Below are 115,343 nucleotides of genomic sequence, written 5' to 3' on the forward strand. Positions count from 1 at the left end.
TCGGTCAAAGGCGCATTTGCCTGAGCAATAGTAGTGCCTTTTTCGTCATCTGCAGTGAGGTATTCAACCTCATTGGTGACCTGACCGTTGACGACTCGACGGTAAGGGGTTTCGATGAACCCGAAGGGGTTGATACGTCCATATGTTGCCAAAGAACCAATCAGACCAATGTTGGGGCCTTCAGGGGTTTCGATGGGGCACATACGTCCGTAGTGTGAGGGGTGAACGTCTCGAACTTCCATACCTGCACGGTCACGTGAAAGACCGCCAGGGCCTAGCGCAGAAAGACGACGCTTATGGGTCAAACCGGCTAGAGGGTTGTTCTGGTCCATGAACTGTGACAGCTGAGAAGTACCGAAGAACTCTTTAATGGAAGCTACCACGGGACGGATGTTGATAAGTGTCTGAGGAGTGATTGCTTCAACGTCCTGAGTTGTCATGCGTTCACGAACAACTCGTTCCATACGAGAAAGACCAGTACGAATCTGGTTTTCAATCAATTCTCCAACAGCGCGGATACGACGGTTACCAAAGTGGTCGATGTCGTCGGTATCAACACGGATTTCTACGGGCTTTCCGTCACGTACGCCAGAGATGGTCTTACCGCCAGCATGCAAAGTGACGAGGTAGCGAATCATCGCTGCAATGTCGTCTTGGCTGAGCACCATAGCTGATGGGTCAGTAAGAGGAGTTTCAACACCAAGTTTGCGATTTACCTTGTAACGACCAACCTTTGCAAGGTCATAACGTTTAGGTGTGAAGTACATGTTGTCCAGAAGGTTCTGGGCAGCGTCAACCGTTGGAGGTTCGCCGGGACGAAGTTTACGGTAGATATCGAGTAGAGCTTCGTCGCGAGTCTGCACGGTGTCTTTTTCTAGGGTTGCGCGAATGGCGTCAAATTCACCAAATTCTTCAAGAATTTTTGCTTCGCTCCAGCCTAGAGCTTTAAGGAGCACCGTAACGGACTGTTTACGTTTGCGGTCAAGACGTACGCCAACCTGGTCACGCTTATCAATTTCTAGCTCAAACCATGCACCGCGGGAGGGAATGATTTTTGCTGTGTAGATATCTTTATCAGAAGTACGGTCTACGGACTTCTCAAAGTATGCGCCAGGAGAGCGAACCAGCTGAGATACAACGACACGTTCGGTGCCGTTGATGACGAACGTACCAGAGTCGGTCATGAGCGGGAAATCACCCATGAACACGGTCTGCTGTTTAATCTCGCCGGTGTTGTTGTTCATGAATTCTGCTTTAACGTACAACGGCGCAGAGTAGGTCGCATCGCGATCTTTGCACTGCTCCATGGTGTACTTTGGTTCAGCAAATTCAGGTTCGGAGAACGATAGGGACATCGTTCCTTGGAAATCTTCAATCGGAGAAATTTCGTCAAAGATTTCAGCAAGCCCCGAAACGGGTTGTACTGAGGTGTCTCCTGTTTCTGCTGCTTCTGCTACGCGTTGCGCCCAGCGTTCGTTACCGATGAGGGCGTCAAAGCTGTTGGTTTGCAGGGCAAGCAAATCAGGAACCTGCAGCGGCTCAGAAATCTTTGCAAATGAAATTCGGCTTGGTGTACCTAAACGGTTCACTGCGCCGTTAGCGGCTTCGTTATTAGAGGTGCTCGAGGCGACCAAGTTGGATCCTTCCACAGACCTGTCTGTTTCATATTCGCTGTCCCAGAAAACATAGTAAAACCGTGGAAAAGAACCGCAACGCACGAGGCGCATGAGACTTCGGGTGTTGGGAACTTTTAGGAACGAAATACTTGTTTTTGCTCTGTTTCACCCATGCCCACCGCTATATGAAGGCAGAAAGGTTATGGATAGCGTAAGTATTCACAATACAGCAAGAAAAAACTAAAGTCCATACAACCATCACGGAAAATATGCAACTTTTCTTTTTGATGGTGTACCTAACATTCCACAACGTTCACGGCTAGGCCACCCATAGATGTCTCTTTATACCGATGACTCATATCCTCACCAGTTTGACGCATTGTTTCAATGACTTGATCCAAAGACACTCGATGCTCACCATCGCCACGAAGCGCCATACGAGCAGCATTAATCGCTTTAGCAGCAGCCATCGCATTACGCTCAATACACGGTATCTGCACCAAACCACCTACAGGATCACACGTCAAACCGAGATTATGTTCCATGGCAATCTCTGCAGCGTTCTCAATCTGTTCATTACTACCGCCCATCACCTGAGCCAACCCCGCAGCAGCCATTGAAGATGCCGTACCGACTTCTCCCTGGCACCCCACCTCAGCACCAGAAATTGAAGCTCGTTTCTTATATAAAGCGCCGATAGCAGAAGCACATAAGAAGAAGTCAACAATGAGTTGTTCGCGCTTAGCGACACCGCATGTACGAACACCCGGAAGATAGTTCAACGCATAGTGCAAAACAGCAGGAATAATACCCGAAGCTCCATTCGTTGGAGCTGTCACCACCCTGCCACCAAAAGCATTCTCTTCGTTAACAGCCAAAGCCATCAAGTTCACCCAGTCAATAGCAAACTCAGGGCTCTTTTGAGGGTCTTCCGCCAATAAATCACGATGCCAAGCTGCGGCACGGCAACGAACCTTTAACTCTCCTGGCAAATACCCCATACGAGACAGTGAAGAACCAATACATTCTTTCATCACTCGATGAATGGCTAAAATGCCCTGACGAATCTCATCTTCAGAACGAGCCGAAAGCTCATTACACATCTTCAGCTGAGCGATAGATAGCCCTGCCTTATTTGCCAAACGCACCAGCTCTTCACCAGAGCCGAAAGGATAAGGCGCATTCTCGAGCCCAGAAGAATCATCGAGGGTTTCGTTTTCTTCAACGATGAACCCTCCACCAATAGAAAAATAGGTACGTTCAAGGAGAAGACCGGAAGTATCATAAGCTGCAATTTTAACGCCGTTTGTATGCCTCGCTAAAACAGTCAACGGACGTAGCGTCATATCAGATTCACGATATTTCACAACCGGACCATAACATAACGGCTCGTGGGGCTGAGGAGCACCATCGTGATAAGAACGAGAGGGAAAACCCGCTAACGGCAAAATACCATCACGTTGGTTATCTGCCATCATCCGTTCGGCTTGAGCAATGTTAATAGTCTCTGGAACAAAACCTGCACAACCTTTGAGAACGGCACTCATCGTACCGTGACCGGCACCAGTTGCGGCTAACGAACCATAAAGATCCACGTGTATACGCGAAACGCTCTGAAATTTTCCCGTATCAATGAGCTCTGCGATAAAACGGTTTGCTGCTCTCATCGGCCCTACCGTGTGGGAAGAGGAAGGCCCGATACCAATAGAAAATAATTCAAAAACAGAAATATCGTAGTTTAATGATTCAGCTTGTATCTGTTCATCGCTAATGTTCATCCTGTGAGATTTCCTTTTTCTGTGCACTTTTAGCAGCGTTCAACGCGCTAAAACATCAACCTCTTACGGGGGATAATAAGAGGAAACTGTAAAAGCTTGATGAACGTTCCATCACACAGGATGGAGTGGGAATACGCAGATCAAGCTTCTACAGTTCTACAAGATAAGAGTCTCTACCAAGAAACTTTTATCCGGTTATGAAGGTGAACCCACATATTATCGGCGATAAAACGGAACAGCAACCACATCAAATGGTGCTCGTTTACCGCGAATATCAACCTCTACAGTGGTTCCTTCATGTGCGTAGGAGCTCTCCACTAATGCCATCGCAATCGGATGCCCCAATGTTGGTGAGGGAATACCTGAGGTAACATATCCGATGTTCTTCTCGCCATCCATCAGTTGAGAGTCAGCGCGTGCAGGACGTTTTTGCTGTGCTTTAAGCCCCACGAGAGAACGTTGAGGCGGTGTTTGAGATAGCACACTCAACGCCTGACGGCCTACAAAGTCACTGCTCTTTTTCTCTAATGCGATATCGACTAAACGTCCTAGACCAGACTCATAAGGAGTGATGTCTAGGCCTAGTTCATGACCGTATAAAGGCATACCAGCTTCTAGACGCAACGAGTCGCGCGCTGCTAAACCAGCAGGAATCATCTCGAAAGATTTGCCGGCGCTCATGGCAGCCGACCATAATGCGCTAGCTTGGTCTGCTGGCACATAAATTTCGAAGCCGTCTTCTCCGGTATATCCGGTGCGAGCTAACAGTACAGAAATTCCGGATAAGCTCAACGGTGTTGCAGCATAATATTTCAGTTCACGTACCGATTGAGGGTCGCTTGGCTCCATGGCCAGAATAATCTCTTCAGCTTGTGGTCCTTGCACCGCAACCAAAGCGGTATCTTCAGATTCGTTGACTAGTTCCACCTCAAACCCTGCAGTACGTTCGAGTAACGTCTGATAATCTACCTCTACGTTCGAGGCATTAGGAACAACAAGGAACTCATCCTCAGCTAGCCGGTAAGTGATGAGGTCATCGATAATGCCGCCGTCTTCGTTGACCAGAATCGAGTATTTGGCTTTACCAACTTTGAGAATGCTCATGTTCGAGACCAGAGCATAATCTAAAAATGCTGCAGCGTCTGGTCCGCTCACACGGAATTCACCCATATGTGAAAGATCGAATAGGCCTGCATGCTGGCGTACAGCGTGATGTTCTTGGACATCATTAGTGTATTTTACGGGCATATCCCAGCCACCAAAATCGGTAAAGGTAGCGCCTAATGCGAGGTGTTCTTCGTGTAGTGGTGTTTTCTTGGTCATGTTTGATACATCTTTCTTAACAGATATGGTTCAGGGGTGGGGCAAACACCGTTATCTGCCCCACCTCATCGATATTTTTGAGCCGGTTCGCCCCGCTAGTGTCATTCAGAAGCAGATGATTCCATCTCAAAGGCTTCCATCGGCGGGCACTGGCAAATAAGGTTACGGTCGCCACCGGCACCATCGATACGTCCTACCGAAGGGAAGTATTTTTGATGGTGCAAAGAAGGCACAGGATACGCAGCCTCCGAACGAGAGTAGGCCCTATCCCAGATATCTGCTGTGACAACCTCAACGGTATGTGGAGCATTGCGCAAAAGTGATTCTTCAACACTCACTTTTCCGCTGATGACATGCTGAATCTCATCATAAATACAGCTCATTGCTTCAATGAAACGGTCGAGCTCTTGAAGATCCTCAGATTCTGTTGGCTCAACCATCAAAGTTCCAGGAACAGGGAACGCCAAGGTCGGTGCATGGAATCCGTAATCCATGAGACGTTTACAGATGTCTTCGGCAGTGACGCCGCTAGCCGCGGTTAGCTCACGCACGTCGAGAATGCATTCATGTGCCACTAGGCCATGATCGCCGGTATAGAGTACCGGATATTTGTCGCCCAGCTTTTTAGCAATGTAGTTCGCATTAACAATGGCAGTTTCGGAGCTAGAACGAAGCCCTTGAGCACCACTCATAGCAATATACATCCACGAGATGGGCAGTACCCCCGCAGAACCGTACATCGCTTGAGAAATCGGTAAGGGCGAAGACTCTTTATCGTTGTGGTAGGCGTTAGTCGGCAAGTAGGGTGCGAGGTGTTCTCTCACACCGATAGGGCCGACACCAGGGCCTCCTCCGCCGTGAGGAATAGCGAAAGTTTTGTGAAGGTTCAGATGTGATACGTCTCCCCCGAATCGGCCGGGTTGGGATAGGCCCATCTGCGCGTTAAGGTTTGCACCGTCCACGTATACTTGTCCGCCGGCTTCGTGAACAAGCTGGCAGACTTCAACAACTTGTTCTTCAAATACACCATGAGTTGACGGGTAGGTAATCATCATTGCGGCGATAGTGTCACCGTATTTTTCAATTTTGGCGCGGAGGTCCGCCACATCGATAGAGCCATCTTCTGCCGTAGCTACACCAGCAACAGAAAGTCCAGCCAGAGCGGCAGAAGCAGCATTAGTGCCATGAGCAGATAACGGGATCAGGACGACGTTGCGTTGTTCTTCTCCACGCGTTTGGTGGTAAGAACGAATAGCGCGTAGCCCTGCATATTCTCCAGATGCACCAGAGTTTGGTTGCATGGACAGAGCATCGTATCCGGTAATTTCGACGAGCCATGCAGAGAGCTCCTCGATGAGCTCTAACCAGCCTTGAGCTTGTTCGATGGGCACGAGCGGGTGGATACCAGCAAATTCTGGCCAAGAGATAGGCTCCATCTCGGCGGCAGAGTTGAGTTTCATCGTGCAAGAGCCAAGAGGAATCATGGTGCGGTCGAGAGCAAGGTCTTTATCGGAGAGCTTGCGCAGGTAACGCATCATGGCAGTTTCTGAACGGTAACTATGGAACACCGGATGCTGCATGTAGTCTTCATCGCGTAGCAGTTCAGCAGGCATGGGGTATTGTTCTTCTGCGCTCTCTTCTACGAGAGTTCCGCCGAGTGCTTCCACAAGGCTCCGTAGAGTGTCTTCATCATGAGATTCACCGACGGAGATGCTGATACGGTCACTGTTGATTTTACGAATGTTGATGCCGGCTTCAAGCGCAGCAGCAACGAGTTCGTCAGCACGTGATGGTGCGTCAAAGGCGACGGTATCAAAGAAATCTTCGTGAACAAGTGTGAGTCCAGTGGAGCGTAGAGAGTCAGCGATACGTGATGCGTTGCGGTGCAGACGACGAGCAATCTCGCGGAGTCCCTCTGGCCCGTGATAGAGAGCGTAGGCTCCAGCGACAATGGCGAGTAGAGCCTGTGCAGTACAAATGTTGCTGGTTGCTTTTTCACGGCGGATGTGCTGTTCACGAGTTTGTAGCGCAAGACGATAGGCGGGTTTTCCGGCGGTGTCTTGTGATACTCCGACCAGACGCCCCGGTAAAGTTCGTTCCATGCCTTTACGTGTTGCCATGAAGGCTGCGTGAGGTCCACCAAAAAAGAATGGTAGGCCGAAGCGTTGCGTGTTACCGACACAAATATCTGCACCCAGTTCGCCGGGTGATTGTAGCAGTGTCAAGGCAAGTAGGTCTGCGGTGATAGTGACGAGCGCTTGTCGTTGATGGGCTTGGTCGATGAGTTCTTTAACGTTTCGGATTTGTCCATCATGGCTGGGGTATGCGAGAACGATACCGTAAAGGTCGCCTTCTGGAAGTCCTTGAGAGAAGTCGGTTACGACCATGGGGATGTTGAGGGCTTCTACGCGTCCTCGAACGACAGAAAGAGTTTGGGGTAGGCAGCGGGAGTCGATAGCGAAGAAACCGTTTTTGACTTTACGGTTAGCTCGGTGCATCATCACAACTGCTTCTGCTGTAGCAGTTGCTTCGTCCAAGAGTGATGCGTTGGCAATGTCTAGTCCGGTCAGTTCCATGACCGTGTTTTGGAAGTTTAGTAATGCTTCTAGACGCCCTTGTGATATTTCAGGCTGATAAGGGGTGTAGCTGGTGTACCAGCCGGGGTTTTCGAGGATATTTCGACGTAGTACCGCAGGGGTGACACTGTCGTAGTAACCGGCACCAATCATCTGGGTTTTGAGAATGTTATGGGATGCGTATTCTCGGAGTTTTTTGTGGGATTGTTCTTCGCTGAGAGGTTCAGGGAGGTTGAGGTCCTGTTCCATACGAATATTTGCTGGTACGACGTCTGCGATAAGTGCTGAGAGCGAATCGTAGCCGATGGTATTCAGCATGGTGTGCAGGTCTTCAGATCGTGGCCCGAGGTGACGGTCGATAAATGGCATGGGATATTCTCCTGGTCTGATTGCACCTCAAATGTGAGAGTGCGCTAAGACCTCCCCGCTCTGTTTCTGACCTGAGAGTTTTCGTCTGTGTTGATGTGTCGGTGCATTAACACAGTTTTGCCCCTTCGGTGGAGAATGGTGTTTTCTCCTCTTCAGAGTTGCCTGGCTCAGCGGTACTTTGTGCCTGAGAGTTTCCCGGGGAGGATTTGCTCCTTCGGCGCCACCTCATTTGGTGTTATTGGTGGTCTCTCCCGCTGCGCATAACAGCAATACTTTTATTAAAAGTCTGCCACATCACACCTAAAAAATATATGCTTTTTTGGTCGTGTTTTTGTATTCGACACCTTATGTCGCTATTAGCGGGAGTAGAATTCGTTATCCTCTCACCAAAATTAGTGTGTAGATGGTGCTACGGAAGGAAGATTCTCGTCGATGAGACTCACGGGAGCCGGATGCCACATACCGAGAGCAGGTTTTCCGCCTTTGAAAGCACCGAGTTCTGTAAACCCGTGACGTCGATAGAGAGAAGCGCTACGGTAGGTCGACGCTTCTAGATAAGAGCCGTATTGACCGGTACGTGCTAAGCGATAGTCAAGCAGTGCACTACCTGCCCCGCAAGAGCGGGCAGATTCGTGAACGCCGATGGTGTATAGGTACCAGTGTTCGAAAGCTGGTCGAGCACGTAAAAGCTTTATTTCTGTTACGACGGCGCTAAAGAGTGAACGCCCTAAGAGTTTCGCATATTGAGGTAGGGCACGCAGGTCTGCCAGTAGGTTACCTTTTTGCCCTTCAGGGCTGAGCCAGAGTGCGGCCCCAAGGATTGTGTCATTTTCGTCGACGGCGATGTCTATTTTGCCTTTAGAAGCGTAGGTGTTACGAATTTGGAACTCGAAGAGCTCACGTATTTTATCTGCTTGATGAGTTCCGCCCATGGCGTGGCTCATGACGGGGTCGTGTTCAAAAGCGTTTGTCAGTGCTTCGATAGCGCCTGCGTAGTCGGCTTCTGTTGCTTCACGGACGGTAAAATGACGATTTTTTTCTGACATATCCGATTTTCCCCTCAGGTATCTTTACCGACATTCTATATACCAAAGGGGGTGAGTTGCTTGTAGTGTAGCCGTCTTTAGTTCGTGTTGTGATAGGTATCTTAAAACGCCACTGGGCAGCACCGCCAAAGCGATACTGCCCAGTGTTACAAAGACTCTTGTCAAGAACCGATTACTTAAGGGTAACGGTTGCGCCTGCGCCTTCGAGCTGTTCCTTAGCCTTTTCAGCGTCTTCCTTGGAAGCGCCTTCGAGAACAGCCTTAGGAGCGGAATCAACGAGGTCCTTAGCTTCCTTCAAACCGAGGGAGGTAAGGGCACGAACTTCCTTAATAACTGCGATCTTCTTGTCGCCAGCAGATTCGAGAACTACGTCGAATTCGTCTTTTTCGTCAGCTGCAGCTTCGCCGCCAGCTACACCAGCTACTGCAACAGGAGCTGCTGCGGTAACGTCGAATTCTTCCTCGAATGCCTTAACGAATTCGGAAACCTCTACGAGGGAGAGTTCCTTGAAAGCTTCAATGAGTTCTTCAATGGAAAGCTTAGCCATGATTTTGGCTCCTTCTTATGATCAGGTGTAGAGCTTTTGTCTACATATGAAATCTGTGGGGTTGCTCATCGCTAGATGAGCGAACTAGTTGAACGGATGCTAAAACATAATCGTTGAAGATTATGCTTCTGCTCCTTCTTGCTCTTCTAGCTTGATGCGTAGTGCGTCTACAGTGCGTGCAATCTTTGCGAGAGCACCCTTTGCGCCACCTGCAACCTTTGCAAGGAGAACCTCGCGAGATTCAAGGCTTGCGAATTTGTCAACGCCAGCAGCGTCGAGAGCTTCACCTTCGTAGTAGCCGCTCTTGACCACAAGCTGGGGGTTTTCTTTGGCGAAGTCACGCAGTGCCTTTGCAGCGTCAATGATTTCACCGTCGATGAAAGCAATTGCGCTAGGACCTGCAAGCTGGCCTTCGAATGCGTCGATTCCAGCTTCCTTAGCTGCAATAGCAGCAAGGGTATTCTTCACCACAGCATATTCAGTCTCAGCACCGAGTGCACGACGAAGCTGCTTGAGCTGTGCAACGGTGAGACCGCGGTACTCAGTGAGGATGACTGCGTTTGAGCGTTCGAAGCGTGCCTTCAGCTCGGAAACAGCAGAAACCTTTTCCTGTGTCGCCATGGTATTCCTTCCGATTCTTGGTCACCGGTAAAGCGTCTAAGATGCCTTGAGGCAAAAAAATAACCTCGACGCGTAAGCGACGAGGTATATCTCTAAAGTTTTGACATACTCACTTTCAGTGAGCACATGAAAACTATAGAAAGTATTCGTTCACCTACGCTGGCGGTTCTTAGAGAACTCTTATCATTTCGACGAGCTTTAAGCACGTCAAAAATCAGACCGGCGGTCTTTGGTTCTTTTATCAAACCACATACACCCCATACTTTGCAACCTTTAACACCTCGATGGGATAGGTATCACTTAATGTGGGGTTTTAACGACGTTGGCTCGTACCGATATCGGTACGAGCCAACGAAGAATACTTTCTTTGTTATAGAAAATATTTATGAAGTCCTTAGATAGCGACCACGGAAGGGTCGATCTGTACACCAGGGCCCCATGTAGGAGCAACGGTTACCTTGGAGATGTAACGACCCTTTGCAGAGGAAGGCTTCAAACGGTGAATTTCTTCAAGAGCTGCTTCAAAGTTCTGGGTGAGCTGTTCAGCAGTGAAAGAAGCTTTACCGATAATGAAGTGCAAGTTTGCGTTACGGTCAACACGGAAATCAATCTTTCCGCCCTTGATGTCGTTAACAGCCTTTGCAACGTCCATGGTTACGGTGCCGGTCTTAGGGTTAGGCATGAGGTTGCGAGGGCCAAGAATCTTACCCAAGCGACCAACTTTGCCCATCATGTCGGGGGTAGCAACTGCTGCGTCGAAGTCAGTCCATCCGCCAGCAATCTTTGCGATGAGTTCGTCAGAACCAACGAAGTCTGCTCCTGCTGCTTCTGCAGCTGCTGCTTTATCGCCAGCGGCGATAACAACAACGCGAGCGGTCTTACCGGTGCCGTTTGGCAAGTTGACGGTACCGCGTACCATCTGGTCTGCCTTACGAGGATCTACGGAAAGACGCATTGCAACCTCAACGGTTGAATGTGCTTTTTCAGAAGAGATGTCTTTAACAAGCTCAATCGCCTCAGCGGCGGTGTAAAGCTTGCCCTCTTCAATTTTGGCTACAGCTGCCTGATACGCTTTGCTGCGCTTTGCCATCTGCTTTTCTCCTTATGCAGTTGTGGTCTTTTTGAGTCGCGCTCGACTCTGCCACATACCCTTACGGGTGATAAATACTTTCAAAAACCAAAAATTATTTTGGGTTATTTAGGTGGTGAAGTTATTTAACTTCAATACCCATGGAGCGTGCAGTGCCCGCGATAATCTTTGCTGCTGCATCGATATCGTTTGCGTTGAGGTCAACCATTTTGGTTTCCGCAATTTCGCGAACCTGAGCTTCGGTGATAGAACCAACTTTGTTGGTGTGAGGAACGCCGGAGCCTTTAGCAACGCCAGCAGCTTTCTTGATCAAGCCAGAAGCTGGAGGGGTCTTCGTTACGAAGGTGAATGAACGATCTTCGTATACGGTAATTTCTACAGGAACGATGTTTCCACGCATGGATTCAGTTGCAGCGTTGTATGCCTTGCAGAATTCCATGATGTTAACACCGTGCTGACCCAATGCAGGGCCAACGGGAGGAGCCGGGTTAGCGGCACCAGCCTGAATTTGCAGCTTAATGAGGCCTGCGACCTTCTTCTTGGGAGCCAATGTTAGGTCCTTTTCTTAGCTGTTGAACCAACGCACAGGAGCGTGACGCTGGCGGGTGACAGTCGTGGCGCGACCGTCGATATGCGTAGGCGCAAGCGTAAACGCGCGCATACAAACCACAATTCTAACGGGTTATGAGATATTTACCAAGAAAAAGCCTCAAAATATAGTGTCTCATTCAACACAAAGAATAAGGCCTATTCCTTGCGCCCAAAGCCTTTGTTAAAAAGATGGGGTGTTCCATACAGATGTACAGAACACCCCATCGTGAGAGCTTTATCAAAAACTCAATATGGTTTTAGACTTTCTCAACCTGCGAGAAAGATACCGTTACAGGAGTCTCGCGCTCGAAGACAGAAATGAGAAGAACCAAGGAAGAAGATTCTGGCTTAATCTCAGAGATGGTTGCTGGGTATCCCACGAACGGGCCGTCTTTAACGTTGACGGTTTCTCCCACTTCGTAATCGACCTCGATTTGAGGTTGAGGAGGCTCAATATTGCCAGCCTTCGCCTGTTCTTCAACAAATACGGGAGCCAACATATCGATGACTTCGTTAAGGCGTAGAGGAACAGGGTTGTAGGCGTCAGAACCAACGAATCCGGTAACACCGGGGGTGTGGCGAACAAGACCCCATGATTCATCGGTTAGTTCCATGCGCACAAGAACATAACCGGGGATACGAACACGGCGAACAATTTTTTCGACAGTGTTTTTGTATTCTTTGACTTCTTCCATAGGAACTTGTACTTCAAAGATGTACTCTTCCATGTTCAAAGTCTGCGCACGAGATTCGAGGTTGCCTTTAACCTTGTTCTCGAAACCAGCATAAGTATGAACGACGAACCAGTCGCCCTCTTGGCGGCGCAATTGAGATTTAAAAGCCTCTAGAGGGTCAACAGCTGGCTCAGAGTCAACAGCAGATTCCTCCTCAGAAGAGTTTTCTTCTGATGTTTCGAGGGTCTCTTCTGAGGTGTTAACGTCTAGAGCGTCTTCTACCTCGACCTGCGCGTCATCAGCGGTAGCCTGCTCAGAAACCTCAACAGCTTCCTGCGCTTCGTGTGCAAGTTCCTGCTCGGACACGGTTCTCCTACTTTCTCTTGAACTTATCTGGCTCTATTAGTTGCAGATTCTTAAAAGTTTACTTAATTGTTCCGTTTCCGAAAATCCAGAACGCAGCCTGACCAAATAGATAATCAAGACCGAAGATGAGAAGAATCATGAAAGTAACGAAGCCCAAAACAATAATGACGTAATTGACGAGCTCTTTGCGAGTGGGGGTCGTAACCTTTTTGAGTTCACTGATTACTTCACGAATAAATTGGAAGATACGCGCGAAGATTCCGCGACGTTTTGTTACGCCGTCCTCTTGAGTGGCGGCGGTTCCGTTAGTGGCAGTTTCAGCCATGGCAGGCCCGCCCCTTTCTGCTTAGGTCCATCTCAAAAAACGTCTAGATTAACGTCTTTTTATTGAATTCTTTACGGAGCTATTGCAGGGCGGACAGGACTCGAACCTGCAACCTGCGGTTTTGGAGACCGCTGCTCTACCAATTGAGCCACCACCCTTTGAACTTTCGTTCATGTGTTGTCGTATAAGCGATAACTTGCAGACAGCACAGTATTGCTCGGTTGCGAACAACAAAGACTACTGTAAGGGATTATTTTGCCTTTGGCAATTCCAGCAACACTTTTTATTGCATATTTCACGTTCAAACAAGTACTTCTTTGAGTAAGAAAACTGTTATTTCACCGTGAAACATCTATTTTTCTCGGAAGTTTATCTCGACAGAGTCTCGTCATGATGCCTTGAGATTGTTTAGCATGGTGATACGAGCATATTTTTTGAGCAAAGTATCGCTAAAACTTACGGTACAGAAAGCGGGTCTCGAGAATGACTACCCAACGTATTTCCCCTCGCATTGGAGCTATTGCACCTTCTGCAACTTTGGCTGTTGATTCCAAAGCAAAAGCTCTTATCGCACAGGGTAGACCAGTCATTGGATTTGCTGCAGGAGAGCCAGACTTTCCCACCCCCGATTACATCGTTGAGGCAGCAGCTCAAGCACTAAAAAATCCACAGAATTTTCGGTATAGCCCAACGCCCGGCTTGCCAGCTCTCAAGGAAGCAATCGTGAAAAAAACACGACGTGATTCAGGCGTTGATATTGAGGCTTCTCAAGTTGTTGTCACCAACGGCGGCAAGCAAGCAGTTTACGAGGCTTTTGCAACCGTTATCGGAGACGGGGATGACGTCCTCTTACCAGCCCCCTATTGGACGACGTATCCAGAAGCTATTCGTCTTGCTGGAGGAAATCCCATCGAAGTTTTTGCAGACTCGTATCAAGACTACAAAGTAAATGTAGAGATGCTCGAAGCAGCTTATACTCCTGCCACGAAAGCCCTCATTTTTGTTTCTCCATCAAACCCCACCGGCTCGGTATATACCCCCGAAGAAACAAAAGCTATTGGGGAATGGGCATTGTCGAAAAAGATTTTTGTCATTTCAGATGAGATTTATGAGCACCTCACCTATGACGGCGTTCAAGCAACTTCTATCCTCAAAGCTGTTCCAGAATTAGCCGACTATGCCATTATTCTCAACGGTGTTGCAAAGACCTATGCAATGACTGGCTGGCGTGTTGGTTGGCTTTATGGCCCAGCAGATGTTGTTAAAGCGGCAACAAACTTGCAGTCCCATTTGAGCTCTAACGTCAACAATATTGCGCAACAGGCTGCACTTTGCGCTGTCTCGGGCCCTCTTGATGCAGTGCATTCTATGCACGAAGCCTTCGATCGCAGACGAAAAACTATGGTAGAAGGACTCAATTCCATTGATGGTGTTTTCTGCCCAACTCCTCAAGGTGCTTTTTATGCTTATGCAGATGTTCGCGGGCTCTTCGGCAAGAGCATCGGAGGTGTCACTATTGACAGTTCAGCAACTCTTGCAGAAGTGATTTTGGATCAGGCAGAGGTAGCGGTTGTTCCCGGTGAGGCTTTTGGTCCTTCCGGTTACCTGCGTTTATCGTATGCGTTAGGAGATGCCGATTTAGCCGAAGGTTTAGGGCGCATTCAGAAACTTTTAGCGACTGCAGTGTAGGTGTTCCGTGGTGGTAGTGGCTTACCCCTGTTGATTTATGAGTTATGTCACCTGATTCAGACACACCAACAACTCCCACAACTACCCACATAACACCAAATTCATTACAATAGATTGAAGGATAGGTTTCCGTAGAAACTCTTGATTTTTCAGGTTTTACTTCAGGTAAAACACACACAAATTCAAGGTGACGCAGAAGCAAAAAACATAAAAACCCAACTTTACGTTGTGGGACTTTAGGAGACGCACGTTATGAAAATTGGTCTACTCACCTCCGGTGGCGACTGCCCAGGACTCAACGCCGTCATTCGCGGCGCTGTACTTAACGGAATCAAAACCTACGGACATGAGTTCGTCGGATTCCGTGACGGCTGGCGTGGCGTTGTCGAAGGAGATTATATGGATCTCCCCCGTACCAAGGTACGCGGTCTAGCACGTCAAGGCGGAACAATTCTCGGAACCTCCCGCACCAACCCATTTGACGGACCACACGGTGGCCCCGAAAACATCGAAATCATGATGGAACGCAACCACATCGACGCTATCGTCGCAATTGGTGGCGAAGGAACCCTAGCCGGCGCTAAACGCCTAGCAGATGCAGGACTACCTGTTGTTGGTGTTCCCAAAACAATTGATAATGACCTCCAAGCAACCGATTACACCTTCGGATTTGACACCGCAGTATCCATCGCAACCGACGCAATGGACCGTCTACGCACCACCGGTGAATCTCACCACCGTTGCATGGTTGCAGAAGTGATGGGACGCCACGTCGGCTGGATTGCACTACATTCTGGCATGTCTGCAGGCGCTCACGCCGTACTCATTCCCGAACAAAAAGTTTCGATGGAACAAGTGGCAAAATGGGTCAGCGAAGTCTACGAACGTGGACGCTCCCCCTTGGTTGTTGTTGCAGAAGGATTCATCCCCGAAGGATTCGACGAAGTCCTCCACAATAAAGGCCTCGAAAAAGACGGCCGTCCCCGTCTCGGAGGTATCGGAGAATACGTCACCCAAGAACTCGAACGAATTACCGGAATTGAAACGCGCAACACCATTCTTGGTCACATCCAAAGAGGTGGAGCACCTACCGGATTTGATCGTGTTCTAGCTACCCGTCTTGGTATGGCAGTTATCGACATGGTTCATGATAAAGACTGGGGCAAGATGGTAGCTCTTCAAGGCACCGACATTAACCGTGTAGACCTCTCAGTAGCACTTGACGGACTCAAGAGCGTCCCTCAAGAACGCTGGGATGAAGCTAAAGTTCTTTTTGGGCGCTAAAGAATAAAGCCACCTCATAAAAGCTGAGGGCTTTGGGTGTACTACCACAAGTAGTACACCCAAAGCCCTCAGTCGTATCACCAAAGATTATTCCTCACGACGTAAGAATTGGCGACGTTCTTGACGCCCAACAGCTTGCCCTGCATCAGCAGAGACGATAACGGTCTGAGCCGCTGCATAATGAACTTCTCCAGTACCCTCCAACTCATCAACAACACGCAACGGAGCTTGAGGATCCACAGAGCGTTTAATAACAGCTAGCGCAATAGGCCCCGCTTCCCAGTGCTGAGCGACAGAAGTGATAACCCCTACTTTCCGAGTATTGAAATACACGCCAGCGCCAACAGTTGGCAAAGTATGTTCAGAACCATCTAAGTCAAGAAACACTAGACGACGAGGAGGATGCCCCAAATTATGCACCCGAGCAACAGTTTCTTGCCCTTTGTAGCAGCCTTTAGAAAGATGCACTGCACTTCGCAGATAATCTAGCTCATGGGGAATGCTCTTATGATCGACTTCCGTTGCATATCGAGGTCTCCACGCTTCAATACGCAACGCTTCAGCAGCCCACATGCCTACAAGCTCGCAAGCACTAGCAATATCTAGGAGTTCTTCGCGAGGGATAATAGACATGAAACGTTGGTAGTCACAGGCAGGATGTTCTTGTGCGTCTATTTCGGTGTAGCTGACTCCCCCAACACAAACGCTATGCCAGGGGTCTTCCCAACACGGAGCTTTCGAGAGGGCTTCCGGCGCCTGAGTATTCGTACGAGGGTCATCCCAAGAACACAGCACCGCATAGTCTTCGCTGACATCAGAAACCGTCACATCGAGCATAAATTTCATGGAGTTGAGGTACTCGCTCAATGGCTGATTCTGTTTTGGTTCGCATATTAGCCAGAGTTTCTCCCCGTCTTCAAGAACATACGGGGCATACTCAATACGCCCTTGTGGGCTAAGTAATAGCAACTCAGTACTATGGTGAGCAGACAGCCCCGAAAGTTCTTGTGAAGAGAGAGAACTAAGCCAACGATGCCGATCCGACCCACCAACGGTAACTACCCCGAGGTGAGAATAATCAGCAATGACATGGCGTTCAGCACCTAAGCTGATACGTCGTTGCTCTCTGATGGGGTCACCATAATGTGCCGCTACAGGTGCGTCTACGCCAGAACCAGCAAATACGCCGTATGCCTGATGAAGAGGGCTAAGGTACTCTGACATCTTCTAGTTCTCGGTATCTTTCGAAGAGTCTTCGGAAGTTTCAGCTTCGGTGTTAAAGACATGTCCGCCAAGGTCCAGACCGCTCATGGAACCTGTTTTGCGTAGTTCTGCTGAAGCATGTTTATGGAGTTTTCCCTCTTGATCAGCAATTTCCCAATCCCACATGAGGTTCCCATTGACCAAACCCCAAAGACGCACTGAACCAGCGTATTCTTTAGAGATTTCATCGCGCATGAGGTTTCCGGTTTGCATACGAATAACAGGGCCTTTAATGAGCCCTACATAGTTTTCACTAATACCGCCGGGGTGAGTAATAGCAGCAAGAATGTTGAACCCGTCATCACCATTACGTAGTTTTTCAACTGATTCGGCGTCAGGGTACGCAGGTACGATGTCAGCAGGTTTGAGTCCTGGCCCAACATCTGCATCGCATTGGGTTCTGTCAACCTGCCAGAAACCAGTCTCTACTGTGAGCGGGCGCAGTTTGTTTCCGTCATCGTCAAGGAGGAAGGACTCTGCACGGTATTCGACAAATGGTAAACCATCTTGTGTAAATGTCATGATTTGACCAAATGGTGTTCCGTTTTCTTCGTCGTACCATAGGGTTCCGGTACCTTCCCACGTGCCAAGAAGCCATGAGAGTGGAACAAGTTCGGGGGTTAAGTTACTGGGAATTTCAATAGGCATGGTTCTAGTCTATAAGCCATCATAATTTTGCGCGATACTACAGCTACACCAACAAAAAACTTATATTTTCTGGTGCGCAGAAGAACTCAATAAAAAAGAGGTGTTAACGCTCTACAGTGAGCGTCAACACCTCTCACAGAGTCGACGATTGGAAAATATTATTTTTGCCCTTTAAAAAGCCCTCGAACAACAGCAAACATGCTTCCGAAGATGCATGCCCCCGAGAAAGCTAGTAGGCAAAGAAAGAAAATTTCTAGTGCAACGTTCATGGGCTTCACCCTATCATAGATGTGAGCATAATCGCGATAACATAGCTGATGACTCCCACAAAGGCTACCGGCGTAACACCCAATGTTACGGCCCCTCGTCGAGGCCCTTCTTGAGGCCCAGCAGAGACAAGACGTGCACCAACTAACGCTGTTAATACGCAGACGACAGTCCCCGCCACCATCATCGGAAACGGAGAATGAGTGCTCTGATACACATTAGCCAGCCCTACCCATCCAGCAACGGAAACAGAAGCTAAAACGCCGGTAGAGCACGCTATCACCGACTCTAATCTACCGCGAGCGCCTTCTCCTCGAGAAAGCTCAATCAGGAAGCTTGCAACGACGCCTAACGCTGCAATAGCAGGTAGGAGGTAGAGTCGCTGTTGTTGAGTGTGGATAGTGAGAGTCATAGCGACCGCACACAACCCGCTGAGCAGAATAATTACGGAGTGAGAGTAGATTCTTCTGACTCGACGTAGTTCAGCCACGCCGGTTGCCGCAGGCCATCCTCCCGCAATAAGAGCCACCACCAAAAAACCGAATCCAGCAGTCAAGGTGGGGCTAAAAAAAGAAGTGACGATAAAGCATAGAAGAGAGAAAAATGCGCAGAGAGCTACAAGACGATACCGTGAAGATGTTGTTCTTCCGATAGCGCCGATGCGCCCTGAATACATCACCTGATCACGGTGTTTTCTAAGTTGTGGGATGAAGTTTCGGTAGATGTAATTGTTTGCCCGGTGGGGTGTTTTAGCCATATATGCCTATTTTCTCGCTGAGCGTCGATATCTTCTCAAGAACTTTCTGCAATGTCTTCTTAGGAACTACTCTACCTAGTGTTTTTCTTAAGAGGCGTATCCATATTCGGTTCACGTCGTGTTCAGTTCAATATAAGTTTTATATGATGGTCTACATATTGTTTTTGTAGAGTACGAACTTAACACCGTCCGATGTATCAAGGAGAGATAACGAAAGATGCTTCATATTCTTTTACTTTCGGATCTCTCTCCTTCTCCTGTTCAGGTGTTACCAGCTTTAGATTTGTTGAGTCATCGATGTGAACAGGCACCGTTAAATCTCTCTGTAGCGCAGATTGATACCGAAAATACTGATGTGGTGTTTATTGATGCCAGAGAGGCGCTTGTAACAGCTCGCAATACGGCTCAACTTCTCAAGGCTGCCGGTTTAAGCGTTCCTGTTGTCATGGTGCTGACCGAAGGCGGTATGGCGGCAGTGTCTAACACGTGGATGGTCGATGATATCATTCTTGATTCTGCAGGGCCTGCAGAGTTAGAAGCACGTTTGCGTCTTGTCACCGCTCATATAGAGCAAGAAGTCGAAGACTCAACCGTAATACGAAGCGGTTCTGTCACTATCGATGAGGCATCGTATACTGCCCGTTTGCACGGGACTCCTTTGAACCTTACCTATAAAGAGTTTGAGCTGCTCAAGTTCTTGGCACAACATACGGGAAGAGTTTTTACTCGTAGTCAGTTGCTATCAGAAGTGTGGGGATACGATTATTTTGGTGGCACTCGTACAGTAGATGTGCATATCCGTCGTTTACGCTCAAAATTAGGGATTGAGCATGAGCACCTCATTTCGACTGTGCGCAATGTTGGATATAGTTTTAACGCTCCACGTTCCTAAACCGTTGAGAATCGTAGGTTATGCCCTGTTCACTGGTTGTTTAACGAGATTTTAGGGGATCTTCTCATCTCATTGTGGCGTCTTGTTCGCTTCATAAACCATCACTCACGGTAGAGTTAAGAGGATAGTTATTTGTCCTCTATATCTATACGTAAAGAATCCGGTGACGTTGTCATGTCTTATCGCGAAGTGCAAGAGTTTAACACCTGCACTGTTGCTCTCTCACGGTCAATACACGATTTTGCCCAATCTTTACTCAGCTTAGAAGGGACGTGCCCGTTCTCAGAGCAGTCTCTTCTTCTGGTCGATAGAATCTGCCATAGCTCAGGGCAAGAACCATCGCCCATGGTGGGGGTCAGCATGTATGAGGGCACGACCCTCATAGGGGTGTTTCTTGCATTAAACGTTGAAGGTACACAACTTCTTATAGAGGGGGGTGTGCACCCACAATATCGAGGGCAAGGTCTTGGTTCGGTGCTCACACAAAAGCTCTTTGAGCGTATCGACACAGATTACCCGCACTATACTCGCGTAGCGTGGGCGCATCAGGTTCGTGCAGAACAGGGCCAACAGCTCATTGAACGTTCTACGCATTTAGCGCAACGTCATGGCCTCGAGCCGGTACGACGTCTACACCAGCTTGAATTTGAGCTCACACCAAGCTCTCGTCAGCAACTATCAGAATTAGTTCGACACAACCCTATTTCAGCAGAGTACACGGTGCGTCCGTTTATTCCAGGTACTGATAACCAGCAGTGGCTAGAGCTTAACGCTCAGGCCTTCGCACAACACCCAGAGCAAGGATCACTTACCGCAGAAGACTTAGCTCAAAGGCTCCACGCCGATTGGTTTAACGCTGAGGGTTTCTTACTTCTTGAAACCATACAGCCCCTAGAAGATGGCCAAAAACAGACACCACAACTTGCAGGTTTTCATTGGACCAAAATACCGGCAGGACAAGAACATCAAAAGCTTCGAGAAGGCGAAGTCTATGTTCTTGCGATATCCCCTGAACATCAAGGAAAAAATCTTGGTAAGGCCCTCTTATTTGAGGGGATGAACTATCTGGCACAAGCACGACTCAAAGACGGCTCGTCTTTGAACCGAATTATTTTATATGTCGATGAAGAAAACCATGCCGCGTGGAATCTTTACCGTCAGATAGGTTTTGAGTCTCTTTCTACCGACATTATGTATGCCATAACAGCACACTAAACACCTGAGCTCATTTTTATAAAACTTACATATACCCGTTGTTCTACCGTTGAAAGGAACATCATGGCCGAAAAAGTTCAGCGTCAGCGTCCGATAGCTGCTGAGGAGAATTCTCAGCATATCGTCACAGATATTAGCAAAATCGAACGTGCAAAAACTCAAGGAGACCGCATTGAGGCGGTAGAGAAACTTGTGCTTCCAGATATTCAAGGAGACTTCGGCCCAGAACGTTTCTTAGATCGAGAAACAAGCTGGCTAGATTTTAATACTCGTGTTTTAGAGTTAGCAGAAGACCCCGATTTATATTTGCTTGAGCGTCTCAACTTCTTATCCATCGTTGGGTCAAACCTCGATGAATTCTTTATGGTGCGCGTAGCAGGCTTACGTCGACGTATTGCAACAGGTATTGCTGTTCCCACCCCCGCTGGCCTATCGGCAGATGCGCAAATGGAACAGATTGCAGACTCTGCCCATCAGCTGATGGAACGTCAGCACCGTTGTTTCCATCAAGAAATTCTCCCTGCGCTGGCACAAGAGAATATTTATCTTGTTCGCTGGTCAGACATCACCAAAGAAGAGCAAAAACGCCTCACCCAATACTTCTTATCTGAGGTATTTCCTATTCTTACTCCGTTGGCTGTAGACCCAGCACACCCCTTCCCCTATATTTCGGGGCTATCGTTGAATCTTGCGGTTGTCATACGTAGTCCGCAAAGCGGCAAATCCCTCTTTGCGCGTCTGAAAGTTCCCGATCAAATTGATCGTATGATTTCTTTAGATGGGTCTCGTGCGCTGAACTCTCCTTCACGTGAAGCACGTTTTATCTCCCTTGAAGAAGTTATCTCTCATAACTTGCATTATCTCTTCCCCGGCATGGAAATTGTTGAACAGCATGCGTTCCGTGTAACCCGTAACGAAGATTTAGAGGTTGAAGAAGATGATGCAGAAAACCTGCTCAAAGCTCTCGAAAAAGAGTTGCTCCGCCGTCGTTTCGGCCCTCCGGTACGTCTAGAGGTTGAAGACACTATCACCCCCTATACGCTATCTTTGCTCATCTCTGAGCTACGCATCGAAGAATCTGAAGTGTATAAGCTACCAGCGCCTTTAGATTTGCGTGGTATGAGCCCCATTGTTAAAGCTAATCGTCCAGCCTTGCATTATCCTAAGCATGTTGCTCACACTTCACGATGGCTCAATGAGAACGAAACATCAAAAGCTGCAAAAGTTTTTGCGGCAACACGTTCACATGATGTGCTGCTCCACCATCCTTATGATTCTTTTGCAACGAGTGTTCAAGCATTTTTGGAACAGGCAGCTGCAGACCCGAATGTTATGGCCATTAAGCAGACGTTGTACCGCACTTCTGGAGATTCTCCGATTGTGGATGCGCTGATTGAAGCTGCTGAAGCCGGTAAACAGGTACTTGCTCTTGTCGAAATCAAGGCACGTTTTGATGAAGAAGCCAATATTAAATGGGCGCGTAAGCTAGAACGTGCTGGTGTCCATGTGGTTTATGGCATTGTGGGGCTTAAAACGCACTGTAAACTTTCGCTGGTTGTTCGTAAGGAAGGCGACAAGCTCCGTCGTTACTGCCATATCGGTACGGGTAATTATCATCCCTCTACTGCACGGTTCTATGAGGATTTGGGTCTGCTCACCTGTGATGAACAAATTACAGAAGATGTCTCACGTCTGTTCAATCAGCTCTCAGGATATGCTCCCAAAACAAGTTATACGTCGTTGCTTGTGGCGCCACATTCTATTCGTTCTGGGCTGATTGAGCATATTAACCGTGAGATTGAACATCAGCTTGCTGGTCGAGAAGCAAAGATTCAGATTAAATGTAATTCCATGGTGGATGAAGCAATTATTGACTCTCTCTATCGCGCCTCTCAAGCCGGTGTTAAGGTCAATGTTGTTGTCCGTGGCATTTGTTCTTTACGTCCTGGAGTTCTGGGCTTATCAGAGAACATTCAGGTGCGTTCCATTTTGGGGCGTTTCTTAGAACATTCTCGTGTGTTTACCTTTGCTAATGGTTCAGAACCGAAAATTTTTATCGGTTCTGCAGATATGATGCACCGCAACCTTGACCGTCGTGTAGAAGCGTTAGTCCCTATCAAGAATGAGGCCCACCAACAATATCTGTTGGATATGTTTGACCTCTATGTTTCAGATAGCACCTCAAGCTGGCACCTTGATAGTCAAGGTACGTGGAAACGTCATTATCTGGATCAGGATGGCAATCCGCTAACAGATGTTCAATCCTATTATTTGGAATCTCGAGAGCGTCGACAAGGAAAATAATAACTTTTTAGAGTTTGAGTCGTAAGCGGATTATCATTTGTGCGCTTTGGTTCTTTAGAATGTCTTGTGGAAGGTTTTCTTCCACAAGACATTCTTTGTTCACACACAGGTAAGGCCCCTCCGCTATGGCAAAAGAGTCGGTGTATTCTGCTCATCGTTGTGATGACGATTATTCGGTGACACGTGTTAGCGATAACGAAGTACCTGTTACGGCAGCAGGATGTATCGTCTGGCGTTATAAGCATGAGCGTTTAGAGACTCTCATCATCCACCGCCCTCGCTATGATGATTGGTCGTGGCCTAAAGGCAAACAAGATAGTGGCGAAACAATTGCTGAAACTGCTATCCGTGAAGTCCGTGAAGAGGTGGGGTTAGACGTTACTCTTGGGGTGCCTCTGGCCCGCACCGAATACCCTGTTAAACGTAAAACAAAACATGTTTACTATTGGGCTGCGGAAGTATCTGCTACCACAAAACCTCACGCCGATATGGGTGAGGTAGATGAATTGCGCTGGGTCACGCCAGAACAGGCGTTTACCATGCTAACCAACGAAACAGATCAAGAACCTCTTGAAGCGTTAGTTCGTCTTTGGGAGCAAAAAGATCTTGCAACTCGTTCTCTTGTGGTGATTCGTCATGCAAAAGCTAAACCACGTTCAACGTGGACAGCTGCCGAGGGGGAACGCCCGTTAGCGGCAACGGGAAAACGTCAAGCATTATCGGTATGCCGACTTTTACAGGCTTGGGCTCCTCAAAAAATTTATTCTTCACCGTGGAAACGCTGTATGCAAACAGTGGCTGCATACACTAAAAATACGGGTATCACTATCAAAGAGAAATCTACTTTGACAGAAGATTCTCATCATCGTCATCCTAAACGTGTTGTACGTTTTGTGGAATCACTTTTCGATAAGGAATATCCGGTGGCTTTGTGTACTCATCGTCCTGTTTTGCCGACGGTTGTTGAGGTTTTTGCAAAGAGTGTTCCTCAGTCTGTAGCCAAAAATTTTCCTTCTCGTGACCCACGTTTAGAGTTGGGTGAGTTGTTGGTGCTTCATATCAGTAAGTTACGTCCTACGCGTATTGTCTCGTGGGAGCGTATTCGTTCTTTTGACGACTAATCAGCTCACCATATTAGGTGTGTTGTTAACCTCTCTCTTTTTCTAGGAGAGAGGTTATTCTTATTTTACGTAGGATAAGATAACTGGTATCTAATTTTATTGTTGTCTACCAGATTTTCCTATGTTCTCTTCTGCTCCAGCGTCTAACTCATCCATTCCTACATCCTGTGAAGATATGTCATCTGCACAGCCTGTTCCCACCCCTTATGAAGATTTATTAGCCGAGATTATGGAGCAGGGACAAGATAAAGCAGACCGTACCGGTACAGGCACCCGCTCAGTTTTTGGTCGGCAGATGCGTTTTGATTTGAGGGAGTCTTTTCCCCTCATCACCACAAAACGTGTTCATTTTAAGTCAGTCGTTTTAGAGCTTCTATGGTTTTTGCGCGGAGACTCTAACGTCCGTTGGTTACAAGAGCGCGGTGTCACCATCTGGGATGAATGGGCAGATGAAAACGGTGATTTAGGCCCCGTATATGGTGTGCAATGGCGTAGCTGGCCAACTCCTGACGGGCATAGTGTAGATCAGATTGCGCAAGTTATTGAGTCATTAAAGAATTTTCCGGATTCTCGCCGTCATATTGTTTCGGCGTGGAACCCTGCAGAAGTAGACCAGATGGCGTTGCCTCCTTGTCACGCTCTCTTTCAGTTTTATGTTACTCACCATCCAGATGGTGTTGATGAATTAAGCTGCCAGTTGTATCAGCGTTCTGCTGATATGTTCCTTGGTGTACCGTTCAATATTGCCTCCTATGCACTTTTGACACATATTATTGCTAAAGAAGTGGGAATGGTTCCTGGTGAGTTTATTTGGAGTGGTGGAGATTGCCATATTTATTCCAACCACTTTGAACAGGTGAGAGAGCAACTTTCGCGAGAGGCTCGCCCCTACCCCACTTTAGAGATTCGTGATGCTACGTTAGAAACCTACGAGTACGAAGATTTTGAGCTTGTAGGTTATGACCCGCATCCAACCATTAAAGCGCCTATCGCCGTTTAGGCGTCAGGTTATTCTGGCTAAGGAATACCCGTTATGAGTAGTTTTGTTCTTCACGCTATTTGGGCTCAGGCAGCAAACCGAGCGATGGGACGTGAGGGCACTATGCCGTGGCATGTGTCCGAAGATTTGCGTTTCTTCCGGCAACGTACAACAGGGTCAGCTGTGGTGATGGGTCGTAAGACGTGGGAGTCTTTCCCCGAGGCGTTCCGTCCGCTGCCGAACCGTTTTAATATTGTTATTTCTCGTTCTATTAGTGCGCCGGTTGAGCGTGATGGTGCGTTGTGGGTAGGTTCTTTAGAGCAGGCTCTTGAAGGTGCTGCTACTCCAGAAAAGTTTGACGTCGGTGCCCCCTGTCAGGCTATTTCAGAAGACGATGATACAGCGCAGAATATTTGGCTTATCGGCGGTGCACAATTATTTGAGCAGGCACTTCACCGTACCGATTTACCGGTAGTACGTTCCGGTGCTGTTGAGCAGATTCTTCGCACCACCTTTGATGTTGCGGTAGAAGACGCTGACGTGTTCGCTCCCATCGTTGATGAACAATCTTTTGCTGCTGTTGAGACGATCCGTTCTTTCGTCAGTGAGCAGGGGTGGATTAGCCCGCGCGCCGGTGAGAAGAACAGCCCTGTTCGTTGTGCCATTGAGCGTCTTATTCGTTCATAATGCGGGGTGTTCTGACCAATATGTGAACCGTAGGTTCGGTTCTGTTCCTTCAGGCGCGGTAGACTGTCCCTATGAATTTTACGACCGGTGACTCAGTAGCTTTTGTTGGATATCGTGGCATGGTTGGGTCTGTGCTGATGAAACGTATGGAAGAAGAAGACGATTTTTCAGGTATTACTCCCGTCTTCTATTCCACCTCTCAGGCAGGTCAACCAGCTCCTTCGTTTAAAGGGGCAGAATCCAACGGTGTTCTTCATGATGCGTATGATATTGAGGATTTAGCGCGTCATCGTGTCATTCTCACCACTCAAGGTGGCGACTATACTTCACGAGTACATCCCCAGTTGCGCGAACGCGGGTGGGACGGTATCTGGATTGATGCAGCGTCCACTTTACGTATGAACGATGATTCAGTGATTGTTCTTGATCCGGTGAACCGTCATGTGATTGACCGTGCCCTTGAATCGGGTGTTAAAGATTTTGTGGGCGGTAACTGCACTGTTTCCTGTTTGCTGATGGGTCTTGGTGGTTTATTCAAGAACGGTCTTGTTCAGTGGGCTAGTTCGATGACTTATCAGGCAGCTTCTGGTGGCGGTGCCCGCCATATGCGTGAGGTTCTCAAGCAATTCCGTGATGTGTCTGCTGAGGTCAGTGCGGATCTTGACGACCCTGCCGCAGCCATTTTGGATATTGACCGTCAGGTTCTTGCAAAGCAGCGTTCTGGTCAGCTAGATACTGAACAATTTGGTGTGCCATTGGCAGGTTCGTTGATTCCGTGGATTGATAGCGATTTGGGTCAGGGGCAGTCTCGTGAAGAGTGGAAAGCTGAAGTTGAGACGCAGAAGATTCTGGGGCTTTCCGATGATGAGCGGATTTTGATGGATGGTTTGTGTGTGCGTATTGCGACGATGCGTTCTCATTCTCAGGCTTTGACGCTCAAACTTACGGAGGATATCCCGTTGGCTGAGATTGAGCGTTTGATTGATGAGGATAATCCGTGGGCTAAGGTTGTTCCGAATACTCGTGAGGATTCTATGCGTGATTTGACTCCGGTTGCTGCTTCTGGTTCTTTGGAAATTCCGGTTGGGCGTTTGCGGAAGATGTCGATGGGACCAGAGTATTTGAGTGCTTTTACGGTAGGTGACCAATTATTGTGGGGTGCTGCTGAGCCGGTACGTCGTATGCTCAATATTGTGACGGGAAAGCTATGAGAGGGTTTTTTGTTCGCCTTGCTCATGTTGTTGTGGCGGGTGTAGCTTCTTGATAAAAATACGCGGTATTTGACTGTTCTGAGAGAGTTCGTCACATACCGCGTATTTTTATGGTGTGTAGGTTTTATATTTGGTTTTTTCGTTGGCGACGTTCTTCAGATCGTGCTTTAAAACGGCGCCAGATACCAATAACTTTTGCTTTAGCCCAGAGGTTGAGGCGGTGTGCCCACGTAAATTCGGTGCCCCATAACCCCATGCCGAGGAAGATGAAGAGCCATCCTGGGCCGGGTGTTACGAGCATGACGATTCCGGCGAGAATGCAGAGGAGTCCTAGCGTAATAACGATGAAACGGTGTATGACCAAAAGTAGCGGGTGTTTACTCATAAAGTTTCGTAGCTTCGCTAGTTTTTGGTGGATTTTGCTATCTTGGCTCTCATTAATTTCTTGGTCTAAAGACATTGTTTTTAGGCCTTCCCACTTTTATCAAGCGCTCATCGTTAGGAGTGTAAAAACTATTTATATCCTAAAAAGCTGGTGAGTTTCCGATAAATGCTGGTGAGTTAGTCTAGCGTTACGCCGACCATGACGGGTTCTGGTACTAAATGGACACCAAATTTTTGGGTTACGCCCTCACGTACGGTACGAGCAATGGCTAGGATGTCTTGGCATTGCGCGTTTCCGCGGTTGGTGATGGCCAGAGTGTGTTTTGTTGACAGTGATGCTCTAGCACCGCAGATATCGTTGTGTTCGCGGTCTAGCCCGAAACCTTTGGAGAATCCGGCGTGTTCTATCAACCATGCCGCGCTGAGTTTAGTTTTGCCGTCGATGAGGTTTCCTTGTGCATCGTAGACGGGGTATTGTGGCGCGTTTTGTGGAAGATTTTTGAGCTGGGTGTTGTCGATAATGGGGTTGGTGAAGAAGGAGCCGGTGGAATAGGTATCTCGGTCTTGTGGGTTTAGCACCATTCCTTTTGATGCGCGTAGCATCAGCACTTTTTCTCGTACGTCTTGTAGTTCTGCTCGGTCTCCTGCGTTGACTCCGAGTTGTCGGGCTAGTTCTGCGTATCGGATGGGGGCAGATTCTGCTCGTTTTTCGAGGGTGAAGACAACGCTGAGCACAACATAGCGGGAGAGCCCGTTAGACATGTGTTGTTTCAGGAGTGAGTCTCGGTAGGAGAAGTGGAGTTCTTCGTTGCTGAAAGTGATGATTTCGTTGGTGTTTCTATCCCATACGCGTACCTGTGTGATGGTGTGCGCTACTTCAGAGCCGTAGGCGCCGACGTTTTGTACGGGGGTTGCGCCAACGGTTCCGGGGATACCAGAGAGCGCTTCTACCCCAGACCAGCCTTCGTTCACTGCGTGTTCTACGAATCCGTCCCAGGAGTGTCCAGCTTGTACGCGGACGGTGACGGCTGTTTCGTTGCTATCAGCGTCAAGGATTTCTATGCCTTCGGAGACGATATGGAGTACTGTTCCGTTGAATCCTTCGTCTGAGACGAGGATATTTGAGCCTCCACCGATAATTAGAAGAGCATCTGAGCGTTGCTGTACATCTTTGAGCGCGTTAATGATATCTGCTTCGGAGGATGCTCGAATATAGGTTTTTGCGGGTCCGCCAACTTCTGCGGTGGTTATTTCTTTCAACAACATTTCATTCACGTTCTCTAGTCTAGCGTGCGTGGCGGTTGTTCATTCTGTTCTGAATGAACCTGTATCGAAGTTATTATGGGCAAAGATTCGGTGTATATGGGGCGGTGTTGTGTGGTTTTTTCTGGTGGTCTGAGGTGTTTGGTGAGGAACATGGAGAGGAGGATGAAGCCGAGGACGATAGAGAGTCCTTGACGGATACCGAAGTGTTCTCCGAGTAGTCCAAGTAGTGGTGGTCCGCCGAGGAAGGCTGCGTATCCAATGGTTGATACGACTGAGACGCGCACCGCTGATTTGTGAGGATCGTCTGAAGCTGCTGACATGCCGGTGGGGAATCCAAGCGAAACACCGATACCCCAGATGAGTAGACCAAGGAATCCGATGAGGACGTTTGGGGCGAAGATGAAGATGCTCAGCCCGCATAGGGCTAAGGTGCAAGTGGCACGTATGACGGGCACTCTACCGTAGCGGTTGAGGAACCATGTGCCGCTGAGGCGTCCGAAAGTCATGGCTCCTACGAATACGGCGTAGCCAATGGAACCGGTGGTAGCGTCTGCTCCATATTCTTGAGTGAGTGCTAGTGCTGCCCAGTCGTTGGCGGAACCTTCGGCGAGCGCCATTCCGAGGACGAATAATCCGATGAAGATGGTGTGTTTGTCGCGCCATGCGTCGCGTACTTTGTAGGAGGATACTTGTTGCATGGTGTGGGTATCTTCTGCCCCGTAGTGTTCGCTGTGGCATTGTGAGATGGAGTATGCAACGATGATGGCGATGAGGCAGGCGAAGTAGATGCTGTGCCAGAGGAATGGTATCCCAAGTTGAGTGTCAAGGGCGCTCAGTAGTGCCCCAATGACGGTTCCAATAGAGAAGAAGCCGTGCATGGTGGAGGTGACGAATCGCCCTAAGGCTCTTTCGACAGCGACGCCTTGGACATTAGCTGAGACGTTCGAGACGGCACTACCTAGGCCTATGGTGCTGAGGCAGATGACGGCGAGGGGTATATTGCTGTAGTGTACGGCGATGCCGACTCCTGCTAAACCGCAGGTGGAAATTGAGTAACAGAATTTTAAGCAACGTCTAGCGCCAAAGCGTGAGACGAGTATTCCTGAAGCGGTAACAGCGAGGAAGGAGCCGAGTGTTTGGGCGAGAAGGAGTAGCCCCATGGGTCCGGCAGAGAGTTCTAGCCCGTGAGCAATATCGGGTAGTCGTGCTAGAAGCCCCGATAGTGCTAGTCCGCTGGCAAAGAATATTGCCAGAATAGCTCGGTACCAGGTGCTGATGTCTTTTCTGCTCAGAGAGGTTGAAACCAACCGGATGCCCTTTCGACCAGTAATGTGTGAAGTTCTTTATTTTTAGAGTTGTACGATGGCTTGTGCTTTGAGGAGAACTTTTTGTTCTTTGCCGTTTTCATCTGTGGTGGTGACAGTAAGGTCTACTCGTGTTTGTTGTGTGTCGGGGTAGAGTTCTGCAATTTTTCCTGAAACGTGCACGGTTGCTGTGGGTTCTTGGGGGTTTTGTTGTGCTGGTGCGTCGGGAACGATGACGGGTTTGCTGAAACGGCATTGGTAGTCGATGATGGCGCCGGGGTCGGTTGCCCATTCGCTGACGAGGTTGATGGCTAGCCCCATGGTGTACATTCCGTGGGCGATGACTCCTGGTAGTCCTACGGATTGTGCGAACCGTTCGTTCCAGTGGATGGGGTTGTAGTCTCCTGATGCTCCGGCGTATTTGATGAGGTCGGCTCGGCTGATAGAAAAGCTTGTGTTGCCGATGTTCTCGCCTTTTTCGAGGGTGTTGAAGGTTGGTTTCATGGTTATTCTCCTCGAATGAGTAGTGAGGTGGTGCAGGTGCTCAGTAGTTCGCCATCGGTGGTGTGTAGTTCTTCACGTGTGGTGAGCATTGCGCTAGTGCCGATCATGCGGAGGTTTTCTACGTGCACGGAGGTGATGATGTTATCTCCGGCGGTGATGGGTTGGTGGTGGGTGAATCGTTGGTCGGCATGGACGACTCTGCTGAAGTCAATGCCTGATTCTGGGTCTTGAATGAGTAGGCTATCTGCTTGTTGTGCCAAGATGATGGCGTAGGTTGGTGGTGCAATGATGTCACGATAGCCGGCTTTTTGTGCGGTTTTGGTGTCGTGGTGTAGGGGTGATTGTGCTTGTGTTGCGTGCGCAAATTCTCGGATGTGTTCTTTTCCAACGGTGTAGGGGGTGTTGTTGGTGTATGTTTTTCCGAGGATTTCGGGGTTAATTTTTTGGGTGTTGGGCATGGTCTTAGTCTATAGCTTTGAGGTGAAGATGACCTATTCTTGCTTTGTTTTTGTGATGTGCTGTCGGTGTGAAGGTGCTGGTTATTCCCTTATTGATATTGTTTTGGAAATCTCAAGTTTTATTGAGAGTCTGCTTGTAGCAGATAAACAGTGGGGGTAATCTGGAGCACAGAATAGATAAAGGTTATAGTGCTTTACCTGTGAGGTAATTCCGTTGAGTGTTATTTCAGGGCTGAGACAATAAAGATATAAAGGAATATTCCATGTCCGTGCAGCGTACTTTTTTCATGCGAGTTTTATCTTCTACTGTGGTTATTCCGCTTCTTGCTTTAGCAGGCTGTTCTGGTGAAGCCCAAGAGCAGTCTCATTCTTCGCAGGTTGTACCGGCAAATATTAAACCGGCGCAAAATCCTGACCCGCAGGCGATGGAGAAAATTAATCAGTTGTTCTCTGTGACCGAAACGATGCATAAGGCACAGCAAAAGGCGTTGATTCAGTGTGTTGCTCAGCATGGGGCACATATCGTAGAGGTTCCACTCTCCACCTATAGCGTTCAAAAAGAAACTTTTTCGCCGCTTTCTCTCGAACATGCACGCCAATACGGTTACGGTAATGGAGACGCCGTCATTGAAAAATCTATCGTCCAGCAAGACGATCCTCAAGCCCAAGAATTTATCATGGGAAACCCCATGAACGGTAGCGTTAGCGTAGAAGGCATAGGTGGTGCTATCGCTAAAGACGGTTGTCTTGCCCAAAGCTATCAAGAAGTTTTTGGCACACCTGAAGCCGGTGTTATTTTTGTGGGAGGTCCGCAAGCCATCGTAGAGCCGTACAGTCAAGCAATCTGGAAAGACCCTCAGGTAAAAACAATTGAACAAGAGTGGTCACAGTGCATGAAAGAAGATTTTCATCAAGACGTCCCTAATACGATTGAAGCCAGAAAACATGATTCATCCGTTGAATCAGCCGTACAAGATGCACAATGCCGTGAAAAAACCGGCTACGATCAAAAAATGGCAACACTATCTAACGCCTATTACACGACTTTGCTCAACGATAAACCAGCTTTGATTGAAAATATCGCCCAAGCAAAGAAAACTGCTGAAGAAAACGCACCCAAAATCATTCAGCAAACACCATAAACAATAGATATTCAGGTTGGGGTTTCACTACGACAAGTGAAACCCCAACTCATATCGTGTTGTGCCCCTTCCCTACACGTTGCGCCCCTGAGCAGAAAGACATCTCATGACGGCTACCAAAACATCCAAGCTTTGGGTCATTCTCCTCGTAGTGATTCTCTGCGCTATCACCATCGGTTCGCTCATTCTTGCTATGAGCTTTAAAACAACCGCCCAAAAAGCAGCAGAAGCAGCTGCACCACCCCCATCAACCGTTACAGCAGAAGTCACTAAAGAACGCCTACGCACCGTTACTGACGTCATCTGCACACCTGGGTACAGTGGCACAACAAATCTACAGCCCCGTAATATCGCTCCCAACGGACAATACACCAATATTGATATCGTCCACGGTGAGGTACTCCGTCAAGGATCACACCTAGCAGATATCAACGGCTCCCTGTAATTGCACTCATTGGAGGATTCTCCCTCTACCGAGACCTACATCTTGAAGACTCTGGTCCCGATGCCGAACTACTCAACAACAACCTTCAAGAGCTCGGCTTGATGGGAAATCAAGGTGCCACTATCACCGCCGAAACGTACCGTGCTCTCAACGCCCTCTACGCAGGTTTTGGGTACCCACCGCTAAAGAACGAAGACACTATCCCTGTCTCAGGTTTTATTGTCCTGAGCGAACCATCCACCGTCATTAGCGCACCACGAAGCACCGGAGACGCTCAAACTGAGCCACTAGCACGTATTGCTGCTGGCACCAAAGAACTCCTGTGCACCGGCCCATCAGGAGAACTCACCCCCGAAGCACAAGACGGGCAGAAAATTCTTTTCCCCGCATTCTCTAACACCGAATACACAGCCCGACTCACCACCCCCACCCAACAGCAAAATACCGATAACGCACCAGAACAAGCACTCCCACACAATGAAGGTGCGCCACCAGTCATCAACGCACCTCAAGAGAAGAAAAAGCTTGTTCTCAATATCCCCGAAGAACTCTCCGCCAACGAAGGAACCGTTCGAGGAGTGCTCGTCCTACAAGAAGCGCCAGAAGACCAGCTCGTTGTACCAACCTCAGCAATCTTCAACCGAAATGGAACCGATAAAATCACTCTCGTCAAAGGGGATTCTGAAGAGGAAATCCCTATTCAGGTGATTTTCTCGGCAGAAGGTAAAAGCGCAATTACTGCCCAAGGACACGAGCTCGCCCCCGGAGAACACGTCAAAATACCGGTAGGTGCATAGATTCTATGACGACTCAAGAACATAGCGTCATCGCTGAGAATCTCTCCAAAGGATTCGTTCAAGGCGAAGAGCACATCACCGTCCTTGAACAGCTCAATCTCACCCTCAATTATGGTGAGGTAATCGCCATCCTTGGGCCTTCTGGCTCTGGTAAAAGCACCCTATTGAACATCCTCGGGTTACTATCAACTCCCGATGAAGGAACCTATGTTCTAGACGAAGAAGATACCTCAGCCCTTAACGCCAAAGAGCGAGCGCTCCTTAGACTGCATAAAATTGCGTTTGTCTTTCAGGCATTTCACCTCATTGACCATAAAAATGTCTTTAAAAATGTTGAACTACCACTGATATACCAAGGTGTACCACCGCAAGAACGTGCAGAACGAGTGAAAGCCATTATTGAACGGCTTGGGTTATCGCACCGTCTTTACGCAAAAATTAATACCCTCTCTGGCGGCGAAAAACAACGTGTTGCCATTGCTAGAGCACTGGTGACAGAACCAAAGGTTCTTTTATGTGATGAGCCCACAGGCTCTTTAGACGCAGAACGAACCCAAGAAGTTATCGCATTACTACGAGAGGTCACAGGCGAAGAGCAAACGACCATTGTGGTCACACACGATAGCGATGTTGCGCGAGAATGTGACCGCTGTTTACGCGTTGAATCAGGCAGGCTGGTCGAGGATACTCGTTATCGTCCTTCTGCCAATACTGCTCAACGAGTCAAAGATTCTTCTGTTGTACCGGTGCACGCAATAGAAATGAACCGTCCACGGTGGTTTGTTGCGAGTATCAAAGAAGCTTTTGACGCGTCGATACATCGCATGAGACGCAACCTTTTTACGATGTTTGCAGTAGCTTTAGGTATTGCTTCATTAGTTTTGACGGTGGGGCTTACAGCAACTATCTCGGGGCAGCTTTCGGACGCATTCGATGTGTTTCTTGCTCAGCGCGTCACGTTAGAGGAGACTTCAAAAACTCCGATGACTCAAGAGCAAATTCTTGAGTTAGAGCAATCTGCACCCTATAAGAACCTCAAAAATCTTCACGGAGTTAAAAACGTTGCGTTAATGAAGCAAGTAGTATCGGGGGCTATCGTGACGTCTGCCCCTGTGTTGGGACAGGCGAACTATTTTCAGGGAACAACGCCCGTTGACGCCTCTGTATATCGTGCAACAAGCAGCGTCTTTATTGCACAAGGACAAAACCTTATTGCAGGTCGACTTTTCGACCAAGGCCATAGCCAAAGAGCCGATCAGGTTGCTGTTGTCGGGGAAGGTTTATTACAAAGGCTCAACATCACGTGGTCAGAAGGTTTATATCTTTACGTTAAGGGTGTTCCTATCAGCATTATTGGCGTCGTTTCAGAGAATCCTTCACTATCTGAAACCTATGCTTCCATCTATGTTCCATTAGGTTCAAAGCTCACGTTAAAAGATGCTGGCAGTATCAGTACAGAACCACTGAAGATTATTCTCGCGACAGACCCGGGTGCAACAAATCAGGTAGGGCAAGAAGCCGTATATACGATTTCTCCAGACCGCCCAGGAAAATTTACCGCGGTCTTACCACCTGAGCCGAAAACCCTTCGAAATGCGGTAGATACGCAGCAGAAGAACCTCCTTATCGCGATGTCGTTAGTGACGCTTAGCATTGGTGCTATTGGCATTATGAATACTTTTCTTGTAGCTGTCATTGAACGCCGTAAAGAAATCGGGTTACGGCTTGCTATTGGTACAGACCCTCGCGGTATTCTTCTTCAGATAGCCGCCGAAAGCATCATGGTCAGTGTCATTGGAACAATTGCGGGCATTGTTTTAGCCGTCAATGTCATTGCCGTTGTGTGCCTCATCAACCAGTGGACACCTATTATCGGTGCAGAAACTATAGGTATCGGGTTGCTCAGCGGTTTACTTGTTGGTGTTTTAGCAGGGTTATACCCCGCGTTTAAGGCATCTCGTGTTGAACCGGTACAAACCCTCTCTGAAGGGTAAAACTTCTATCCCATCCCCCATACACGTTAAGAGGTGCTTGTGATACTAGCTGTATCATAAGCACCTCTTAATATTTTACGTAGCTAAAATGGTGAAACCGTTACTGTTTTACGCGCTATATGCCGTAGCTTTCTTCAGCGCACGAGGCGAACGAGCATCAAGAACAAAGCCAATGACTGCGGCAATGAGAGTCGGCACAGCCCAACCTAGCTCTTGAGAGAAACCAGGAGACCAGCTAATGAGCGGCGCAATTATTGCAGAACCCCACCCTAACGTGTTCAACGCCGATAAGCTGGCAAAAGCTACTGCTACGCCCAACGCACCACGGAACGTCCAATAAAGATTCTTACCGGTGAAGGGTTCGATAAGAGTCAAGAAAATCAAAGTGATAGCGGCAGGATACAGAACCCCAATAATCGGAGCAGCAACCATCAGTACTGCGCTCAGTCCCAAGGTTGATAGGGCAAAAGCAATCAGAGAGAAAATTACTAGCCATACACGGTAAGAAATAGCGGGTACTAATTTAGCGAAGAATTCGCTTGTTGCGCCTAAAAGACCAACAGCAGTAGTCAAACATGCCAAAAGGACGATGAGCCCAAATATGCTAGCACCCCAGCTTCCCATGGTCTGCTCTGCAGCATACGAGAGAAGTTGTGCGCCGTCTTCAAAAGAACGCCCTTGAGGAATATGCGCACCAATAATCGCTAGACCAGCATAAACGATTGCGAGAAGAACACCAGCAATGATGCCAGCGATACTCACACCACGGGTGAGCGCTCGCCCTTGAGGGATGCCTTTATGTTGCAAGGAGGATACCACGATAATGCCAAATGCTAAGGCCGCCAGAGAGTCCATGGTGAGATACCCAGAAATAAAGCCAATGCTCAAGGGGTGTTCACCGTATTTTTCGGTAGGAGCTGGTGCGTCGCCACTAAAGGTTGAAATACCTAAGATTACGAGTACAGCAAGCAATAGTAGAAGTAGCGGGGTTAGCACTTTACCAAGAGCATCAACGATAGTTCCAGTGTGTAAGCACAGAGCAAAAGTTATCCCAAAGAAAAGTGCGCTAAAAAGTGCTGCAGCAGGTAAAGAGTCAATACCAAAGATTGGTACGACGGCAGTGGAAAAGCTGACGACTGCAGTACGTGGTAATGCGTAGAATGCACCGATAGAAAGATATACCAGTACGGGGAAAAGAACACCGAAAATTACGCCACCGCGGTTGGCGAGGTCGTGTATATCGCGTCCAGAGATAGCGATAGCGAGGATACCTAGTACGGGTAGAGCGACTCCTGTCAGAAGAAAACCAATGAGTGCGGGAATAAAGTTTTCTCCGGCTTCGGCGCCAAGGGCTGGCGGGAAGATGAGGTTTCCTGCACCGAAGAACATAGAAAAGAGCATCAGTGCAGCGATAAAGATTGTTGATAAGTTTCGTACGGGGTGAGAGGTATGCACGGTTATAACCCATCATAATGAAATGTTGTATGGAACGATAGCAAAGAAAGCTCCTACGGCGAGAGCATTGTGTGCTACACCGTAGGAGCTACTAAAAAAGCTCATCCAGATATTATCTGAATGAGCTTTTTGCTGAGCCCCGACCGGGAATCGATCCCGGGACCTCCATCTTACCAAGATGGCGCTCTACCACTGAGCTATCGGGGCGAAGTAGCGGTGGACGGGCTCGATCCGTCGACCTCACGATTATGAGTCGTGCGCTCTAACCAGCTGAGCTACACCGCCAAGTATGTGCCTCATGTCAAGACTCATACAGAGCCCCGACCGGGAATCGATCCCGGGACCTCCATCTTACCAAGATGGCGCTCTACCACTGAGCTATCGGGGCAACAGGGAATACATTACCGTACTCACCAAGAAAGGCGCAAATATTTTCACACTATATTGAGGTGTTCTGCGCCACTACTCTTAATATTTTTTACCTTGACCACGGTTTTTTCTAAAACCACGGTCATCGCCAAAGCGCTTAGAACCAGAATCACGGTCACGGCGGTTGTATCCGCCACGGTCTGAACGGTTACGGTCACCATAACCGCCGCGGTCGCCACCGCGGTCACGGCGGTTGTATCCGCCACCTTCACGGTTTCCTCCGCCAAAGCGTCCACCGCCACTACGTGGTCCGCGGTCTTTAGAGATATTAACGTATTCACCGTTAATTTGGGTGTCTTTGAGACGGTCGAAGAAATCGCGAGGAAGGTCTTCGGGCAACCCTACAACAGTGAAGTTCTTACGGATGTCGATAGAACCGATCTGTGAGCCTTTGATGCCGCCTTCGTTGGTCAAAGCGCCAACAATCATACCGGGGTTCACACGGTTGTTATGGCCAACCTGAAGCTTATAGTCAACCATTCCAGCTTCTGGCCCGCGGGGTCGACGTTCACGGCGGTCAGAACGCTCAGAACGATCGTCGTCGAAACGGTCACGACGGCGGTTCTTCATCTCTGGGATTTCTTCCACAAAGAAGGGGCGACCTTCTTGCGCAATAACGGCTAAAGCAGCTGCAATTTCTAGAGCGTCAACGTCGTTTTCATTCTCGTATTTCGTGATGATTTCACGGAATAGTGAGAGGTCTTCAGTTTCGATGGTGTCAGTAATTTGTTGAGCGAAACGAGTCTTACGATTCTCGTTCACGTCATCAACTGATGGCATGTGCATCTGCTCAACTTTTTGACGAGTTGCCTTTTCAATCTGACGCAACATGTATTTTTCACGAGGAGTCATGAACAAGATTGCTTCACCGTCACGACCGGCACGGCCAGTACGTCCAATACGGTGTACGTATGATTCAGTATCGTGAGGGATATCGAAGTTGACGACCAAGGAGATACGTTCTACGTCAAGACCACGAGCAGCAACGTCGGTTGCCACAAGAATATCTACACGCCCGTCACGCAAAGAATCAACGGTACGTTCACGGAGTTGTTGAGGGATGTCGCCGTTGATAGCAGCAGCTTGGTATCCGCGAGCCTTAAGTTTTTCGGCGAGTTCTTCGGTCTCTTTTTTGGTACGAACGAACACGATGACGCCGTCATAGTTGCCCACTTCAAGAACTCGGGTCATTGCTTCAAGCTTGTGCGAGTGCATGACCTGAATGAAACGCTGGCGAATGTTAGAAGCGGTAGAAGTTTTAGACTTTACGCGAATTTCGGCAGGATCGTTGAGGTATTGATCAGCAATTTTGCGAATGGTCTTCGGCATGGTTGCAGAAAATAGTGCAACTTGCTTGGAGCTAGGAGTCTGGGCAAGGATTTCTTCGACGTCTTCAGCGAATCCCATGCGGAGCATTTCATCGGCTTCATCCAATACGAGGTATTGAAGATCAGAGAGATCTAGTGAGCCTTTTTTCAAGTGGTCGATAACGCGACCGGGTGTGCCAACAACGACCTGTGCGCCACGGCGTAGACCGTTAAGCTGGGGACCGTAAGGAGAACCGCCGTAGATGGGGAGGACGGTGAAATCGTCCATGTGGGTGGCGTAGGAGGTGAAGGATTCAGCAACCTGTAGGGCGAGTTCACGGGTGGGGGCAAGAACAAGCACCTGGGTTGCTTTAGAAACACCGTTGATGTCAGAAAGTTCTGCAAGGCGGGACAACGCTGGAACAGCGAAAGCCGCAGTTTTACCGGTACCGGTCTGTGCTAGACCAACAACGTCGCGTCCTTCAAGGAGCAAAGGAATGGTTTGTTCTTGGATGGGGGAAGGCTTTTCGTAGCCAACTTTTTCTAGAGCTGCCAAGACACGTGCGTCAAGACCGAGGTCAGTAAATTTGATGCCTTCGTCTTCTGCGGTGTTTTTCTCGGTAGTTTCTTCAACGAGGTTTTCGGTGGTGTGTGTGGGCTCGATGAACTCTAGTTCTGCTTTAACAGCAGAGTTATTTTCTGTCAATTTTTCCTACTTCAAAGTGGGGTCGGTTGCACCCAATTTTTAGGGTGCAGGTAACCGGGACTCCCTGCTCGCGTAGTTGGGTGCGCCATCTACTATTCGGCGCTACCTTATATCCTCCGCGGTGAAAATAATTCCAGCGGAAACGTGAACTCCATGAAAACTCGTAATGAGATAACGGACGGAGTGTTTTAAAAGGTTTGCGCGTATAAAAGCGAGCTGTTTCTCTCAGGCTGACAACATGATAGTTGTTAGCCAGTTTCTGATTAAGCGCCTGTTTTCAGTCGGTCGGCGCGCGCATCTGTGTTTATGGGAAACCGGTAATGTACGTTGTTTACCTTACCGTATAAAACGAAGTTTTAGGGAATCGGGTGACAGAACCGACACTAAAAGCAGTTTATGCCCCGACTCTCTCGAGTACATAAATTGTGCCAAACCGCTGATATTCGCGGTAGTTTCCACCAAAATATTTTCGTGCATAATGTGCAGGATCTTTGGGGGCAGATTTTCCCCATCCTCCCCCAGCACGGTCAATGACAACGTATTGAGGATGGGCGTTATGTGTCTTATCTCCAATCCAGAAAACTTGGTGTTCGGGCACGAGATATGTCAAAAGAGATAAATCAGAAGCTACGGAGCTATGGGCCGGAATAGATTCTAATGCTTGTTGTTTTTCATACTCTTCAACGCTCAACGAAGATGATAGGAAGCCGGTGTGGGTGATTTTCCATAATGGTTGGTAAGGGAAAGAAACAATAACGATAAGAAACGCCAACCATAAAAAGCTTGTACGAGTTAGCTCTTGAGCACGTTGAGTCGATAGAGCAAAAAGGTGTTGAGCTTTAGCGCTGAGATAACGTAACGGTGCAAAACGGTGCATCGACAAAAGTGCGTCCAGCAGGGCCATAAACACAATGGGCATAAGGACCAAAGAATAATGCCAGGTTGGCGCCCAATACGATTCATGCGGTGATAGAAAACGCCAGAGTATTGTCGGTAACGCGATAAGCGCCAAGGGGGAAAGGACCCATAGAAAAACTCCAGAGAAGAGTAACAACACCAGAGTCAGAGTTTTTTGCCAGGGGTAGAACAGCAGTCCGAAAGATTGTAAAGGATCCGAGAGTATTTCAGAGAGGTTGAGTTTATCTGAGTAGTCGAATACTCCTCCACTGTTGTAGGCGGGCAGGATGACGAGGACAGAAAGTAGCGACCACATAATTCCCCAGAACAGTAGCAGTACAGCATGCAACGAACCATCGTGACGATTAATGGTACGTGTTGCATGAAGCATACGTTGTGGTACCGGCGGGGCCGAGGATGCAGAGGGAAATAGTCTTTGGTGGATGGAAGTTATGGTTCCAGCACGAATAGCAATAACGAGGGCAATCGTAGCAACTGTGATACCGAGGTCTTCTTTGACGAAAGCTATCGGCATCGCCCAGTAGCAGGCTCGTTTGAGGTTTTTTACTGGTTCTGAGGTCTTTTGGCTTAGGACGATGTTCCCTAAAGAGGCACAGAGAAAAGGCAGGGCAAAAGCCACTTCGTGGAATTGTACTGATACCGCATTTTGCACGCCGAAGCTTAGCCCGTAGGCGATAGTTAGCGTGATGGCTCCGATAGGAGGAATCACCTGTTGGGCGTAACGGCAGAGGAGATAAGCAGAATACGCTACTAAAGCGTTCTGCACGTAAAGGAGTGTTGCTGGAGATGGAAAGAGCGCGTAGATGGGTCCAAGAATTATCAAGATGGGGTGAAAGTGGTCTCCCCAGAGGTTAAACCCTGATCCTTTGATGTCTACGATAGGTGGAAAATGTAGTTGCGAATATTCTTGCGCTAGTTGAGAGAAGATTCCTAAGTCCCATGAGGGGGTGTGGTAGTGCACATATTGAAAATAGGAGTACAGGCTATAGAACGCGAAAAGGGCGAACGCAAGAGTCCATGCAGTGAGTCGAGACGTAGATATGAATGACAGCAAAGATTGATGAGGCTGTTCTTGAGCAGATTGTGAGTCTGAGGTCTTTGCCGTGGCTGTCATGGGGTGTTGTTCTCTCCAAGGTGTTGCGTGCTCTTATGCGGTAAAGAATCTTGAGCAAACATGTACAGAATGTAGGATAACTTTTTCGCCGAAGTTTTCGTGCGCTTTAGAGGGTAGTAGATATAAAAATTAGGGGTGGGTTAATCCGCTAGAAGAGCAGTGGATTAACTCACCCCTATAGTGTCTTAGGTTAGACACCGAGTATGGTGGTGTACCTCCGTTTAGGAGTTTTCTTCTGCTTCTTGTTGCTGGGCAACTTGTTGGTGAACTTCTTCCATATCTAGTTCGCGTACGGCTTGAATAACTTGTTCAAGTTGTTTTGCGTTAAGTGCGCCGGGCTGAGAGAAGACGAGTACACCTTCACGGAATGCCATGAGTGTGGGGATGGACGAGATACTCGCTGCTGCTGCTAGTTCTTGTTGTTCTTCGGTGTTGATTTTTCCGAAGGTAATATCGGGGTGTTTTTCGGAGGCTTCCTCAAACACGGGAGAAAATTGCTGGCAAGGACCGCACCATTCTGCCCAAAAGTCCAGAAGCATGATGTCGCTTGACTGTACTTTTTCGGTGAGGTTTTCTTGATTTATTTCTATAGTAGCCATAGTTGTCACCCTACCTGCAGATGTTTATCTAGCACAATACGGTTTCACTCTCAAAGAATATCTGAGTGAGCGTAGCGCAGAAAATAGAGGCATAAACAGCTCTTTATTATCTCAAGAGATGAGATATCGGCTTATAGATACAAGAAAACCCACCTCCTAGGAGGTGGGTTTTAGCTTGTGGCAGATGAGGGATTCGAACCCCCGTAGGCAGTGCCAGCTGATTTACAGTCAGCCCCCTTTGGCCGCTCGGGTAATCTGCCAGAATCATTATTTCTAATGACTGGTATTCGCATGAGCGAACGTGACTACACTACCGGATATTTGGTGAAAACAAAAACCGAAACAGCATTTTGTGACAAAAGTTACTACATTCCAGTGTGGGGCTAGACAGTCTGAGCCATCAGCTCTTGTTCTTGCAACAACCTCATCTCAAAGTTTTCTAAATACGCATAGGCTTGTTCCTCAGTACACATTTGCCCCCGAATCTCCCGAATAAGGTTCTGTTTCACACCCTCAAAACGTTCCACAAGATACTCACTTTCGAGAGTTTCTCCTAAGGTCTCAAGAGACTCATAGAAACAAGGTTCTACAGCCGAAAGGCTCTTAACTAATTCATCAGATGATGGGTCGACACCATGGTGCTCTGAGATATCTGAGCTCACGTCCTTGTGAGTATTCAAAACATCACATTGAGCAAGAGTGTCACCACAACGATTTTTTGTCATAGCTCTATCATCGCTGTTTAAGGTGAACACTAGCTGACAGTTAGGTCACATATTCATAACAATTTTTTTGGTATACCACCAGCAGAAACAGAGCAAAACATGTACCGTTATCTATAACAGCCGATGCAATATTTCTCGTTGCTTTTATCTAGAGCAGGAGAATCGCATCTTCATACATCTAAAGGAGTATTTCTTATGGCAAGCGAATCATCGTTTGACGTTGTTTCTAAAGTCGACAAGCAAGAAGTATCTAACGCATTGAATCAAGCTCAAAAAGAAGTCTCACAGCGTTATGATTTCCGAGGAGTAGGAGCCGACATTAACTTCTCTGGAGAAAAAATCCTCATCAAAGCAAACTCCGAAGAACGTGCCCTAGCTGTACTCGACGTTTTCCAGTCAAAACTTGTCAAGCGCGGCATTTCTTTGAAGTCTCTTGACGCCGGTGACCCATACGCTTCTGGCAAAGAGTTCCGTATTGAGTGTTCTATTAAAGAGGGCATTGCCCAAGACCAAGCTAAAAAGATTTCTAAGCTCATTCGCGAAGAAGGCGCTAAGGGAGTTAAGGCAACCATCCAAGGCGATGAACTACGAGTTTCGTCTAAATCACGCGATGATCTTCAAGATGTTATTGCGTTGCTCAAAGGTGCAGATTTGGAGGTTGACCTTCAATTCGTTAACTACCGATAACAGATTAAAGGTTCGAACCATTTAATATGGTTTTGTTTGATACACCAAAATAGTGGTGGCACAGCAATTTTGCTGTGCCACCACTATTTTTATGAGGTTTTATACCAAATATTTTATAGCTGCCCCATACTACGAGCCTGCGCTTCAAGGCGAGCAATACGATCTTTCATCGGAGGATGTGTTGCCATAAGTCGCTGTAAATCAGCTCCTCGGAACGGCTGAGCAATCATCATTGACGCGGTGTTGACCACTTTAGGGTTTTCGGCAGACATAGGGTATCGGCTTACCCCATGTTCTAATTTATGCAAAGCAGAAGCTAACGCAAGAGGGTCTCCAGTAAGTCGAGCGCCGTCTTCGTCGGCATCGTATTCGCGGGTACGGCTAATGGACATCTGAATCACACCAGTAGCGATAGGAGCTAAGAACGATAACAATAATGCGACGAGCATATTTTGCCCGCGACCTTCGCGATCTCCTCCCCCAAACATTCCGGCAAAGCCAAGATATTGAGCAATAGACGTAATAACAGAGGCAATAGCAGCAGCGACAGAGCTTGTCAGAATGTCACGGTTATACACGTGCATTAGCTCGTGTCCGAGGACACCACGCATTTCTCGCTCGTCCAGAAGCTGCAAAATACCTTCAGTGCAGCAAACCGCCGCGTTCTGGGGGTTGCGTCCTGTCGCAAAAGCGTTAGGAGTCATCGTCGGGGCAACGTATAGAGCGGGCATAGGCTGACCTGCTCGTGTAGAGAGCTCTTCAACAATTTTGTAAAGCCCTGGAACTTGTTCACGGGTTACGGGGTAGGCATTCATTGAGCGGATAGCGACAGAGGCAGAGTTCCAATAGGTGTACATCACACTACCGACGCTCATCAGTGCAAATATCCAGATAAACGCACTATTATTCATCATCGATGAGAGAAGATAACCGACAAAGAGTAGGAACCCTACCATTGACCCCATAAGGACAGAGGTTTTGAGTCCATTGTGATGACTATGCATGTTCTTCAATTCCTTGTAGTCTTCTTTTCTTCAAAGAATATATGGAAATCCTGAATATTTTATTGATTTTTCTCAAAAGATGGCGGTGTTCCCTGCAAGCGCAAGAGAACACCGCCATCTGATTAAGACGTTAAATTCTTGAGCCGACGCTCGTTCCGTTATCGATACAAGAGATTGATTCAATCTCACGGACGTTATAGAACGCAGCAAGGACGTAATAGGTGTATTCGGAATTTAGGACGGCAGAAGGCATCCATACGATATCTGTATAAATGTTTTCTTCTGGGTCGCCGAATACTGTGTAGTTTAGAACGCATTGAACGTTTGTTGGAACGTCAGTTCTTCCAAAGTCATCCCACGGAATGCTACGACTCCATTGCCTGTATTCTTCAGTGTTGTACCATCCTGGAACAAAGGTTTCTTCACCTTCATCTTCGCCTATTTCAGGCTGAGGGTTTTCTTCAGGTGTTCCGGTATCTTCACTGATAGGTTCGGGAATAAGACCATAATACGGAGGCGGTACGGTGTCATCTGGTTGTGTCGGGGTGTCATTATCTTCGTTGTCATCCCAGAAACTGTCGCCTGCTTCGGGGCGCCAGTAGCCCTCAGCTTCACCGTCTGTTCCGTTATCACCTTCATCTGGTGTGCCAGGTTCTGTTGGGTCGACTGGTTGTGTTGGGTCGGCCGGTTGTGTTGGGTCGGCCGGTTGTGTTGGGTCGGCCGGTTGTGTTGGGTCGGCCGGTTGTGTCGGGTCGGCCGGTTGTGTCGGGTCGACTGGTTGTGTCGGGTCGGCCGGTTGTGTCGGGTCGACTGGTTGTGTCGGGTCGACTGGTTGTGTCGGGTCGACTGGTTGTGTTGGGTCGACTGGTTGTGTTGGGTCGACTGGTTGTGTCGGGTCGACTGGTTGTGTTGGGTCGACTGGTTGTGTCGGGTCGACTGGTTGTGTCGGGTCGACTGGTTGTGTTGGGTCGGCCGGTTGTGTCGGGTCGACTGGTTGTGTCGGGTCGACTGGTTGTGTTGGGTCGGCCGGTTGTGTTGGGTCGGCCGGTTGTGTTGGGTCGGCCGGTTGTGTTGGGTCGGCCGGTTGTGTTGGGTCGGCCGGTTGTGTCGGGTCGGCCGGCATCATAGGATCTGATACCCCGCCACTTCTAGCAGAGCGAACAGCCCACTCATCATTACCAGCGACAGTACCTGATTCATCAGCATCCTGAGAATCTGCCGGAGTAGGAAGGACTACCTCCTCACTACGGTCTCCTCCAACAGGAGAAGGAACATTATCCTCCAAAGCAGGCTCAACAGAATGCGGTTGAAGAGTACCTGCCATTTCAGTAGCGTCTACAGTTTTAGGCTCCGAAACCGGAGAAGCGGTAGAAACAACCTCCGGTACCTTCTTGACCGGCTCACGAGGAGCTTCTGAAACAGCAGAAGAGCTCCCCCCACTACGAACTGAAATAACAGGAGCTGAATTATCGACAAAAACAGATGGCTCATCGTCTTGTTTCTGCACAGGAGCAGGCGCTTCAATCACAGGGAGTTCAACAACTCGCGGAGTCGGTGGGGTCTGCACAGCTTCCTGAACAGAGGCAGATTTTTGAGGTGTAGATGGTGCCGATACCGGTTGAGATATTGTTGCGGTACTAGCAGGAGCAGCATCAGATGTTTTTTGCTCAGTATTTGGAGACGGCGTTGAACCCCCAGCAGAAGAGGGCGATTCGTCGTTCTTTTCAGCGGAAGATTCGGGGGATGTTATTGGTTCTGCAGGTTTTGCTGGAGGTTCAGAAACATCGGGTATTGGTGTTGGTGCTGGAGCAGACGAAATTCCTTCAGCACTGATAACAGGCTCTTGAGAATCACGAGAAGTTGATTGGCTCGAGACAATAATGCCCCCACTAATCGCAACTGCGGCTACCGTTGCAGCAGCAACACCTGCCACAGCTTGCCCTTTGGTCCCCCACGTTTTAGGAGAGAGAAAGCTAAGAGTTCCAGCGCCGGAGGCTCCACTGCTATTGGCTACCGCAGCGGAGGTTCCCATAAGTCCAGCGCCGGCAGCCGTACCGCCGGCAGCAGCGGTAAAGGTTGGAGCGATAATCGCAAGACCATCGGTTCCCCAGACAGAGAGACCGGCGAGAACAGGGAAGACCCAGCTACGCATGGACTTGCTGACGTCAACAAGTGATAGATATTCACCAGTACAGTGAGAACAACCTTCAAGATGTAGGCGTAGAGCATCACTACGTTTTTGGGTTAATGAGCCGAGAACGTACGGGCTAATATGGCTTGAAAAACGTTTACAGTCTGGTGTTTGAGGAGTGTTTTGATGTGCACGTAGGAAGCCTTCTTTGAGGCTAGTTTTAGCGCGAAGAGATAGAGCAGAGACTGCGTTCGGGGACAGGTTCATCGCAGAAGCAATTTCTTGAGGTTTTTTTGCTTCGATTTCGGTTAACCATAAGACAGTCTGCCAGCGTTCCGGCAAAGAGGTGAAAGCAGAAATCACTTCGTCAGAATCATGGAGTTTAACGACGGTTTCGTCGAGGGTTCCCATAGCTTCAAGGTGTTCTTCTTCGCTAGGAATCTCACGTTGAGAGAGCAACCCGAATTCGCCAGCTAGGTGGGCGATAGTTGTGGCAAGGTAGCCTCCCATATAGGAGTGAGGTCCTTTTCCGCTCTCGAGTGCATGCAAGATCCGGGTAAAACTCTCAGAGACGATATCATCTACGCGGTGGGCATCTGAAGTATGTTTAAAAGCAATAGCTCTCGCCATGGGGTGATAACGATTATAGAGCTTGCTATAAGCTTCAACGTCTCCATCGCGAACGAGCGATAGAAGAAACTCGTCGGTTTCTTCTGGGTTGCTAAAAGTATGTTGCTTTTGCATGTTCAGTTTCCTGCATTTCAGTGCAGCGCAGACACGCCAAGTCTTGTTGCGCTGAGAACGATGGTTCTTTTCCACCACTTCTTTGAGGTATCTATTGGGGAAATAAACCGTATGTGAAGTTTCCACTTTAGATAAAGTATCTAGATTATACCTAAATATTACGGCAAATACAGCGTAAGTAACACAACCACCGGCAAGCGCATCACTCCCTAATGTGATGCTTAAGCTTGCCGGTGGCGTTTTACAGTGTTGATGAAGGAACTTTTCATAGTTCTCTCACCATATGAGTAGGTATTCCCTAAACTACATGCCCTACCATGCAGATACCTACTATTTGTTATGTGATAGACAATCTCGGTTCCCTAAAGATATTCCGACATTGCAGCCCTTTTCTTTTGCAAAGACTCTAGCTTGCGTGCAGCGTCTTTACTGTTTTCAGCAAAGTTTTAGCAAGTGGCTTCCCTAAGTTATTCCACTCTGAATCGATTCGTAACCGCCGGTGCTTACAGGCTCTGTGCCTGCTGCGATCCGAACATCGTTCTTTGCTGATTCAACGGTTTTTACGCCGTCACTTATTAAGAGCGGAAGAACGGCAAATCGTGACGCGAAAAAATAAAAAACTTTCCAAAAAAATTCTGCCCCACTAAAATAGTGCTTTTGGCTAGGCGTAATAGAGAAAAAAGTTTTTTGGATTTTCTTGTTTTCGGCGGAAAACTTCGCGCTGGAAAACTTTTTTCTCATTCTGCTATTATGAGTAAGTCATATCTGCTATTATGAAATAGTCAGAATAAAACACTCAGGTGGACCATGAAAGGTGACCTTATGCATCACACCATGCAGACCCTCGACAGAGAGTCACTCACACAAGCATGGACAGCAACGCTACGCACCAAAGGCCGTCGCGTCACAAAGCAACGCCTAGCGGTACTCGTAGCAGCACATAAGCACCCGCATGCTACCGCAGAAGATATTGTTGCAGCCGTCCGAGAAGAGCTACCAACTATCACTGTCCAGTCTGTATACGTCATCCTTGCAGACCTCGTCAGTATCAATATGCTCCGCAAATTCGAACCGCCTGGAACACCTGCACTCTACGAAACACGTACTGCAGACAATCACCACCACGCCTTCTGCATCCGATGCGGAAAAGTTCAAGATGTTGATTGCGCAATAGGTGCTTCCCCGTGCCTCACGCCCAGTGACCACCACGGGATGGCGTTAATCTCAGCAGACGTCCTCTACCAAGGAATCTGCCAAGACTGCCAAACAGAGCAAGAACGCTCCGTGGCACAAGAACAACAACGCCAAGCAGCAGAACTTCACACACACTAATCACACAACAGGAACAGAGAGGGCCTTCCCCACATATGGCCCTCTCAACACCTCACAAAAAATAAAGGAAGAAAAGTCATGACCGAAACCATCGGAACTTTTACCACCACAACCACAGGCACACCCGTCGCCTCCGACAACAACTCCCTCACCGTAGGCAACAACGGCCCTATCGTTCTTCACGATGCATACACCGTAGAAAAGCTCGCACAATTCAACCGCGAGCGCGTACCCGAACGTGTTGTCCACGCTAAAGGAACCGGCGCATACGGTGTTTTCAAAACAACTGAAGACGTCTCCGCATACACCCGTGCAGCACTCTTCCAGCCCGGCGTAGAAACCGAAACTCTCGTACGTTTCTCCACGGTTGCAGGAGAGCAAGGCTCACCTGATACCTGGCGTGACCCTCGCGGTTTTGCCGTTAAGTTCTACACCACTGAGGGTAACTACGACATCGTCGGCAACAACACCCCCATCTTCTTCATCCGTGACGCTATCAAGTTCCCAGACTTCATTCACTCTCAGAAGCGTCTACCCCAAACCGGTCTACGCGATAACGATATGCAGTGGGATTTCTGGTCACTTCGCACCGAATCAGCACACCAAGTCACATGGTTGATGGGCGACCGCGGTATCCCCAAGACCCTACGCCACATGGACGGGTTCGGCTCCCACACCTTCCAGTGGATTAACGCTGAAGGTGAACGCTTCTGGGTGAAGTACCACTTCAAGACCAACCAAGGCAACGACTTCCTCACTGCTCAAGAAGCAGAAGAACTCGCAGGTAAAGACGCTGACTACCACCGTCGTGACCTCTTCGAGTCTATTGACCGCGGCGAATTCCCTTCATGGACTTTGCATGTTCAGATCATGCCTTATGAAGATGCTAAGAACTACCGTTTCAACCCCTTCGACTTGACTAAGGTATGGCCACACTCTGACTACCCGCTGATTAAGGTTGGTACTCTTACTCTCAACCGCAACCCACAGAATTTCTTCGCTGAAATTGAGCAGGCTGCATTCTCCCCCTCAAACTTCGTTCCCGGTATCGCAGCATCTCCCGACAAGATGTTGCTCGGACGTATCTTCTCTTACCCAGATGCGCACCGTTACCGTGTTGGCACCAACTTTGCTCAGCTACCTGTTAACTCTGCAAAGGCGGCACCCGTCAATAACTATTCTCAAGATGGAACCATGCGTTACAGCTTCAACGATCCATCAGTACCTTCTTACGCGCCAAACAGCCTAGGTGGTCCTCACGCTGATGCTGAGCGTGCAGGCGAAGGTTCTTGGGAAGCAGATGGTGAGCTTGTTCGTGCGGCAGCATCCTTGCACGCAGAAGACGATGATTTCGGTCAGGCACGCTCTTTGTACGCTGTAACCATGAACGATGAGGAACGTGCACGTCTCGTTTCTAACATCGCTGGACACGTTGGCGCAGTTCGCAATGACGATATCCGCGAACGTGCGTTGAAGTACTGGGATTCTGTTCATGAGGAACTTGGAGCACGTGTTCGTGAAGCGATTGCTCAGATGAGCTAAGCTCGTGTACTCACCCTAACTGTTTAGGGTAAAAGGAGTGGCTGTCACAAGATGATTCCTTGTGACAGCCACTCCTTAGTTTAACTTGTAGTTTTGGTAGTTCTTGTTGACGCTAGATAGCTGTTTTTGTTTTCGCAGCCAAGACGTTTGAGCATGCGCTAAGAGCCAAGGGCCTTGTCGTTGGCACAATCTATCGGCAGGCTAAACTTCTTCCGGTAATCTAGCCCTTGAGATGTCGAGGTTTATTTTCTCGTACGTATTCGTCGAGATTCTCAAAGCTCTGTGACGTAACTTCTGCCGTTCCCAGAACCTTCTTGAGAGATGCTGGTAGCCACCATGCTTTTTCACCCAGCAGATGCATTGTTGCGGGGATGAAGGTTGTGCGTACCAAGAATGCGTCCATTGCCACGCCAATAGCTAGAGCAAAACCGATAGGACGAACAACCGTCAGGTGAGAGAAGACGAAACCTGCGAATACAGAAATCATAATAATTCCGCAAGCCGTAACAACTTTGCCGCCTTGAGTGTAACCAACTTTGACAGCTTCACGAGCGGTGAAGCCCTCACGATAAGCGTCTCTCATTCCTGAAACAATAAAAATTTGGTAGTCCACAGAGAGCCCAAAAAGTACGCCCACCAGAAGAATCGGTAAAAAGGCAAGAATTGGCCCAGGATGTGTAACACCGAAAAGCATTCCAAGCCAGCCCCATTGGTAGACCAACACGACTGCCCCAAAAGCAGCCAAGGTAGACATTAAAAATCCGACGGTTGCCATTAGCGGTATGAGTAAGGATTTGAACACTACCGTCATGATGATCAGACACAATAACAAGACAACCGTCAGGTATAGGGGTACTGCCTGAGAAATACGATCAGATATTTCGATGTTGGCAACGGTCTGCCCGCTTAAACCGATTTGTGTTCGAGTCAGGTTCTCTACCTGTGGTAAATCCTTATGTAGCTGATGAACTGTTGAGACTGTTTGTTCATCGGCAGGGCCAGTTTCAGGAGTCAATGCCACTACGACAACTGAAGAGTCTTTGCTAATGGCTGATACTGCTGCGGAGCGAATACCAGATATTTTGAGGTGTTCGGCAACGTCAACGCCAATAGCATGAGCACCAGCCGCATCTGTGCCTACAGGCGTTGTTGCCACAGCATAGATTCTTCCATTTGCGCCAGGGCCAAAAGTGTCAGCAATTTTTTCGTAGCTTCGGTATGCGGTGCTATCTTGACTCTGATATGAGCCGTCCGGCAGCCCAAGGCGCAACGTCCCCATGGGAATAATAGCTAGAGCAAGCAGAGTCAATGATAAGACGGTCATCATAACAGGGTGTCGAGTCACGAATGCGCCCCATCCGCGCTCAGCTTTCACGAGTTTTTCTTCTTTATTATCGTGAGGCTGGCCCTGCCCTAAGGTCTTTTGTTGTTGTGCAGAGAGAATACGCACACCAACAAGAGCTAACAGTGCGGGGGTAAGAGTAATTGCTACCAGTACGATAACGCCTACGGTAAAAGCACCAGCTAGCCCCATAATGCTCAAGAAAGGGATACCTGTCAGGCTCAACGCAGATAGAGCAACGATATTCGTTGCACCAGCAAATACGACGGAATGCCCAGCGGTCATATTAGCTTTAACAGCTGAAATGATGAGTGTGTTTCCTTCAGTGAGGAATTCTCGATGTCGATGAATGATCAACAATGCGTAGTCGATACCAACACCTAGCCCGAGCATTAACGCGAGAACGGGGTCTGTTGAGGTCATGGGGATGATGAGTGTGCTGGCAAAGACTAGTAGCACTCCAACACCACAACCTACTAGCGCAATGAGAACAGGAAGACCAGCAGCAATAACAGACGCTAAGGTGGCGAGTAGGACAATAGCAGCAACAACTAAGCCAATAGTTTCTGAGGCGCCAAAGACCCCAGAGACGTCTTGTGCTAGTTCGTTGCTGTAGTCGACATCAATTCCATAGTTTTCTAGGGTGTTGAAGATGTCGAAGATTTTTTGACGTTGTTCGCTAGAGAGCGCTTGGACGTCTTCGGTAAAGGTGAGGGTGATAAGTGCAATATTGCCTTCTTTGGAGAGAACTCGTTCGCCGTTGGCAAGGTTGAGTTCTCGTTGAGCTTCAGCAAGTTTTTGTTCTTCTGTTTTGATACGGTCACGGCTTTGTTCTAGCTGTTGCTGCTGTTGAGCAAGCTCAGGGGCATTTTGTGTCACCCATTCGGGTGATGAGTCAGGAAGCTGTGAGAGCGCTCCGGCAAGGGCTTGTTGTCCTTGTGCTAGTTCTTCTTTAGCGTGTGTGAGCTGTTGTGTGCCTTGGGCTAGTAGTTCAGCGCCATCGTCTAAACTTTCTTGCTGTTCGAAGGGGTTTGAGGCTGAAGCGACTTCAGGGAGGTCTGTTACTTCAAGAGAGAGTTGGCGAATCTTCCGACGTTCTTGGTAATCAATGGGTTTGCCGTCGCGTCGAGAGAGCACGATAGAAGCAGAGCTGATGCCAGCTTCTGGTATTGCATGGTGAAGTTTTTCGTTAACTTTTTCGAATGTGGCACCGGGGATAGCGTAGTTACTTTGAGCGCCTTGAGAGAAAGTCGCCGCAAAAATACCGGCCACACCTAAGATGAGCACCCAAACAATGATAACTAGTTTTGAGTGGCGAAAACATGTTATGCCTAGCCACCTTAGTATACTTTCCACAAACCGCCCCTAATAGTTTTTAACTGCCATTTTTTGGCCTAGCATGATGGTATATGTTTTTGTCCCCAAAAGAGCGGTATCACGCGCTAATTACTGATATGTTGAGCCGAACGTACAATCTCGAGCAACTCTTGAATCTGAGACATCGGCAACGTAGCTGACGGACTCAACGCGTTAATACGAACACCATCAGCACCCAGAGATTGAGCAAATTCCAAAACCTCCATCGCAGGAGCAGAACGCACCTGTAATTGAGGGTCGACTGAAGCCACCTCCGCAGCCGAGGTAAATACCAACATTGTCTGAGGTTCTTGCCCTTCAGGAACAGGAACGAAGAGAGGGGCTTCTTCTCCGGCTCTTACCCCCATCAAAAGGACAGAGCTGGGTGCGGTGAGCGCCGCCAATAGACGTTGCATATCACCATCTAACAGAGCACTTTTGACGTGAATGTTGTGAGGAGTACTCAGTACCCACGCAACCTGTGGTTTCTCAATAAATGTCTCGTGTTCAGTGCCCGGATCAATCACAACCACATCACAGGTTTTATCAGCTAAAAAGTCAAGATATACCTTGAAAGCGTGTTCTCGAAGAATCTCGGGTTCAGAAGAGGATTCAGTGAAGCGAGTATGGAATTCCTTAACGTATTTAGAGCTGGAATAAAGGCATAAAGCACGCATATCGTTTGCAAGGCGTAGCACACGATAACGGATTGTAGAACGTGGCCCTATTTTCTGTGACCCAGCAGGAACAAAAGTTGAGTCACTAATATCTAGCAGGAAGTCCCCGCCTAAAGATGCGCGGAGGACGTTGACCACAATAGCGTCGCTACGTTCTTTGCCTCGAGCTTGAGACAGAGCTTCGCTCAGGTAAGGGTTAGGAACCTCACAAGAGTCCGTGTTGGGTTCGTGGTCTCTTTTAAGTCGTCCTGATAAGCGCAATTGTGCCCATTGTGGAATCTGGCTTGCGTGCCGAGGGAAGTGTTCGAGGTGATATCGCACGTCTTGGCGAGACATGCGCCCCTCCCCCTCCCAGTCTTGAGGCTCATCTTGACGATTATAGGCCGCCCCTATCTGATAGTCAGGTTCGGGCCAGTTCTCTGCAGTCACAATAACGGTGGCAGTAAACCATGTACCTTCGTGTTCATCGTAGGCAGCGTGTTGCAGGTTCTCAATTTCAGGGATAACGATGGAGCTTTCTTTAATGGGCCCAACACTGCCGACGTAATCTTGTTCGTCACGAGTTTCTGTAATACGAGCAAAGATGGTTCCGCTCAAGGGTTTGAGTTCAAAGACAAGTTCATTCCACCCTGGCTCAGTTTTAACCGTGTTCAGAAGCCAGCTACCAATACGGGTGAGAGCTTCTTGAACTTTCGCAGGGCGTTCTTCTCTGCGAAAACGAGGTGTGTTCGTCATAGGTGGTCTTTCTTGCTCAGTGCGCAGGTGATACCGATAGGGGAAGTTCGTATTCCTTGCCTTTAAAGTTTCTCTATCTCATTTATTAAAGCAATGTTTTGAGTAGTTTTTCTCTTTTTGACGGAATCTACTCATTGTTGAGTCTTCATAAGATTTTTAAAATGGGGACAATTCCCCTCATAATGGAGTGTTCTTGCGTACTCTTTCAGCATGGGGCGGTGGTGGTGGTGATACCCCGTAGGTGTTTATCCATATATGTCAGATATTCTTCATAATTGTGTTTCTCTTTCTAAAAAATGATGAAAACACTGGTTCTTGCAGAGATAAATACCAAAAATAGGGGCTCAGTAGACACAATTTTTGCTAGCCTTAAGCACATGACTAAAACACTGCAGGATTTGATTGACGAATCAATCTTTATTTCCACCGAATACCAGGCACGCCTAGCCGAGCTCAGTGGCGGATCTGAGTGGTCTGTGGACTTTTCAGCTCCGTCTTTCACCCTCCAGTCTGATAGCTCGGTCAAACTCACACCATATCTTTTAGGAACTGAATCAGAAAACCGCGGTTCTTGGATTTGGTCATGGCAAGAACTGGGACATTTCCCCGATTCTGTAGTTTCGGCAGCTATTCAGGCACGAGAGTCGGGAGCGCAGCACTCTATAGGTGAGCTGACCACAGATGAACTTCCACTTACTGACGGCATTGCACGCCAAGTAACTCTTGCTGCCAAGGCCCTCACAGGTATCTACGCACACTACCCCATCACTGCTGGTGCAGGTGTTAAGGCGTGGATTCTTCTCGATGGTGATGCTTTAGAGCTCGAAGCGCCAACGATTAACCGTATGGGACGAGTCATGGCTCAAGCTCTCCAAACAAATACCGCTGTTAACCATCAGCGTGCCGTAGACTCCTATGCTCGTCTACGCGGTGCTCATATCGCGTGGGATACTGAGGCTACCGCCGTTATCACCACCACCGATGGGGCACTCCGCCTCTGGTTTGACGGCCAAAAAATCTCAGGTATTGAAGCAGCTGAGCCAGTTGTCGATTCTGCAGAGCTTAACCGTTGCGCAGCTCAAGCAATTGCATTGCGTGAACAGGCTGCAGCAGAACGCCAAGAAGTTGAGCGTATTGCCGCTTCTGAAGCAGCTGCTCAAATTGCCGCTCGTGAAGCAGAACAGCAACAAGCGGTTCAAGAACAAGCAGAACGCGAGGCTCAAGAACAGCTGGCACAGTCCACTCAGACACAAGAAGTTCCTCAAAACCTTGAAGAATCTTCTGAGCAGGTTGTTGAAGAAACTCTCGAAGAGGTGGAAGGCGTTGTCACTACTGACCGCGTTTACCCTCATACCGAGAAGCCTTACGACCAAGATCCGAAAGAGGACGCTCAGCCTGGTCGCGTTACAACTTCTGCAATTGCAGAAGAAGAAATTATCAGCGACGTAGAAGAAGAACGTCCTGTGGCAGCAGAACCTATCGACGATAACGATGCTGACACCGCAGAGCATGAAGAACGTCCAAGTGCATTCCGTGTTGCAGGTTCTGCTCCAGACCTTGAAGAAGAACAACACGAAGAAGCACGTCGTCCACGACGTAAAGAACAGCAGGAGAAAAAAGGTTTCTTCTCTCGTTTCTTCGGGCTCTAGTCTTTTTCTTCTTTGTACAGTACCCCCGGCTCATATTTATGAGTCGGGGGCACTTTTTCCCCGTTTCTATTCACCCTCTTTTATAGAAATACGCACCTTTTATGTCTTCTCCTTCGATGCAGCAGGTTTCCTCTGCTTCTCATACTTCAAGAACTCGTTCTGGTTTAGTCTCTGCGATTAGTGCATATCTTATCTGGGGTACGTTTCCGCTGTACTTCGCATTGACATTGCCAGCTACCCCCTACGAGATTGTTTCAATCCGTGTTATTTTTTCTTTGCTTTTATGCGCGGTCATTCTATGTTTTATACCGCGCGGGTACCAGAAATTTTGGCAGGTTCTTAGTAACCCTAAAACGCTTCTTGTGCTTTCTATTGCTGCGGTGTTGATTGGTGCCAATTGGTTGTTCTACGTTATTGCCACGACCACCGGACATACGCTGGATGCTTCTCTGGGGTATTTTATTAATCCGCTGGTTAACGTTCTTCTAGGGGTGTTCTTTTTACAGGAGAGGTTGCGTTTACTTCAATGGGTTGCAGTGGCTATCGCAGCTGTTGCAGTGCTGGTGATGAGTGTACTTTATGGGCAGATTCCGTGGTTGGGGTTAGGCCTTGCTTTTAGTTTTGCGTTCTATGGTCTTGTCAAAAATAAGTTGGGTGGGAAAGTTCCACCTATTGCAGCATTTACTGTTGAAACGTTAGCTTTAGCTCCCGTAGCTGTTGTGGTGTTATCTGTTCTATGGAAGCAACATCATTTGACGTTATTTTCAGAAGGTATTACTCACTTTTGGGTTCTTGCCGCTTCAGGTGTTTTGACGACGCTGCCCCTTTTGCTCTTTGCTGATGCTGCATCAAAACTGCCGTTGAGTCTTGTTGGCATTATTCAGTATATGACTCCTACTATTCAGTTCTTCCTTGCAATTTTGGTATTTCATGAGCAGCTCACGGCAGAGCGCTGGATTGGTTTTATGTTGGTGTGGATCGCAGTTGCGTTGTTTACTGTTGACGCAATTCGGTATTCACGGGTGAGAAGGCGTGCTGTTCTTAAAGCTGCATAGAGAGTGTTAAAAGTGGCAGAAGCTGTGCGTATTTAGTGTTCTTTTGCTTGTCATAATGGTGTGGGTGGGCTCTCTGTAGAGAGCCCACCCACACCATTTAATGTGCGTTGAATTCGCGATGATAATTAGATGTTATCTTCTTCTTCCTCGGGGTGACGAGAGAGGTTAATTGCTGCGGCAACGAGTCCTCCCCAAATCATGAGGATTGAAGTTGTCATCATCATAACGGCGCTAGTTTCCATTATTTTAGGCCTCTTTCTGTGCGTTGGTACGGGTGGGGTCGACGTATTCGGTCATGACCGCACCACCACTAACAGGCTGAGCTGGTGGCTGTAGCGCAGCTCGTGAGCTATTCGACCAGGGCAGACGAGAGATAACGACAGCAACGACGACGAGCAAGATGGACATGACCCACCCGAAAGGAATCAGCAGTGAGTCGGGGTAGCCTTCGTAGGGGGTGTTGATGAGTTTGATGACGGTAGTAATCAACGTGTATCCCAGCACTAGCGGGGTAATGACTGCTAGTAGTGCCATCCATAGTCCACCAACTTTGATAGAACCGTGTTGGTTGAGGTGGTCACGCAAAGTCGGCAATCCACGAACGAAGTAGGCGACCGTAACGATCGCGACAAGACCTGCAGCAAGAATGCCGAAAGTGTTGACGAAGTTATCGAGGATGTCTAGTACGTATAGGGCTGAGGTCGTGGACATGAAGACGGTGGAGATGAGCGCGAGAGGCACGATGACCAGTGCGGTAGCGTTGCGTCGAGCCATTCCAAATTTGTCTTGGACACCAGCAACAATAACTTCCACGATGGAAATCATGGAGGTGAAACCGGCAAAAAGAAGTGAACCGAAGAAGAGCAGTCCAATAACGGTTCCACCAGGGGCTTGAGAGATGATGGTGGGGAATGCGATGAAGGCAAGCCCGATACCGGAGGTTGCTACTTCAGATACGGCGGTTCCTGCAGCGTTTGCCATGAAACCTAATGCCGCGAATACGCCGATGCCTGCTAGAAGTTCAAAGCCAGAGTTTGAGAATCCCACAACAGCGCCAGAACCGGTGAGGTCAGCTTTAGGTTTGAGGTAAGAAGAGTAGGTAATCATGATGCCGAAACCTACAGAGAGGGAGAAGAAAATCTGCCCGTATGCGGCAACCCATACTTGGGGGTCTGCCAATGCTGCCCAGTTCGGGGTGAAGAGTGCGTTAAGTCCTTGGAAAGCTCCTTCAAGGGTGAGAGAGTATGCGACAAGGACAACGAACATGATGATCAGTAGCGGGATGAAGAGAACGTTTGCTGCTCCGACACCTTTTTGAACGCCGAGGGACATCACCATCAGTAGAACAGCCCAGATGAGTGCTAAAGGAATGAGAATTCCTGGAACGAAGTCAAAGGATAGGGCGGGGTCTCCTACGTGGAGAAATTCTCCCGTAAAGAATGAGGCTGGATCCTCTCCCCAACTGCTGTTGAGGGAGAAGAGCATATAGCGCAAAGACCATGCGAGAATAGCTGCATAGTAGATGGCGATGATGAAGTTGATACCCATATGCCACCAACCGATGAACTCGGTTTTGCGGTTGAGTCGGCGGAAAGCGAGTGGGGAGGATGCGCGTCCGCGGTGGCCGATAGAGTAGTCGAAGAAGAGGAAGGGCAGACCCGCCGTAAGTAGTGCTACGAGGTATGGAATCATAAATGCGCCGCCGCCGTGATCGTAGGCGACGTAGGGGAAACGCCAAATATTGCCCAGTCCAACTGCTGAGCCGATAGCGGCGAAGATAAATACTTTTCGGCTAGAGAAACTTTCGCGTTTCTTTGGTGCCTTTGCGGTTGCTCCCATGGAGTAATCCTCAAGTCGTTGTGTCAATGTGTGTATGTGTGTTTTACGTTAGATTGCCTTATATGACGCACTTGCGTAAAAAATTTACTCTTTACAATGCCAGATTTATTGTCAAAATAACGACAATCTACGGTATTTCTCATTATTTGAGACTTCAGGGGATGGTACACACCAAAGACTCCCCTCATCCGCGAATGAGAGGAGTCTGAGTATTAGAGGTTTGGTATTCGTTTAAGAATCACGGCGAACAACAGCGTGAGCGAAGGAGATGAGCGCTTCTTTTGCTGTCGAATCAGGTAAGGATTTAAGCACCTGAACAGCGTCGTCAGCCCATTGGCATGCGATGCTCCACGCTCGCGCCGTTACAGGGTGAGCAGATAATGCTTGTACCGCCCGTTCTAAGGCTTCGTCACTCGAGAGATCTCCACGAATCATCTCAAGGATTTCTTGTGCTGAGCTGTCTTGACGTTCAGCTTCTTGCTCTAGAAGAATAGTCGGCAATGTGGGAACGCCTTCTCGCAGGTCTGTTCCTGGAGTTTTACCAGATTTTTTACCTTCGCCGGTAATGTCGAGTACGTCATCAGCTAGTTGGAAAGCTACACCGACAAGCTCTCCGTATCGTGCAAGAGTTTGAATGGTAGATTCCGGCGCTTCTGAGAGAATACCGCCATAAGAACCGGCGGCAGCGATGAGAGAACCAGTTTTACCCTCAATAACTTTGATGTAATGACTGAGGATATCTTCATCTGGTTCGGGGCCTAAAGTCTCGAATAGTTGCCCAAGGACGAGGCGTTCAAAGGTTTGAGATTGAACAGACATGGGGCGAGAGCCAAGGTCGCTGACAATCAGAGAGGCACGGGAGAAGATGAGGTCTCCGGTGAGAATAGCTACAGAGTTACCCCAGATGTTTTGTGCGGTGTCTACGCCTCGGCGTTTGGGGGCGTCGTCCATGACGTCGTCGTGGTAGAGGGTTGCAAGATGTGTGAGCTCAACGACGACTGCGGCGTCAAGGACTTTGTCGTTGATTCCACCACCGGCGGCAGCTGCCAGTAGTGTCAGTAGGGGTCTGATGCGTTTTCCGCCGGCGTTGAGTAGGTGTCGCGAGGTGACATCTGCGATACGGGAGGTTTGTGTTACGGCTTTGGAGAGGCGTTGTTCGATTTCGCTGAGGGATTCGAGAATCTGAGGCCCGAGGTGTTCGTCTTGGGCGATGATGTCGAAGCCTTTAGGGAGGTTGTAGGAGATGTCGTTGAATAGTTCGTTTACCATGCTAGGCTCACAGGTGTTCGTCTCGGGGGACTTATTTTGGTCTGTCACGGTAGATAGTCTCTTTTTTCTCACGGAGTGTTATTTCTCAATAGTAAAGCCTCGACCGGGTTTAAAACCACGGTGTATAGCTACGATGCCGCCGCTGAGGTTTCGGTATTTTACGTTTTCCCATCCGGCTGCTACAAATTCTTGTGCTAGTTGGTCTTGTGTGGGCCATGCCAGAATGGATTCTGCGAGGTAGACGTAGGATTCTGGGTTAGATGAGATGACTCGTGCAACCGGCGGAATGGCTCGCATAATGTATTTTTGGTAGATGGTGCGGAAGGGCTTCCACGTGGGTGTTGAGAATTCGAGGAGTACGATTCTGCCGCCAGGTTTGGTGACTCGGTAGAGTTCTTGTAGTGCACGCTGGTATTCGGCGACGTTACGTAATCCGTATGACATGGTAACAGCGTCGAAGGATTCGTCATCGAAGGGTAGTTGGGTGACGTCTGCTTGCATAAAGCAGATGTCGGGTCGGCGGCGACGTCCGACGGCGAGCATTCCTTCGGAGAGGTCTGCTGCGATGACGTCTGCGCCGCGGTCGGCGAGGGGTTCGGATGAGGTTCCGGTACCTGCTGCGATATCGAGTATTTTTTGTCCTGGTGCAACGTTGAGTGCAGCGACGGTTTGTTTTCGCCAGTAGATGTGTTGACCTAGGGATGCGATGCCGTTCATGAGGTCGTAGCGGTCGGCAACGTCATCGAACATTGCGGCAATATCTGCTGTTTTCTTATCAAGATCTGCTCGGTTCACATCTGCTATTGTTTCATGGTTTCGTTGAAAGCTCATCTCGGCACTCGTATGTTCTTGCTAAAGGGCTGAAAAACCTTATGGTTACGTTATCCTCGACACATTCCCCACTATTGCATGTTTTTACACTACTATGCATAATTTTGCGTTAGGATGTTTAACACCGTTGAGCACACACCATGCATAACGCGTCAAACAACATAACCCGTCTCAAGGAACACACCATGAAAAAGACCCTCTCCACCACCGTCACCATTCTCGCGCTCAGCGCCCTAACACTCACAGGATGCCAGTCCACAGACTCAACCACCGCAGAAGGCGACCCAAAACTCGTTACCAGCGGCGAACTCACGGTGTGCACCAACAGCCCCTACAAACCCTTTGAGTTCGAACAAGACGGAAAAATTGTTGGCTACGACATGGACATTGCACAAGCTATCGCCGACAAACTCAAACTTAAACTCAACATCTCCAACACCGGCTTTGAAGGACTCGACTCCGGAGTAGCTCTCTCTTCTGGACAATGTGACATCGCCATTTCCGGCATTACTAAAACCGAAGAACGAGCCACCAAAATGAGCTTCACCGAACCGTATCTCAACGATAATCTCGGCATTCTCGTACCTAAAGATTCAACAATCGCCAACGCCGACAACCTCAAAGATCAAAAAGTTGCAGTACAACAAGCAACCTCTGGAGAAAAATACGCTACAGAACATCACGCAGACACCGTCCAATACGAAGACGCAGCGCTGATGATTCAAGCTCTACAAACAGGTCAGGCACAAGCTGTCATCGCCAATATCTCCGTGATTTCTCAAGCACTCACCTCAGATGATTCCTTGAAACTTGCAGAAGAAATTAACACGCACGAAGAAATTGCTGCAGCGGTCGCCACCGATAACCAAAAACTTCTCGACGAAGCGAACAACGTTATCACCACCCTCAAAGAAGACGGCGAATTAGCAAAGCTTCAAGAAAAATGGCTCGGAGTCTCCACACAAAAGTAGCCCGCGAACCACACCACCTTCAGATTAGTGCGCTCACACACATCACTCTAACGCACGGGGAATAAAGGACATTCCATGGCATTGACCTTACGTCAAAAACAGACCTACAGCAGATACGCTCAATATGCAGCACTAGCAATCATTATCTTAGTGCTCGCTGCCCTAGCAGACTGGCATACCCTCTACAAACAGGTTTTCAACCCAACTGTTATCGCAGAGCAATTCCCATCGGTCATCACCATCGCGCTCAAAAATACTATTATTTATACGGCGTTAGGATTTAGCTTAGGACTGTCATTAGGTGTGGTCTTGGCCTTGATGAAAATATCATCTATCGCGCCCTACCGTTGGATAGCATCAATTTATATTGAACTTTTCCGCGGAATACCAGCACTATTAGTATTCCTCGCGTTCGGATACGGCATTCCCCTTGCATTCCATGTAAGGTTCAATAGCTATATCACTATCATGCTGGCGTTGGGTATTGTCTCTGCCGCATACATTGGCGAAGTGCTCAGAGCAGGGCTACAAGCAGTACCTAGTGGACAATATGAAGCAGCGCGCTCACTTGGAATGTCCCACCCCCGTGCAATGGTAACCATTATCATCCCTCAGGCCTTCCGCATCGTGCTACCACCGTTAACAAACGAAATTATCCTCCTGACCAAAGATTCTTCACTGGTCTATCTATTGGGGATGTCTATTTCCGAATACGAATTAGCCAAGTTTGGCCGAGAAGGGCTCTCCGCCGCAAATGCGGGGCTGACACCTCTTGTCGTAGCAGGGTTCTGCTATCTGCTCATTACTATTCCTTTAGGCTTCCTCGCCCGCTATTTTGAATCTCGTTTCAAGACCACCACACGACGCTAACTCGTATCGGAAAAATACTATGACGACTCAATACCCTGCATCCTCAGTTCATATTTCTAATCTGCATAAATCCTATGGTGCTGTAGAAGTGCTCAAAGGTATCAACCTCGACGTTCAGCCCGGAGAAGTCCTTTGTCTTATTGGACCTTCAGGCTCTGGTAAATCAACACTCCTACGGTGCATCAACCTTCTCGAAACTCCTGAACAAGGAGAGATTATTGTCGCCGGACATCATGTGTTAAGCCCAGATGTTGATATCAACGCGCTACGGCAGACGGTGGGGATGGTTTTTCAGCAATTCAACCTCTTTCCTCATCTGACAGTCCTTGAAAATTGCACTGTTGCACAACAAAAAGTTCTTAAACGAGACAAACAACAAGCCAAAGACATCGCGCTTAAAAATCTTCAAAAAGTCGGTCTGGCAGATAAAGCACAGCGATACCCAGAACAGCTATCTGGCGGACAACAACAGCGAGTGGCTATTGCTAGGGCACTTTCGATGAACCCTCAGCTTATGCTTTTTGATGAACCAACCTCAGCGCTAGACCCCGAAACAGTTGGTGAAGTACTCACCATCATGCGAGAACTTGCTGAAGAGGGTATGACCATGATTGTGGTAACCCACGAGATGGACTTTGCACGAGATGTAGCAGACCGCGTCATTTTTATGGATCGAGGCGTTGTTGTCGAAGAAGGTCCAGCTTCACGAGTCATTGGTTCCCCACAACAAGAGAGAACTCAAGACTTTTTATCTCGTGTTCTACACCCAACGCAGACTCGAGCTCAATAGTATTCTTGAACAGCTATCAGCAATGGTTATAGTTGCTCAGCAGGAACCTGAATTTTGGGGTCAGGGTTCTCGCCCGTAAGCATAATAACCATCACCGTCGCTGGTGTATCAGCGTCTACTTGGTGAAGAAGGTGATCTGTTAGATGAATTATCTGCCCAGGAATCAAGGTGCGGCTCTGCCCGCGAACGGTCAACCGTACTTTTCCTTTGAGCACTTGCACAATAATGGGGTGAATACTGTGATGTTCTTTCCAGCTTTGTCCTTGTGCTAGTTCAAGAAGCGTCACGCTAGCGCCCTGAGCATCCACAATTTTTTGTGCTCTACCCTTATGTTCTAATGGTTGCAGTAATTCTGTTAGTCCTTTGAAGATGAGGGCTTGCCCTTGATGTGTTCCTGCCATGAGTCCTCCACGTGATGGATTGTAACGCTCATTCCCTCAGGGAGCTGATAAGCATGAGCAAGGTCTTCGAGTCGAACACGATGAGGTGTTCTAAAGAATCGTTCTACGGTGTGAGTATAGGCAGGGTCTTGCGCAAGTTCTCCGTGTTCAAGCGTTGAGAAGATACCGCCTCCGCAATCGTCAAGAACATCAATATGCAGTTGAGGAGTCAGCTCGTATGCGCCGATGTTCAAAGAAGACACATCATAAAGATACGTTAAATCTCCGCAGATAAGGTGCACGGGGTCAGCAGATTCAGCGGTAGAGAATTCTGTTTCTCTCCCATATCCGCCCAAAGAAATGCCACTTGCGGTAGCTATCATCCCATCAATTCCAGCTAATCCACGAGATGCATAAACTCTCGGTGTTTTTGAAGCGCTGGGGGCAATAAGGTCAAGGTCACGGATGATGTTTGATGATCCGCATACAAGAATTTCATGATGTTCAAGAGCCTTATTCCATGCTTCAAGAGCTAAAGACATTCCGCTTAAGCGTTCGTGAGTTTCTCCATTATTGCGGTAGTTTTCGAGAGAATTCAGCAATTGTTGGCGAGATTCTCTACCTGAGTCTTTCCAACGTTGTAGCCAGCTTTTAGCCGATTGAGCAGTTTCTGTTACTCCATGCCCTGAGAATTCTGCTAGTTCGACGAGAGTGGTGTATATTGTTTCGTCTCGTTTTGAGGTTTCACACCAGCTAGCAGGTTTTTCCATATATATGGCTTTGCGGATGTCTTGACGCTGAAGTAAAGAACTAATTTGGCGAGTGAGAGTCGGGTGCCCAAAGAGCACGACCCGTTCTATTTCTTCGCTCAAAGAGGTGTCAAGCACTTTCGGGTATGCCTCGATAGCGGTTTCTCCGTAGCGAGCGTGCGAGGATGGTTCAGCAAGAAGAGGTAAAGAAAGTTTTCGCGCAAATTTTTCAGCGATTGAGCCGGCTCCGTCTCCTGCAATAACAACTGTTTTATAGGAGTTTTGGGGGCGGTATTCTTCAGCTAAGAAGGATTCTGCTGTTGTATCGACGCGAGAAATAGGAGAGTATTCTTGGCGGTTTTTAAGGGTGTTAGCCCATTGGTTCAGCAATGGTGCGCTGCCGGCAGGCGGTGTTAGCGGAGTGTCAAAAGAAAGATTGATATGTGCAGGCCCGATGGGGGTTTGAGAGGGCTGATTCCAATTTTGTGGGTCGCGTCCGCTGAGGGCTGCAAGGACTTCTGAAAAATGTTGAGTTTGTTCTCCAGCCGGTGATTCTGGGTATTGGGTGAGATCAGCTTGAGCACGTACAAATGCAGTAAAAATACCAGGTTGGTAGGTGGTTTGGTTAGCGCCAGTTCCGCGGAGGCGTTGAGGACGGTCTGCGGTTAAGGCGAGGAGAGGGATTCCGCTGTGGAAGGCTTCCATCATTGCAGGCAGTAGTTCACCGACGGCAGTTCCTGATGTGGTGGCTACGGCGACAGGGCGTTGCGTGGCTTTGGCTATTCCGAGCGCAAGGAAACTGGCACTTCTTTCGTCGAGACGGACGTGTGCGTGCAGAATATTTGCTTGTTCAAGGGCAGCAATGGCGTAGGCGAGGGGTGCGCTACGTGAGCCGGGGCAAAGTACGATATGTTCCATACCAGCACGAACGAGCGAGTCGAGAACGGAGATTGCGCTGATAAGCGATTCTGGGATGGGAGCATTTTCGTCGGCTGAAGTCACGTTGCTATTCTACTGTCTCTGGTGAGAGTGCGCGAAAAGTTGAGTTTTTCTTAAGAACTATTGTGGGTTAGTTCATATGTAAAAAATGTTTTTAATCTACGTTAGGGGTGCTTTATTAAAGTTTCTTTACTTTAATAAAGCACCCCTAATCATGGATTAAAGTGCTAGTGATAATGTTGCCGGTCCTGCCTTATGAAGAAGCAGTTTTGGCAGTTACCGCAGAGTAGTCGTAATAGAGGTTCCAGCGTTCTTCTTCAGTGAGTTCGGGAGTCATGAAAATCTGTTTGAAGTTCTTGACAATCTTGGTGCTTACTGAGTGTGATTTCATAGTTTTAGGGGAAGATTGCAGTAGAAACATTTTCTTTACCTCTAATATCGTGGTTGACGCATTGGCGCTGGTATTTGGGGGCATCCAACTTCGAATGCGTCCAAGACCTCTTTGCCGTGAAGCATTTATCTTGCGAAAACCACAGTAACACAGTTATGCGTCCACCTGTAGACCTCTATGGGGACAAAAATACCAAAAAAGCGGAGCGTAAGGCGACATTTGTCCCCTATTCATAAGAAACTTATGCAAGTTTAAATAAAACGAAAGTCCTCAAGACGCTAAATATCACCATAAAACCTTTCGAATTAGAGCTAAAAACTCAACATAAAAACATTTCAATGAAAAATAATAGACAAATACATAAAACAATGTAGCTATCAAAAAAAGATTGAAAAACTACCCTTTTACGCGGACACAAAAAGCACCACACCAATAAAAGTGATTTTATTCACACAAGCGGTGTCGTGGTGCTACCGAGCGAGACAACGTCACAAACGTTCTTCTAACACCCGATAACAACGACGCACCCTCTCATGCCACCAACGACGCACATCTTCGTCCACCGACAAAGAAGAAACTAACGCTTTATCCACCTCAACATCACGCACAGGAATCACCCCATCGCGAGCGCACAGCGAATCTCGTGTCACGTCCGAAGACATCAAAGAGACCGTCCCCAGACCACAGCCAAAAGGAAGCTCCGGTAAAGAGGCCGCCAAAGCAATACCCGAACGAATACCAACCGAACTTTCCAAAGCAGAAGAAACAACCACCGGCAGTCCGGCTTGCTCACACACCTCAAGAGCGCGTCTGACACCGCCTAAGGGCGCCGTTTTAAGAATCAATACATCGGCAGCGCCACGCTCAGCCACTTGCAAAGGATCTTGCGCTTTACGCACCGATTCATCCGCAGCGATAAGCGTACCGACACCTTTCTCACGTAACTTCGCGTGCAAACGCGCCATCTCATCGACCGATTGAACAGGTTGCTCTACATACAACACGTCAAACTCTTCAAGACGTTGTATTGCCTCAAACGCTTCATCCATGCTCCAGCCTCCGTTAGCGTCAACTTTTAAACGCGTATCAGGAGCATACCGGTGTACAGCACTAACTCGTGCAATGTCCTCGGCTAAGCTCTGCCCTCGCTCCGCAACCTTAATCTTCACCTCGCGGATTTTCCCCTGATAACAGCCAAGAACCGCAGGAACCTGCCCAGCATCCACCGCTGGCAACGTTGAATTGACAGGAATGGTAGAACGTATCGGTTCGGGGAACCCTAGCCATGCAGATTCTAAAGCTGATGACAACCAATACGCAGCTTCTTCCGGTGGATACTCAAGAAACGGAGCAAATTCACCCCAGCCAGATTCTCCTTCAAACAACATCGTCTGGCGAAAGTGAACCCCTCTAAACTTCACTCGCATTGGTATTTGCACCACAACGCTATGAGCAAGCACCTCCGATAATTGTGGCAAAGTACCTGTCTTCCAGATAGAGGACGCAGAAGGTTCCATGAGACTCATTTCGTAGACCAAAGAGAGAATAGTTCCGTATCCCCATCATAACTAATCGCCGAAAAACTAAAATTTCCGTTAAATACAGTACCTAGGAGCAGGGTTCGTGAAACGCACACCATTTTGTCAGGAAAACTTCAAAACTTTCTGCAACAATAATGGTGGCTCTCAAACACAATGACCACGACCGTAGACCAGCAGAAAGGCAGTTCGTACGCTCTTATGTACAGAGAAGAACAGCCCCGCCAATCCCATCATGGCGACCAGACAACTCAGGTTCTACCCACCACACCAACAGCGCGTTTTCCCACAGAGCACACATCTGCCCTGAGCACGTCAGCACTTAAAGAACTGACGCCAAGTCACCTTCGACGGACACGGCCCACCTTCTGGGCAATGGTGCAACACGTATTTGTTTTTCTTCTTCTCAGCACTGCGTTGACTGGCTCTTTTTATTTCTTCGTTAAAACAAGTATTGGCCAACGTCTCGACGAAATCGCTTTTACAGAGTTTTCTTACCAACTCACCGATTATCAACAACCTACCGAGAGAATACTCAACTTCATTCCAACGGTCGCTGTAATAAGTGCTATCATCGGACTGATTTTTGTCGTTATCTGGAAACATCGTTTTGTGCCTTCACTCATAGGCCTCGGTATTGCGATGTGCTCCTATCTCTCAGCCTATCTACTCAAATACCATCTCATTACCAAACCTAACTACGGTATCCAAGAAGCCGTTCTGAACTCTGCACCATCGGGGCACACCACCGTGGCAGCAGCTGCAGGCTCTGCACTTTTTCTAGCAGCTCCTAAAAAACTTCGGCCTCTAGTCGCTCTGATCTCTGCAATTCTTACCGCAGCGACAGGGTTTTCTACTATCGTCAATGGGTGGCACCGCCCAGCGGACGTTATCACGGCAGTTCTCTTAGTATCCCTCTGGACTGTTATTGGCCTTGCCATTCTACGTTTTGTGCGTTCTGAGGAACTCGATATGAGTAACACTCAACGGAGCGGTTTAATTCTTATCCCCCTGTTAAGCATTGCTGGTTCTTTTCTTGGGTTCTGTTCTTTAGCGCTCTACGCCATTACGATTTATTCGCCTTTTCCCGGTTGTGCTCTTAGCGCAGCAACCTGCATGATTCTTACGGTTATCTCGTTTAGCACATCATGGCTTGTTACTCTTTTGAGACCACAGAATAAGATACGTTCCCCCTATTACACGAAAGTGTGGACCTACTAAAAAACATGGGGTGGGATAGAACAAGAATGTTCTATCCCACCCCATGCGCATTAACAGCTCAAGAGCTCACGCTATAAGCTACGTCCTGTGGTGATAGGGCCGGTAAGCCCACTCGGATGATCGTCAAAAGTCGTCTGGCTCAAGCCTTGGCCTTTATGTTCCTGATTCTCTAACCACTTCATGCGGTCTAGAAGAATACGGGTTGCTCCACCAGAGTACGGTAATTGGTACATTGCAGCGGTGGTTACGCCGGCACTTGTATTGAGAGCAGAACCTTTAATACGGTCAATTGCATCTTGCATCGTATCTGCCATACGAACAATAAAAGTACGCTCTACGGGGATACCATGTCCCGGAACAAAAACCCGATATCTATCAAGCTCAGCTAAATGACGCAGAGTCGATACCCATAGTTGCGGGTAAGAGTCGTCAAAAGCGGGGTCAGAACCTTGTTCTACGACGTCTCCGGTGAAGAGAACGTCATCTACACCGACCAACACGTCCGAATCGGTATGTGCCAGTCCCAGATAGAAGAGTGTTACCGCACGATCCCCTAACTCAACTCGAGTAAATGAAGCGCGGGTTCCGTCTCCCGGTAAGAGTCGTTGAGGAACAACAAGGTGTGTATTAGGGCCTTCTTGATGGGCCATCTCTGGTTCAAGAACTTCAACATATGAACGCTGTAGATTGCCATAAAGCTCAATAGCTCGTGCAGCTCGAGGGTGCGCCCAAAAATCTTGTGCACCATCAGCTTCAAAAACAGCATTTCCCATAAAACGGTCAAAATGAGCGTGTGTGCTCACAATCGTCAGAGGAAGTTCAGTAATGCGTCGAACAGCACGCAGAATCTCTGCTCCCTGACGGGGCCCTGCTCCCGTATCGACGAGCATAGCTTTTTCCGCACCGACGATGAGACCCGAGTTCAGCCGGTAATTATCCGTGCTGATGAGGTACACACCATCTGATATTTCATTTGTACGTGCCATGTGTTCTACGGTACTTGCATTAGGTGGTATATGTTGTGTTCTATACCCATAAAATGCCATGTCGCAATACATCTCACAGCATTTTATGAGGCTTTACCCCCAATTATTCATAAGACCGATACCATATAGACCGTGATAGACTTCGGCAATTTTCCTTCAACAGATACGACATCGACGCCCCCTATACGCGGACGGTACGCTCCTTCCCCCTCTGGAGATTTACATTTAGGGAACTTGCGAACCGCTCTTTTAGCGTGGCTTATGGCTCATAGCCAAGGCGGAGACATGGTCATGCGTGTCGAAGACCTTGATCGTGTTCGTGAAGGAGCTGCACAACGACAATTACAAGACCTCACCCAATTAGGTATTACCTATACCGGTGAGGTGCTTTACCAGTCCACACGCCAAGAAGCCTATCTTCAAGCAGTCGAAAAGCTTAAAGAACAGCATATGGTTTATGAGTGTTTTTGTACTCGTAAAGAAATTCAGCAAGCAACCACGGCACCTCATGCTGCCCCAGGGGCTTACCCTGGAACGTGTCGCTCCATCTCAGATGATGAGCGTGCTGCCCGACGAGAGGTACGTACCCCCGCATTGAGGTTACGTTCTCAATGCTCTCAATACACGGTTCATGACTTTTTTTACGGAGAATACACAGGTGTAGTTGATGATTTCGTCTTAGTGCGCAACGATGGAACTATTGCATATAACCTAGCGGTAGTAATTGACGATGATTTTCAAGGGGTCACGCAGGTTGTTCGAGGTGATGATTTACTTCCTTCAGCCCCACGACAGGCGTATCTTGCGCAGCTTTTGGGATGTTCTCCAGTGCAGTACGCGCACGTTCCTTTAGCGCTCAATAGTGCCGGTCAGCGCCTTGCAAAACGAGATGGTGCAGTTACTATCCCCGAGTTGTATCGTCAAGGTGTGAGCATTGATGAGATTGGACGGCTTATTGCTTCTTCTATTCCGCTTCCACGGTTAGAGCCTCAGCATGGGGGCCTTTTACCAAAGAATGCTTCAGAGATGCTCACAGTATTTTCCCCCCAGCTGATACGTCAGCAGCCCTGGGTTGTTATTGACCCGTTTGTGAAAGGATAGTGGTATTGGCTAAGTTCACCGTAGATGCCCTAGCAGCAAAAATCCCCTCTGAGCACCGCGGAACTGCTGCTCTAGCTCTCGTGATGCTCGGCTCAATCAGTCTGCAGGTATCTACTGCTTTCGCCTCAGACCTCTTTCAGCAGTTCACTCCCATTGCGGTCACGGGAATGCGTATGGCAGTTGCGGCAGTTATCCTCTTTTTGATTGTTCGCCCTAATCCATTCGCACTTAAAGCTTCTGACTGGCCGCAGGTGTTGCTTTATGGTCTTGTTGTGTCTCTTATGACCGGCAGTTTTTATATGGCTGTTAGTTATATCCCGTTAGGAATTGCGGTCACTGTTGAGTATCTGGGTGCTTTTGCTATTTCTCTTTTGGGCGTTAAACGTATTCGAGATAGTTTCATCTCGTTAGGTGCTTTAATCGGTGTTGCCCTCATTGCTGGGCCGACTTTTGAGAGTAGCCATCTTATTGGCTATCTTTTTGCGGTGATGAGTGCAACATGTATGGGTGGATATACGTTCTTGTCAGCTCACCTTGGCACTAAAGGTTCTCCAGCGGTGAGTGGGCTCAAAGGCTTGTCACTCTCGATTTGTTTCTCGGCATTATTGCTGACGCCGTGGTCTGCACCGTCATTTCCGAGAGTGGACTTCAACGGTTGGTTCTTATTAGTCATGGTTGGTTTCTTAGGCGTTGTCGTAACATATTCTTTTGACGCGATTGCTGGCCGTATTACCTCGCCTGCTGTTATCGGAGTGTTATTTAGCTTGGATCCGGTGAACGGCGCAATTATTGGGACGCTTCTTTTGGGTCAGGTACTCTCTATTTGGTCCTATGTTGGCATCGTATTGATTGCATGTTCCGGCGCATTATTGGTCTGGCAGACGAACAAATCGGCTATTAAGATTTCTGCTAATACAGCAATACTTGATGTAGTAGTTTCTACACGTACTCAGCAGTTACCAATCATTAGCAAGGACCTCAAATAGTTCTAGGTCGAAGAAGAATGAAGCAAACGCGCTGACTTATAGAAAGAGTGTCAGCGCGTTTCTCATATACTAGAATTAAGTTTTTCTTAAATATCATGCTCGGTTATTCTTAACAGTAAAATTGACCCGAACACCTATTGGTGAACTGTTAACCACTCAGGTCTAGCGCTATTATTACGTACATCACATACCCAATTCTCTAGGGGGCTCCTCAATGAGCAATACTACATTCCAGATTGCCGCGCTGGTCATCTACTTTGCCGGCATGATAGCCATCGGACTCTGGGCAAAAACTAAAAACAACAATCTCGATGACTACGTCCTCGGTGGCAGGTCACTCTCCCCCACCACCGCCGCACTCTCTGCAGGTGCGTCTGATATGTCAGGATGGCTCCTCATGGGCCTCCCCGGCGCACTATATATCTCCGGACTAGCAGAAGCATGGATTGCCGTCGGGCTCACCATCGGCGCGTGGATCAACTGGAAAGTTGTCGCTCCACGACTACGCAGCTACACCGAAATTTCCCGAAATTCCGTTACCGTACCAGTCTTTTTCCACAACAGGCTACGCGATAACACTAAACTCCTGCGGATCATTTCATCCCTCATCATCCTCATTTTCTTTACCTTCTACGCATCCTCAGGCATGGTAGCCGGCGGAAAATTCTTCGCATCCTCCTTCAACTTAGATTTCCACGTCGGAATGCTACTCATCGCAGGAATTACCGTCCTCTACACTCTCTTTGGTGGGTTCCTCGGCGCATCCTACACCGACATGGTTCAAGGATTCCTCATGTTAGGTGCGCTCATCCTCATGCCTATCTTGGCGCTGTTCTACGTGGGTGGGCCCAGCGGTGCATACGAAACTATTTCAGCGGTCAACCCCACCGCGCTCTCACTGTTCGCAGGAACATCTTTCATCGGGATTCTCTCTGCATCAGCATGGGGCTTAGGGTACTTTGGGCAGCCACACATTATCGTGCGTTTCATGGCACTACGCACCCCTAAAGACGCAATCGCAGGACGACGTATCGGCATCGGCTGGATGGTTCTCACCGTTATCGGAGCTTGCTCATCCGGATTAATCGGTATCGCATACTTTGCAAAACACCCCGATGCGGCACTCACCGATACAAAAAACGCAGAATCCGTATTCCTCGACATGTCACAGATACTGCTACCTTCTTTCGTGTCAGGCTTCATTCTGGCAGCCGTTCTTGCCGCAATTATGTCCACGCTCTCTTCACAGCTCGTTGTCTGCTCTTCAGCCCTTGCCGAAGACCTCTACGGAGTTGTCACACAAAAACCACTCGAAGCAGCAAAAGGACTGTGGCTCGGACGCATGGGCGTGCTTGTAGTCTCCATCATTGCAGCAGTACTAGCATGGAACCCCAATAGCTCTATCCTCGAGTTAGTGTCCTTCGCATGGGCAGGATTCGGTGCAGCCTTCGGCCCCATCGTTTTGCTATCCCTCTTCTGGAAAAAACTCACCAACTGGGGAGCTATCGCCGGACTCATTGCAGGAACAATTACCGTATTTGTCTGGGGAAATAACGAAGCCCTCTCTAGCACTTTCTACGAAATTGCACCAGGGTTCATCGTTAACCTTGTATTTGCTGTGACCATCTCTTATGCAACATACTCACCCAACCCAGAGATTGACGAAGAGTTCGAAGCAGCAGCGCTAGCGGCAAAGAACTAAAACTTCTCATAATACAGCTCAGGCGGATACCACTAAACACCAGTGGTAGCCGCCTGAGCTGTTCTTTATCCTTCATCTTCCAGCCAAGATACAGAACGCAACGGTACACTAAACCCATGACCTATACACTGCCCGAAACTGTATCTGATATTTTTGACCCTCAACAATGGCGTACCGTCGAAGGGTTTGAAGAATACACCGACATCACCTACCACCGGCAAGTACTCCGCGACGAAAACGGCAACTACATCAAAGACCTCCCCGCTGTACGTATCGCGTTCAACCGCCCAGAAGTACGCAACGCCTTCCGCCCACACACCGTTGATGAACTCTACCGTGCACTCGACCACGCTCGAATGACCTCCAACGTTGGAACAGTGCTGCTCACCGGTAACGGGCCCTCCCCCAAAGATGGTGGATGGGCATTCTGCTCTGGCGGAGACCAGCGCATCCGAGGACGTGACGGCTACCATTACGCAGACGGAGACACCGCAGAAAGCATCGACCCTGCACACGCCGGACGACTCCACATCCTCGAAGTTCAACGGCTTATTCGCACCATGCCCAAAGTCGTTATCGCCCTCGTCTCGGGGTGGGCTGCCGGCGGAGGACATTCCCTCCACGTCGTCGCAGACCTCACGATCGCGTCCGAAGAATACGGCAAGTTCAAACAGACTGATGCCACCGTCGGTTCCTTCGACGCCGGTTACGGCTCTGCCCTATTAGCACGTCAAATCGGCCAAAAAAATGCTCGTGAAATATTCTTCCTCGCACGCGAATATGACGCTCAACGCATGTATGAAATGGGTGCTGTTAATGAAGTTGTCCCACACCAAGAACTAGAGCATAAAGGACTAGAATACGCGGCACATATTGCACGACAATCCCCCCAAGCTATCCGCATGCTCAAATTTGCTTTCAACCTTCCCGATGACGGTTTACTCGGACAACAAGTCTTTGCAGGAGAAGCAACCCGCCTAGCCTATATGACAGATGAGGCTGTAGAAGGACGAGATGCATTCCTCCAAAAACGTGAACCCCGCTGGGAAGAGTACCCTTACTACTTCTAAAAGAACGAAACCTTAACGGCAGTCTCCACCGCTAAACGTTGGAAAAGACTGCCGTTGAGGTCTTCTTCTATCAACACGTCTAGAAAAACATTGCAGAAAAACACTCTATGACTGTCTCTTTTGACCCTTCACAACTGCAGCCTTTTAGGCTACCAACCCCCGATATTTCACGAGCATTGCGTTTAGAGGCACAACATCCACGCGCATATTCGCCAACAGACGTCCTACACTTTTTTGACAGATATTTCGCCGCAACACCTCACACCTCAGAAGATATTGCGCTTTTAGTGGGCACATCAGGCTCTACAGGCGCACCTAAAACAACGGTTCTTAGTCGTTCAGCATTAGTCCATTCTGCTCAAGCGACAGCTCAAGCAACAGGCTCTCAGCAATCACAATGGTTGTTATGTTTGCCCGTGCACTATATTGCCGGAGCACAGGTGCTCATTCGATCGGTACTCAACGGCACCACCCCCGTCATCACTGATGCCATCATGCACAACAGGCACTTTAGTAGTGAAGATTTTCTACAAAGTGCTCGCACTATGACAGCCAAGACGAAAATGGTGTCACTTGTACCAACCCAGTTACAACAGCTTCTTGATGATGCACAACGGTTTCCAGAGCTCCTTGAACTTTTACAAGAGTTCTGCGGCATTCTTCTAGGCGGGGCACCAGCTTCGCGCTCATTACGTGAAAAAGCGCAAAAGTATCAGCTTAAGATATTCACCACCTATGGAAGTGCAGAAACAGCAGGCGGTTGCGTCTATAACGGTCTCCCGCTGTCCTCGACTCAACTTCGTATTGAAACACAGCATCCAGAAGATACAACAGGAAGAATATGGTTAGGTGGAGAACACGTTGCCCACGGATATCTTGATCAGCCGCAGCGTACCGCTGAACATTTTTGGTACGAGAACAACGGGACACGATGGTATCGTACCGACGATATTGGTTCTTTATCACAAGGGTTTTTAGAGGTTCACGGTCGAGCCGATGACATCATCATTAGCGGTGGAGTAAAAATTGCTCCCGCCCCTATTGCACAATGTTTAGAAGCTCATCCTGCGGTCGTTTCTGCTTTTGTCTTTCCAGTTCCTCACCGACGATGGGGGCAAGCGGTAGGGTGCGTCGTCTACGCCCCTGAAGAATCACCAGCACGATTATCTCCCCAATTACAGCAGTTATGCCAGAATCTAGAACCTGCACAGCGTCCTAAATATCTCCGAGTTATCAGCACTTTGCCTCTACTTTCCACAGGAAAACCAGATCGAGAAGCGCTCCATACGCTATTGCGTGAAGGATGAGGTCAATAAACTTTTTCTTCATCAAGGATTGCAGAAGAACAACTCCTGTTTCGTTCAGTATGAGAGAATGAGAGGTGCTCTAGCACCACTAGATGTTGTACCGCAAGAAAGGAATAATACGTGGCTACTCCGGCTCAATGGATTGAGGGGGCGCGTCTACGCACCTTGCCACTAGCTGTGGCACCCATTATTGCCGGTTCAGTTGCAGCTTTTGAATTAGGAAAGTTTAACCCGTTCAGAGCTTTTCTTGCTTTTCTTGTCGCCTTTTTTCTCCAAGTAGGCGTCAACTATGCCAATGATTATTCAGACGGTATCAAAGGAACAGATGAGGTAAGAGTTGGCCCATTACGTCTGGTAGGTTCAGGTGTAGCGAAACCGAGCCATGTTAAATACGCGGCTTTTAGTTGTTTTGCGTTATCTATGGTTGCTGGATTCTACCTTGTCTTCCTTGCGCAACAATGGTGGTTTTTAGCTATTGGAGCGTCAGCTGTCTTTGCAGCATGGGGATATACCGGAGGTAAACGCCCCTATGGGTATATGGGGTTAGGGGACCTCTACGTTTTTATCTATTTTGGTCTTGTTGCTACAGTTGGTACGCTCTTTACCCAAAGCGCCCATTTAAGTACTACCGGCTGGGTGAGCGCAATATCTATTGGATTATTCTCTTGCGCATTATTGATGGCCAATAATATCCGCGATATCCCAACCGATAAAGAAAGCGGAAAATATACTCTAGCTGTACGTTTTGGGCAGAAGTGGTCGCGCAGAATCTATGTTCTTGAAATGCTCTGTGCCTTAGCTATCACTCTCATACTTGTTCCAGAGAATCCTTGGTACATGTTAGTTTTTGTACTGATAGGGCCGGTACTTCACTCATGTTTTGTGGTATTAGCTCCGACTCATGGCAAAGAGCTCATCCCTGTACTCAAACAAGCTGGGCTCGTTACCCTTGCATATAGCCTGCTTCTGGTACTTGCTGCTTATTTAGGAACTCTCGATATATTCACCGTAGAGGCACCCACCTTTAACGGTTTCTAATATGAGGGCATCATACGAGACTAAAAATCTAGTCCCTGTGATTTTTTCATCTGCTCTACATACTCGTCTTCAACGAGAGTATCTTCATGTTTAATGTTCTTTGTTGGAAAGAGTTTCCTCCACACTTGTGCGACCTCAACCCCTGCGGCTTCACGAAGTTTCGGGAAAAACAGATACGACAACGATAAAGACATAAGAAGCGCAAAAATAATAGAGAGTAGCACCGCAATTTTAAGGACCCAAACACAAATCAGGCTGATACTAAAAACGAGTGCAAGACGGAGAAAAGTGTATTTGAGCAGATTCATAGATACTAGTCTAACGGAGAACGCTAACGGTTCGATAAGCACCAAATTTTGCACTGCTCACACTCATACAGGTGTCAAGATTCATGAGAATACCCTTACAAAAGGCACTATTCTGAGTTCATCCTGTTCTTCCAGAAATTTACGTCCCATAAAGTAGATATTATTCAGTTATCCATGGAACACTAATATCTATGGTTCGCGCAATAATGATTATCGGCTCTATCGCCCTGCTCATCGGCATCATCATCTATTCCTTCATAGATTGCATCCGTACAGACAACGAACGAGTCAAAGTATTCCCTAAACCCGTATGGTTTTTAGCTATCCTTATCTTCCCTCTTGCTGGAGCCTTATTATGGTTGTTCTTTGGAAAACATGCCAGCTCACAGTTTTCCTCTAAAGCTCCCGATAATGATGAGGAATTCCTCAAATATCTTGAAGCGCGTGCCAAACGTCAGATGAGAGAAAAAGACGACAAGACTACTCCCCCAGAAGATACGAATGGTGAAGACACTCACGAGGATTCTGCTGAGCAGTAGCCTCATCAAGACCTTCAGTTAAAGCTGTTGGGCTACCACTTACATCAGTGGTAGCCCAACAGCTTTAAACACGGATAAAAACCCTATAGGTAGTACCAGTTATAGGCCGGAATAGCTGTGCAAACCGGAGAAGAAAATATTGACTACCGTAAAGTTAAAGATGATGCATAGATAGCCCACGATAGAGAGCCATGCAGAAGGTGCACCAGACCAGCCGCGTGTTGCTCGAGCGTGCAAATAGGCGGCATAGACAACCCAGATCACGAAGGTCCATACTTCTTTAACGTCCCAGCCCCAATAACGGCTCCACGCTTTCTGCGCCCAAATAGCGCCAGCTGCCAGAGTAAACGTCCACATCACAAAACCAACAGTGTTAAGACGAAACGCAAAATTCTCTAGCGTCTGAGACGAAGGAACCATCGTCATAAACGGCATCGAAGGCTTCTTCCCAGCAATAATTTCTTTTTCGCGACGAGACTGCAGAAGCTGAAGAATAGCCATCGCAAAGGTAATAGTAAAAATACCCGAAGCAAGAACAGCAATAGAAACGTGAATAACAAGCCAATACGACTGCAAAGCAGGTTTGAGATGTCCAACAGGAGTAGGGAACGCAATCGTTGCCGCACACATCATAATAAGGGCAAGACCCGACACTAACATTCCCACAAAACGTACGTCACGGAAAATCAGAAGAATCAAAAAGACGGTAGAAACAACTAACGCACCAGTTGTGCAGAACTCATACATGTTTCCCCACGGAACACGATCAGCAGCAATACCACGAGTCACTACACCAACAGCATGAACTAATGCACCGATAATCATGATGGCAACTGCGATACGAGCGGCACGGCGGGGGCTCGTATCAGTACCCCAACGCATTGAACTATCGGCAACTTTACCTTCAAGTTTGCGTTCTGCAGCGCGCTTATAGCCAAGTCCGCGAGCGCCCGTGCCTTTCTCACTGCTGTCAATATAGGAGGCACGTTTGTGCGCTGTTGTGGCAGCTTCGAGAGGTTTATCTGCGGTGTTGTCCTGTTGTTCTAGTTGTCGGACAGTACGCGAGTGAGAGGCAATATCTGCGGTGAATAGGATAAACGCTATCATGTAGATAATTGCTGAGATGTACATGAACAGCTCGCTCCATTGAGCGAGGGATGCGTTAATCATCTGCTAGTTCTTCCTTCAGGTATGGGGGGTGAAGTGTTTTATGCTTCGGTGTCTTCTGCTTCACTAAATTCTAGTTCCCAACAGTGAGCGAAAGCTTCTGTGAGCTTATCAGCTTCCGGTAGGAGTCGTGGGTCTTCTCCTCGTGCTAGTAGAGCATATTCTACGGTGAGGTTCTGACCGTCTCGATAAGCACGTACCCAGACACGACGTCTAGGGACGAATAACGAGATAATCAGTCCGGTGAAGGCTAGAACAAATGACCAGAAAACAATACCTTTTCCAGGGTCATAGTGAATGTCTACACCAATATAACGCTTATACCCCTCAAAACTGATTTTTCCTCGTCCATCTGGCAGATTTTCTTCGGTGTGCGTGGCAGTGAGGATGATACCGTTTTGTTGAGCCATTGAGTTCATCTCAGTCAGTTTTGAGGTATCGAGAATATACACGTTCTGTGGGATACCGTTATCTAACCCTAAGTCGCCATAGTAGGACTGTAGGACAAGTGTAGGGTTGTAGGGCCCAGCATCAAGAGAGACAGGGACTCCAGCGCTATTGTAGCCTCCTGTGGGGAGGAACATTCCGACGAAACCGAGCTGGTCGGGGTGTGCATCGGGAACTTTAAGCACAATAGATGAGTTGTATTTAGGGTCAGTGGTGAGTCCGACGACGGGGCCTTCAAAAGCGATGGTTCCGTCGGGGTTTGTCACTTTGATAACGGGTGCGTAGCCGTTGCCGGCAAGGTTAATATCGGTGCCGTCGACAGAGAGTGGTTCGTTCACTTTGAGTGTTTCATTCCGGTGTTCTCCAGAATGGTCGTTGATGCTGAAGGTTGCTTCGTAGTTGATATCAGAGCCGTAGCTGGCGGATTCACGTTGTCTGTCGTATTGAACTTCAAAATTTTCAAGTGTTATCGAGTAGGGTGTAAGCCAGTCTGGGTTGTAGTTTGTTCCGGGGGTAAAAGAATCGTAGCTGATGAGGGAGTTGACGAAGGTGTCTCCTTCAACCAAGATTTTTTGTCCTCGGTATCCCAGTAAAGATCCGATAGCAATACCGATGAGAATACCAATCATCGATAGGTGGAAGAGAATATTTCCGACTTCGCGTAAGTACCCGCGTTCTGCTGCGACAGAGTAGCGACCGTGTTCTTCAGAGTGGGTTTCTACTCTGTATCCGCGTCGTGAGAGGACGCGGGAAGCATCGTTGATTGCTTCTTCTGCGGTAAATTCTTCGAGGGATACGGGTATTTCTAAGGTGCGGTGTACGGGTAGTCGTGAGAGGTTCTTGGGTGTACGTACTGGGGGTTTACGCCACATCTGGTAGTGTTTTTTGGCTCGTGGTAGGACGCATCCGATGAGGGAGATGAAGAGCAAAAGGTATATTGCGGAAAACCATGCGGAGCTGAAGACGTCAAAGAGTTGGATTTTATCTGCAATAGGTCCCCACGTGGGGTGGTTTTCGATGTAGTCGTTAACTTTAACGGGGTCTTGTATTCGTTGTGGGAAGAGTGATCCTGGAACTGCAGCTACTGCTAAAAGAAGAAGCAGAAATAGTGCGGTATTCATTTTTGTGAGCTGTGTCCACGCCCATTTTGTCATTCCCCAAACTCCAAGAGCTGGTGCTTGAGATGTTGTTTGTTCTCCCATAGTGTGCCCTTAGCTTTTAGATTGGTAGTTCGTAGGTAGGTAGTGTGGCTTGTATCCATGTGATGATGGAGTTCCATAGACCAGTTATCATGAGCGTTCCGATAAGAATCAGTAGTATGGATCCGCATTGTTGTATGCGTCGATGATGTTTTTTAAGCCACCGTAGGCGTTGTGTTCCGCGGAGAATACCTAATGCAACGATAAAGAATGGGATGCCTAGCCCTAAGCAATAGGCGAAGGTGAGAGTTATTGCTTTTGCAGTATTAGCCCCATCGAGGTAGACCAGTGTTTGTACTGCGGCGAAGGTTGGGCCGATACATGGTGCCCACCCTAGACCAAAGGTCATTCCCAATAGTGGTGCGCCCCAAAGCCCTGTGGGTGCTTGGGCGTGGATGAGTTTGCGTTCTCTTTGTAGCCAAGGAATTTTGCCCCAGAAGACCAGCCCGAGCAGGATGACAAACATACCAAGGAGTATTTCAACCCAGCGTTGCCCTCGAATCCAGGGGGCTGCACCTAGTTGTGCGAAAACCACGCTCAAGAGAATGAAAATTGTTGAGAAGCCAAGGATGAACAGAGCGACGGCGCCTAGTGCGTATCGGGTACTGGTGTTTTTGGTGTGTCCAGATAATCCTGTTACGTACCCGATGTACCCTGGCACGAGGGGTAGCACGCAAGGGGAGGCGAAGGATACCAGACCTGCTAATACGGCTAGGGGTATGGCTAACCATAGCGACCCGTCAATAATGATTTCTCCGAAAGTGTTCACTATTTTTGGGCGTCCTCGAGGAGTGTTCTCACGATGGATTCGTCAATTTGTCCTAACACTCGTGAGGTGACATGTCCTTGTGCGTCAATGATGAGCGTGGTGGGAACAGCTTGTGCGGGGACAACTTGTGATAGTTCGTAGAGGACGTGACCGGTTGAGTCTTCAAAACTTGGGTATTCAATGGAGAAGCGACGTTCGAAGGCCTCTGCTGTTGCTTTTTCGTCTCGGACGTTGACACCATAGAAATGTACTTTGTCCGCAAATTTTTTGTGAAGTTTAGCTAAGGTGGGGGCTTCTGCTCGGCAAGGAGCGCATCCGGCATACCAGAAGTTCAGTAGTAAGGGTTTTCCGCGTAATGATTCTGCAGTGATTTCGGTGCCGTCGTAGAGTGTTCCGGTAAAGTGTACGGGTTCTGTTCGTTTTTCTGGAGGAAACTCTGTGACCGACCCATCTCCTGCAATGTATCCTTTGGAGTCCCCCGCATCTGCTTGGGCAGAAAGAGAATCAGACGATGAGCATGCACTTAAGCTTAGGAGGCTGGCGGCGGCTCCTAAGCTCAGCAGATGACGGCGTGACAGTCGCTGTTCATATGGTCTTTGGTAGGGGTCTAGCATGGTGTTCTTTCAGGTGTGCTCAATATCTTAGGAATTGGGAATCGCAGAGTAAAGGTCTTATGGTGCTACGTTCCAGGTAGTTGTATAACACCGTTGTAGAGTGCTGCGGCGGGTTCGCTATAGCTAATCCGTGGGCGTTCTTTGCCGTCTAAATCACTAAATGTGCAGGTTGTGAGTGAGGCAAGGTTGCATTCTCGAGTTCTGGGGTCGTGAGGGAGCATTTTCCCTTCGATGCTACGTCGTACTAGCCAGATGGGAAGTTGGTGAGAGACGATGACAGCTTCGGCGTTCTCTCCCCCGATATCATAGGCGTGCTGAGCAGTTTGGCGTACGGCTTGTGCCATACGTTTGACTTGTTCTCGGTAAGGTTCTCCCCAAGAGGGACGTAATGGGTTAAAGAGTTTAGACCAGTGTTTTGGGTGAGTGATCAATTCTTGGGCGTTGACGTGGAGCCCCTCAAAATAGTTTTCTGCTTCGATTACGCGAGGGTCGTGGTGTGCTTCTAGCCCGAGGAGTTCGGTAATCGGTTCAGCTGATTCTTGGGTACGTGTTAGTGGTGAGCAGGCAAGGTAGACGATATTCGCGCCGTTGTGTGCTTGGCGTGCGAGTTCTTCGGCAGTTAGACGAACCATGTGGCGTCCACGTTGACTCAAATGGTAATTGGGTAGACGCCCGTAGACGATACGTTGAGGGTTTTCGACTTCCCCGTGACGCATAAGGTGGACTTTAACCTGAAGTGAGCTCATTGTTCTAGTCTCTCAAATAGTTTGTCTCATTCCCAATTCTGCAACCTGTGAATTGTCAGAACAAGTGGTGAGTTATTTCTTAACGTTGGTGATTTTGGGTAATTTTTTGGTGCAGTATTTTCTCTAGGCGTCGTGGATTAATCTGCCAGAAGTCTTTAACTTCTCCGTCGACGAGAACTACCGGTATTTCGATGGCGTGGCGGGCTTTGAGTTCTGGAGAGTTTTCGATGTTGAGTTCGGTGAAAGTGAGCCCGAGGCGTGCGGTGACGTCATGAACGACGTGACGAGCTTTATCGCAGAGGTGACAGCCTGGTTTGGTGAGTAAGGTGATGTCAATCGGTGTTTTAGCGGGTTGTTGTTCGCTCATCTGGGGTCTTTTCTGGGCATGGGTTTGTCATAAGAGGTGTGTTAAAAACAGTGCCTCGCCCCTACTGTTAGCAGTTGAGGACGAGGCACATAAAGCTCATAAGAACTTACTTCTTATTGCGACGCTGGTGGCGGGTCTTACGAAGCAACTTACGGTGCTTCTTCTTGGACATGCGCTTACGACGCTTTTTGATAACTGAACCCATAGGATTCACCTCACTTACATTCGATACCCGGCATCTCTACCCATCGTAGATATGAGATGTTAGCTATCCGGGCGCGGTTTATACCGGTATAAACGCTTCTTAAAGACCAATTCAGGCATAAAAATGCCTGAACGGAAGAAAACGCTCTCTGTATAGAGTACAAGCATTCTCGAGATTTTCCGCATTCTGAACCAGATTCATGAACATTTTCTCGGATAAAAAGCTAAAATCTGGGTCTGCACCTTCAAGAATGAGATGCAGACCTCAGATTTTAGGGAAGCTAAGATGTTATCGTTTCTTCTTCTTTTTCTTTTGAATTTTTTTGTTAATGGTGTACACCTTGGTGCTCAGCTCTGGTTCTTCAGTATGCGTTGTTGAGCTCTGCGGTTCGTGAGGCTCTTCAGAGCTGGAGTCCGAGGAAGAAGAATAATGTTCTTCAAGATGTTCTTCTTCTAGGGCACGCTGTTCTTTTCGTGATAGACGCGGTGTCTCATCAATAATTTGAGGCTCTTTAGCGTCGTCAAGTGCTAGCTCATATCCTTCGGGTGCTAGCATCTGAGGGTCAGCATCAGCAGATAATGATTCTGCTTTTTCTTCGATTTCATCAATAGCTGCGACGTGTTTGCGCCCCTTTCTCAAAGTGAGCTTTGTGAAAATACTCTTTTTTTCGGAAGAGACGACATCCGTTGCACATTGTTCAGATGTTTGTTCTTGAGTTTGAGATTTCTGTAGTTGAGGCTGGGTATCTGCAGTCTGCGTGTCAGCAGATGGTGTTGCGCTATTGTCTTTAGCTTGTTCTGTTATTTTTTGTTCAACAGCGAGTTGAACCTGTTGAGTGCGCACACCGAAACCTAGCCAACGACCGATGGCATTTCCTTTTTTCTCTGGTTCAGAAGAAGACAGATACTGCGAAGTTGACTCTTGAGGTTCTTCAACTCTCGGATGTGATCCAGGTACAACTTTTCGTGCCGCCGGTTTTGCCCTTAAAGTGTCTGACGAGGGCTGCGTCCAAGACGTATCGCCATTTTTACGTATTTTTATGGGCGTTTCACCGTGTGGGGTGCGATAAATAGGTTTGATAACCGTCGCATGGACAGGAACGCTTACTGTTCCTCGTACTTTACGTGTACGTCCTGCTGTTGGAGCACGCAAAACATTGTGAACAGGTGGTTGAGGCTCGTTCTGGACAACAGATTTCTCCTCCGATACAGCGGCAGAAGAATGCTCAGAGCTGTGTTCAGCGGTTGAGGTGTTATCTGCTTCAGATGTTTTGCTAGGGGAGGGAGTTTCTTCTTGCGCAGAAATCTCTGAGCTGTTTTCTTCACCGGTATTTATTGAGGTGTGCTCTTCAGTTGAGGTTCCCAGTTCTTGTTCTTCGGCAGAAACCTCATCTTTGCGTTGTTCCTTAGCGTACTCTTGTGCAAGAGTCCACCTTTGAACTTTCGGCCGTTCAGGGGAAGGTTCGCTCTCAAGATTCTCTGAGGCGGTATCCCCTTGTGGACTCGTTGTTTCTGCAGTAGTTGCCAGTGTAGTTCCAACATTTTCAAGAGCTTCGATGAGCGAAGGCGCGATAGCTTCTTCCCAGTGATCGGGAATCAGGTCGTCATCATCAATTTCGATAGGTTCCATTGCTACCACTGTTCCTGGCAGTTCATGAGCAACAGCGGTTTCTTCATTGAGGTCAAGACTTGCCTCAGTGTATTGGCGTTCGATATTGGCGATGAGTAGTTGTTTCGCTAGCGTTGTGTCACGGTATCGGATAGCTTCAAGTAGCGCACGGTATTCTGCGCGTAGTCGAGTTGCTGTCGCGCTCCAAAGAGGGACACGTCCCATAATCGAGAGTAGATAGTCCGTAAGCGAAGTTCTCAGAGCCGTCATAAGCCCTGTTATGAGCTGGTTACCAGAGAGTTTCGTGAGAGCGATATGAAAATCTACTTCTAGTTGATGGAAGGTGTGAGGCGTGGTCCCCTCGTATTGCATCTTTTCGAGGATGCGTTCTAGCTCGTCCATCGCTGGGTTTGTAGGGTCTGCGTTCTCAACGGCGAATGTTTCAAGCAGAATACGTGCTTGGATGAGGTCACGAACCGGATAGCGAGAGCTTGCCATATGTAGACGTAGAGCGGGGGTGACGGAGGCTGCAGGCTCGCTGACGAGGTGAGCAATGATAGTTTTTCGCTTTCCCTCATAGAGTCTCAAAACCCCCATTGTTTCAAGGTATTTGAGTGCTTCACGGGTACTTGAGTGACTTGCACGAATGATATCGGCAAGTTTTCTATCATCGGGCAAGCTTTGCCCGAGGTGCAGTCTTCCTTCAAAAAGCTCTGCTTCAAGCCAGTTAAGAATTTTCTGGTACACAGACATGGATAGCTTCTACGTATTCTTTCAATAGTGATTCTAGTGAGGACGGCGACGACCCCAACGGGTCAAGGTTGCGAATAATCCGCGCGAGTCCTGTGCGGAGTTATTCTGCGTTTCTGAAGAAATCTCAGCGGCAGTGGGGAGCGCTGGAAGAACCTGCACCTGAGAATCTTCTGTTTCAGATTCTGTGAGGTGTTCTGATTCTTGTTGTTTCCAAGCTGGAGGATGTTCTTCGGTGGTTTCTTCTAAGGTGTTAGAAGATGCATACTCCGTGGAGGTGGGTTGTTCTTCGTTCTTCTCTGGTTCGTCAAGATCCTCAGGTGGAGGGTCTAGTGGACGCGGAACAAAGGGCATTAACGGAGTAAAACTAATAGCGCTATGAGATTCTGATGTGCGTACCCGTTGTCGGGGGTCTCCAGGTTCACCGAATTCAAAAATATCAGGTGTGCACTCTTCATCAGGTGTTTGCTGTTCGTGTGATACGTCAGAGGACGCTAAATCTTGTTCTGTTTTCTCAAAGGGAGCCTTTTCATCAGCTGAGGCTACTGGTTCGGGGTCAGATTGTTGATCTGTATGCTCACTATTATTTGTAGCTGTTTGCGCTGGTTCAACAGTGTTTGAGACCTCATCGGTTTGCTCTTTGTCTGTTGTTTTATTCCAAGGGGTCAGAATGTTCAGTGTTTGGGTGTGGCATTGGTTGAGGCTTCTAATCCATTCCAAAACATTTTCAAGTGGCTCCGGTGTGAGCGAGTAAAAACGTTTCTGCCCCACAGCTTGGGTATCAACGAGTCCAGCATTTCTTAGGACTTTGAGGTGCTTAGAGACCGTAGGCTGACTTACGCCTAACTCATCTACCAGATCCCCAACTGGGCGTTTGCCTGCGGCAAGAACTCGTAGGATCTGACGACGGGTAGGGTCTGCAATTACAGCAAAAACGTCATCAATCATACATACATCATGACATATATACCTGTGGGCGAATGTATCGACACTAAGAGAGTGAGAATTCTCAGCAGGATTCAGCATATTTTGAGCTTAAAACCATGTATTCCACCCTATAAATATAGGCTTTGACCAGTGTTATTAGCAGATTTCCACTCGTGTTTTTACCCCTCGAGGTTCTCAAACTCAGAAAGAAAAGCATCTATTGTTTTGCAGGTTCTTAGCCTATATCACAAGGATAATCCGGCTGAATGAAAACATTACGACTAAGCTACATATAGTCCCTTCATCCGAAGAAAGAGAGCAGCGTTGCGAGAATCAACATCTGCACACCCTAAAGAGACCGAGGGTACACACACTTTATCGGCAATGCTCATTCGTCTACGTGACCTTGTCGACGCCCTCATTGGTACCTCTCCTTCGCGCGTAGCGATTCTTGCCTTCGCATTGGTTATTGTATTTTTTAGCGCAATGCTCGCGTTGCCTATCTCTTCTCAAGACGGTCATAGTGTAGCCATTCACCACGCAATTTTTACCGCAACGTCTGCGGTGACCGTGACGGGACTCACCACAGTATCAACCGCTGATCAATGGTCATTTTTTGGTCAGTTAATGATTCTTCTGGCGTTCCAAATTGGTGGTCTAGGAACATTAACAATGACCTCTCTGCTAGCTATGGCAGTCGGTAAAAAACTGGGCTTACGTTCTAAACTCATCGCCCAAGAAGCAATGAATATCGGAAAGCTCGGAGAACTCGGCTCCGTATTACGTACCGTAGCCGTGACCTCAATTTCTATTGAGGCAACTATCGCGCTCATTCTTTTACCGCGTTTTATCTTGTTGGGAGAATCAGTTAAGAACAGTATCTGGCATAGCATTTTTTATTCTGTCTCAGCGTTCAACAATGCCGGTTTTACCGCACACTCTCAAGGTCTTGTCCCGTATTCTCACGATTTATGGATTCTTATTCCCATTTGTGTGGGAGTTTTTATTGGCTCTCTAGGTTTCCCCGTTATTTTGATTATGCAACAGAATCCTCTCGCCTTTAGCCGATGGAACCTCACCACCAAACTGACCATCATCGGAACTGTCGCATTATTCTTTATTGGCGCCTTATTGTGGGGCTTCTTCGAATGGTCTAACGATAAGACCATCGGTGAGATGTCTCTGGGCGGAAAAATTATTAACGCCATATTTGCTTCAGTCATGACACGTTCTGGAGGGTTTAACCTCGTAGAGATGAGCGATACGAACCCTATTACATTGCTCATTAGTGATGCATTGATGTTTATCGGTGGGGGCCCCGCTTCTACCGCTGGTGGCATCAAAATTACAACAATTACCGTGGTAATTCTGGCAGTTCTTGCAGAAGCGCGCGGCGACCAATTTGTGATTGCATTCAACCGCACCATTCCGGATTCAGTACTTCGTATCGCGATTTCTGTGATTATGATGAGCTTCATCATTGTTTTCTTAGGCACCTCTATTATCGTGTTTCTCACGGAGGAGCCTCTCGATATGGTAATTTTTGAAGTAATTTCTGCTTATGCAACCTGCGGGTTATCGGTGGGGCTATCAGCGAGACTCCCTCCGGCTGGCATCTATGTTCTGTCTGTACTGATGTTCATTGGGCGCATAGGTATTATTACTGTGGCAACCGGCTTAGCTTTACGCTCTCGCCGTCGACTCTATAAGTACCCAGAAGAAAGACCGATCATTGGCTAAACGCACCATTCATAATGCACCCGTATTAGTAATTGGGCTAGGGCGTTTTGGTGCCTCTACCGCTGCCCAGCTAAGACGTCAGAATAAAGAAGTTTTGGCGGTCGAAAAAGATGCTGTCAAAGTTCAAAAATGGGCGGGTCTGCTCACTCACGTCGTTGAGGCTGACGCCACAGATATTGATGCCCTCCGACAGCTTGGCGCTGGCGACTTTACGTCAGCTGTTGTTGGGGTGGGCACTTCTGTTGAAGCATCGGTGTTGATTACCGCCAATCTTGTTGATTTAGGAATTGAACGCATTTGGGCTAAGGCCATTACCCCAGCGCACGGCAAGATTCTTTCTCGTATCGGGGCGCATAAAGTGGTGTTCCCTGAGGCTGATGCTGGTCGACGGGCCGCACATCTTGTCTCGGGTCGTCTTTTGGATTACATCGAATTTGATGATGACTTCGCGATTGTGAAAATGTATCCGCCGAAGGAGACTCAAGGGTTTACCTTGGCAGAATCTGATGTACGCGGAAAATACGGTGTCACGATTGTGGGTGTGAAGTCCCCTGGAGAAGATTTCACATATGCAACGCCGGAGACAAAAGTTACCTCTAGAGACCTTTTAATTGTGTCGGGGCAGGTAGATCTTATTGAGCGTTTTGCGGCTCGTCCGTAACCAAAAAATAGGCATTTATGGGCTTTTACTAGGAGTTTTATTTAAATGTTCTATAGATAAAAGACATTTTATTTAGCAATCGTCACATTTTTGCGGGTTGAGGTTGGCATATTTAAGGAAACATGCTTATGATAGTGTCACCTCTAAAGGTGCGAGTGATTACTGGACGGATTGCGAACCCGTTCAAAACAGCTTGCGCATTTAGCAATAAGGTGGTCCCCCCTAAACCACCAGCTAAGTGAGCGTGCTGATAATACTAATATCTCTAAGATATTGGTGTTCTGGAAAACGCCGGCTGATTCCCTACAGCCGGCGTTTTTCTGTTAAGTTTTTCAACTCACCACATTTCTGATATCCAGCGCAACGACACCAACGCCATCATCAGAATAAAGTGAAGCAACCTGTTCAAGATATCTTTCGTCATGAATGATTACAGAAAAAGCACAAAAGAAAGAGGTATCGCAAATATCTAGTACGCTGTAGCTAGGTGCTTTACCCTTCCCTCCCGTTAGCGAAGTCGTAACTGGAATAATTCTCGCTATCGGCGGCACGTGGCACTGATAGATATTACGTTCAGACAATCCACGATTTAGAGGTCATCATGAGGAACCTATACAACGCTATCTGCCGTTTCGATACACAACGCGTCAGAATATTGAGCCTATCTATCATTCTTTCCTTCAACGGACTATTCCTTTTGATACCATCCGTTAAAACAGGCCTACCCATCATTGCAGTCATCTCCGGACTCATGATGGGCACAGGTCTAGGCCTGTGCTATCTAGCTGCCCAATGGGACAAGAAAACAACAACCAATATAGTTTTGAGTGTATTCATAGCCAGCTCATCGACCGCAGTCATCTCGCTATTATTCCTTGCAACGCAAGGGAATCTATAAATGCTGGTTCAAAAAGCCCTCTCGACACCCAAATATTATTTCTATAACTGTTGCAAATCATCGACTCGTCAAAAGGTCAAAGCACTCATGTTGATATTCTTGTTAGCGCAAACTTAGCTTCATCTAACTATTCTGCTAACGTGTAAACGTTCTTCTTAAGACAGAAAAGATTCACAACGCCCTCAAAACAACTTGTTATCAACCGGTAATACGCGTTTTCTTTGACCGCACAACGTTGTTTTACTCTTCTACGAATAATCACGAGTCATCTGAGCCGATTTTTGAGCACAAGCACGCATCGCCTGCTCAGTCATTTCTTCCAGCCCATTCTGACAAAAACTCTCAATAGCCTGCTCCGTCGTCCCACCAGGACTCGTCACCGCACGGCGTAAAGCCACAGGATCTCCTTGAGCACCCAAAAGCTCACCAGCGCCACGAGCAGTCTGCACCGCTAGTTGTTCAGCCAGCTCAGCATCAAGACCTAACTTCATGCCAGCTTTCATCATCATCTCAGCTAACAAGAAAAAATAAGCAGGACCAGAACCAGACACAGCCGTCACCGCGTCCATCTGATTCTCAGCGACCTCAAAAACTTTCCCAACCGAACCTAAAATCTTCAACGTCAGCTCACGCTGCTGATCAGAGACAGAATCACCACAAGAAATCGCAAGCACCCCACAACCTACCTGAGAAGGGGTGTTCGGCATACAACGAATCACTGGCTGGCCCACAGGCAACACAGCAGATAGTGACTCTAACGATACACCTGCGGCAACAGAAATCACCAAAGCATCAGACGCTAAAGCAGGAGCAATCTCACGCGCCATATCTAATATCGCATAAGGCTTCACACCAAGAATAACCACCTGCGCACCAGTAACAGCCCGAAGATTAGCCTGAGAATCTTCAGCCACCGAAAAAACTCTAATCCCCTCAGAACCGTCTACTCCCCATGCTGACGAAAGACGCTGCGCACTGTGCTGCGAATATACGGTTACTCGTACCGATGAAGAGTCATACCCACCGGATATCAGTCCAGAAGCTATAGCACCATTCATCGAACCAGTTCCGCAAAAAGTGACTATTGCACTCATCATGTACTCCTTGAGCTAGTATCAGAAAAAACGTGCACGTCATATCGCCTTGACGTAACTACCACACAGCTTAGCCGAGCAAGAACATAAGAACAGCGCACTCTCACCGATATTTCACGATAAGACACGCACCCAATGGCTATTCATAAATCTCAAACATTCACACAAGACCCAAATGGCGACGAGCAAATTGCAGTGTCTCATACAACCACTCATCACGTTCAACAGCTCCGCGAGCGCCACGCGTCGAGACCTCAGCACAAACCACGCCGTTCCACTGCTGTTGAGCTAAATACTCGAGAGTTTGCGCTACCGGTTGAGTACCATATCCAGGGCGTAGGTGTTCATCAAGAACTTTTGTGCCACTACCATCGGTCAAATGCACGTGACCTAGACGGTTTCCAATTTTCTTGACGTACTCTAAAGAATCAACCCCAGCAGCTGCAGCATGCGAAAAATCCCATGTCATCCACTGATAATCAAACTCTGTTGGGTCCCACCCTGGGGAATACATCTGCACAGATGCACCACCAGCGCTCCACGGATACATATTTTCTACAGCGATTTTCACGCTCTCTTGCTCAGATATTTCACGAACACCGTGAACAAAATTTTTAGCATACAGACGCTGCCACCGAAATGGAGGGTGGGCAACGATGACATCAGCTCCAACGGCTTTCGTCATTTTTGCGGCCATCTGCATTTTGTTCCAAGCACGCCCCCACACTTGTTGAGTCAACAACAAGGTGGGAGCATGAATAGCAGATATCGGAATCTGATATTTCTGAATAAGATCACGAAGATCATCTGGCTCTTGAGAGATAGCATTTCCGGTCACCATCACCTCAATGCTGTCATACCCCAAATCTGCGGCAGTAGAAAACGTTTCAGGCACCCCCAGCGGGAAAAGGCAGGACGTAGACAATGCGATACCTATATGAGGGGCTCTGTTCTCTGCCATCGTAGGTGGTCCTTTGCGTCAGGGGGCTTACAAAGATGCTCCTTGGCTAGGCCTCAGAAGTTTTCTTCGTCGTACTAGCTTTCTTTGTGGTGCTTTTCTTCGCTGTAGTTTTCTTGGTGGTGCTCTTCTTCGTAGCAGTCTTTTTTGTCGTAGAACGCTTACGCTGAACGGGCCCCTTGGCACGTTTTTGAGCTAATAGCTCAACCGCGCGCTCATGAGTGATGGACTCAATCGTGTCCCCACGAGGAACAGTAATGTTTGTTACCCCGTCAGTGATATAAGGACCAAAACGACCATCTTTAATCACAATTTTCTTCTCAGAAACAGGGTCAACACCCAGCTCCGCCAAAGGAGGCTTCGCCGCCGCACGACCACGCTGTTTAGGTTGCGAATAAATCTCTAACGCCTGCTCAAGAGTAATCGTAAAAATTTCTTCCTCAGAGCCAATAGAACGAGAGTCGCTCCCCTTCTTCAGATACGGGCCAAAACGACCGTTCTGCACCGTGATATCTTCGCCCTCAGCATCCTGCCCAAGCAGGCGAGGAAGACTCATCAGCTGCAAAGCCTGCTCTAAAGTCACTGTTGCCAAAGACATTGAAGAGAACAAAGAGGCTGTACGAGGCTTCTCTGGCTTTGGTTTCTTCTTAGGCTTCGGGCGACCATTCTTATAATATTCCACCGGCTGAGCATCCATCCACGCCTGGATTTCTTCCTCAGACATCTGAGGAATCAACTCGGTAACGTACGGGCCAAAACGACCGTCACGAGCAACGATGGTACGCCCCGTCTCGGGGTCTACACCCAATTCACGACCGTCAGATTTGCCCTGTTCGAGAAGCTCTTGAACTTTTTCAGCCGTAAGCTCATCTGGAGCAAGATCTCTCGGAATATTTGCACGAATAGGATCTGAAAGTTCACCGGTTTCTTCGTTAACGGTTGGCTCAGTCTCGAGATACGGCCCATAACGTCCCACGCGAACGTTAACGCCATCAGAAACTTCAATAGAGTTAATGGCACGGGCGTCGATATCACCAAGGTTATCGACAATAGGTTTCAACCCGCGTTTATCGCCACCACCAAAATAGAACTGTTCAAGCCATGTAGCGCGCTGTTGCTCACCACGAGAAATACCGTCGAGGTCTTCTTCCATCTGAGCGGTGAACTCATAGTCCACATATTTACTGAAATGTTCTTCTAGCAGACGCACCACGCTAAAAGCTGTCCACGAAGGAACCAAAGAACCACTACGGTTCTCCACATAACCTCGGTCAATAATTGTTGAGATAACAGCAGCATAGGTTGAAGGACGTCCGATACCTAGCTCGTCCATAGCCTTGACAAGAGAAGCCTCCGTATAACGAGGAGGAGCAGAAGTATCGTGGCTAAGAGCTGTAACATCTTGAGCTGTTAGCGCATCTCCTTCAGCCAATTGAGGTAGACGCTTATCTTCTTTAGCTGAGGCAGTATCTTCAGCATTGCGTGAAGCGTCTTGCCCTTCTTCATAGGCGGCTAAGAAACCACGGAACGTAATGACTGTACCGGAGGCACCGAACTCTACTTTATGTCCGTCACGAGAAGTAGCAGAAATACGAACTGAAGCAGTAGAGCCCTTAGCGTCAGCCATTTGAGAAGCCACTGTACGCTTCCAGATGAGCTCATATAAGCGGAACTCATCTTGGCTTAGTGAACCTTGAACTTCTGCCGGTGTGCGGAAAGAATCACCGGCAGGACGAATCGCTTCGTGAGCTTCCTGCGCATTCTTTGATTTAGAGGCGTACACGCGAGGCTTTGAAGGAACATACTCAGAGCCATAGAGTTCTGTCGCTTGAGCACGAGCAGCAGAAATAGCCTGTGTTGAAAGAGCAACAGAGTCGGTACGCATGTAGGTGATATAGCCGTTTTCGTAAAGACGCTGAGCAACCTGCATCGTCGAGCGAGAAGAAAAACGCAGTTTACGGGCTGCTTCTTGTTGCAAGGTTGAGGTGGTAAAAGGTGCAGCAGGACGACGCGTGTACGGTTTAGTCTCTAAACTTCGAACGCTAAAAGCGGAGCCGTCAAGTTGCTCGGCAAGAGAACGGGCTTTCTGTTCATCAAGGTGTGCCACTTTCGTCGCTACCGCAGGTTTTAATGAGCCGTCGTCGTTAAAGTCTTTACCGGTGGCAACGCGGGCGCCGTCGACTGAAACCAGTTTTGCGGAGAATGTTTCTTCAGCTGAGGTATGGAACGTTCCGCTTAGGTCCCAATAGTTAGCAGAACAGAACGCCATACGTTCGCGCTCGCGTTCGACCACAAGTCGAGTTGCTACGGATTGAACACGTCCAGCGGATAGCCCTGGTGAGACTTTGCGCCAGAGCACTGGTGAAATTTCGTAACCGTAGAGGCGGTCGAGTACTCGTCGTGTTTCTTGAGCGTCTACAAGGTTATTGTCGATGTCACGAATTTCGTCAAATGCGCGGTTGACGGCCTCTTTTGTAATTTCAGGGAAGGTGAGACGGTAGACAGGAACAGTGGGTTTAAGAACTTGTAGTAGGTGCCATGCGATAGCTTCTCCTTCGCGGTCACCGTCGGTTGCGAGATAGAGCGCGTCAGAGTCTCGAAGCTTGTTTTTGAGCTCAGCAACTTTTTTCTTTTTATCGGCGTTGATAACGTAGTACGGTTCAAAGTGGTCTTCGAGGTCTACAGCAAACTTACCCACTGAAGTTTTTTTGAGTTTTTCAGGAAGTTCAGATGGTTGAGGGAGGTCTCGGATATGCCCCATGGAGGATTCCACCTCATAGGCGCTTCCCAAGTAACCGCTAATGGTCTTCACCTTAGAGGGTGATTCTACAATGAGCAGGGATTTACCATGTTCTGCTGTATTTTGAGCCTTGGTTGGCACTTTGCTCCTTGACCTGTGTGTCGTAAGTTCTTGAGATGATGTTCGATGTCAATGATGACTCAGCATAACAATAGCGCAGATTATCTGACATTGTTCACGAGTCAGCACCTTTTCAAAAGTTTTTGAAGTAGTTATCTGTTCATTGCATCAAGCGGCACGATGCTCATTTGTCGTCCAGAAATCTCTTCGGGGATGACCTCCACCCAGTTCATAATACGTGGGTCTGCGAGGGAAGATTGAGCCTTATGTTCGGCAGTGAGGTCAATATCGTAAGGGTACCATTGTGCGGTTCCGTGGATGATGACTGATTTCACAATATCTTGATGTACTTCACCGACTTCAAAGGCTACTTGCCTGCTGACCACAATAGAGGAAAAGGTCTCTTCTGCACGTGTTTGAAAGAATATGTGCCCGTGTTCCACCACGTATTTGACGGTGAAGATATCGATACGGTGCCCCATTTGTAGGGAGAGCCGACCGATATTGTGAGAGTTGATGAGATCCCAACACGTCTGTTCTTCAAGAGTTGTCAAAAGTTGCGGAGGGTTCGTTTGTTCTGCCATGTCGCCAGTCTAATCTGCTGAGGTAAAGCGGAGGAATCCTTTTTCGATAAGTTCACGGATTTGTTGAAGAAGTTCTTCTTGGTGAGTGTTGTCTTCCCAGCCTAGTAGTGCTGCGAGCGCACCGAGTATTTGTTGGACGCTAAGCTCGCCATCGCAGGCAGAGACGAAGCCAGCAAGTTCAGTGGATTCGAGGATTGTTCGACGGAGCCCAGCTCCTTCGCGCAATAAAATCACTCCGGGGTGTTCCGCTCCGGGTCGGGCGTGTCTTTCTTCTGTAACGTCTTGTGCGACTTCTAGATGGGCGCTGAGGAGTTCTTCTGAGGTGAGCTGGTTTAGCTGGTCGTAGAGTTCTACGGCTTCGGTCAGGAAGGGGGCAAGGGGCTGTTGTATGGGGTAGGTGATTTCTTCATAGCGTTGCAGTGGTTGTTGTTGTTTTGGTGTGGAAGATGCTGGTTTTCGAAGCCATAACATGCCGAGCCCGATGGCGGTTACTCGTCGTTGCGCGAAGTCAAGCAGGTAATCTTTGTAGGCTTGTTCGTAATGTTGTGGGTCTCGTTGTTCGCTGGCGTCTTTGAGCCAAGTTTCGGCGTATTGTTCGGGGCTGAGGGTTTCTCGTTGGATACACCATACGTCAAGTTCGTTGTTGGTCCATTGGCGCACTCGATGGTCCCAGTGTTTGGAGTCTTCCCAAATTTCCCAGTTAGCGAGCATTTGAGCTCGCCCGTTCGGGGCGAGGATTGTTGGCAGCTGGTTTAAGAGGGTTTGGATGAGTTGGTCTCCGGCAAGACCACCGTCACGATAGGTGAATTGGTCTTCTGGTTTTTCTTCTGCTTTGCGCGGCGTAATAACAAAAGGCGGGTTAGAGACCACGAGGTCGAATTCTTGCCCTTGTACGGGTTCTGTGAGAGAACCTTGAAGTAGTTTGACTCTGTTCTGCAGATGATGCCGATCGACGTGAAGTTCTTCGGCGTTGAGCAAGATATTGAAGCGGGTGAAAGCTAAAGCTCTTTCGGAGATGTCGGTGGCGGTGACGTGTTCTGCATGAGAGAGCAGGTGGAAGGTTTGAATACCGCATCCGGTACCAAGGTCTAAGGCACGTTTGATGGGGGTGCGTTCAGTGATTTGAGCTAGTGTTAAAGAGGCTTGCCCGATACCTAGAACGTGGTCTTTACGCAGGGCGCCAGCACGCTGGTATGCCCTTACATCGGAGCTAACCCATAGTTCGGTGCCGTCATCTGCGCCATGAGGCCTTAAGTCGATAAGAGCACGGTATTGTTCAGAACCGAGTTCTTCAACAAGGTTGAGGGTTCTTAGTAGGGTTAGGGAGTTCTCCCCTAATGCTTGATTGAGTTCTTTTTCGGTACATTGGCGTCCTAGCATAAAGAATCCGGTAAGGTACGCTAACGATTGTTCTTCTGCGGTGGCGTGTTGGTCGCTGAGGATTTGTTCAATGCGAATTTTTCCAGGAATAATTTGTTCGCGTGTGATGGCTTCTGTTGCTGATAGCCCTAAAAGTTCTGTGATTGCGTCGTTGCAGTAACGTGCTTGGTCTAATCTTTGCGCTAAGGTTTCTATCGCGCTGAGGTCATGGCTATGAGGGGCGTTTATCGTTTGGGAAAAGTTTTCGGTCATCACGTTCATCATTGTGGCACATCTTGAGATTTTGTGTGTTTTTTCGCGCTGGTGAGTAGGTGTTTTCGTGAAGAAAAGAACAAAAATGTTTTATTTTTTAAGATATTCTCTTTGTGAAGCAACAGGCATATCATTTTCCAACAAGGAGAGATCCTATTATTAATTTTTTAATAACTTTGTTCTATAACTTTAATACCTTATAAGACACGAAAGAAGTTAAGAATTATTTATAAAATACCTAGTCAGAAAAATATTAAGAAAATTTTTTCAATATTAGTATTCTGACACTAAAGAATAGTTGTGGTTTAACGTACACTATCGGTATGGCAGATGCACAGAATATAGAAAATATCAAGAAATCTATTGCAGACTGGCAAGCAAAGCTCGACGCTGGCACAGGTTTCGCTCCAGAAGTTATTCAAGAAATCATCGCTAAGCTGCAAGAAGATCTTCGTAAGGCTGAAGAAGCCTAAATCTTGAACGGCATACGCGCCGTCAAGAAACAATAAGTCCCAGTAGGATCTACTCACCTATATGTGATAGCTCCCTACTGGGACTTTCTTTTATCACCGTTCTCAACTCTCACACGACGTTCTCTGCGAATACATCTTCCGGTGTAGCACTTATCCCTGTCACACCCGACCACACGTACATCCGGTAGTCTGAAGGATCCATATCTGCTGGCCCATACACTTCAAGACGGACACCCGTTGGACTCAAGGCTTTAGCAGGAATGAATTGTGATGCAAGAACATCAAATCCTTCATCTATGGCATTTTGCTCTGCCCCGTTGATAAGAACGGTGGCATACATCGAACGAGGAACAATCACACCGGTAAGCCCTAAAGCAGACACCTCAGCAATGCTACGAACCATATATCCAGCAGTATATGTCAGCCCTTGATCTTCAGCATCAGGCATGATGACACCAACGCGTTGCATTTTTTCTAAAGAACGACATTTTTCTGACCCCAACTGCTCATAGAGTTGTTGCCAAAGATCTCGAGTGTCGTATCCAGGAGTTAATGGAACATTTATTCCAGCAACCAAAAAGGCGTCGTATTCAATGAGCGACGGATCTGCCATATTCTTCATGTCCTTAAGTTCTCTTCCTAAAAATACCTACCATAACCAAAAGGTGTTCAAAGCCAAAGAACTTTTAGGCTTTGAACACCTTTTGGGGAACATGTGCACTATCTGCACATCATGCGTCTACTAAAGCTGATTTTCCGAGAGCTTTCTCAGAACAGTCTGCGCATAAGAGAACAAGGTCACGTTGTCCTTCAACATCTAAGTTTTCAAAAGTGTTAGACGGAGCACCACAGTGTTCGCATTCTCCAATGGTGACAGTATCTGGCGAAAATTCTACGTGCATACGCTTATCGAAAATATACATTGACCCTTCCCACAAACCAGAGTCTCCATATTTTTCACCGTAACGGACAATACCGCCGTCAATCTGATAAATCTCTTTAAACCCGCGGTTCTTCATGAGAGCCGAAAGAATCTCACAACGAATACCACCAGTACAGTAAGTAACTACCGGCTTATCTTTAAGGTCGTCGTATTTACCAGATTCAATTTCACGAATAAAGTCGTGCGTAGTTCTCACATCGGGAACAACCGCATTCTTAAACTTACCGATTTTAGCTTCGAAAGCGTTGCGTCCATCAAAGAACACCACTTCGTCTCCGCGCTCTTCAACCAGCTTGTTAACTTCTTCGGGCTTGAGATGAACACCTCCCCCGACAACACCATTCTCGTCAACAACGAGTTCATCAGGTGCACCAAAAGCAACAATTTCGTCTCGAGCTTTGACTGATAGACGAGGAAAGTCAGAAGCAGACCCATCAGACCATTTAAGTTCAAGTTTTCCAAATCCAGGATACTGACGGGTCGTCTTCCCATATTGTTTAAGAGCGTTAATATCGCCACCGAGAGTACCGTTAATACCGTGCTTAGAGATAAGGATACGTCCGGTCAGACCGAGTTTCTCGCAAAGTGCACGCTGCCATAGCATCACAGCAGTAGGGTCACCAACTGGGGCGAAGCAGTAATATAAAATAATTCGTTCTTGAGCCACATCTTCATTTTAGACACTCACGAGGCTGTGATGTTGTAACTGAACGAACAAAACATACGAGCAATTTATAGGTTTTTCAACACCTCAGGAGAACCAGCACGGCTTGTCGCTTCTACCTCCTGAAGCCAAGAAAAAACTCCTCCTATTGGCACACGCACCCGAACGTCGACAGAACCGGGCTGATGCTCAACGATAACGCAACGAACCCATACCGCACCATGTGCCTGCCCAACACGTTCTGCGGTATCACATGGATCACCGGCACGTAAGCCTCGCAACGTATCTGCAGCAGCGAGAGCCGAAATATCTGCTGCACGCATTGCCTGATATTTACTGTGATAAACAGATGCAATACCGGCAACTCCCGTGAACACCATCAGCAAAATACAGATTATTCCCACTGCCAGAACCGTCCCTGAACCCCTGTCTGAAAAATCTTTGACGACAGGTGTCAGCTTATGTGGGCAGATAATTCTTTTATTCATCAATTGGCCCACGCTTTTTCTGCTGTACCTTGAGCTTCCGCCTCAAGTACCCATCCAGTTAGCTCTCCTAAGACCCCAGGGGCAGGACGGCTCACATGCACCGTGTAGTTATATCCCTGCTGTTCTAGACGAATTGTTGCATGAGGAGCATTCTGATGAGCAACCCGCATAATATCATCATGATTTTGGCCCCGTACAACAGCCCGTAGAGCAACGCGAGCGCAGTCTTCTAATTGCATTTGGCTAAGACCAAGAGAAGACGCACCTAAAACGAGTGTCAGCACAAAAATAACGGCAGGTAATGCCACCGCAAATTCGGCGGTTACCGCACCTTCTTCGGTATGAGAGGGTTTCATAGATGTCTCAGCTTCTCCCTGCAATGATATTTTCACCGTTTTGTTGTATCGGTTACCGTGACAGGCTCGTAGAAGAGTCTTCTTTTTTCTCTACGAACCTGCCACTTTAGGCCTAAGACATACCCGTAGACAGGGCATTCTGAACAATGCCGAAGAGCAAGGCTCTCACGTCGTCAGATTTCAAAATGGCAACAAGTAAACCAGCAAAACCAACTGCCGCTAACATGACAATTCCATATTCTGCAGTCGTTGCGCCTGCTTCACCATCATGAAGGATGTCTACAGAGTCCTCTAGCTTTTGGTTTCTTCGATGGGCAGCGGGCGAAAGAGGTTGTTCGTGGGTAGAGTTCGATTCTGACATGAACATAATATTCTCCTTGAATAGATAAAGGTTGAAAAGGGGAAATGGGTTAAAAGCCCAAGGACGGAATTAAAGATATAAGCAAAGGAATCACACCTAAACAGATAAAAGCCGGTAAAGAACATAGCCCTAGTGGCAGAACAAGTCGTACACCTAGCCGGTGAGCTTGTTGCTCCGCATAACGGTATGCTTGACGACGCAACCTATCTGATACCACTTGAAGAATCTGAGCACTTGGAGCACCTGTTTCCGATAAGAAACCCAAACTTTGTTCAAGAACAGTAAAAGGTGCTCTGTCTGGTACACTCTGCCAACTCATAGCCCATGAATGACCGAGATAAAGCTGCTGGATAACCTGCCGTATCTCTTGGGCCTCATCTTCTTGGTGAAGAACTTCTTCATAGAGCTGAACAATATATTCAAGTACGCGATGTAGTCCCAAACCTGCTTCTAACATCACAGTGCATAAATCGATGATTAAAGCATCTGGCACAGTAAAAGCTTCCTGAGTTTTCTGAGAAGAACACATCAACACGCTTTTTCTCTGACATCGTGAGGTTGGCCTTGAGCTATTTTCAGCAGTGGGGGATCTGTTCCTTAGTGGATTGTTGAAGAACATTTTTGACCTTTCTGTGCTTGGGCGATGAGTCTAGATGTCCACAAACGTCCGGCTAAAGCCAGCCATAAACCGATGAGGCTTATCAAAAGCCCTCCAGATGATTGTGTAAGAATCACTAGAGGTTTAGCACCCATCAACATTCCTAAGGCAATACCGAGGGCAGGAAGCCAAGAGAGAATCATCCCTGTTGTTTGTGGAGCAGCCATTGCTGAACTCCGTGACTGATCAAGATCTATTTCACTTTCATAAAAACGCGCTAAGCGTTCTATAGCCTGAGCAATAGGCGCACCTGTTTTCTCCGCGATATACCAGCAGGAAATCAGTTCTATACACCGTTGATGAGAGTAAGAACGTGCCGGAGATAAATCTTGCAGAAGCGTTACCATCGGTAATCCCGCACATGCCCTCTGGTACATACATTGCAATAGTTGTGCGGCATCTTCTAAGGCAAAGTAATAAGCTCGTTGTTCTCGCCTTAGGAATACAACATGTTTTTGAGCGTGAAGAGGATGTTCCGTCAACATTTTCGTCAGGTGTTGATGCACTATTTTGATGATGTTAGGTAGGCGTAGTCCTGCACGTAGTAGAGAGCTCATACGCCAGGTGATATCTGGCCATAATTCTTGTTCTTGGACGCTTGGTTGCGTGCTCTCTAAAAGATAGTTCGTCCTTCGATAAGGGGAAGTGCTCATCAATTTTTGCCACATAGAGCATTCCTTTGAACAATCAAAGTACCTGTTTGCGTCATGTCATGCTCAGAAGTGATGTTTTGTGCAGTGGTTTGAAGCATACGGTCGTGCCATTTGGCATATTTTTTCAGAAAGAGATGACCTTCTTCAGACCATGTTCCGCTGGTGTTCTCTCCTTCAGAAGGTGCCGTATAAAGTGAGCAGGTTCGGAGTTGCCCCTGTGTAAAAACTAAGGTTGAGATATTACTCAAGATTCGTTGTCGCCCACGACGGCTCAGATGGATGATGTAATCAATTGCAGTATCTGCTTGCAAGCATAAGGCGTTCTCATACATTTTTCCCATGGCTCCCATTGCCATTAGTCGTGCAGGAACTGCCTGAGCAGAGTTTGCGTGGATAGTTCCTCCAGCTCCTGTGTGTCCAGTGTTCATGGCGGTGAGCATATCGGTCAGTTCTGCACCACGGCATTCTCCAACGATTAGTCGGCTAGGGCGCATTCTTAAAGCGTGGCGGATGAGCGTGCTGAGAGTGACTTCTCCCCTGTTTTCACTGTTATGTTGTCGTGTTTGCAGGGAGATAGCATGTGGATGTGTAGGGTGTAGCTCTGTTGAGTCTTCAATCATGATGAGGCGTTCGTTGTCCTGACATTCTGAGAGCATTGCGTTGAGCAGCGTCGTTTTTCCGCTTCCTGTGCCACCGCTGATTAAGAAATTGGCGCGGAGGGAAAGAATATAGCGTAAAACGTTTGTAAGCTGTGAGGTCAGCATCCCTTGTGCTTCAAGCTCTGTGAGGGAAAACCGTTGAGGTGGTTGTACTCGAATAGATAGGAGTGTCCCTCGTTCGCACAGCGGTGGTAGTACTGCATGAATACGGTGTCCTCGCGAGTTTGTGATGTCGGTGCTGAGGTTACTTTCATCAAGCCGTCCTCCTCCGGAGACAATGAGTCGGGTCGCTAAAGCTCGTATTTCTTCTTCATTGTCAAACCTTATGGTGGTGTGTTGAAGGGAACCTGATTTTTCAATCCACACTTCTTGTGGGCCGTTGACGTAGATGTCGCTCAAGCCTTCTTCATCAAGTAATGGTTCGAGTTTTCCTAGATGGAAGATCTCGTGCACAGTTTTTTCGTCTAAGACAGTAATTTTTCGTGAAGTATCTAAATCTTCCGATGTAGTTGTGTCATATTGGGGACGGAATTTTTTCAGAAGCATTGTTTCATGCGAATGTGATGCTCTTTTCATGCGGTGTTCTCTTCCTGAGCCGTTGGAGTTTGGTGGCTGTTGGTACTTTGAGTGTTCCGGTTTTGGCGTGAGAATGCACTGTATGGGAGCGATTTGTGGATAGGGCAATCACCTCAAAGAGGTGTTTTGAACTGTCTGCGGGGTTCTCCACAGTTTTAGGGTGAGAAAGTTCTACGGTTTAGGGTGCGCACATTGACGTGTTGTACCTTGTTCAAACGCAGAACGGCCCCGCTATCGGCTGATAGCAGGACCGTTCAAAGTTGTTTTTGAAGAATGAGCACTCAACGTATTCAAACGTGTGTGGCAAGGATGTCGGAGCTAGGTGCTATGCGCTTAGGCTCCAACCTTGTGCCCGAAGTTCTTGACGTGTAGCCCCATGAAGAAAAGCTAAATGCAAACGTTCTCGACCTGGGGCGAACTCGTATTTGAGCAGTTTAGTTGCTTGAATTTCATCAGTTTCACCTTCACCGTAGCTAGGGCAAAGGTCTGCTACGGGGCATACCCCACAAGCTGGCTTACGTGAATGGCAGATTCTTCGTCCGTGATAAATCATACGGTGAGAAAGCATCGTCCAGTCTTTTGGTTCGAAGAGAGCGGCAACATCTTTTTCTACACGCTCAGGTTCTGTTGCTTCGGTCATTCCAAAACGACGTGCTAGACGCCCAAAATGTGTATCTACTGTCAACCCAGGCATACCAAAAGCATTACCCATAACAACAAAAGCCGTTTTACGGCCAACTCCGGGTAGGGTAATGAGCTCTTCAACGGTGCGAGGTACTTCTCCGTCGTAGCGTTCGAGCAATCCTTGAGCCAGCCGCACGATAGAGGAGGCCTTTGAACGGTAAAATCCCAAAGGCTGTACGATGCTCTCCACATCCGGGAAAGAGGCTTGTGCTAAAGCTAATGCATCAGGATATGAGGCAAAAAGTGTGGGTGTTACGCTGTTGACTCTCACATCTGTGGTTTGTGCTGAAAGGACAGTGGCAATAAGCAATTCGAAGGGGTTGGTGAAATCTAGTTCTGCCACCGCGTAGGGGTAAGTGTCGTCAAGGATACGTTTAATTTTTCGTACACGGCGCTTTTTCCCCAGCTCACTTTCTTGGGTGCGCGAGCGACGACGTGCCGCTTTTTCTGCTTCAAGAATGGACACTGAACGAATATGCAGAAGTTCTTGTTCTTGCTCTGTTAAGGGGGTGCTATCTGCCTGCTCTTTCACCTTTCTAGCCTACCTGTTCTATTCAGTGAAGCCTTTTATGAGCTGTGGTGTTCGGTCTTTTTACGAGGTAAATCACCTCACCACATAGTTTGTGAGGTGTTGTTCTGATTCGTTGAGTGCTCTCGTAGAATAGTGCTATGACTCAACAACGTATTTTTGTTCTCAACGGCCCTAATCTCAATCTCTTAGGACATCGTAAACCGGAGGTCTATGGGACTAGCACGTTGAAAGATATTGAGAGTTCACTCCAGCACCGTGCACAAGAATATGGTTTTGCACTTGAGTTTTTACAGACGAATCATGAAGGCGTTTTGGTAGATCAGGTTCAGCGGGCACGTTCTGAAGCGGCGGGGATTATTATTAATCCGGCGGCGTACACTCATACCTCGATAGCTTTACATGATGCGCTTGAGGCTGTTGATGTTCCCATTGTTGAAGTTCATTTATCGAATATTCATCGCCGTGAGCAATTTCGTCATCAGTCTTTTGTATCGCTTCAGGCAACAGCTATTTTTGCTGGTGCTGGTGCTTATGGGTATCTTCTTGCTTTAGATTTTCTTGCACATCTTTTGGGCGAAGAAAGCACATCGTAGGATACTAGGTTCTGAGCCTAAACGTGTGAGCATTAATTAGTGTTCTCGGCAGGTACCTGTTAGTACCGCTTGAGGTGTTTCGGGAATACTCGCTAGGGCTTCTTTAATAGTTGTTGCTGGAATTGCGTAGCCAATTTTATCTCCAGCGACAGAACGGGCAAAGACCATGCCTACGGCGTCTCCGTTCTCTGTTACCAGAGGTCCACCGGAGTTACCTTGGACGATATCTGCGTTGATTTGGTAAAGGTACCTGATGCGAGATAGCTCTTGAGTTTCGGCTTCAATATTTTGGATGTTTCCGAGTCCTCTCACGCTTGCTGGAGTTATCGTGTAGGGGCCGCCTGCTGGGTACCCTAAAACAGCAAGAGCGGTTCCGGGTGCGGCGTCTTCGCCTAGGGGGATTGCAGTAAGATTGAGCGCTGGTGCGTAGAGAACAGCGATGTCTTCTTCGTGATTGTAGTAAACGGGAGTTCCAGTGACGCTGTATCCGTCTCGTTTTTCGAGCAGAATTTGTCCTGCTCCTTGTATGACGTGGGCGTTAGTTAAGACGTAGTTGTTTGAGGAGACGAATCCACTGCCTTCTGAGGTGTATCCGCAGCGAGGTGCGTATCCGTGAATTTTTACAACGGAGGTTCCTGCGTATTGGATGGTGTCGCTCAGTTGTTCGGTGGTGGGTATGTCTGTTGGAATGGAAGTTGGGACGAGTTCGGGAAGGACCTGACCTAGAATTTCTGGCATATTCGAGGTAACGCCTTGTGCTGTTTCAGAGTATTCTATGCCGATGGTTTGGTAGAAGATGCGAGTAAAGCGGTCTTGTAAGGTATAGATGCTTTCTTTGACGGGTTCGGGAGTGTGTTCCAGCATATATGTAATGACTTTTGAGTTATTTATATGCTGTGTGATGCTGGGAATACCGAGCGGTAGCATCATGAGGACGACGGTAAGTAGAAGGAATAGGTAGACGATGGCGTTGCCTATTGCTCCGAAGATTCGGTTGATGGGTCGAAGAACGCTCAGTCCAAAGAGGGCTCGTAGGAGGCCCATGAGTATAGAGCCGACGAGTTTTCCGGCGAGGAGGAAGAGTATGAGCGCGATAAGGTACCCAAATTCGTGTAGTTGTTGGGGCAGATTTTGACGTACCCAGACAAATCCGAAGGTAAATGCACAAAGTAATGCAATAAATGTTGCGATGAGGTTGATGAGTATGCCGATGAATCCACGCCGTGCACCTGAGATTATGCTCAATAGCAGTAGTCCTAGCAGACCAATATCTAGAATCGTCAAGTCCATAATATAACGCACCTTGTCAGATGTGATTTTTGAGGTGTTCCCCCCAAAATATTCACTCATTGTTGTTGAGGTTTTAACGGTAGTGGATATCTCATAAAACGGGTGTGCTTTACTCTATTTTTACCGTTTTATTGAGCATCTTTTAGTATCTATTAAGAAATCTCTTGGTGGGTTTGAGCTGTACATTGAGAGTTTTTGCGGTAGTCTCATTATTGATTATGTCACACCATTTTATGGCACTGAGTGGTTCGAGCGTTATACTTGTCAGTCGGCAAACCCTAAGAATGGGTGGCTTGTAAAAAAATTATCTCAATTCTTGAGGAGAAAAATGGATATCGAGGTTCTACGTCGGGCACCTTTATTTGCCTCACTCGACGACCAAGCTTTTGCAGCACTCACTGAAGACATCACTGAAGTTGATCTTTCCCGCGGCGCTACTCTGTTTTATGAGGGTGATCAGGGCGACCAACTATATTTCATCATTTCCGGAAAAATTAAGCTTGGACGTACCGCTACTGATGGTCGTGAAAACCTTGTAGCCATCATGGGTCCTGGTGAAATTTTCGGTGAGATGGCGCTCTTTGATCCTTCACCACGTTCTACCAGTGCAACTGCTGTTTCTGAAACACGCCTTGCCGGAGTTAAGCACGAATCTTTACGTAAGGCTATGGAAAAGTCACCTCAGATTTCTGTGCAGGTTCTTCAGGCGTTAGCTCGTCGTTTGCGCCGCACCAATGAAAACCTTGCTGATCTTGTGTTCTCTGATGTTCCAGGTCGCGTAGCGAAGGCTCTACTTGATTTGGCTGACCGTTTCGGTCGCCCTGCAACCGATGGTATTCTCGTTGCTCACGAACTGACCCAAGAAGAATTGGCTCAGCTTGTTGGTGCTTCTCGTGAAACCGTCAACAAGGCTCTTGCAGAGTTTGTATCTCGCGGTTGGATTCGTCTTGAAGCTCGCGCTGTTGTGATTTTGGATCTTCAGCGTTTGCGTAATCGTTCCCGCTAAAAAGATTCTAAATATTTTTTGAGGATACGTTTATGGGGGCGGTAGAGAAATATGTTTCTCTACCGCCCCCATATTTTTATCGTTGAATTAGACGGCTGAAAATTCACCTGACTATAGGGAGCATTTCTGCCGATTCTTTGGCTTTTGAGGCAGAGTGTATTTGAGGAAATATTCTCCGTCGTGTTCTACCACCTCAGCTTTTTTAGGGAGTACTTCTCGTTTTTTTGCGAGGTACGCTACCGAAGTATTTACGGCTGCGAGGTCTTCGAGGATACATAGTGTCGCGGGGACGATGAGCTGTTGCAGGGTTTTTCCTCGAGTGCGTTCATGTCCAATAGCGTCACCTAGTTCTGTTGTTTCTTGCTGTTCGAGAAGTTCACGTACGTTCACCCAGTCACCCCATAGCCCTTTGGAGGAAAGAAGTTTGGGGCTTTGCCCAACGGGCGCCACACTAGCAAAATAATGCGTGTCATAGCGTTTATGACGAAAATCTGGAGATTGCCAGCGTGCGATGGGACGTAAGAGGTCTGTGCGCAAGGTCAGTCCTCTTTTAGCGAGGTAATCAGCAAAACGTTGGTCGCAGTGAGAAATCGCTTCGCGTGCGGACATCAGGTCGAGAGCTTCCGAAGACGTTTCAACGGTGCTTAACTCATCTCGTCCGGCAAGGAGCATTCCTGTTTCTTCAAATGATTCTCGAAGGGCACCAACAACTGCAGCTTGAGTAGCAACGGGGTCTTCTTGTTTGAATGCTGCTGCCCAAGTTTTAATATCTGGACCAATCCACGCGAGAGGGTCTTGATCGCTGGGGATGCATAGCCCTCCAGGAAAAGCTAAATCGCCTAGTGGTGAATGTTCTGAACGGAGCGTCAGGATTGTTTCGAGACCTTCTTTTCCGTCTCGAACAAAGACCACAGATGCGGCAGTTTTAGGCTGACAGGGTGTGTGTTGGTGGTCTTCTAACCAAGCTTGAGCGGCTGAAGCATATTCGTCGGGGAGCTTGAATAGTCTCTCAGTAGAGATAGAGATGGTGGGGGTTTCTTCAGTACGTTCTCGAACGACTTTCAACGCCCCTGTATATAGTGTTTGATTAGACATATTCTACGATGAGTTCCACTTCCACGGGGGCATCAAGAGGCAGTACGGCAACGCCTACCGCAGAGCGCGCGTGTACTCCTTGTTCTCCTAAAATGTCGTGAAGTAGTTCAGAAGCTCCATTGATCACTTGGGGTTGCTGGGTGAAATCTGGTGCGGAAGAAACGAAACCTACAACTTTAACAACGCGTTTGATGCGGTTGAGGTCTCCTAGAACAGATTGAACAGCAGATAAAGCGTTAAGTGCAGCGATGCGTGCACATTCTTGGGCTTGTTCTAGGGTGAGGTGTTGCTCTCCGGTGTTCTGGGATGAGAGTTTCCCGCGGTGCAGAAGTTCACCGTTGACAAAGGGTAGTTGTCCGGAGGTGTAAACATAATTTCCGCTGACCACAGCTGGCACGTAGGCGGCAACGGGCTGTGGTGTGCTAGGTAGAGTGTAGCCTAGCTGTTCAATACGAGATTCGATAGAAGTTTTTTCGCTCATCAGGCGTCTTTCTCTGTTTTTAGCTGAACAAAGACCGGCTTCACACCCGAGGGTTATGAATCCGGTCTATGTTAACTATCTTTATGATGACGCAACTTTACGTTTGAAGTATGCGATGGGGTTGCCCACCGTTGGAGCAACCATATTTCCCTGAGGTGCAGCCCCAGCAGGTGCGGTTGAAGGAAGGACTGTTACCAGTTCCCAGCCGTCTTGTCCCCAGCTATCGAGGATCTGCTTGGTGGCGTGAATCATCAGGGGCACTGTAGCGTATTCCCATTTATCCATAGCCCCCAGCCTAATAGTTATGAGCCTAATTGAAAAGTTTTATGCTCAGAGAAGCACAAATTACTGTAAATAACCGTGTTTTTCTTGGTGTTATGGTGAGGTTTGAGGTCCTAAATGTGTGAAATATAATGCCAGCAAACCTAAAATCTTTACCGTTATGTGCCCATCTAGACACCTATTTTTCAGGTTCTACTTGTAGACTGTGGGAATGGCTTCATCGAAGAATGTTCGGAAAAAACGTACTCCGAGTGATTTTATTCAGTTTATTGCACTGAGTGTTATCGCTGGTTTTGTCGCAGCAGGTATCCTCATTCCCCCTACTGTTGGTATGGGTATTGCTGCAACATCTTCTATTTCTTGGTTTAAAGGTCTTCCTGATGACCTCTCGGAGGGTTCTCGTTTTAAGGCGTCAACTCTGTATGCTTCTGATGGTAAGACGAAACTTGCCAGCTTTGAATCTCAGCGTCGTCGCGATGTCCCCCTCGATCAGATTTCAAAGTATATGAAAGACGCGATTGTTTCTGTTGAAGATCGTGATTTCTATGAGCACGGTGCGGTTTCTCCTCTAGGCATGGCTCGTGCTTTTATTAATAACTTGATTCGCCCTAATAACCGTCAGGGCGCTTCAACCCTCACTCAGCAGTATGTCAATAACCTTCTCATCGAGCAGGCGGAGTACCGTGGAGAAGAGGCAAGCACCTTAGGTTCGAACAAGGGCTATATCGATAAGATCAAAGAGATTAAGCTTGCTATCTCTATGGAACAGAATAAGTCTAAGGATGAAATTCTTGACGGCTATCTGAACATTGTGAACCTTGGTGGCACAAACTACGGTGTTGAAGCGGCATCTTACTACTATTGGGGTATCAAAGCTAAAGATCTTAACTTGCAGCAATCAGCACTTTTAGCTGGAATGGTGCAGTCTCCAAACATTTACCGCCCCGATGTAAACCCTGAACTCGCTAAAGAGCGTCGTAATACTGTTTTAGGTACGATGCTGCGTGATAAAAAAATCACTGAAGATCAGTTTAACCTTGCGGTGAGTTCCGGGCTCGATCTCGACATTCACACCTCTAAGACTGGTTGCGTTACCGCAGGAGATGCAGCATTCTTCTGTGACTATGTCACCGCGAAGATTTATCAGGATGAGGCATATGGCGCAACTCCTGAAGACCGCCAGAAGAATCTTTATCGTGCTGGTTACACCATTGTTTCAACGATGAGTGTCAGCGCCCAGAAGGACGCTAAAGCAGCCGTTGAGCAGACTCAACCTTCGACAAGTAACGTCGATGATATTAATGCTTCTTTGGTATCCGTAGAGCCATCTAACGGCAATGTTGTTGCTATGGCGCAGAACTCTGATTATGGAACGACTGATGATTTCTCAGCCTCGCTGTATAACTACAACGTAGATTACCAAGATGGCGGTACTCCTGGTTTCCAGCCTGGCTCAACGTTTAAGCCGGTTGTTCTTGCTGAATGGCTCAAAGAAGGAAAAGGCGTTAACGCAACAATTGACGGTACTTCTCTGAATTATCCAAATTCTTTTCCTTGGCGTGCTTCTTGTCTTGACGGTGGTGTATTCCATTATTCAGATACTCCTAACGGTTTTAGCTTCGCTAACGCAGAAGAAGGATTCCAACGGTGGGGCACCGTTGCGTTCGGTATCAAAAACTCCATCAACTCGTTCTTGTATAGCATGGCCTCTAAGGAAGATCTCTGCGGTATTCAAGACATGGCAAAAGCTCTCAATATGCTCACTCCTAAAGTAGGCAAGAGCGGGGGTGACGTAGCGTTTAACCCTCGGTTCTTAGCGTCATTAATTGGTGGCTCTTCTCAGGTTTCACCGTTGACGATGGCTTCTGCATATGCAACTTTTGCTAATGATGGTGTCTACTGCACTCCTCAAGCAATTAAGACTGTCGAAGATCGTTCTGGTAAAAAAATTAAGACCTACGATAAAAAATGCCATCAAGCTATTAGTAAAGAGATTGCTAACGGTGTGAGCTATGTGCTTAAACAAGTTCTTGTTAGTGGCTCTGGTTATCAGCGTGGCATTGGTTTGCCGGATGCTTCTGCAGCAAAAACTGGTACAACCGACTATTCCCGACAGACGTGGATGATTGGTTACACTCGTGGTCTTTCCACAGCCTCATGGGTCGGCTCTTTGAAGAGTGGTTCTCGTTCTCTGAACGGCCTATCGATTAACGGCAAGCGTTTAAACTACGTTGATGGTGCAACCTATGCTGGTGCTCAGTGGCAGACCTTTATGAAGGAGCAAGCTAAGAACTATAACACTGACAAGTTCCCGCTTCCTCCCAATGAGATGCTAGGAACTCAGCAGTAGAATGATGATGTTTTCTACTTCTTCTCAATAAGACGTTTAAGGAGTTTCCTGTTTGATGGTAACTACCAACACTGTGGCGGTTTCTTCCCGTTCTGTAGCCCGTTCTCTTGCACGAGTAACGGCTGCCGGAATGGTGGCAGGAGCCGCCACTGTGGCTTATGCCCATTTTTATGAGCTCAACCATTTCACGGTTCGCAGTGAGAAACTTCCGGTATTACCTGAAGGTGCTCAGGACTTTAGTATTCTGCATATTTCGGATATGCATATGATTCCGGGGCAGCAGAAAAAGATTCGTTTCATGCATTCTTTGGCTGAGCTAGAACCTGATTTGGTGATTAATACTGGGGATAATCTGTCTCATCTTCAGGGGCTGCCAAGTCTTTTAGAGGCGCTTGATCCTTTGCTGGATATTCCAGGTGTGTTTGTACCCGGCTCTAATTGTTATTATGCGCCGATAATGAAAAACCCTGCACGCTATTTGTGGAAGCAAAGCACCGCAGATGAAGGCATTGATGATGCTCGCGTTAAACTTCCGACAGAGCAGATGCATGAGGCTTTTGAGGAGCGTGGCTGGGTTGGTCTCATCAATCGTTTTGATGTGATGAACTTTGAGAAGCTACGTCTAGAGTTTTCGGGCGTAGACGACCCACATATTGGTTATGATGAGCACCCAGGGTTCTCCCCCAACGCTTTTTCTACGGATGATACTCCATCAGTGCGTTTGGGTGTGTGTCATGCACCGTATTTACGGACGCTTAGACGTTTTGTTGATGATGGGGCTCAAGCAATTTTTGCGGGACATACTCATGGTGGGCAGGTTTGCCTTCCAGGTGGGCGTGCTCTTGTCTCGAACTGTGATTTACCACCATCTCGCGCTAAGGGTGTGAGTTTGGAAGATGATGTTCCTGTTCATGTCTCTGCCGGTCTTGGGACTTCTCGTTTCGCGCCAGTGCGACTTTTTTGCCCACCGGAGGCGGTTCTTGTAACGCTCACGGCAGGTTCATAGCTCGTATAACCGTGGAGACCAAGGTGGTGTGTTTGTTTCTGGTTGCTCTGGTATCTTCTATCAGCTATCATTGAACAGTTGCTTGAGGGGTTATCTCTTAAAGCTAGCGGGATGTGGCGCAGCTTGGTAGCGCGCGTCGTTCGGGACGACGAGGTCGCAGGTTCAAATCCTGTCATCCCGACTCTACTGATAATGAAGATAAAAAATAATATTTAGCTGTATTTTAGATGCAGCGGGTAGATAAAAGGCTCTCAGAAAGTTCTGAGAGCCTTTTGCGTACCCTATTTTGATATTGGGTGAGAAAGTATCAGCTCATTACTCCAGTTCTGGGGTTTTTGCTGGCCACCAGAGCTTCTCTCCTAGTTCAACATAACTAGCTGGTATCAAGATCATATGGATTAAGAGAGCTTGGATAGCCACTGCACAGCTAAGGATACATGCTAGTTGTGCTAGGAATGTTAGTGAAATTGCAAGCAGATAGATGAATACCGAAAGAAGTATTACGCCGCTTGAGAGCAAGACTGGAATCATCATTCTTAGCGCATTTCGGTTCCCTTCGTCCCAACCGTGGCGAATGGTTTCTTCTCGAACACGCATAAAGAAAAAGACGTTGTAGCTGAGGGAAAGAACCATCAAGACGATGAATCCGTAAAGGCTGACGTTGGGGTCTGCTCCAGCACCTGACCACAGGAGCTGGCACAGTGGTGAAGATAGTCCGAGGCTAGCAGCATAAGAAATAGCAGTGATAACAACCATTAAAAGGGCAGGAACGACTGCTCTTAAGGTAATAAAGAGCACCAGAAACATCACAGCCAGCATAAGCGGAATGATCATTTGTTTATCCTGCTGCGCACTTATTTTTACGTCGAGTTCTTTTGCGATTTCACCACCGACTACTGCGGTGGTATCGATATTATTGCGAAGTTTTTGACGTATTTCTTTGACGCTAGCTAAGGCCTCTGGGGTGTCTGCGAAATAGTGTAAGTATACGTTCAGAAAAACTTTCTTATGAGAAACGTAAGGTGCCGGCTCAGATGAGATGTGTTCTTTAATTTTCCCGTTTTCTGATAAGAGAACTTGCCCTGTTGTTGACGTACGGGAAGGGGAGGTAATGCTCTCTACTCCTTGAACGCTGGTGAGAGTTTCTACCGTTTTCTTGAGGTCCTTTTCTGAGACGATCACTTGAGCTAGCGGTGTCATGGGCATCTCAAAATGGTTCTGGTAAATTTCTTGCCCAATACGAGCTTGAGAAGTTCCTGTTACTTTCTGGTTTTCGGCAGTACCCATCGAGGGAAAGCTAATTGCTAGGGTAGAAAGAATGAGAATCGGCAGTGCAACCGCTAACCACATTTTACGGGGCGCATGGTGTATCTGTTGGATGAGTTTTTCTCGTAAGCGTTGGGGCTTTCCCATGAGCGTTGGCCGTTGTGGTGTCTTTGGGGGAAGAAAAGAGAACCGTGTAAGTAGGGCAAGCATTGCCTGAAGAAAGCTTAATGAGGCAAGTGTTGCAAAGAGCATACCGATGCTGCCGGTGATACCGAGAGCTTTTGTTGCTTGTGTTTGAGAGAAGGATAGGCATAACAAGGCAATAGTTGATGTGCCACCAGCGATAAGGATAGGACGCCAGGTACGAGAGAAAGCCTGTTGGGCAGCTCTTGCAAGAGAACGGTGACGTTTACGTTCTTCACAGTAACGCCACAAATATAGCAGTGAATAGGTCATTGACGCGGTAAAAACAAGAACGAGCAGAGTACCTTGAGTAGGAGCTTGGATGTAGATGACTCCGTGGTCTGCAAGAACCCATAGCGTCAACAGAGAAGCACAAAGAGCAGCTACGGTGCTAATCATCACTGTTAAAGACACAAGAAGTGAGCGAAAAATTATTGCTAGTAAGATGAGCACGACGGCAACCGCGTACATCATGAAGGTGATGTTCATAGACTCTAGTGAGTCTGAGAGGTCTACGGTAAAAGCTGCTGGACCAGTCACATACCCTTGGATATTTCCAGGCGGATTGGCAATAGCTCCTTGAATTTTATGGATACTTCGGCGAAGGTCTTGGTCTTTAGCAATTGGAATTGTTATCTTTGCGACTTCTTGGTCCTTTGAGTATTCCAAAGAGTGCAGATTTTTAATGTCTAGCCCTTGGTCACGAAGGTATTGAGGTATTCCTTCTAAATAAGCGTAGTCAATGTCTTGAAAAGGTTTTCCTGAGGAAAAGACAATGATCGCAGGAGTATAGTCCTTGACATAGAACTCTCCTCTCTCTTGAGCAACATGTGAGGACTCAACTGATGAAGCAAGTATCGGTTGAGGTGCGTTGATTGCAAGGTCAGAGATTCTTCCAAAGAGTGAACCTCCAATAACGGTTAAGGCTGCCCAAAAGACGATAAGCACCGCCATGAGAGCTAGTCGCCACCATGGAGTTGTTGCTTGAGAAGAAGAAAAATGTTTAGGGGACATACACTCAATCTTAAATAAGGGACATCAATACATCTGTAAAATTTTAATAGATTTGTCTGTGAAAAAGTGAAAATAGGGAGTGTCTAACACGTTATGTACGTCTTAGTATTCTCCGTGGGATTCCTTACAAAGCACCTTTCATCAAGTATTGTTACTATCTTTAGATTCCCACTATGTCAGACTTATAAAGAAAAGTCATGTACACATTTTATATGCTAAGGAATAGCGCGTATGGGTTCTGTCGAACACCTGATTATTGCCAATGCCAGCAGTGAAACGGCAAATGCATACATCTCCATTTTTTGGATTGCACTTGTGGCAATGCTGTCTCCTCTTCTTTCTGCTCTAACCAAGAAGAAAATTCCTGACGTCGTGATTCTCCTTTTGCTCGGAGCAATCATCGGACCTAACGTTTTGCATCTGGCAGACACCGATAACGGTGTTGAACTCATCAAAGAACTTGGGCTCGGAATCCTGTTCCTCATCGCAGGTTATGAAGTCAATACAAAAGCGATGCACTCTCGTCAAGGAGGCTTTGCTTTAGGCACTTGGGCGGTGTGTTTTACTCTTGCGCTCTTAGCATCTGCAAACTTTTTCTCTGAGTTCCGCAACGGGCTCGACCATATTGCGGTGTTTGCA

At 47.9% G+C, this 115,343-nt stretch carries 104 protein-coding genes, 6 tRNA genes and 2 riboswitches (2 of these 112 running past the window's edge); of the genes, 39 read left to right on the forward strand and 71 right to left on the reverse strand.

Translation table 11 applies throughout. The annotated features are described in order from the left end of the window. From rpoB to ACN083_RS00595, 12 genes are all read right to left on the reverse strand, one after another. On the reverse strand, positions 1–1,634 hold the beginning of the coding sequence (gene rpoB, locus ACN083_RS00540; protein ID WP_419100888.1) for a DNA-directed RNA polymerase subunit beta. The gene continues 1,888 nt to the left of window position 1, outside the view; only the first 1,634 of its 3,522 coding nucleotides appear in the window; it begins with the start codon at positions 1,632–1,634; the stop codon falls past the left edge of the window. A 278-nt stretch (positions 1,635–1,912) separates the two neighbouring features. After that, positions 1,913–3,394, reverse strand: a complete 1,482-nt coding sequence (locus tag ACN083_RS00545) for an L-serine ammonia-lyase (protein ID WP_419100889.1) — start codon at positions 3,392–3,394, stop codon at positions 1,913–1,915. Positions 3,395–3,610: 216 nt separating this feature from the next. Continuing rightward, positions 3,611–4,717, reverse strand: coding sequence for a glycine cleavage system aminomethyltransferase GcvT (gene gcvT, locus ACN083_RS00550; RefSeq protein WP_419100890.1), 1,107 nt, complete (start codon positions 4,715–4,717; stop codon positions 3,611–3,613). Between the two features lie 101 nt (positions 4,718–4,818). Continuing rightward, positions 4,819–7,662 carry an aminomethyl-transferring glycine dehydrogenase gene (gene gcvP, locus ACN083_RS00555; RefSeq protein WP_419100891.1) on the reverse strand — a complete coding sequence of 948 codons (2,844 nt, stop codon included), beginning with the start codon at positions 7,660–7,662 and terminating at the stop codon, positions 4,819–4,821. A 50-nt stretch (positions 7,663–7,712) separates the two neighbouring features. Next, positions 7,713–7,823, reverse strand: a riboswitch (glycine riboswitch). Further along, positions 7,824–7,926, reverse strand: a riboswitch (glycine riboswitch). A 128-nt stretch (positions 7,927–8,054) separates the two neighbouring features. Further along, positions 8,055–8,708: an N-acetyltransferase family protein gene (locus ACN083_RS00560; RefSeq protein ID WP_419100892.1), complete on the reverse strand. Its 654-nt coding sequence runs from the start codon at positions 8,706–8,708 to the stop codon at positions 8,055–8,057. A gap of 172 nt (positions 8,709–8,880) precedes the next feature. Then, positions 8,881–9,255: a 50S ribosomal protein L7/L12 gene (gene rplL / locus ACN083_RS00565; RefSeq protein ID WP_419100893.1), complete on the reverse strand. Its 375-nt coding sequence runs from the start codon at positions 9,253–9,255 to the stop codon at positions 8,881–8,883. Between the two features lie 120 nt (positions 9,256–9,375). Next, positions 9,376–9,876, reverse strand: coding sequence for a 50S ribosomal protein L10 (rplJ, locus tag ACN083_RS00570; RefSeq protein ID WP_419100894.1), 501 nt, complete (start codon positions 9,874–9,876; stop codon positions 9,376–9,378). Positions 9,877–10,270: 394 nt separating this feature from the next. After that, positions 10,271–10,966 carry a 50S ribosomal protein L1 gene (gene rplA, locus ACN083_RS00575; RefSeq protein WP_419100895.1) on the reverse strand — a complete coding sequence of 232 codons (696 nt, stop codon included), beginning with the start codon at positions 10,964–10,966 and terminating at the stop codon, positions 10,271–10,273. A gap of 121 nt (positions 10,967–11,087) precedes the next feature. Then, entirely contained in the window at positions 11,088–11,516 is a 429-nt protein-coding gene (rplK, locus tag ACN083_RS00580; RefSeq protein ID WP_419100896.1) for a 50S ribosomal protein L11, read from the reverse strand. 298 nt (positions 11,517–11,814) lie between these two features. Further along, the gene (gene nusG, locus ACN083_RS00585) at positions 11,815–12,597 is read right to left on the reverse strand and encodes a transcription termination/antitermination protein NusG (protein WP_419100897.1); all 783 of its coding nucleotides are present in this window, start codon (positions 12,595–12,597) and stop codon (positions 11,815–11,817) included. A 58-nt stretch (positions 12,598–12,655) separates the two neighbouring features. After that, on the reverse strand, positions 12,656–12,922 hold the full coding sequence (gene secE / locus ACN083_RS00590) for a preprotein translocase subunit SecE (protein ID WP_419100898.1): 267 nt from the start codon (positions 12,920–12,922) through the stop codon (positions 12,656–12,658). Positions 12,923–13,007: 85 nt separating this feature from the next. Next, a tRNA-Trp gene (locus tag ACN083_RS00595) sits at positions 13,008–13,080 on the reverse strand. 325 nt (positions 13,081–13,405) lie between these two features. Between ACN083_RS00595 and ACN083_RS00600 the strand changes: the two genes are divergently transcribed. Further along, positions 13,406–14,611: a pyridoxal phosphate-dependent aminotransferase gene (locus ACN083_RS00600; RefSeq protein ID WP_419100899.1), complete on the forward strand. Its 1,206-nt coding sequence runs from the start codon at positions 13,406–13,408 to the stop codon at positions 14,609–14,611. Between the two features lie 252 nt (positions 14,612–14,863). Next, complete coding sequence (locus tag ACN083_RS00605; RefSeq protein ID WP_419100900.1) at positions 14,864–15,895, forward strand: 6-phosphofructokinase; 1,032 nt, start codon at positions 14,864–14,866, stop codon at positions 15,893–15,895. An 87-nt stretch (positions 15,896–15,982) separates the two neighbouring features. On the opposite strand, the gene ACN083_RS00610 is transcribed toward ACN083_RS00605, so the two are convergent. From ACN083_RS00610 to ACN083_RS00620, 3 genes are all read right to left on the reverse strand, one after another. Further along, entirely contained in the window at positions 15,983–17,119 is a 1,137-nt protein-coding gene (locus tag ACN083_RS00610) for a YgfZ/GcvT domain-containing protein (protein ID WP_419100901.1), read from the reverse strand. Between the two features lie 3 nt (positions 17,120–17,122). Beyond that, positions 17,123–17,806: an FABP family protein gene (locus ACN083_RS00615; RefSeq protein ID WP_419100902.1), complete on the reverse strand. Its 684-nt coding sequence runs from the start codon at positions 17,804–17,806 to the stop codon at positions 17,123–17,125. 274 nt (positions 17,807–18,080) lie between these two features. Next, positions 18,081–18,830: a hypothetical protein gene (locus tag ACN083_RS00620; protein WP_419100903.1), complete on the reverse strand. Its 750-nt coding sequence runs from the start codon at positions 18,828–18,830 to the stop codon at positions 18,081–18,083. A gap of 217 nt (positions 18,831–19,047) precedes the next feature. Between ACN083_RS00620 and ACN083_RS00625 the strand changes: the two genes are divergently transcribed. The 7 genes from ACN083_RS00625 to asd all read left to right on the forward strand — a co-directional run bounded on the left by ACN083_RS00625 (position 19,048) and on the right by asd (position 27,239). Further along, the gene (locus ACN083_RS00625) at positions 19,048–19,722 is read left to right on the forward strand and encodes a winged helix-turn-helix transcriptional regulator (protein ID WP_419100904.1); all 675 of its coding nucleotides are present in this window, start codon (positions 19,048–19,050) and stop codon (positions 19,720–19,722) included. A gap of 132 nt (positions 19,723–19,854) precedes the next feature. Continuing rightward, positions 19,855–20,937 (forward strand): mycothiol synthase, encoded by a 1,083-nt coding sequence (mshD, locus tag ACN083_RS00630; protein ID WP_419100905.1) that lies wholly within the window; start codon positions 19,855–19,857, stop codon positions 20,935–20,937. A 63-nt stretch (positions 20,938–21,000) separates the two neighbouring features. Then, a complete protein-coding gene (locus tag ACN083_RS00635; RefSeq protein ID WP_419100906.1) occupies positions 21,001–23,241 on the forward strand; it encodes an RNA degradosome polyphosphate kinase in 2,241 nt (746 codons plus the stop codon). Positions 23,242–23,366: 125 nt separating this feature from the next. Next, positions 23,367–24,362 (forward strand): NUDIX hydrolase, encoded by a 996-nt coding sequence (locus ACN083_RS00640; protein ID WP_419100907.1) that lies wholly within the window; start codon positions 23,367–23,369, stop codon positions 24,360–24,362. 175 nt (positions 24,363–24,537) lie between these two features. Further along, entirely contained in the window at positions 24,538–25,362 is an 825-nt protein-coding gene (locus ACN083_RS00645) for a thymidylate synthase (RefSeq protein ID WP_419100908.1), read from the forward strand. Between the two features lie 33 nt (positions 25,363–25,395). Then, entirely contained in the window at positions 25,396–26,028 is a 633-nt protein-coding gene (locus ACN083_RS00650) for a dihydrofolate reductase (RefSeq protein WP_419100909.1), read from the forward strand. Positions 26,029–26,099: 71 nt separating this feature from the next. Then, positions 26,100–27,239: an aspartate-semialdehyde dehydrogenase gene (gene asd, locus ACN083_RS00655; protein WP_419100910.1), complete on the forward strand. Its 1,140-nt coding sequence runs from the start codon at positions 26,100–26,102 to the stop codon at positions 27,237–27,239. A gap of 124 nt (positions 27,240–27,363) precedes the next feature. Here asd and ACN083_RS00660 read toward each other — a convergent pair whose 3' ends face one another. From ACN083_RS00660 to ACN083_RS00680, 5 genes are all read right to left on the reverse strand, one after another. Continuing rightward, positions 27,364–27,699: a TIGR02611 family protein gene (locus ACN083_RS00660; RefSeq protein WP_419100911.1), complete on the reverse strand. Its 336-nt coding sequence runs from the start codon at positions 27,697–27,699 to the stop codon at positions 27,364–27,366. 101 nt (positions 27,700–27,800) lie between these two features. Then, positions 27,801–28,898: a UDP-N-acetylmuramate dehydrogenase gene (locus ACN083_RS00665; RefSeq protein WP_419100912.1), complete on the reverse strand. Its 1,098-nt coding sequence runs from the start codon at positions 28,896–28,898 to the stop codon at positions 27,801–27,803. 5 nt (positions 28,899–28,903) lie between these two features. Then, the gene (locus ACN083_RS00670) at positions 28,904–30,196 is read right to left on the reverse strand and encodes an MFS transporter (RefSeq protein ID WP_419100913.1); all 1,293 of its coding nucleotides are present in this window, start codon (positions 30,194–30,196) and stop codon (positions 28,904–28,906) included. A 42-nt stretch (positions 30,197–30,238) separates the two neighbouring features. Further along, a complete protein-coding gene (locus tag ACN083_RS00675) occupies positions 30,239–30,697 on the reverse strand; it encodes a MaoC family dehydratase (RefSeq protein WP_419100914.1) in 459 nt (152 codons plus the stop codon). A 2-nt stretch (positions 30,698–30,699) separates the two neighbouring features. Continuing rightward, entirely contained in the window at positions 30,700–31,155 is a 456-nt protein-coding gene (locus ACN083_RS00680) for an FAS1-like dehydratase domain-containing protein (protein ID WP_419100915.1), read from the reverse strand. Between the two features lie 263 nt (positions 31,156–31,418). Here ACN083_RS00680 and ACN083_RS00685 point away from each other — a divergent pair, with 263 nt between their 5' ends. The 4 genes from ACN083_RS00685 to ACN083_RS00700 all read left to right on the forward strand — a co-directional run bounded on the left by ACN083_RS00685 (position 31,419) and on the right by ACN083_RS00700 (position 35,533). Next, positions 31,419–32,297, forward strand: a complete 879-nt coding sequence (locus ACN083_RS00685; RefSeq protein WP_419100916.1) for a hypothetical protein — start codon at positions 31,419–31,421, stop codon at positions 32,295–32,297. 106 nt (positions 32,298–32,403) lie between these two features. Further along, positions 32,404–32,742, forward strand: a complete 339-nt coding sequence (locus ACN083_RS00690; protein WP_419100917.1) for a hypothetical protein — start codon at positions 32,404–32,406, stop codon at positions 32,740–32,742. A gap of 101 nt (positions 32,743–32,843) precedes the next feature. After that, a complete protein-coding gene (locus tag ACN083_RS00695) occupies positions 32,844–33,539 on the forward strand; it encodes a hypothetical protein (protein WP_419100918.1) in 696 nt (231 codons plus the stop codon). A 5-nt stretch (positions 33,540–33,544) separates the two neighbouring features. Continuing rightward, positions 33,545–35,533, forward strand: coding sequence for an ATP-binding cassette domain-containing protein (locus ACN083_RS00700; protein ID WP_419100919.1), 1,989 nt, complete (start codon positions 33,545–33,547; stop codon positions 35,531–35,533). 108 nt (positions 35,534–35,641) lie between these two features. Here the strand turns inward: ACN083_RS00700 and brnQ are convergent, their stop codons facing one another. From brnQ to ACN083_RS00745, 9 genes are all read right to left on the reverse strand, one after another. After that, positions 35,642–36,988 (reverse strand): branched-chain amino acid transport system II carrier protein, encoded by a 1,347-nt coding sequence (gene brnQ / locus ACN083_RS00705; protein ID WP_419100920.1) that lies wholly within the window; start codon positions 36,986–36,988, stop codon positions 35,642–35,644. A 135-nt stretch (positions 36,989–37,123) separates the two neighbouring features. Then, positions 37,124–37,195 (reverse strand) — tRNA-Thr (locus tag ACN083_RS00710). 4 nt (positions 37,196–37,199) lie between these two features. Continuing rightward, positions 37,200–37,273 (reverse strand) — tRNA-Met (locus ACN083_RS00715). 31 nt (positions 37,274–37,304) lie between these two features. Next, positions 37,305–37,376 (reverse strand) — tRNA-Thr (locus ACN083_RS00720). Positions 37,377–37,456: 80 nt separating this feature from the next. Further along, positions 37,457–39,388, reverse strand: a complete 1,932-nt coding sequence (locus ACN083_RS00725; protein WP_419101289.1) for a DEAD/DEAH box helicase — start codon at positions 39,386–39,388, stop codon at positions 37,457–37,459. Between the two features lie 436 nt (positions 39,389–39,824). Then, positions 39,825–41,462, reverse strand: coding sequence for a DUF2079 domain-containing protein (locus ACN083_RS00730; protein WP_419100921.1), 1,638 nt, complete (start codon positions 41,460–41,462; stop codon positions 39,825–39,827). A gap of 221 nt (positions 41,463–41,683) precedes the next feature. Continuing rightward, entirely contained in the window at positions 41,684–42,061 is a 378-nt protein-coding gene (gene trxA, locus ACN083_RS00735; RefSeq protein ID WP_419100922.1) for a thioredoxin, read from the reverse strand. 178 nt (positions 42,062–42,239) lie between these two features. After that, a tRNA-Tyr gene (locus ACN083_RS00740) sits at positions 42,240–42,321 on the reverse strand. Between the two features lie 123 nt (positions 42,322–42,444). After that, positions 42,445–42,786 (reverse strand): hypothetical protein, encoded by a 342-nt coding sequence (locus ACN083_RS00745; RefSeq protein WP_419100923.1) that lies wholly within the window; start codon positions 42,784–42,786, stop codon positions 42,445–42,447. A gap of 195 nt (positions 42,787–42,981) precedes the next feature. On the opposite strand from ACN083_RS00745, the gene ACN083_RS00750 reads away from it, so the two are divergent. Then, on the forward strand, positions 42,982–43,473 hold the full coding sequence (locus tag ACN083_RS00750; protein ID WP_419100924.1) for a YajQ family cyclic di-GMP-binding protein: 492 nt from the start codon (positions 42,982–42,984) through the stop codon (positions 43,471–43,473). Positions 43,474–43,586: 113 nt separating this feature from the next. Here ACN083_RS00750 and htpX read toward each other — a convergent pair whose 3' ends face one another. After that, a complete protein-coding gene (gene htpX, locus ACN083_RS00755) occupies positions 43,587–44,477 on the reverse strand; it encodes a zinc metalloprotease HtpX (protein WP_419100925.1) in 891 nt (296 codons plus the stop codon). A 130-nt stretch (positions 44,478–44,607) separates the two neighbouring features. Beyond that, the gene (locus ACN083_RS00760; protein ID WP_419100926.1) at positions 44,608–47,352 is read right to left on the reverse strand and encodes a sigma-70 family RNA polymerase sigma factor; all 2,745 of its coding nucleotides are present in this window, start codon (positions 47,350–47,352) and stop codon (positions 44,608–44,610) included. An 822-nt stretch (positions 47,353–48,174) separates the two neighbouring features. Here ACN083_RS00760 and ACN083_RS00765 point away from each other — a divergent pair. Beyond that, positions 48,175–48,684 carry a Fur family transcriptional regulator gene (locus tag ACN083_RS00765; RefSeq protein WP_419100927.1) on the forward strand — a complete coding sequence of 170 codons (510 nt, stop codon included), beginning with the start codon at positions 48,175–48,177 and terminating at the stop codon, positions 48,682–48,684. Positions 48,685–48,762: 78 nt separating this feature from the next. Beyond that, positions 48,763–50,226 (forward strand): catalase, encoded by a 1,464-nt coding sequence (locus ACN083_RS00770; RefSeq protein WP_419100928.1) that lies wholly within the window; start codon positions 48,763–48,765, stop codon positions 50,224–50,226. Positions 50,227–50,446: 220 nt separating this feature from the next. On the opposite strand, the gene ACN083_RS00775 is transcribed toward ACN083_RS00770, so the two are convergent. Continuing rightward, positions 50,447–52,855 (reverse strand): MMPL family transporter, encoded by a 2,409-nt coding sequence (locus ACN083_RS00775; protein WP_419100929.1) that lies wholly within the window; start codon positions 52,853–52,855, stop codon positions 50,447–50,449. Between the two features lie 155 nt (positions 52,856–53,010). Beyond that, positions 53,011–54,336: an SseB family protein gene (locus ACN083_RS00780; RefSeq protein WP_419100930.1), complete on the reverse strand. Its 1,326-nt coding sequence runs from the start codon at positions 54,334–54,336 to the stop codon at positions 53,011–53,013. A gap of 377 nt (positions 54,337–54,713) precedes the next feature. Here ACN083_RS00780 and ACN083_RS00785 point away from each other — a divergent pair, with 377 nt between their 5' ends. Then, positions 54,714–55,985, forward strand: coding sequence for a DUF6882 domain-containing protein (locus ACN083_RS00785; RefSeq protein ID WP_419100931.1), 1,272 nt, complete (start codon positions 54,714–54,716; stop codon positions 55,983–55,985). 101 nt (positions 55,986–56,086) lie between these two features. Next, positions 56,087–57,040 carry an EamA family transporter RarD gene (rarD, locus tag ACN083_RS00790; RefSeq protein WP_419100932.1) on the forward strand — a complete coding sequence of 318 codons (954 nt, stop codon included), beginning with the start codon at positions 56,087–56,089 and terminating at the stop codon, positions 57,038–57,040. 125 nt (positions 57,041–57,165) lie between these two features. Here rarD and ACN083_RS00795 read toward each other — a convergent pair whose 3' ends face one another. The 4 genes from ACN083_RS00795 to ACN083_RS00810 form a co-directional block, all read right to left on the reverse strand. After that, positions 57,166–57,282, reverse strand: coding sequence for a methionine/alanine import family NSS transporter small subunit (locus tag ACN083_RS00795; protein WP_419100933.1), 117 nt, complete (start codon positions 57,280–57,282; stop codon positions 57,166–57,168). Positions 57,283–57,286: 4 nt separating this feature from the next. Continuing rightward, positions 57,287–58,879: a sodium-dependent transporter gene (locus tag ACN083_RS00800; protein WP_419100934.1), complete on the reverse strand. Its 1,593-nt coding sequence runs from the start codon at positions 58,877–58,879 to the stop codon at positions 57,287–57,289. 231 nt (positions 58,880–59,110) lie between these two features. Further along, complete coding sequence (locus ACN083_RS00805; RefSeq protein ID WP_419101290.1) at positions 59,111–60,148, reverse strand: polyprenyl synthetase family protein; 1,038 nt, start codon at positions 60,146–60,148, stop codon at positions 59,111–59,113. Between the two features lie 78 nt (positions 60,149–60,226). Next, positions 60,227–60,979, reverse strand: coding sequence for a demethylmenaquinone methyltransferase (locus tag ACN083_RS00810; RefSeq protein ID WP_419100935.1), 753 nt, complete (start codon positions 60,977–60,979; stop codon positions 60,227–60,229). 185 nt (positions 60,980–61,164) lie between these two features. Here ACN083_RS00810 and ACN083_RS00815 point away from each other — a divergent pair, with 185 nt between their 5' ends. From ACN083_RS00815 to ACN083_RS00825, 3 genes are all read left to right on the forward strand, one after another. Beyond that, a complete protein-coding gene (locus tag ACN083_RS00815) occupies positions 61,165–61,950 on the forward strand; it encodes a transporter substrate-binding domain-containing protein (protein WP_419100936.1) in 786 nt (261 codons plus the stop codon). Between the two features lie 75 nt (positions 61,951–62,025). Continuing rightward, complete coding sequence (locus ACN083_RS00820) at positions 62,026–62,820, forward strand: amino acid ABC transporter permease (protein WP_419100937.1); 795 nt, start codon at positions 62,026–62,028, stop codon at positions 62,818–62,820. 19 nt (positions 62,821–62,839) lie between these two features. Continuing rightward, positions 62,840–63,610, forward strand: coding sequence for an amino acid ABC transporter ATP-binding protein (locus ACN083_RS00825; RefSeq protein WP_419100938.1), 771 nt, complete (start codon positions 62,840–62,842; stop codon positions 63,608–63,610). Positions 63,611–63,636: 26 nt separating this feature from the next. Here ACN083_RS00825 and ACN083_RS00830 read toward each other — a convergent pair whose 3' ends face one another. The 4 genes from ACN083_RS00830 to ACN083_RS00845 form a co-directional block, all read right to left on the reverse strand. Further along, positions 63,637–64,011 (reverse strand): cupin domain-containing protein, encoded by a 375-nt coding sequence (locus tag ACN083_RS00830; RefSeq protein WP_419100939.1) that lies wholly within the window; start codon positions 64,009–64,011, stop codon positions 63,637–63,639. Beyond that, on the reverse strand, positions 63,966–65,741 hold the full coding sequence (gene menD, locus ACN083_RS00835; RefSeq protein ID WP_419100940.1) for a 2-succinyl-5-enolpyruvyl-6-hydroxy-3-cyclohexene-1-carboxylic-acid synthase: 1,776 nt from the start codon (positions 65,739–65,741) through the stop codon (positions 63,966–63,968). The genes ACN083_RS00830 and menD overlap by 46 nt, the downstream gene beginning before the upstream one ends. A gap of 190 nt (positions 65,742–65,931) precedes the next feature. Further along, positions 65,932–66,069, reverse strand: a complete 138-nt coding sequence (locus ACN083_RS00840; protein WP_419100941.1) for a hypothetical protein — start codon at positions 66,067–66,069, stop codon at positions 65,932–65,934. Between the two features lie 488 nt (positions 66,070–66,557). Next, positions 66,558–67,586 (reverse strand): o-succinylbenzoate synthase, encoded by a 1,029-nt coding sequence (locus ACN083_RS00845; RefSeq protein WP_419100942.1) that lies wholly within the window; start codon positions 67,584–67,586, stop codon positions 66,558–66,560. Positions 67,587–67,763: 177 nt separating this feature from the next. Here ACN083_RS00845 and ACN083_RS00850 point away from each other — a divergent pair, with 177 nt between their 5' ends. Continuing rightward, the gene (locus ACN083_RS00850) at positions 67,764–68,828 is read left to right on the forward strand and encodes a phosphatase PAP2 family protein (RefSeq protein WP_419100943.1); all 1,065 of its coding nucleotides are present in this window, start codon (positions 67,764–67,766) and stop codon (positions 68,826–68,828) included. Positions 68,829–68,899: 71 nt separating this feature from the next. On the opposite strand, the gene ACN083_RS00855 is transcribed toward ACN083_RS00850, so the two are convergent. Then, a complete protein-coding gene (locus ACN083_RS00855) occupies positions 68,900–69,814 on the reverse strand; it encodes an MBL fold metallo-hydrolase (protein WP_419100944.1) in 915 nt (304 codons plus the stop codon). Positions 69,815–69,946: 132 nt separating this feature from the next. Here ACN083_RS00855 and gluQRS point away from each other — a divergent pair, with 132 nt between their 5' ends. The 6 genes from gluQRS to ACN083_RS00885 all read left to right on the forward strand — a co-directional run bounded on the left by gluQRS (position 69,947) and on the right by ACN083_RS00885 (position 77,018). Further along, the gene (gluQRS, locus tag ACN083_RS00860) at positions 69,947–70,915 is read left to right on the forward strand and encodes a tRNA glutamyl-Q(34) synthetase GluQRS (RefSeq protein ID WP_419100945.1); all 969 of its coding nucleotides are present in this window, start codon (positions 69,947–69,949) and stop codon (positions 70,913–70,915) included. Positions 70,916–70,920: 5 nt separating this feature from the next. Then, complete coding sequence (locus ACN083_RS00865) at positions 70,921–71,901, forward strand: EamA family transporter (RefSeq protein ID WP_419100946.1); 981 nt, start codon at positions 70,921–70,923, stop codon at positions 71,899–71,901. Between the two features lie 214 nt (positions 71,902–72,115). Then, positions 72,116–73,603 (forward strand): sodium/proline symporter PutP, encoded by a 1,488-nt coding sequence (putP, locus tag ACN083_RS00870; protein WP_419100947.1) that lies wholly within the window; start codon positions 72,116–72,118, stop codon positions 73,601–73,603. Positions 73,604–73,719: 116 nt separating this feature from the next. Continuing rightward, positions 73,720–74,673, forward strand: a complete 954-nt coding sequence (locus ACN083_RS00875; RefSeq protein ID WP_419100948.1) for a 1,4-dihydroxy-2-naphthoyl-CoA synthase — start codon at positions 73,720–73,722, stop codon at positions 74,671–74,673. Between the two features lie 107 nt (positions 74,674–74,780). After that, entirely contained in the window at positions 74,781–75,980 is a 1,200-nt protein-coding gene (locus ACN083_RS00880; RefSeq protein ID WP_419100949.1) for an AMP-binding protein, read from the forward strand. 120 nt (positions 75,981–76,100) lie between these two features. Continuing rightward, positions 76,101–77,018 carry a 1,4-dihydroxy-2-naphthoate polyprenyltransferase gene (locus ACN083_RS00885; RefSeq protein ID WP_419100950.1) on the forward strand — a complete coding sequence of 306 codons (918 nt, stop codon included), beginning with the start codon at positions 76,101–76,103 and terminating at the stop codon, positions 77,016–77,018. A 20-nt stretch (positions 77,019–77,038) separates the two neighbouring features. On the opposite strand, the gene ACN083_RS00890 is transcribed toward ACN083_RS00885, so the two are convergent. Continuing rightward, entirely contained in the window at positions 77,039–77,326 is a 288-nt protein-coding gene (locus ACN083_RS00890; RefSeq protein WP_419100951.1) for a DUF4229 domain-containing protein, read from the reverse strand. A 191-nt stretch (positions 77,327–77,517) separates the two neighbouring features. On the opposite strand from ACN083_RS00890, the gene ACN083_RS00895 reads away from it, so the two are divergent. Continuing rightward, positions 77,518–77,865 carry a PLD nuclease N-terminal domain-containing protein gene (locus ACN083_RS00895; RefSeq protein WP_419100952.1) on the forward strand — a complete coding sequence of 116 codons (348 nt, stop codon included), beginning with the start codon at positions 77,518–77,520 and terminating at the stop codon, positions 77,863–77,865. A 99-nt stretch (positions 77,866–77,964) separates the two neighbouring features. On the opposite strand, the gene ccsB is transcribed toward ACN083_RS00895, so the two are convergent. From ccsB to ACN083_RS00940, 9 genes are all read right to left on the reverse strand, one after another. Then, a complete protein-coding gene (gene ccsB, locus ACN083_RS00900) occupies positions 77,965–79,035 on the reverse strand; it encodes a c-type cytochrome biogenesis protein CcsB (protein WP_419100953.1) in 1,071 nt (356 codons plus the stop codon). A gap of 38 nt (positions 79,036–79,073) precedes the next feature. Beyond that, positions 79,074–80,681 (reverse strand): cytochrome c biogenesis protein ResB, encoded by a 1,608-nt coding sequence (gene resB / locus ACN083_RS00905; protein ID WP_419100954.1) that lies wholly within the window; start codon positions 80,679–80,681, stop codon positions 79,074–79,076. Positions 80,682–80,697: 16 nt separating this feature from the next. After that, positions 80,698–81,450, reverse strand: a complete 753-nt coding sequence (locus ACN083_RS00910; RefSeq protein ID WP_419101291.1) for a cytochrome c biogenesis CcdA family protein — start codon at positions 81,448–81,450, stop codon at positions 80,698–80,700. Beyond that, on the reverse strand, positions 81,447–82,061 hold the full coding sequence (locus ACN083_RS00915; RefSeq protein ID WP_419100955.1) for a TlpA family protein disulfide reductase: 615 nt from the start codon (positions 82,059–82,061) through the stop codon (positions 81,447–81,449). Before ACN083_RS00915 ends, ACN083_RS00910 begins: the two co-directional genes overlap by 4 nt. A 65-nt stretch (positions 82,062–82,126) precedes the next feature. Further along, complete coding sequence (locus ACN083_RS00920) at positions 82,127–82,807, reverse strand: histidine phosphatase family protein (RefSeq protein ID WP_419100956.1); 681 nt, start codon at positions 82,805–82,807, stop codon at positions 82,127–82,129. Positions 82,808–82,886: 79 nt separating this feature from the next. Beyond that, positions 82,887–83,174: a glutaredoxin family protein gene (locus tag ACN083_RS00925; protein ID WP_419100957.1), complete on the reverse strand. Its 288-nt coding sequence runs from the start codon at positions 83,172–83,174 to the stop codon at positions 82,887–82,889. Between the two features lie 106 nt (positions 83,175–83,280). After that, positions 83,281–83,379: a 30S ribosomal protein bS22 gene (locus ACN083_RS00930; protein WP_005504750.1), complete on the reverse strand. Its 99-nt coding sequence runs from the start codon at positions 83,377–83,379 to the stop codon at positions 83,281–83,283. A gap of 288 nt (positions 83,380–83,667) precedes the next feature. Further along, entirely contained in the window at positions 83,668–85,740 is a 2,073-nt protein-coding gene (locus ACN083_RS00935) for a FadR/GntR family transcriptional regulator (protein ID WP_419100958.1), read from the reverse strand. Positions 85,741–85,773: 33 nt separating this feature from the next. Then, on the reverse strand, positions 85,774–86,685 hold the full coding sequence (locus ACN083_RS00940; RefSeq protein ID WP_419100959.1) for an ArsR/SmtB family transcription factor: 912 nt from the start codon (positions 86,683–86,685) through the stop codon (positions 85,774–85,776). 363 nt (positions 86,686–87,048) lie between these two features. On the opposite strand from ACN083_RS00940, the gene ACN083_RS00945 reads away from it, so the two are divergent. The 3 genes from ACN083_RS00945 (at position 87,049) to ACN083_RS00955 (ending at position 89,963) form a co-directional block, all read left to right on the forward strand. Next, positions 87,049–88,404: a TrkH family potassium uptake protein gene (locus ACN083_RS00945; protein WP_419101292.1), complete on the forward strand. Its 1,356-nt coding sequence runs from the start codon at positions 87,049–87,051 to the stop codon at positions 88,402–88,404. Further along, positions 88,397–89,065, forward strand: a complete 669-nt coding sequence (locus ACN083_RS00950; protein ID WP_419100960.1) for a potassium channel family protein — start codon at positions 88,397–88,399, stop codon at positions 89,063–89,065. The genes ACN083_RS00945 and ACN083_RS00950 overlap by 8 nt, the downstream gene beginning before the upstream one ends. 601 nt (positions 89,066–89,666) lie before the next feature. Beyond that, the gene (locus tag ACN083_RS00955) at positions 89,667–89,963 is read left to right on the forward strand and encodes a hypothetical protein (RefSeq protein WP_419100961.1); all 297 of its coding nucleotides are present in this window, start codon (positions 89,667–89,669) and stop codon (positions 89,961–89,963) included. A gap of 248 nt (positions 89,964–90,211) precedes the next feature. Here ACN083_RS00955 and proC read toward each other — a convergent pair whose 3' ends face one another. From proC to ACN083_RS00980, 5 genes are all read right to left on the reverse strand, one after another. Then, the gene (proC, locus tag ACN083_RS00960) at positions 90,212–91,057 is read right to left on the reverse strand and encodes a pyrroline-5-carboxylate reductase (RefSeq protein ID WP_419100962.1); all 846 of its coding nucleotides are present in this window, start codon (positions 91,055–91,057) and stop codon (positions 90,212–90,214) included. Between the two features lie 160 nt (positions 91,058–91,217). Then, positions 91,218–92,018 (reverse strand): sugar phosphate isomerase/epimerase family protein, encoded by an 801-nt coding sequence (locus tag ACN083_RS00965; RefSeq protein WP_419100963.1) that lies wholly within the window; start codon positions 92,016–92,018, stop codon positions 91,218–91,220. A 46-nt stretch (positions 92,019–92,064) separates the two neighbouring features. After that, positions 92,065–94,896, reverse strand: coding sequence for a type I DNA topoisomerase (topA, locus tag ACN083_RS00970; protein WP_419100964.1), 2,832 nt, complete (start codon positions 94,894–94,896; stop codon positions 92,065–92,067). A 131-nt stretch (positions 94,897–95,027) separates the two neighbouring features. Beyond that, positions 95,028–95,459, reverse strand: coding sequence for a pyridoxamine 5'-phosphate oxidase family protein (locus ACN083_RS00975; protein WP_419100965.1), 432 nt, complete (start codon positions 95,457–95,459; stop codon positions 95,028–95,030). Between the two features lie 9 nt (positions 95,460–95,468). After that, positions 95,469–97,091, reverse strand: a complete 1,623-nt coding sequence (locus ACN083_RS00980) for a DUF7059 domain-containing protein (RefSeq protein WP_419100966.1) — start codon at positions 97,089–97,091, stop codon at positions 95,469–95,471. 323 nt (positions 97,092–97,414) lie between these two features. On the opposite strand from ACN083_RS00980, the gene ACN083_RS00985 reads away from it, so the two are divergent. After that, on the forward strand, positions 97,415–97,564 hold the full coding sequence (locus ACN083_RS00985; protein WP_419100967.1) for a hypothetical protein: 150 nt from the start codon (positions 97,415–97,417) through the stop codon (positions 97,562–97,564). 109 nt (positions 97,565–97,673) lie between these two features. Here the strand turns inward: ACN083_RS00985 and ACN083_RS00990 are convergent, their stop codons facing one another. The 9 genes from ACN083_RS00990 to nth all read right to left on the reverse strand — a co-directional run bounded on the left by ACN083_RS00990 (position 97,674) and on the right by nth (position 104,138). Continuing rightward, positions 97,674–98,177, reverse strand: a complete 504-nt coding sequence (locus ACN083_RS00990; protein WP_419100968.1) for a GyrI-like domain-containing protein — start codon at positions 98,175–98,177, stop codon at positions 97,674–97,676. Positions 98,178–98,295: 118 nt separating this feature from the next. After that, positions 98,296–99,174: a rhodanese-related sulfurtransferase gene (locus tag ACN083_RS00995; protein ID WP_419100969.1), complete on the reverse strand. Its 879-nt coding sequence runs from the start codon at positions 99,172–99,174 to the stop codon at positions 98,296–98,298. A gap of 65 nt (positions 99,175–99,239) precedes the next feature. Further along, positions 99,240–99,659 carry an Rv3654c family TadE-like protein gene (locus tag ACN083_RS01000; protein WP_419100970.1) on the reverse strand — a complete coding sequence of 140 codons (420 nt, stop codon included), beginning with the start codon at positions 99,657–99,659 and terminating at the stop codon, positions 99,240–99,242. Further along, complete coding sequence (locus ACN083_RS01005; RefSeq protein ID WP_419100971.1) at positions 99,659–100,015, reverse strand: TadE/TadG family type IV pilus assembly protein; 357 nt, start codon at positions 100,013–100,015, stop codon at positions 99,659–99,661. Before ACN083_RS01005 ends, ACN083_RS01000 begins: the two co-directional genes overlap by 1 nt. A gap of 112 nt (positions 100,016–100,127) precedes the next feature. Further along, a complete protein-coding gene (locus tag ACN083_RS01010) occupies positions 100,128–100,376 on the reverse strand; it encodes a DUF4244 domain-containing protein (RefSeq protein ID WP_419100972.1) in 249 nt (82 codons plus the stop codon). Between the two features lie 49 nt (positions 100,377–100,425). Beyond that, complete coding sequence (locus ACN083_RS01015) at positions 100,426–100,905, reverse strand: type II secretion system F family protein (protein WP_419100973.1); 480 nt, start codon at positions 100,903–100,905, stop codon at positions 100,426–100,428. 68 nt (positions 100,906–100,973) lie between these two features. Further along, on the reverse strand, positions 100,974–101,687 hold the full coding sequence (locus ACN083_RS01020) for a type II secretion system F family protein (RefSeq protein WP_419100974.1): 714 nt from the start codon (positions 101,685–101,687) through the stop codon (positions 100,974–100,976). Further along, a complete protein-coding gene (locus tag ACN083_RS01025; protein ID WP_419100975.1) occupies positions 101,687–102,922 on the reverse strand; it encodes a CpaF family protein in 1,236 nt (411 codons plus the stop codon). The genes ACN083_RS01020 and ACN083_RS01025 overlap by 1 nt, the downstream gene beginning before the upstream one ends. A 325-nt stretch (positions 102,923–103,247) precedes the next feature. Continuing rightward, the gene (nth, locus tag ACN083_RS01030) at positions 103,248–104,138 is read right to left on the reverse strand and encodes an endonuclease III (RefSeq protein ID WP_419100976.1); all 891 of its coding nucleotides are present in this window, start codon (positions 104,136–104,138) and stop codon (positions 103,248–103,250) included. A 137-nt stretch (positions 104,139–104,275) separates the two neighbouring features. Between nth and aroQ the strand changes: the two genes are divergently transcribed. Continuing rightward, entirely contained in the window at positions 104,276–104,731 is a 456-nt protein-coding gene (gene aroQ / locus ACN083_RS01035; protein WP_419100977.1) for a type II 3-dehydroquinate dehydratase, read from the forward strand. A 36-nt stretch (positions 104,732–104,767) separates the two neighbouring features. Here aroQ and ACN083_RS01040 read toward each other — a convergent pair whose 3' ends face one another. After that, a complete protein-coding gene (locus tag ACN083_RS01040) occupies positions 104,768–106,021 on the reverse strand; it encodes a MarP family serine protease (RefSeq protein ID WP_419100978.1) in 1,254 nt (417 codons plus the stop codon). Between the two features lie 328 nt (positions 106,022–106,349). Between ACN083_RS01040 and ACN083_RS01045 the strand changes: the two genes are divergently transcribed. Further along, positions 106,350–107,027 (forward strand): Crp/Fnr family transcriptional regulator, encoded by a 678-nt coding sequence (locus ACN083_RS01045; RefSeq protein WP_419100979.1) that lies wholly within the window; start codon positions 106,350–106,352, stop codon positions 107,025–107,027. A 111-nt stretch (positions 107,028–107,138) separates the two neighbouring features. Here the strand turns inward: ACN083_RS01045 and ACN083_RS01050 are convergent, their stop codons facing one another. The 3 genes from ACN083_RS01050 to ACN083_RS01060 form a co-directional block, all read right to left on the reverse strand. Continuing rightward, entirely contained in the window at positions 107,139–108,122 is a 984-nt protein-coding gene (locus ACN083_RS01050; RefSeq protein ID WP_419100980.1) for an NUDIX hydrolase, read from the reverse strand. Further along, the gene (locus tag ACN083_RS01055) at positions 108,115–108,603 is read right to left on the reverse strand and encodes a RidA family protein (protein WP_419100981.1); all 489 of its coding nucleotides are present in this window, start codon (positions 108,601–108,603) and stop codon (positions 108,115–108,117) included. Before ACN083_RS01055 ends, ACN083_RS01050 begins: the two co-directional genes overlap by 8 nt. Positions 108,604–108,684: 81 nt before the next feature. Next, the gene (locus ACN083_RS01060; protein ID WP_419100982.1) at positions 108,685–108,888 is read right to left on the reverse strand and encodes a hypothetical protein; all 204 of its coding nucleotides are present in this window, start codon (positions 108,886–108,888) and stop codon (positions 108,685–108,687) included. Positions 108,889–109,096: 208 nt separating this feature from the next. On the opposite strand from ACN083_RS01060, the gene ACN083_RS01065 reads away from it, so the two are divergent. The 3 genes from ACN083_RS01065 to ACN083_RS01075 all read left to right on the forward strand — a co-directional run bounded on the left by ACN083_RS01065 (position 109,097) and on the right by ACN083_RS01075 (position 112,422). Beyond that, on the forward strand, positions 109,097–111,235 hold the full coding sequence (locus ACN083_RS01065) for a transglycosylase domain-containing protein (protein ID WP_419100983.1): 2,139 nt from the start codon (positions 109,097–109,099) through the stop codon (positions 111,233–111,235). A 130-nt stretch (positions 111,236–111,365) separates the two neighbouring features. Next, complete coding sequence (locus ACN083_RS01070; protein ID WP_419101293.1) at positions 111,366–112,241, forward strand: metallophosphoesterase; 876 nt, start codon at positions 111,366–111,368, stop codon at positions 112,239–112,241. A gap of 107 nt (positions 112,242–112,348) precedes the next feature. Beyond that, positions 112,349–112,422 (forward strand) — tRNA-Pro (locus ACN083_RS01075). A 134-nt stretch (positions 112,423–112,556) separates the two neighbouring features. On the opposite strand, the gene ACN083_RS01080 is transcribed toward ACN083_RS01075, so the two are convergent. Then, complete coding sequence (locus ACN083_RS01080; RefSeq protein WP_419100984.1) at positions 112,557–114,704, reverse strand: MMPL family transporter; 2,148 nt, start codon at positions 114,702–114,704, stop codon at positions 112,557–112,559. Positions 114,705–114,935: 231 nt separating this feature from the next. Between ACN083_RS01080 and ACN083_RS01085 the strand changes: the two genes are divergently transcribed. Beyond that, positions 114,936–115,343, forward strand: partial view of a cation:proton antiporter gene (locus ACN083_RS01085; protein WP_419100985.1) — the 5' end (the start) only. It continues 981 nt past the right edge of the window; the window shows 408 of its 1,389 coding nt (coding positions 1–408); its start codon is at positions 114,936–114,938; the stop codon falls past the right edge of the window.

Source organism: Rothia sp. CCM 9418 (assembly GCF_048512825.1).
GTDB lineage: Bacteria > Actinomycetota > Actinomycetes > Actinomycetales > Micrococcaceae > Rothia.

Excerpts from the sequence above, each read along its gene's own strand:
- ACN083_RS00545 (WP_419100889.1), bottom strand. The coding sequence starts at position 3,394 with ATGAACATTAGCGATGAACAGATACAAGCTGAATCATTAAACTACGAT.
- gcvT (WP_419100890.1), bottom strand. The coding sequence starts at position 4,717 with ATGACCAAGAAAACACCACTACACGAAGAACACCTCGCATTAGGCGCT.
- gcvP (WP_419100891.1), bottom strand. The coding sequence starts at position 7,662 with ATGCCATTTATCGACCGTCACCTCGGGCCACGATCTGAAGACCTGCAC.
- ACN083_RS00560 (WP_419100892.1), bottom strand. The coding sequence starts at position 8,708 with ATGTCAGAAAAAAATCGTCATTTTACCGTCCGTGAAGCAACAGAAGCC.
- rplL (WP_419100893.1), bottom strand. The coding sequence starts at position 9,255 with ATGGCTAAGCTTTCCATTGAAGAACTCATTGAAGCTTTCAAGGAACTC.
- rplJ (WP_419100894.1), bottom strand. The coding sequence starts at position 9,876 with ATGGCGACACAGGAAAAGGTTTCTGCTGTTTCCGAGCTGAAGGCACGC.
- rplA (WP_419100895.1), bottom strand. The coding sequence starts at position 10,966 with ATGGCAAAGCGCAGCAAAGCGTATCAGGCAGCTGTAGCCAAAATTGAA.
- secE (WP_419100898.1), bottom strand. The coding sequence starts at position 12,922 with ATGGCTGAAACTGCCACTAACGGAACCGCCGCCACTCAAGAGGACGGC.
- ACN083_RS00600 (WP_419100899.1), top strand. The coding sequence starts at position 13,406 with ATGACTACCCAACGTATTTCCCCTCGCATTGGAGCTATTGCACCTTCT.
- ACN083_RS00605 (WP_419100900.1), top strand. The coding sequence starts at position 14,864 with ATGAAAATTGGTCTACTCACCTCCGGTGGCGACTGCCCAGGACTCAAC.
- ACN083_RS00610 (WP_419100901.1), bottom strand. The coding sequence starts at position 17,119 with ATGTCAGAGTACCTTAGCCCTCTTCATCAGGCATACGGCGTATTTGCT.
- ACN083_RS00615 (WP_419100902.1), bottom strand. The coding sequence starts at position 17,806 with ATGCCTATTGAAATTCCCAGTAACTTAACCCCCGAACTTGTTCCACTC.
- ACN083_RS00620 (WP_419100903.1), bottom strand. The coding sequence starts at position 18,830 with ATGGCTAAAACACCCCACCGGGCAAACAATTACATCTACCGAAACTTC.
- ACN083_RS00625 (WP_419100904.1), top strand. The coding sequence starts at position 19,048 with ATGCTTCATATTCTTTTACTTTCGGATCTCTCTCCTTCTCCTGTTCAG.
- ACN083_RS00635 (WP_419100906.1), top strand. The coding sequence starts at position 21,001 with ATGGCCGAAAAAGTTCAGCGTCAGCGTCCGATAGCTGCTGAGGAGAAT.
- ACN083_RS00640 (WP_419100907.1), top strand. The coding sequence starts at position 23,367 with ATGGCAAAAGAGTCGGTGTATTCTGCTCATCGTTGTGATGACGATTAT.
- ACN083_RS00645 (WP_419100908.1), top strand. The coding sequence starts at position 24,538 with ATGTCATCTGCACAGCCTGTTCCCACCCCTTATGAAGATTTATTAGCC.
- ACN083_RS00650 (WP_419100909.1), top strand. The coding sequence starts at position 25,396 with ATGAGTAGTTTTGTTCTTCACGCTATTTGGGCTCAGGCAGCAAACCGA.
- asd (WP_419100910.1), top strand. The coding sequence starts at position 26,100 with ATGAATTTTACGACCGGTGACTCAGTAGCTTTTGTTGGATATCGTGGC.
- ACN083_RS00660 (WP_419100911.1), bottom strand. The coding sequence starts at position 27,699 with ATGTCTTTAGACCAAGAAATTAATGAGAGCCAAGATAGCAAAATCCAC.
- ACN083_RS00675 (WP_419100914.1), bottom strand. The coding sequence starts at position 30,697 with ATGAAACCAACCTTCAACACCCTCGAAAAAGGCGAGAACATCGGCAAC.
- ACN083_RS00680 (WP_419100915.1), bottom strand. The coding sequence starts at position 31,155 with ATGCCCAACACCCAAAAAATTAACCCCGAAATCCTCGGAAAAACATAC.
- ACN083_RS00685 (WP_419100916.1), top strand. The coding sequence starts at position 31,419 with ATGTCCGTGCAGCGTACTTTTTTCATGCGAGTTTTATCTTCTACTGTG.
- ACN083_RS00690 (WP_419100917.1), top strand. The coding sequence starts at position 32,404 with ATGACGGCTACCAAAACATCCAAGCTTTGGGTCATTCTCCTCGTAGTG.
- ACN083_RS00695 (WP_419100918.1), top strand. The coding sequence starts at position 32,844 with ATGGGAAATCAAGGTGCCACTATCACCGCCGAAACGTACCGTGCTCTC.
- ACN083_RS00700 (WP_419100919.1), top strand. The coding sequence starts at position 33,545 with ATGACGACTCAAGAACATAGCGTCATCGCTGAGAATCTCTCCAAAGGA.
- ACN083_RS00730 (WP_419100921.1), bottom strand. The coding sequence starts at position 41,462 with ATGACAGCCACGGCAAAGACCTCAGACTCACAATCTGCTCAAGAACAG.
- trxA (WP_419100922.1), bottom strand. The coding sequence starts at position 42,061 with ATGGCTACTATAGAAATAAATCAAGAAAACCTCACCGAAAAAGTACAG.
- ACN083_RS00745 (WP_419100923.1), bottom strand. The coding sequence starts at position 42,786 with ATGACAAAAAATCGTTGTGGTGACACTCTTGCTCAATGTGATGTTTTG.
- ACN083_RS00750 (WP_419100924.1), top strand. The coding sequence starts at position 42,982 with ATGGCAAGCGAATCATCGTTTGACGTTGTTTCTAAAGTCGACAAGCAA.
- htpX (WP_419100925.1), bottom strand. The coding sequence starts at position 44,477 with ATGCATAGTCATCACAATGGACTCAAAACCTCTGTCCTTATGGGGTCA.
- ACN083_RS00760 (WP_419100926.1), bottom strand. The coding sequence starts at position 47,352 with ATGCAAAAGCAACATACTTTTAGCAACCCAGAAGAAACCGACGAGTTT.
- ACN083_RS00765 (WP_419100927.1), top strand. The coding sequence starts at position 48,175 with ATGCATCACACCATGCAGACCCTCGACAGAGAGTCACTCACACAAGCA.
- ACN083_RS00770 (WP_419100928.1), top strand. The coding sequence starts at position 48,763 with ATGACCGAAACCATCGGAACTTTTACCACCACAACCACAGGCACACCC.
- ACN083_RS00780 (WP_419100930.1), bottom strand. The coding sequence starts at position 54,336 with ATGACGAACACACCTCGTTTTCGCAGAGAAGAACGCCCTGCGAAAGTT.
- ACN083_RS00785 (WP_419100931.1), top strand. The coding sequence starts at position 54,714 with ATGACTAAAACACTGCAGGATTTGATTGACGAATCAATCTTTATTTCC.
- rarD (WP_419100932.1), top strand. The coding sequence starts at position 56,087 with ATGTCTTCTCCTTCGATGCAGCAGGTTTCCTCTGCTTCTCATACTTCA.
- ACN083_RS00795 (WP_419100933.1), bottom strand. The coding sequence starts at position 57,282 with ATGGAAACTAGCGCCGTTATGATGATGACAACTTCAATCCTCATGATT.
- ACN083_RS00800 (WP_419100934.1), bottom strand. The coding sequence starts at position 58,879 with ATGGGAGCAACCGCAAAGGCACCAAAGAAACGCGAAAGTTTCTCTAGC.
- ACN083_RS00805 (WP_419101290.1), bottom strand. The coding sequence starts at position 60,148 with ATGGTAAACGAACTATTCAACGACATCTCCTACAACCTCCCTAAAGGC.
- ACN083_RS00810 (WP_419100935.1), bottom strand. The coding sequence starts at position 60,979 with ATGAGCTTTCAACGAAACCATGAAACAATAGCAGATGTGAACCGAGCA.
- ACN083_RS00815 (WP_419100936.1), top strand. The coding sequence starts at position 61,165 with ATGAAAAAGACCCTCTCCACCACCGTCACCATTCTCGCGCTCAGCGCC.
- ACN083_RS00820 (WP_419100937.1), top strand. The coding sequence starts at position 62,026 with ATGGCATTGACCTTACGTCAAAAACAGACCTACAGCAGATACGCTCAA.
- ACN083_RS00825 (WP_419100938.1), top strand. The coding sequence starts at position 62,840 with ATGACGACTCAATACCCTGCATCCTCAGTTCATATTTCTAATCTGCAT.
- ACN083_RS00830 (WP_419100939.1), bottom strand. The coding sequence starts at position 64,011 with ATGGCAGGAACACATCAAGGGCAAGCCCTCATCTTCAAAGGACTAACA.
- ACN083_RS00840 (WP_419100941.1), bottom strand. The coding sequence starts at position 66,069 with ATGAAATCACACTCAGTAAGCACCAAGATTGTCAAGAACTTCAAACAG.
- ACN083_RS00845 (WP_419100942.1), bottom strand. The coding sequence starts at position 67,586 with ATGGAACCTTCTGCGTCCTCTATCTGGAAGACAGGTACTTTGCCACAA.
- ACN083_RS00850 (WP_419100943.1), top strand. The coding sequence starts at position 67,764 with ATGACCACGACCGTAGACCAGCAGAAAGGCAGTTCGTACGCTCTTATG.
- ACN083_RS00855 (WP_419100944.1), bottom strand. The coding sequence starts at position 69,814 with ATGGCACGTACAAATGAAATATCAGATGGTGTGTACCTCATCAGCACG.
- putP (WP_419100947.1), top strand. The coding sequence starts at position 72,116 with ATGAGCAATACTACATTCCAGATTGCCGCGCTGGTCATCTACTTTGCC.
- ACN083_RS00875 (WP_419100948.1), top strand. The coding sequence starts at position 73,720 with ATGACCTATACACTGCCCGAAACTGTATCTGATATTTTTGACCCTCAA.
- ACN083_RS00880 (WP_419100949.1), top strand. The coding sequence starts at position 74,781 with ATGACTGTCTCTTTTGACCCTTCACAACTGCAGCCTTTTAGGCTACCA.
- ACN083_RS00890 (WP_419100951.1), bottom strand. The coding sequence starts at position 77,326 with ATGAATCTGCTCAAATACACTTTTCTCCGTCTTGCACTCGTTTTTAGT.
- ACN083_RS00895 (WP_419100952.1), top strand. The coding sequence starts at position 77,518 with ATGGTTCGCGCAATAATGATTATCGGCTCTATCGCCCTGCTCATCGGC.
- ccsB (WP_419100953.1), bottom strand. The coding sequence starts at position 79,035 with ATGATTAACGCATCCCTCGCTCAATGGAGCGAGCTGTTCATGTACATC.
- resB (WP_419100954.1), bottom strand. The coding sequence starts at position 80,681 with ATGGGAGAACAAACAACATCTCAAGCACCAGCTCTTGGAGTTTGGGGA.
- ACN083_RS00915 (WP_419100955.1), bottom strand. The coding sequence starts at position 82,061 with ATGCTAGACCCCTACCAAAGACCATATGAACAGCGACTGTCACGCCGT.
- ACN083_RS00920 (WP_419100956.1), bottom strand. The coding sequence starts at position 82,807 with ATGAGCTCACTTCAGGTTAAAGTCCACCTTATGCGTCACGGGGAAGTC.
- ACN083_RS00925 (WP_419100957.1), bottom strand. The coding sequence starts at position 83,174 with ATGAGCGAACAACAACCCGCTAAAACACCGATTGACATCACCTTACTC.
- ACN083_RS00930 (WP_005504750.1), bottom strand. The coding sequence starts at position 83,379 with ATGGGTTCAGTTATCAAAAAGCGTCGTAAGCGCATGTCCAAGAAGAAG.
- ACN083_RS00935 (WP_419100958.1), bottom strand. The coding sequence starts at position 85,740 with ATGTCTGTGTACCAGAAAATTCTTAACTGGCTTGAAGCAGAGCTTTTT.
- ACN083_RS00940 (WP_419100959.1), bottom strand. The coding sequence starts at position 86,685 with ATGATTGATGACGTTTTTGCTGTAATTGCAGACCCTACCCGTCGTCAG.
- ACN083_RS00945 (WP_419101292.1), top strand. The coding sequence starts at position 87,049 with ATGCTCATTCGTCTACGTGACCTTGTCGACGCCCTCATTGGTACCTCT.
- ACN083_RS00955 (WP_419100961.1), top strand. The coding sequence starts at position 89,667 with ATGAGGAACCTATACAACGCTATCTGCCGTTTCGATACACAACGCGTC.
- proC (WP_419100962.1), bottom strand. The coding sequence starts at position 91,057 with ATGAGTGCAATAGTCACTTTTTGCGGAACTGGTTCGATGAATGGTGCT.
- ACN083_RS00965 (WP_419100963.1), bottom strand. The coding sequence starts at position 92,018 with ATGGCAGAGAACAGAGCCCCTCATATAGGTATCGCATTGTCTACGTCC.
- ACN083_RS00975 (WP_419100965.1), bottom strand. The coding sequence starts at position 95,459 with ATGGCAGAACAAACGAACCCTCCGCAACTTTTGACAACTCTTGAAGAA.
- ACN083_RS00980 (WP_419100966.1), bottom strand. The coding sequence starts at position 97,091 with ATGACCGAAAACTTTTCCCAAACGATAAACGCCCCTCATAGCCATGAC.
- ACN083_RS00985 (WP_419100967.1), top strand. The coding sequence starts at position 97,415 with ATGGCAGATGCACAGAATATAGAAAATATCAAGAAATCTATTGCAGAC.
- ACN083_RS00990 (WP_419100968.1), bottom strand. The coding sequence starts at position 98,177 with ATGGCAGATCCGTCGCTCATTGAATACGACGCCTTTTTGGTTGCTGGA.
- ACN083_RS01000 (WP_419100970.1), bottom strand. The coding sequence starts at position 99,659 with ATGAATAAAAGAATTATCTGCCCACATAAGCTGACACCTGTCGTCAAA.
- ACN083_RS01005 (WP_419100971.1), bottom strand. The coding sequence starts at position 100,015 with ATGAAACCCTCTCATACCGAAGAAGGTGCGGTAACCGCCGAATTTGCG.
- ACN083_RS01010 (WP_419100972.1), bottom strand. The coding sequence starts at position 100,376 with ATGTCAGAATCGAACTCTACCCACGAACAACCTCTTTCGCCCGCTGCC.
- ACN083_RS01015 (WP_419100973.1), bottom strand. The coding sequence starts at position 100,905 with ATGTGTTCTTCTCAGAAAACTCAGGAAGCTTTTACTGTGCCAGATGCT.
- ACN083_RS01020 (WP_419100974.1), bottom strand. The coding sequence starts at position 101,687 with ATGAGCACTTCCCCTTATCGAAGGACGAACTATCTTTTAGAGAGCACG.
- ACN083_RS01025 (WP_419100975.1), bottom strand. The coding sequence starts at position 102,922 with ATGAAAAGAGCATCACATTCGCATGAAACAATGCTTCTGAAAAAATTC.
- aroQ (WP_419100977.1), top strand. The coding sequence starts at position 104,276 with ATGACTCAACAACGTATTTTTGTTCTCAACGGCCCTAATCTCAATCTC.
- ACN083_RS01040 (WP_419100978.1), bottom strand. The coding sequence starts at position 106,021 with ATGGACTTGACGATTCTAGATATTGGTCTGCTAGGACTACTGCTATTG.
- ACN083_RS01045 (WP_419100979.1), top strand. The coding sequence starts at position 106,350 with ATGGATATCGAGGTTCTACGTCGGGCACCTTTATTTGCCTCACTCGAC.
- ACN083_RS01050 (WP_419100980.1), bottom strand. The coding sequence starts at position 108,122 with ATGTCTAATCAAACACTATATACAGGGGCGTTGAAAGTCGTTCGAGAA.
- ACN083_RS01055 (WP_419100981.1), bottom strand. The coding sequence starts at position 108,603 with ATGAGCGAAAAAACTTCTATCGAATCTCGTATTGAACAGCTAGGCTAC.
- ACN083_RS01060 (WP_419100982.1), bottom strand. The coding sequence starts at position 108,888 with ATGGATAAATGGGAATACGCTACAGTGCCCCTGATGATTCACGCCACC.
- ACN083_RS01065 (WP_419100983.1), top strand. The coding sequence starts at position 109,097 with ATGGCTTCATCGAAGAATGTTCGGAAAAAACGTACTCCGAGTGATTTT.
- ACN083_RS01070 (WP_419101293.1), top strand. The coding sequence starts at position 111,366 with ATGGTGGCAGGAGCCGCCACTGTGGCTTATGCCCATTTTTATGAGCTC.
- ACN083_RS01080 (WP_419100984.1), bottom strand. The coding sequence starts at position 114,704 with ATGTCCCCTAAACATTTTTCTTCTTCTCAAGCAACAACTCCATGGTGG.